We start from the raw sequence: 115,343 nt of genomic DNA on the forward strand, positions 1-115,343 counted from the left end.
ACCTTCTCCTGTACCTTCTCCGGCACCTTGTGGCGTACCTTTTGTACTATTGTACTTGTTTGTCATAACCGTTCAGGACAAGTCATAAGTATTAGTAATAATAAATGTTTGTACAATGTCAGTTATTTTGAATAGAATGAGCGGGGGATTGGTGAAGTGAGGAAACAAGTTGATGAAGTAAAAAAGCGTATTGCAAAGCGAAGGAAAGAACGGACTACATCTGGTAGCTCATCCAAAACGATTGAGGGTAGAAACTATTATTCGCTTCCTAAGGATGAGGAACGTTATGGGGAAGCACCGTTTTATGATTATGATTTTTCCTCGAACAAAGATCAACCACTTTTTCGCAGTGATTGGTTTATTCTGCAAATATTGTTGGCAGCTAGTTTATTTTTAGTTGTGGGAATTTTATTTAAAGATTCATCACCAAGATGGGATCAAGCACGGGCATTTGTCATAGAAACGATGGAAAAAGAATTTCAGTTTGCTGCTGTATTAGATTGGTATGAAAAACAATTTGGAAAGCCGCTAGCTTTATTTCCAGAACCAACGAGTCAACAGAAAGAGAGTCAGTATGTCAAGCAAGATGGTCCAAATGAACCTGTATACGCAGTTCCAGCTGCTGGACGAGTACTTGAGCCTTTTTCTAAGGATCGCCAAGGGATTATGATCGAAACAGGACGCGATTCTTATGTCGAATCGATCGATGATGGTGTAGTCATTGAAGTTGGGGTAAAAGAGGACATTGGAAAAACTGTTGTCGTACAGCATTCCGATGGAAGTGAAGCCTGGTACGGCAACTTGGATACAATTAATGTGAAATTATATGATTTTGTAAAGAGCAGAACCCGAATTGGAAAAGTTACAAATACTGAAGATGGCCAAGCTGGAACATTTTATTTTGCATTTAAAGAGGGGGATGTTTTTATTGACCCTATTCAAGTGATCAAGTTTGAGTAGGGTTGGTGATTTTCTTGAAAAGGATTACAGAAGTTTTCAATAAAGTATCAATTCATCCTTTGTTCTGGCTCGTGGTTGGAATAGGTATTCTAACCGGTCGCTTTTTAGAAGTGATTATACTTTTTACCATCGTTTTTATTCATGAAATGGGGCATGCCGTTACCGCCAGTTACTTTCGTTGGAGGATCAAAAAAATCGAGTTGCTTCCATTCGGTGGAGTTGCAGAAGTGGATGAGTATGGAAACCGTCCTTTGAAAGAAGAATTGCTTGTTATCATAAGCGGACCTATACAGCACCTATGGCTGTTTGGTTTGTTTTATTGTTTGTTTACTTTCGGTTTAATTGATGAGAGTACGTATCATTTATGTTTAAAGCATAATATGTCGATTTTCCTTTTTAACTTACTTCCAATTTGGCCTCTGGATGGAGGAAAGCTAGTTTTTCTCAGTATGTCTTTAAAATTTCCATTTAGCCTGGCTCATCGCTATACCCTATTGTCTTCTCTATCTATGACATGTTTGTTTGTTTTGTTATCAATTTTCCTTTTTCCATTTCATTTAAACTTATGGATTGTTATTGCTTTTGTTCTTTTTACCCATTATGTTGAATGGAAACAAAGGAAATTTGCACATATTCGTTTTTTATTAGAACGATATTACGGGAAAAACAGAGAAATCACGAAGCTGAAGCCGATTGTTGTCAATAAATCAGACCAACTGATCGATATTTTTGCTCATTTTTGTCGTGGCTGTAAGCATCAAATAATTTTAAAAATCAACGAGCGTGAGCAAAAGACATTCGATGAAAACGAACTTCTTCATGCTTATTTTTCAGAGAAAAAAGTAAATAGCACAATTGGTGAAATCTTAAGTTATTAAAAAAGTAGTGTGTCGATTAGTCGTTTAACATTTGTTTAAACGGCTAATATTTTTGCAATTGTGGAGAAAAGCACACTAAAATTGATCATTTGTACACTTTTTAAAAACTAGTGTAGAATTAGCATAAAAAACACGTAAGGAAGACAGAAAGTGTTGAGAAAAATTATTTTAAATGGTCGATCAATTGAAAAGTGTGCGGCGATTCTCGAAAATAATAAATTAGTTGAGTTTTTAGTTGAATCGACTGATCAAAGTTCGATTGTAGGTAATATTTATAAAGGTCGAGTAGAAAAAGTTGTTCCGGGCATGCAAGCGGCATTTGTAAACATTGGCCTTGAGCGGAATGGTTTTCTAACCATTGACCAACTGCCAAAATACAAAAGTTTAACACCGGATGAACAGGAAAAAACGTCAATTTCTCATTTGCTTCATGAAGGAGAAGAAGTTATTGTTCAAGTTACAAAAGATGCCTTTGGAGAGAAAGGTCCTCGGTTAACGATGTTAGTTGGACTTCCGGGAACCTTTGTTGTTTATCTTCCAAATGAGAGTCAAATAACGGTGTCAAAAAAACTTTCTGAGAAAGAAAAAGAGCATTGGCGAAGTTTTGGTCGGGAAATTTGTAAAGAGGCTGAAGGTGTTATTTTTCGAACGGCCTGTGCCAGACAAAAGACTGAAACAATTCAAAAAGAATTTTTGTTTTTAAAAAATAGGTGGTTCGAATTGAAAAAATTACAGGCAGCGATGAAGCGACCTGCACTCCTTTTTGATCATGCGGGCTTAGTTGAACGGCTTTTGAGAGATTATATAGGTACGATGTCAACAGAAATCATTATGAACGATGGCTCTATCTTTCGATGGATGAAAGAACGGCTTTCGATTTATGAAGAATTTGTTCAAATAAGCCTATTTATGAATAAAGAAGATATTTTTTCTTATTTTCATATTGATCAAGAGTTAGAAGGAGCTTTAAAGCGACAAGTAGACCTGGAAAATGGCAGCAGTATAGTAATTGATGAAACAGAAGCTATGACAGTCATAGATGTTAATTCAGGGAAATTTACGGATACTAAAAATTTGCGGGATATGGTTTTAAAAACGAATGAAATGGCTGCCGTTGAAATTGCCAGACAGCTGCGTCTTCGCAATATCGGCGGGATCATTTTAATTGATTTTATAAATATGTCTCATGATAAAGACCGTGAGTTTATAAAAAATAAATTACAAACTGCGTTAGAAGCTGATATGAATTTTACTAAAGTTTACGGTTTTACCCAGTTAGGGTTGCTGGAAATGACGAGAAAAAAAGAGCGGAAAACTTTACGTGAAATGTTAATGACCCCATGTCCAATTTGTCATGAGGTTGGAAGGATCGTTTCAAGTGAACAATTGGCATTTCGTTTGGAACGTGCACTTTGGGAATTTAAAGGAAGTGATTATGAGGCGGTTTGGGTTGAAGCTCCTCAAAAAGTAGTTGAATTTATACAGGCGGACAATTATATCAATGTTTTAGAAGAAAAATTAGGCTTGCAAATATTTTTAACTAGTACGGAACGTCTGATAGATCAATTTAACATTCGACATGTTGGCTCAGTCGTTGAGATAAAAGAGAGATTAGAACGATGAAAGTTTGGAATTTTCGTGATGGTAGGTGTTAGGGCAGGACAATGAAGTTTTGATGGCAACTGAAAAACTCCTGCCCATATTTTTTATTAAAGTGAGTTGTATTTATTATGAGGCTGATGTACATTTTTTGCTTGAGAAAAATTTTGTGATGTTTGTAAATGAACGAATAACTTTAGAAGATACTGCAAGTTTTGAGGCTAAAGGAAAAAAATCCAGGTAATCCATTATCAATACTTAGACCATCCAGATGGATCATTGACCGTGAAAAGAATATTTTTCTTGTATGGGGACTACAAGAAAGAGAGGAGCCACATAAATACTATTTTTTATGATGGAAAGATACACCTATATTAGTAGAATTAGGTGAATATTGGGTTAATGGTTCAAAAAGGGTATGAGAGTTACGTAATATAAAACTTCCAGAAAATCTATAGAAAAATGTATAGAAATAATCAAAAGTCTAAAAGAAGTTAATAAAGGTTTATGCATTTAATGGTGCTTTAGATTTCCTACTAAATAAAATTACAAAGGTCGATATTAATTTTTTAGTGGATAAGGGCAAGAAGCAACGAAATAACATGGCAAGCACAATTAATAAGCTTTTAGAGAAAATCAATTGTAGGTAAAAAAAGAAAAATTTTTGAACCTAAAATCATTATGAATCCACTTTCAATTTAAAAAACACTTGAAGCTAATGCAACCTGTTTAACAATTGACTCTTTTCGCTAATATATGGTATTATACTTGTTGTGTTTATTGTAGCGCACCACAGCTACAACCGCACAGAACAGGTTTTAAAAACGAAATTCGATGGAAGAATCGAATGAGTTACCTGGGATGGCGAGTCTGAGTATATGAGGAGGTGCTGAGAATGTACGCAATTATCGAAACTGGCGGTAAGCAAATTAAAGTTGAAGAAGGCCAAGCTATTTACGTTGAAAAGCTTAATGCTGAAGCTGGTGACACTGTTACTTTTGACAAAGTTTTAATGGTGGGTGGCGAAAACGTTAAAGTTGGTACTCCACTAGTTGAAGGCGCAACAGTTACTGGCAAAGTTGAAAAGCAAGGACGCGCGAAGAAAATTATCGTTTTCAAGTATAAAGCGAAAAAGAACTATAAGCGCAAGCAAGGTCATCGTCAACCATACACAAAAGTTATCATTGAAAAAATTAATGCATAATTAGGTTGATTGGATGATTAAAGTAATCATAGAAAGACATGACGATCATTCCATTCGTTCGTTTGAAATAAGTGGACATGCTGGATCAGGACCTTATGGACATGATTTAGTATGTGCTGGTGTGTCGGCTGTTTCGTTTGGAACAGTCAATGCTATTTATGCTTTATGTCAAACGAAACTAGTGATAGAACAAGGCAAAAATGGTGGCTTTCTCCGCTGTGTTGTTCCTGACGATTTAGATCAAGCAACAAATGAGAAAGTACAGTTATTGCTTGAAGGAATGCTCGTATCGTTACGGACCATTGAGAATGATTACGGGAAATATATTCAAATTATGGAAAAATGAACGACCCGCCTAGGAGGTGAGATCGATGTTAAGACTTGATCTTCAGTTTTTCGCATCTAAAAAAGGGGTAGGTAGTACTAAGAACGGTCGTGATTCAATTTCTAAACGTTTAGGTGCTAAACGTGCTGACGGCCAATTTGTTAACGGCGGTGAAATTCTTTATCGTCAACGCGGTACAAAAGTTTACCCAGGCAACAACGTAGGTCGTGGTGGTGACGACACATTGTTTGCTAAAACTGCTGGTATCGTACGTTACGAGCGTGTAGGTCGTGACCGCAAGCGAGTAAGCGTGTACCCAGTAGCTCAATAATTAGCTATAGCTAATGGGAAAAGGCTCTAACCATTCTGGTTAGAGCCTTTCTTAATAGAAAATGTTACGGTGCAGCATCTATGATGCGGTGCCAGACCCCTCTGGAGGACCGTCTGCGGCACCATCTGCGGTGGGGTGCCAGACCCCTCTGGTGTACCGTCTCCGGTACTGTCTCTGGCACCTTCTGCGGCCCCTAATATGATAATAATTTATGAATAGTTTTCCATAATTGCAGTTTATTTGTTATAATGTCTTACATCATAACTATTAGGGGTAAAAGTATGAGAAAAGAATGGAACGCGGTTGAAATTTTGCGGCATTCACGACACGATTGGCTAAATAAAATCCAATTAATTAAAGGAAATATGGCTTTAGGGCGGTATGATCGTGTTAATGAAATTATTGAAGAAATCATTCTTGAATCAAAAAACGAGGCGAAATTATCGAATTTAAAGGCACCTAATTTAGCATCATTCTTAATGTTGTTTAATTGGGAAGATCGCACTTTGTCCTTGGAAATAGAGGTTATTGGTGATGAGCAGGATCTTTCATTATATGATGATGAAATCACTTCCTGGTGCCGTAATTTTTTAAATTATGTCAACCAAGCAGTGAAGCCTGTTGCTGAAAATCATTTAATACTTTCGATTCAACTTGATGAAGGAGAGGTTCGTTTTATATTTGATTTTAATGGAATAATAGAAGATAAACAGGAAATATTAAACTTTTTAGAAAACGAGCTCATATCTCCTACCATTAAAATATTGGATTATGAAGTACATAATGATGAAATGATTGTAACCGTTCAAATATTGACAGCTAGCGAAAAGAGGTGACAACGATGTTTGTTGATTACGTTAAAATATATGTAAAAGGCGGCGATGGCGGCAATGGTATGGTAGCTTTTCGCCGTGAGAAATATGTTCCAAAAGGCGGCCCAGCCGGTGGTGATGGCGGGAATGGAGCCGATGTAATTTTTGAAGTTGACGAAGGTTTAAGGACGCTTATGGATTTTCGCTATCAGCGTCATTTTAAAGCGCCTCGCGGTGAGCACGGAATGTCTAAAGGGATGCACGGAAAAAATGCCCAACCATTGATTGTAAAAGTTCCACCTGGCACAGTCGTCCGTGATGCAGCAACGAACGAAAAAATTGCCGACTTAACTATGCATGGTCAAAGAGCAGTCATAGCAAAAGGAGGCCGGGGCGGTCGAGGGAATATGCGTTTTGCGACAGCTTCCAATCCAGCTCCTGAAATTGCCGAAAAAGGAGAACCTGGCCAAGAACGGGATGTCATTCTGGAACTGAAAGTTTTGGCAGATGTGGGGTTAGTAGGCTTTCCTAGTGTAGGAAAATCGACATTGTTGTCGGTTGTTTCATCTGCGAAACCGAAAATAGCAGAATATCATTTTACTACGCTTGTTCCAAATCTTGGTGTTGTTGAAACCGAGGATGGGAGAAGTTTTGTAATGGCCGACCTTCCAGGATTAATTGAAGGTGCCCATTTAGGAGTAGGATTAGGTCATCAATTTTTGCGCCATATTGAACGGACAAGGGTAATTGTCCATGTGATCGATATGTCGGCAATGGAGGGCCGCGATCCTTACCAAGACTATTTAACCATTAATGAAGAACTAAAGCAGTACAATTTAAGGCTTACTGAAAGACCACAAATCGTCGTAGCAAATAAAATGGATTTGCCTCAAGCTGAAGAAAACTTAAAGAAATTTAAACAACAACTTGGGGATGATGTACCGGTATTTCCGATATCAGCCATTACTCGCCAAGGCTTGAGAGATTTACTTTTTAAAATTGCTGACCTTTTGGAAGTAACACCTGAGTTTCCATTGGATGAGCAAGAACCAGGGGAATCACATATTTTATATAAACATGAAAAACAAGAGGTTCCATTTGAAATTACAAGAGCGGACGATGGTGCTTTTGTTATTTCCGGTGCTGAAATTGAGAAAAAATTCAAGATGACTGATTTTTCAAGAGAGGAATCGGTACGCCGATTTGCCCGCCAGATGAGAGGCCTTGGCGTTGATGAAGCGTTGAGAGCACGTGGGGCGAAAAATGGCGATACCGTAAGGCTTTTGGATTTTGAATTTGAATTTATTGAATAAGTCCTTAACAAGGCTGTCTTTTTTAGACAGTCTTTTAATACTAAGAATGATGAAATAATTGTGAAACTTCCCAATATTCCTTATTGGGTACTTTTTTCTTTTTTCTCATTCGGCAATGGGGAGGGGCCTTTATGAAAGCGGACAATCAGAAGGAACAAAGCTATTATTTAATCAGGGAAGATTTTTTGCCTGAAGCAATGAAAAAAACATTGGAAGCGAAAGCGTTAATTGAGAGGGGAAAAGCTGATTCTATCGCTGATGCTGTACAAATGGTCGGCTTAAGCAGGAGCGCCTTTTATAAATATCGAGATGGTATTTTTCCATTTCATGCGATTGTAAAGGAACGGATCATTACACTATTTTTTCATCTGGAAGACCGTTCAGGAACTTTATCTCAAATGCTGGCAATGGTTGCAGAGGCCGGCTGTAATGTGCTTACAATTAATCAAACAATTCCACTTCAAGGAAAAGCGAATGTTACCTTATCTTTAAATACATCAGGTATGAAAGAAGATATCAATGTCCTAATTAAACGGCTAAAAAGTTTGGAATTTGTTGAAAAAGTAGAAATTTTAGGTACTGGGGCATAAATTTTTTCACATAAGGGAGAGAAATAGTTGTGTCACTAAAAGTAGGTTATTTAGGTCCTAAGGGGACTTTTACAAAAATTGCAGTCAATGAAATTTTTCCAGAATCTGAAAAGATTCCATATGATACGATTCCAGCAAGCATTGATGCTGTTATGAATGGAGAAGTTGAATATACGGTTGTACCATTGGAGAATGCGATTGAAGGTTCAGTCAACATAACGATTGATTACTTGATCCATGAACAAAACTTGCCGATTGTTGGTGAAATTGTTGTCCCAATCCGCCAGCATTTAATGGTGCACCCATCGAATAAGGATAATTGGGAAAAAATTACGGTTGTCCTTTCACATTCCCATGCCATTGCTCAATGTCATAAATATTTGCATACAAAATTGCCGCATGTTGAAATTCAATATGTAAAATCAACGGGGGCAGCTGCAGAATATGTTCATGAGCATCCAGAAGAATGTGTGGCAGCGATTGGAAATGAATTAGCAGCGAAAGAATATGGATTAGAAATTGTTCAGAGAGACGTCCATGACTATGATAATAATCATACCCGCTTTGTTATTCTTCATAAAGAGCCTGTTGAACTTTCAACGGACCATCGATATTACGGCGGTGACCGTACAACATTAATGGTTACTTTGCCTTCTGATTATGCGGGTGCCTTGCATCAAGTATTATCAGCATTTGCTTGGAGAAAATTGAACTTATCTAAAATCGAATCCCGTCCAATGAAAACGGGGCTTGGCAATTATTTCTTTTTAATCGATGTAGAAATGAAAATGGATGATGTATTAATCCCTGGAGCTGTGGCAGAAATTGAGGCTCTTGGCTGTTCTGTTAGAATTTTAGGAAGTTATCCATACTACCAAGTGGGAAAAGAGTTTAGCAAGATAGAAAAATAACAAGCGGCGTAAATGCCGCTTTATTTTTTTCTTGATCAAAAAGATATTCAAATTAGTCGCCCAACCAGGTTGTGTATGCCAAGAATTTATTTTTATTTTTTGATCAAAAAAGGCAATTAGTACCCAACTAAGCTGTAGATGCTAAGCTTTATTTCTATTTCTTAACCAAAAAGATATGCAAATAGGTAACCAATCAGGTCACGTATGCCAAGAATTATTTTTATTTCTTGATCAATAAAATGCAATTAGCATCCAACCAAGCTGTAAATGCTAAGCTTTATTTCTATTTCTTGATCAATTATCCTATTGGCACCTGTACAGGCCGCATATGCCAAACTTTTTATTTTTTGATCAAAAAGAAATCCAATTAGCACCTAAGCAGTCCACATATGCCAGGCTTTTTTATTACTCCCTTAAAAAATGTCCAATCAGTAAACGAGCAGACCGCAAAAGCAGCCCGTGTCTTATTTTTATTACTCGAACAAAAAGATATGCCTAAGCGCCCGGACTGGCTGCGAATGACGATCTTCATTTTTATATCAAGATCAAAAGAAATTGAAGCACCTCTTAGACAAGGCAAGAAAGTTGCTCCGCATTTTTTCTCTCAAAAAGAAAAGCAATTAGCAGATGGACGACAGGCCGTGTTTACAACCAACTCTTCATTTTTACTCCTCGATCAAAAAGCCGGCTTGGGCAAGTTTATTAATGGCGTTCTCAAGCTGATATTCATGATCGGCTTCGAGTGTATGATAATGAGGTCCACCGGTCAGTTCTAACAGTAAACTAGCTTTTGTCTTGATTACTTTATCATAAAATTGGTCAACTTCGCTGCGGTTATTTACTTCAATTGGTGCAGAAAAAGAACCATAAAGAGGATGTTTTACTTTAACATCTTTGACGGTGACACCACAATCAACGATCAAATACAACTCTTCTTTCGTTTGTTCTGGTGTATGTGTGCTTGCAATTACCCGGGTTAAACGTGTTTTTTTATTTTGTTTCAAATAAAGATAACCTTGGGATGTTGCTAAGATCGGTTCATTTTTAGCTTTAAGCAACGAGATGTCCTGGCTAATTACTTGCCTGCTCACATTCATTTTTTTAGCAATAAAGCTTCCGGTTAGCGGTTCATCACTTTTTTTTAGCCATTCAAGAATCAGTTTTCGCCTTTCTTCACCAAGGATTTTTTTTCGCGTTCCATTCCCTATGCTATTCGTGTTAGCCATCTTGTCCGCCTCCATTTAAACTTTAAAATAGTTCCTAAAAATTTTTTTGAAAATCGCAATTGTTTCCTCGATCTCCGCATCTGTTGTTAATTTCCCTAATGATAGCCGGACAAATTGTTTTGCTTCTTCATTTGATTTTCCAATGGCCAAGAGCGTTTTTGAAGGCTTTTGCATACCTACCGAGCATGCACTTCCCGTAGAAATTGCCACCCCATAGCGATTACATTCAAGCATTAAATATTGTCCTTCCATTCCAAACACTGTCAGACCGATGATGTGTTCTAAACGGTTTCCCATTGGTCCGATTTCAGTAACTTGCCAAGCTTCATCTTGTATTCCTTCGATTAGTTTTTTCCGCAAATCATGATATCTTTTCGCATCATGTTCCATCGTCGGTATGATTTCCTCTGCCGCTGCTATAAAAGCAGCAATGCCAGGAACATTTACAGTCCCAGGACGAAATCCATTTTCATGAGTTGTATTTTGGATCAGTGGTTTCCATGAACACTCGGGGTTTATATAACAAGCTCCAACCCCTTTTGGTCCATAAATTTTATGGCTTGAGACTGAAATGCTGTCAAGATTGGCTTCTTTTACATCAATTTTTACTTTGCCGAAAGTTTGTACACAATCACTATGAAAAAGAATATGATGTTCACGCAAAATTTTACCAATCTCAGTTAAATTTTGAATAGTGCCAATTTCTGAATTTCCATGATGGATGGTTGCTAAAACAGTATCTGGGCGGATTGCTTCCTGTAAGTGGGCAATATCAACCTTTCCTTCAGAATTAACTGGAATATAAGTGACCTCATAACCGTGATCTTTTAAATCTTCTAATGTATTACCAACTGACGAATGCTCTAACCGGGTAGAAATAATATGTTTGCCTTTTTTCCGATTCCCTTTTAATAGAGAATGAATGGCTAAGTAATTTGATTCTGATCCACCACTTGTAAAATAAACGCCTTTTGAATCACCATTAATAAAAGACGCGAATGTTTTTCTTGATTCCTCTAAGAGAACTTTAGCAGTAGAACCAATGTCATGAAGACTGCTAGTGTTCCCATAAAAGTTCCTTGCAACTTCATTATAGACATGTAGTGATTTCTCGCTCATTGGTGTTGTTGCTGCATAATCTAAATAAATCACGATAACCTCTCCCTGCTGTATAAAAAATAAACAAAAATGCTACGAATAACTTCCTTTCAAACTTACTATATAACTATCTATCCAACTATTCCGACATAAATAGATTTAATTTTTCAAAAAAAAGTCTTGTCTTTAGTTTAAATATGTGTAAATATAAGTGTCAAGACATGTGTAAATTAACCATATTTTCGAAGATGTGGAGGTTTAGCGATGGCCGACAGATATAACGCAGATGTTGTCATCATTGGAAGTGGCATCGCTGCGTTAGTAGTTGCAGAGCGTTTAAGTCGAAAGAAGAATGTGATAATTATCACAAAGTCGAAAAAAGAGGATAATAATTCAAATAGAGCTCAAGGCGGTGTCGCTGCTGCTATTTCGAAAAGCGATCACTGGTTAAACCATTTTGAAGATACAATGATTGCCGGAAACTATCATAATGATGAGGATGCCGTTCAACTATTAGTGGAAAAAGGGGCTCATTACCTCAATAAAATGATAGAAGACGGGATGGAATTTGATAAAGACGCAAACGGGAACCTATTGCTTGGACAAGAAGGAGCCCATGGAAGAAGGAGAATCCTCCATGCTGGCGGTGATGCGACAGGTCAAGCGCTTGTTCGTTTCATGTTAAACCGTTTGCAAAATCAAGCGAATGTAAAACTAATTGAAGATGTACTTGCTGTAGATTTCCTCATTCAAAATAATTGCTGTTACGGTGTAAAAGTGAAAACAAAAGCAGGAGCTGTTCAGCCGCTTTATGCAGCAGATACAATTTTAGCGGCAGGGGGTTGTGGCGGACTTTTTGAATTCACATCGAATGATCCGACCGTAACAGGTGATGGCATCGCCATGGCTTATCGGGCGGGGGCTAATTTAGTAGATTTAGAGTTTGTCCAATTTCACCCTACATTGCTCTATGTAAATGGCGGGGTTAAAGGGCTCGTTTCTGAAGCCGTTCGAGGCGAAGGAGCGGTCCTTATAACGCAAGATGGACGACGGTTAATGCAAGGTATTCATCCGCAAGAAGACTTGGCTCCAAGGGACATTGTAGCAAGGGAAATACATCGGGCCGTGTTAAATGGTGAACAAATATTTTTAGATATTTCAATGATTAAAAATTTTGCAAAGCGCTTTCCTACGATTACGGAAATGTGCAGGCAAAGCGGTATTGACCTAAATGCTGGCAAAATTCCGGTCGTTCCGGGTGCCCATTTCCAAATGGGGGGTGTTCAAGTTAATCTCAAAGGGCAAACGTCCATTGATCACCTATATGCGATAGGTGAAGTTGCATGTACTGGTGTACACGGTGCCAATCGCTTAGCAAGTAACTCGCTTCTTGAAGGAATTGTCTTTGCTAACGAACTGGCAGACTATCTTTTACAGCAAAAACACGAAACTGAAATTCCAATATTAGAGCCGGTTGATAGGAAATTGGATATCCTTTCATTGCCGACTAAAGAGGAAATTCAAGCGGTGATGATGAAATACGTTGGCATCATTCGTAATGGAAAAGGATTACAACATGCAAAATCATGGTTTGAACAATATTTGCTGCCTGATATTGGTGCTTTTCTTCCAGAGCATTTAACGAATGAACAAATTGAAATTTATAATATGGTGCAAGCTGGTTGGTTAATTACAACGTCAGCGTTGGAACGGGAAGAAAGCCGTGGAGGCCATTTTCGAATAGATTTTCCTGAAGAAAAGGCTGAATGGACGAAGAAGAAAATCATAAGAAATTGTCTCGTTACAGCTTACAAAATCTGATAAAAATAAGGAGTATGCTCAACGATGAACAAGATAAAATTACGAAAAAAATTAGAAGAATTTTTCATTGAAGATCTTGGAGAATTTGATATTACTAGCTCTTATATTTTTCCATTGGATGAAGTTTCAAAAGGGAATTTTTTAGTAAAAAAAGACGGCATTCTTGCAGGGGTTGAAATTATTAAAGAGGCATATGCCCTTTTTGATCCATCTATCGAAGTTTCTTTATATAAAAAAGATGGTGAGCCTATTAAAAAAGGAGACATTATTGCATCGGTAAAAGGGCCAGTCCGTTATTTACTAAGCGGCGAGCGGGTAATTTTAAATTTATTGCAGCGCATGTGTGGAATTGCCACGATTACGAATTCAGCGGTAAAAGCTTTAAATAGCGATCACACAAGAATTTGTGATACACGAAAAACAATGCCAGGTCTTCGAATGTTTGATAAATACGCAGTCCGCTGTGGCGGTGGATTTAACCATCGTTTAGGTCTATACGACGGGGTTATGATTAAAGATAACCATATTACATTTGCAGGAAGCATTAAGGAAGCGGTTGCCAAAGTTCGTTCACAAGCAGGGCATATGGTGAAAATTGAGGTAGAAACAGAGTCAAAAGAACAGGTGTTAGAAGCAATTGAAGCCGGAGCTGATGTAATTATGTTTGACAATCGCTCCCCGGAAGAAGTAGCTGAGTTTGTAAAACTCGTTCCAAAAGGAATAGTAACAGAAATTTCTGGCGGCGTAACTTTAGAGACCATCGGTTTATATCGGGATACGAAAGTTGACTACATTTCTTTAGGTATGCTCACACATTCTGTATCTGCACTCGACATCAGTTTTAATCTTGAAGGGGGATTGAAATAATGGGAATTTTTGATGTATTAGCGAATACTAAGAAAACAATGCTTCCTGAACGTTATAAAAATATGAGTGTCAAAGAGATGGAAGAGCGGGTTTGGGAAATTAAGCGGGCATTTGGTGAAAAATTATTTTTGCCTTGTCATCATTATCAAAAAGATGAAGTTGTTCAATTTGCTGATGCAACTGGTGATTCATTAAAGTTGGCCCAGTTGGCAGCTGAAAATGAAAAGGCAGAATATATTGTGTTTTGCGGCGTTCACTTTATGGCTGAAACAGCAGATATTTTAACTAGAGAGGATCAAATTGTTATATTACCAGATATGAGGGCAGGCTGCTCAATGGCTGATATGGCAGACATTGTGCAAACGGAAAAGGCATGGAAAGCCATTCAAGAAATCTATGGAGATACTGTTCTTCCGATTACGTATATTAACTCAACGGCAGCGATTAAAGCGTTTTGCGGGCGTCATGGCGGTGCAACTGTTACATCTTCCAATGCGAAAAAAATGATCGAATGGGCATTCACGCAAAAAGAACGATTGTTATTTTTGCCGGATCAACATTTAGGAAGAAATACAGCTTATTCCTTAGGCATTCCTTTAGAGCAAATGGCAGTTTGGGATCCGATTGCTGAAACATTTGAATATGATGGGGATTTACAAGATGTCAAAGTTATTTTATGGAAAGGCCATTGCTCTGTTCACGAAAACTTTACCGTAGAAAACATTGCAGAAATTCGGAAAACGAAACCGGATATGAATATTATTGTTCATCCTGAGTGCACATATGAAGTCGTCCAAGCATCGGATTATAATGGTTCCACAAATTATATTATTAATACGATCAAAAATGCTCCATCTGGAAGCAAGTGGGCAATTGGCACTGAGATGAATCTTGTGAAAAGAATTATTGCTGAGCACCCTGATAAAGAAATTGTGTCATTAAACCCGCATATGTGTCCTTGTTTAACAATGAACCGCATTGACTTGCCGCATTTATTATGGGCGCTTGAATCAATTGAGAAAAATGAACCTTTAAACGAAATCAAAGTTAGTAAAGACATTGCGAAAGAAGCAATGCTTGCATTAAATAAAATGCTTCAACATGTTTAATATGATTAACAGGCTCGGTTGACAGTTTAGTTGCCGGGCCTTTTTTAATAGAAAAGAAGTCATACATAAATGAAAATTTTATAGCATAAGTTGTTATGTAAGAAAATAAAGTAGCATTTATTACTTTTGCCCATATAATGGTAAAGACTTTTTTAAGAGGAGGTTCATCCACAGTGAAGATCCATATCGTTCAAAAAGGCGATACACTTTGGAAAATTGCCCAAAAATATGGTGTCGATTTCAATGAGTTGAAGCAAGTGAATTCCCACCTTAGTAATCCGGATATGATTATGCCAGGAATGAAAATAAAAATTCCTACAGGAAGTGTACCAGTAAAGAAAAAAGAAATTCCTGGGCATGAACAAAAAGAAATCCCAATTGTGAAAGAAACTCCGAAAGAAGTTCCGAAAGAGATTCCAAAAGAAATTCCTAAAGAAATGCCAAAAGAAGCGCCTCAACCTGTACAACCAACTCCGCCACCAGTAATGCAAGTACCGAAGTTTATACCAATACCACAACCTGTTAAACAACCTGAAATCGATTATAATATTGAACAAAATATGTATAATTATACATTTAATATTCCTACTTACCCAACTATTCCATTACCAAAGAAAGAAAAAGTTAAAGAAGCACCAAAACTAGTTGAAAAAGAAGAAAAACCAGTTGAAGAACCGCAAGCACCTCCTGCTATGCCTATGCCGCAACCGTATTCACCATGTGTTCCTGTAACTGGATTATTGCCAGGAAGCGGCTTACCATTTGGATATCCGGGATCCATTCCATGTCCGCCACCTCCTTGCCCGCCACATTGGGGAATACAGCCTTTTGCAGGAGTTGGACCAATGATGCCTGGAACCTATGGGGGAACACCTACGCCTGATGCGGCTGTTGCTGGCCAAATGACAGATAACGAAGATGATGTAGATGAAGTAACAGCTCAAATGTATCCAGGTCTTTCGACATCATCTGGCGCAGATAGTAGCGATTGTGGTTGTAGTGGACCAAAAATGACAATGCCAACTGCTTATAGTCCTGAAGTACAGCCACCTATGGGAACGGCACCAATGGGTGCAGACACATGGCAAGGTGCAGAACTAGGAATGAAACCAGCCACTAAAGCTGATTGTGGATGTGGATCCGGCTCTATGCCAATGGGTTATTACGGAGCACCGGTAAGCACCCCAGCAGGATACGGAGCGGTGCCAACAGGTTATTACGGATCACCGGCAGGTACCCCAGCAGGATATGGAGCGGTGCCAACAGGTTATTACGGATCACCGGCAGGCGCCCCAGCAGGATATGGAGCGGTACCAACAGGTTATTACGGAGCACCAGTAGGCACCCCGGCAGGATATGGTGTGATGCCAACAGGTTATTACGGGGCACCAGTAGGCACCCCAGCAGGATACGGAGCGATGCCAATGGGCTATTACGGCACCCCAACAGGTTATTATTCACCGTTTGGCAGTGAATTAGGATATGGAATGCAAGGAATGTTTGGAGATGCGGCAGGAATGCCTACCCGTTTCGAAAATACACAACCTGAATTTAGAGAAGATTCATCACAAGCTAATATTGGACCGGATTCGGGCACTCAAGATGATGAATTAGAAGATGACAATGATGATGCCAATTGGTAAGAACTAAATAAGAAGGTAAGAAGAGGAGGTAAAGCGATTGATCTCCTCTTTATTTTTTGAATCGGATTTCTTAATTGAAAAGATATAAAAAAAGTCTCCAGTAATAAGTTTTGATTGGTTCTTCCCTCAAAATTATTTCAGTTTTTTTCGTAAATTCCTCTCGTATATTCATTGTTTACATAATACACAAAACGATGATGCAATATTATCTATTGGATCGTAGCAAAATATTTTTTCATAAGGCTTCTAGCACAACGATTAAATGAAAGTGTTAAAATCAAGAGCTTAAGTCATTTTAGTACGAGACTGCTGGGCCCTACCATTGGCAAATGAAAGGGTATGTGTAAAAATGAACTACTTTTTGAGAAGTCGCAAATACCAATTTGTACAATGAATACCATCTGCTGCGGTCTATAAATGCCTGCTTTCTCACCAAAATTCCAGTTTGTACAATAAATAGTCATCATGGTAAGATAAAACAAAAAATGTTGAGAGGGATTAAACATGAAACGGAAAATTGATGGTCTCGTGGAATGGATTAGGGAGCAAGTGAATAATGCAGGTGCAAAAGGAGCACTTGTCGGAATATCAGGTGGCATTGATTCTGCAGTCGTTGCGCATTTAATTAAAAGAGCTTTTCCTGATGATTCACTTGGTGTCATCATGCCTTGCAAAAGCAATTCGAAAGATGCTGAAGATGCTATGCTCGTTGTAAGTAGTGCTCGAATAAAAGCAATGACTGTTGATTTAACAGATGTTCATGAGCTTTTACTTTCAAAAATTAATCATGAAATAAAACAGCGTGGAGAATTTGATGAAAGTGGTGCTCAATTAGGGGATGCCAACTTAAGAGCTCGTCTAAGAATGAGCACTTTGTATACACTTGCAAATAATTATCGTTATTTAGTTGTTGGCACTGATAACGCTGCCGAATGGTATACAGGATATTTTACAAAATATGGTGATGGTGGTGTTGACCTTGTCCCGCTTGTTCATTGTACGAAAGGGGAAGTAAGGGAAATGGCGCGAATCTTAGGGGTTCCGGAACCGATTATTACGAAAGCGCCAAGTGCCGGCTTATGGGAAGGACAAACTGATGAAAATGAAATGGGGACAACGTATGAGATGATTGACCGGTTTTTGCGTGGAGAAGAAATTCCGGAAAAAGATCGTGAAATTATCGAAAGATTACATAAACGCTCTGAACATAAGCGGAAACTAGCAGCGGCGCCTCCGAAATTTTAAATACTGGAAGAAAATACAATCGGCTTGAAATAGCTTGTATAAAATAAGCCTTCAAAAGCCAACTTAAAAAATGGGGATATGTCAATATCCCTTTTTTCATACTGTTGGCATGGGAGGCTTATTCCATGAAACGAATTATCTTATTTATGCTCATTTTTACTGGAGTAGCTGTCTTTTCAGGTTGTAACCTATTAGCAGAACACCCGCAAAATGATTACGATCTTTTTGATACAACCGAATATGTGAGAAATGACGAATTTGAAGATGGCAATGCTTTTACAAATGTCAATGATAGAGGATTTAATGATCAACGAAATACCTTTCAAAATTTCGCAATGAATGCCGGAGAGTTTTTAGCAAACGATGGCAAGGCAGTTTCAAAACGTGGTAATTATGGGTATAGCGACTATAATTACCATGGCCAATTAAATACGTACTATAATGGAGTGCCAACTAAATCGTATGAAACGGGTCATGACAATGTTATAGCTCAGAAAATCGTCGATCGGGTTGAGCATATTCCAAATGTAAAAAATGTCCATGCTATTATTGATGGAGATCAAATTTTAGTTGTTATCGATACAGACCATATCAATAATAAAAAAGTAAAAGATGAGGTTGAACGTGTCGTTTCTGGAATGTCCAATGGCCGCAAAGTAATAGTAATAACAGAACATGAATATAATCGCAAAAAATAATGTTGGTATAATCGGATAAAACTTCTATTCATTGGTAACACTATTAGTGGTACCAGAATAGAAGTTTTTTTATTCATCGCCTATATTACCAATCGAGGTGACAAAAATGGCTCCTTTATTTAAAAAATCGCTTGTCGTAAATATTGCCATTAAGATTCTTTTCGTTGCCTTGGCAGTTTTTCTAATTTTTCAAGATACGGCAGCAGAAAATAATGGAGTAAAAGAAAATGTTGAAAAAGATCAATCGGAACAATTACATAATCAAGTTGCACCTTTAACTTTGAAAGTGATTTTACAAGAGCATTACCTTGATGGAAACATTAGTGAACAAATTGTGGAAGAAACCATTTGGTCAATGGAAGATTTTTGGGCACAGTATAGCGATTGGCAACTCGTTGACCAAACAGAAGGTCAAATTACATTTAAAAAAAATATTGATGATATTTCCCCCTTTTTAAAAGCAAACGGATATTTTGGAATTACTGAAGATGGAATTTTATCCATTTTTAAAGGAGTGCCAGGAGAATCAGAGGAAGTCATTCAATCGTTTTTTCAAATAGATGTTAGTAAACTAGAAAGCAGACAGCAGGAGGAATTGAAAAAAGGAATACCTGTTGTATCAAAAGAGCATTATATTCAAGTGATTGAAAGCTTTAAAACACTTTCTGTCAAACAATAGATCAACTTGCTAGGCTTCAGGGTGCCTAGCTTTTTTTGTCTAAAAAAACGAATTTATGACTTAACTTTTGTTGTATTGGGCTCTACTATATAATTTATATATGATAGAATGTTAAAAGTATATAGAAATACATGTTCGCTTAAGAATAAGGGAGAGGTTTTCTTTGATTGAATTTGTAGAAGGAAAAGTCGATTATATAAATCCGGAATATATTGTGGTGGACGTTTCTGGGATTGGTTATCAAATTTTTACGCCAAATCCTTATTTGTTTCAAAAATATTTAAATGAAACAATTAAAATTTATACATATCAATATGTTAGGGAAGACATGATTGCGTTATACGGTTTTGAAAACCGCCAGGAACGGACTTTATTTGCTAAATTGTTGAACGTGTCAGGAATTGGTCCAAAAGGCGGCCTGGCAATTTTGGCAGCTGGACAGCCTGATCTTCTTGTTCAAGCGATCGAAGAAGAAAATGAAAAGTATTTAGTAAAGTTTCCGGGTGTCGGTAAGAAAACAGCACGACAAATGATTTTAGATTTAAAAGGAAAACTGAGTGATGTATGTTCTGAATTTATGCCAAATTTATTTAATCATGAACAATTAAATAAAAAAAGCACTTCGGTTTCTCATGAATTAGAGGATGCAATTGAAGCTTTAAAATCACTTGGTTATGCTGAAAAAGAGATTCAAAAAGTGATTCCGCTCTTGCAAGAAGAACAATTGCCGACAGATCAATATATTAAAAAAGCTTTGCAGTTGCTCTTAAGATAGGGGATGATTTTCAATGACTGAGCGATTGATTTCAAGTGATTACACAGCGGATGAAGATTTGTTTGAGCAAAGCTTGCGTCCAAAGTTTTTAACACAATATATTGGTCAAGAAAAAGTAAAACAAAATTTACAAGTATTTATCCAAGCTGCAAAAATGCGTAATGAATCATTGGATCATGTATTGCTTTATGGTCCTCCTGGTTTGGGGAAAACGACGCTTGCAACAATTATCGCCAATGAAATGAATGTACAAATTAAAACAACTTCCGGTCCAGCGATCGAACGCCCAGGTGATTTAGCAGCAATTTTAACATCTCTTGGGCCTGGGGACGTCCTTTTCATTGATGAAATTCATCGACTAGATCGCAGTGTCGAGGAAGTGTTATACTCAGCACTGGAAGATTTCTGTATTGATATCGTCATTGGGAAAGGGCCAAGTGCAAGATCGATAAAACTAGATTTACCTCCGTTTACAATGGTGGGAGCGACAACTAGAGTCGGTCTATTGACAGCTCCTCTTAGAGATCGATTTGGTGTCCATTGTAGGTTGGAATACTATGAAGTGTATGAACTTGCAAAAATTGTAACACGTACAGCTGATATTTTTTCCGTAGAAATTGACAGTCTAGCTGCAGAAGAAATTGCGCGCCGCTCCCGAGGAACGCCGCGGATTGCTAACCGGTTGTTAAAAAGAGTTCGCGATTTTGCACAAGTAAAAGGGAATGGTACAATAACAATGGAATTGGCTCTCAACGCACTCGAACAGCTTCAAATTGATCCACTTGGTTTAGACCATATTGACCATAAATTACTGCTTGGAATTATTGAAAAGTTTCAAGGAGGGCCGGTTGGACTTGAAGCGATTGCGGCTACAATAGGAGAAGAAGCACATACAATAGAAGAGGTTTATGAACCATATCTTTTACAAATCGGCTTCTTAGTGCGAACACCACGCGGTAGGGTTGTAACACCTCAGGCCTATCAACATTTCCATATGGAGGTGCCAAAGTAATGGGGAAAATGTTAATGCTCATGGGCATTATCTTAATTATTGTCGGAGCTTTGTGGCAATTCATTGGCAAACTTCCGGGAGATATTGTGATAAAAAAAGGAAATACTACTTTTTATTTCCCGATTGTAACATCAATTGTTATTAGTATTGTTTTATCGTTAATATTTTATGTAATCGGACGTTTTCGCTAAATTTTTCATAAGGAGACTAGCATGAAAGTAGATTTATTTGATTTTCATTTACCTGAAGATCTAATAGCCCAAAAGCCTTTGGAAGACCGGACGGCATCAAGGCTCATGGTTTTAAACAAGCAAACTGGAGAATATAAACACGAACAATTTAAAAATATTATTCAATATTTGCATCCGGGCGATTGTCTTGTATTAAATGATACACGTGTTTTACCTGCAAGACTTTTTGGAACGAAAGAAGGCACTGGGGCAAAAATTGAAGTGCTATTATTAAACCAAGTTGATGGTGTTTGGGAAACTCTAGTAAAACCAGCCAAACGAGTGAAAAAAGGGACAATGCTGACCTTTGGAGATGGCCGTCTTCAAGCAAAATGTGTTGGTGAAAGCGAGTATGGCGGCCGTTATTTTGAATTTATATATAGCGGCATTTTTTATGAAGTATTAGAATCTCTTGGGGAAATGCCGCTACCTCCATACATAAAAGAACAGCTCAAAGATAAAGAAAGATATCAAACGGTTTATGCGAAAGAACGTGGTTCGGCAGCTGCTCCAACTGCAGGGCTCCATTTTACAAAAGAACTTTTGCAAGAAATCGAACAAAAAGGAGTCCACATTGCCTACATAACACTCCATGTTGGTCTTGGCACGTTCCGCCCTGTCAAAGTCGATACAGTTGAACAACATGACATGCATGAAGAGTTTTATCGTATGCCTAAAGAAACTGCTGATCTATTAAACGATGTCAAATCAAAAGGCGGCAGAATTATTGCAGTAGGGACAACATCGACGCGTACATTAGAAACGATTGCATCGGAAAACAATGGTTATTTTAAGGAAGCTTCAGGGTGGACAAAAATTTTTATATACCCAGGCTATCAGTTTAAAGCGATTGACGGCATGCTCACCAATTTTCATTTACCAAAATCAACATTGGTGATGCTCGTTAGTGCATTAGCAGGTCGGGAACAGATTTTGCATGCCTATGAAGCTGCCGTGAAAGAAAAATATCGCTTTTTTAGCTTTGGTGATGCGATGCTGATTATTTAGCGCAAGAAAGGAGATCAAATGAAGTGACAGCAATTCGCTATGAATTGATCAAAAAATGTAAACAAACCGGAGCAAGACTCGGACGCGTGACGACCCCTCATGGTACATTTGAAACGCCCGTATTCATGCCAGTCGGAACCCTTGCTACGGTTAAGACAATGAGTCCGGATGAATTAAAAGAAATCGGGGCTGGAATTATTTTAAGCAATACATATCACCTATGGTTAAGACCGGGGGAAGATATTGTTCAGGAAGCTGGCGGTTTGCATAAATTTATGAATTGGGATGGATCTATTTTAACTGATTCGGGCGGTTTTCAAGTATTTAGTTTAAGCGATTTGCGTGAGATTACGGAAGAGGGCGTCCATTTTCGCAACCATCTAAACGGTGATAAGTTGTTCCTTTCACCTGAAAAAGCAACTCAAATACAAAATGCATTAGGATCTGATATTATAATGGCATTTGATGAATGTCCCCCATATCCGGCAACACCGGAGTATATGAAACAGTCGGTAGAACGAACAACGAGATGGGCGGAACGGTGTTTAAAAGCTCATTCACGCCCGCATGATCAAGGCTTATTTGGCATCGTCCAAGGTGGAGAATACGAAGAACTTAGGAAGCAAAGTGCAAAAGATTTAATTTCCCTCAATTTTCCTGGATACGCAATTGGCGGTTTGTCTGTAGGGGAACCAAAGGACGTTATGAACAGAGTGCTTGAATTTACGACACCGCTTCTTCCTGAAAACAAGCCACGCTATTTAATGGGTGTTGGTTCTCCTGATTCACTTATTGACGGAGCCATTCGCGGCGTTGATATGTTTGACTGTGTTTTACCAACACGTATTGCAAGAAATGGCACAGTAATGACAAGCGGTGGGCGTCTTGTTGTAAGAAATGCGAAATATGCAAGAGATTTTTCGCCTTTAGACCCAAATTGCGATTGCAAAGTATGTAAAAATTATACGAGGGCCTATATCCGCCATTTAATTAGATGCAATGAAACATTTGGAATTAGGCTTACTACTTACCATAATCTCTATTTTCTGTTAAAATTAATGGAGCAAGTACGACAAGCTATTCGTGAGGATCGCCTTGGAGATTTCCGTGAGGAATTTTTCGAGAGATACGGTTTTAATCGTCCTGATGCGAAAAATTTCTAACATGAGGCTATCCCGCGTGAATAGGTCTACTCTCATTTAATCAAATACATAGATATGTCTGAAAGGGGTGATTCATAGATGAATACACTTGTGCAATTATTGCCGTTGATTGCAATGTTTGCAATTTTCTACTTCTTGCTAATTCGTCCACAGCAAAAGCGTCAAAAAGCAATTCAAACAATGCAAGCGAATCTCCAAAAGAATGATAAAGTTGTTACAATTGGTGGCCTTCATGGCATTATCGATTCAATTGATGAGGACAAAGTTGTCATTAGATGCGGAGACGGCTCGAAGTTAACATATGACCGTGCAGCCATTCGCGAGGTAAAAAATGACTAATCGAAAAGGCTCCTTTTTGGAGCCTTCTTTACTTAAGATAGAAAAAACTTGAGTGCGGCACCTTGCAAAAAAAGTCATCAAAACTCTGGTACATTTTAAAATCACATACAAGAAGGCGAGACATACGTCATTTCAGCCAACTCCCATTTGTTACTTATAGTGGGAGTTAGTTGTCACTAATATCACTATTTTTCATCTTTAATATCTACAAAAAGCTCTCCGTTTCCATCGATGGTACAATACGTGATTTTTTTTATATCTCTATACCCTAACTTCCTCAATTCTTGGCGCAGCCATAAATTTGTGCGATTAATGCGCTTCAATTGATCTTCTTGAATTTTTCCATCCTTTATTAACGGAAAAGGATGACTTGCTCCTCTATTTTCCTCATTATTATTTTTGTTTTTCTCAAAAACCGAAAGTTTACCTGAAGTTTCTAAAATTGCAAATTCAACATCAGCGACAGTTCTTATATTTTTTTCTCTTAACTGCGTTAAAAGATCATCAATATTATAGCGCTGTTTTCTCATCTCTTTATCATTAATTTTCCCTTGGTCAATGATTAAAGACGGATGGCCATCTAAACAATCGCGGATTTTCTGGCTTTTTAAAGAAAGAATGGACAATGCAAGTTGAATGACTAAGAGCAACAACATCGGTAAAATCGTAATGAATAATGGTTGATTCGGCTTTTCAATAGCAAGAACCGCCAGTTCACCGATCATGATAAAAACAACTAAATCTAAAAGGCTTAATTCTCCGACCTCTCTTTTACCCATTAATCGGAAGATAACTACCATCAACATGTAAAGGAAAAAAGTTCGAAATACGATCGTCCATACTTCCATCTATAACCGCACTCCTTATATTCTTAAAAGCTCATTATTTGCAATAACTTAATATCTCTATTAGTTTGTCGCTTTTTATTGATAATGATGAATCAAAGTTTTTCCATTTCATTTGTTCTAAAATATGCCAAGCTGAATAAGTTTTTAATAAAGGTTGAACAACCCTTAGGGTATGTAAAGGAGGCGGATAAATGGAAAAAAATTCGTTCTCGGCAATTTTATATGGTGTCATCACAACATTTATTATTGTAATTGTCTCTAGTGTTGTATTATCTCTTTTGCTTCGGTTTTCAAATATTCAAGAATCGTCGTTAACATGGGTTGTTTTAACCCTTTCATTTCTTGCACTATTTATTGGTGGATTCGTTTCAGGAGGCAAAGGGAAGAAAAAAGGCTGGCTTGTCGGGGGTGGAACAGGTCTTTTATTTACGATATTAGTATTTCTTGTTCAGTTTTTAGGATATCAAACTGGATTCTCGATTGAACAATTACTTTACCATCTTGGTTATATTGTTACAGCAGTATTAGGTGGAATGATCGGTGTAAATATGACCGGAAAAAGAGCATAGATGAACATGGGGATGAAATAGCTTTATTTCATCCTTTTTTATTGCATCGTGCGACCGATTTTATGTTTTCACTATATACAAGCCGTTACCAAAAGTAAACAAGCTTAATATTTAAATAACAAAAAGGAAATGAGGTGATAAAAAATTGCCTTGCCGAAAATGTAATGGACATGATTGTAATTGTTGCGAAGATGAGCATAAAAGAAAAAAGAAAAAAAAGAAGAAAAAGAAAAATCACAAAGGATGTAGAGGCCCTCAAGGACCACAAGGACCAAGAGGAAAAAAAGGTCCAAGAGGTGACCAAGGTCCACAAGGTAATCAAGGTCCCCAAGGTGACCAAGGTCCACAAGGTAATCAAGGTCCCCAAGGTGATCAAGGTCCCCAAGGTGATCAAGGTCCAAGAGGAAACCAAGGTCCCCAAGGCGATCAAGGTCCAAGAGGTGACCAAGGTCCACAAGGTAATCAAGGTCCACAAGGTGACCAAGGTCCACAAGGTAATCAAGGTCCCCAAGGTGATCAAGGTCCCCAAGGTGATCAAGGTCCAAGAGGAAACCAAGGTCCCCAAGGCGATCAAGGTCCAAGAGGTGACCAAGGTCCGCAAGGCGACCAAGGCCCCCAAGGCGACCAAGGTCCGCAAGGCGATCAAGGACCACAAGGTGAATCAGGCTCCAATTTCATAATTTCTGAAAATAGAATATATGTTTTAAATGCTTTTGTTTTGGTATCAGTGATTGACGGGTTTACTAATGCAGTTGTTGATAATATTCCAGTTGGATTATTTCCGGCAGATATCGCTGTAAATCCAGCTACGAATAGATTTTACGTAACAAATAGCCTTTTTGGCGGTGTCAGTGTTTTTGACGGAGAAACAAATATGTTTATAGATTTTATAAGTGCAGGAAATTTACCAATAGGTGTTGCCGTAAATAAAGTGACGAATCGGATTTTTGTAGCAAATTCAGGAAGTGATACTGTATTGGTTATTGATGGATTTACAAACACTGAAATTACGACTATTCCAGTTGGTAATCTACCAAGGTTACTTGCAGTAAATCCTATCACTAATCGAATATATGTTACAAATGGAGACGATAATACAGTTTCAGTTATTAATGGAAATACCAATATAGTCGTTGCAACTGTCACTGTAGGGACTAACCCTTTCGGTATTGCTGTCAATCCATTAATGAATGCGGTTTATGTGGTAAACAATGGTTCTAATACCATTTCAGTTATAAATGGAACTACCAATACAGTAGTCGATACGATAACGGTTGAAGCGGACCCAGTATTTATTGATGTGAATCCTTTTACAAACCGTATTTACGTTTCACACATCTCTGGGAATATTGCAGTTATTGACGGATTTACGAATTCGGTCATCGAGGTGATTCCAGGAGGAGGAACTCTTGAGGGGGTTGGTGTTAATCCTTTGACAAATACAGTTTATGTTGTCAATCAATCAGCCAATAGTGTCTTAGTTATAGATGGAATAACGAATACAATCATTTCAAATATTCCAGTTGGCTCATCTCCTACTGCGATTGCGGTTAATCCTTAAGATGTAAATGAAAATTAAATGAAAAGGCTTCCCAAAATGGAAGCCTTTGTAATTTTACATCAATTAGGAATGAATTCGATAGAAACTTGACCTGAACCTTTATAAATTACATTGTTTTAGTTAGTTATTCCCTTTAGTCTACTTGATTAAAATTACAACATATTGACTATTTTCAAATATCATCGCTTTTTTCTATTTGGGAAGAAAAGTGCTAGCTTCGAACCAAAAACAGGTATTCGTTTTACCTCTTCTTTGACGACTAATCGAAATGCTGCTAGAAATACAAAATAAGCAATGGAAGTTATTAAAATTCCAATGACTGTTCGAACAGGTAGAGAGGCTTCTAACAAGTAATGTTCAAATACATAACCTCCGATGATGCCGGAAGCAATCATCGTCACAATACTTTTTATAAAATCTTTAACATAAAACGTAAAGCTGATCGTTTTAATAATTGTTGCAAAATGGAGAAGTGTAACTAACAAAATGCCAAGAATTATTGCAATGGCCACTCCAATAATACCGAATTCAGGTCTAGAGGCAAAAGCGAAAATGGCGACAATTTTTACGAATGCACCAACCAAACTGTTTAGCATGGCAGCTTTTGCAAGGTCAAGTGCTTGAAGTGTTGCCTGTAATGGACCTTGAAAATATAAAAGTAAGAAAAATGGCGCCATCATTTGCACAAACACAGCAGGCTTTGTAGTACGGAACATCAATTCCATGATTGGATTAGCAAATACGTACAAGACGACCATTGATAACCCGCCGGTAACTAATGTTAGGCGCAGAGCTTGCTGTAAGCGGTGTTCAATGGATAAAAATTGTCCTCTTGCCGCCGCTTCACTTATGGCTGGGACTAATGAAACTGAAAGCGAAGTGGTAACAAAAGATGGTAATAAAAGCAGCGGTATCGCATAACCGGTCAATTCTCCATATTGTTTTGTAGCTACAGTTGTGGCGATGCCGGCAAGAGCCAAACTTTGGGAAACAACGATCGGTTCGAAAAAATAAGAAATAGATCCGATTAAGCGGCTTCCCGTTGTTGGCAATGCAATTCTTAAAAGGTCATTTAAAGTATTTTTGCCCTCTTTTATTTGTTGAAAAAAGTTTCTTCGTACTTTGATTCGTTTTTTCCTTTTGAACATGGCGATCATATAAAGCAAGGATGCAAATTCGCCACAGACGGCAGAAATCATGGCACCTGCTGCTGCATATTCTACTCCATAAGGCAAAAGAGCTTTTGTAAAGACAGCCACTAAAGCGATTCGTACAATTTGTTCAATGACTTGGGAATAAGCGGCAGGCCGCATATTTTGTAAGCCTTGAAAATAACCTCGCAATACTGAAGATAAGGCGATGATCGGTACAATCGGTGCGATCGCCATCAATGGATAATACGTACGATCGTCGGTAAGAAGCGAGTGGGCCAAAATTGGAGCGACTATTATTAACCCGACAGTAAAAATGATGCTAGTGACACTAGTAATGGCTAAAGAAACAACGAGTATTTTTTTTATCTTCCGTTGATCGCCAACCGCATCAGCTTCGGCAACAAGTTTTGAAATGGCAACTGGCAAACCTAATTGGGTGAGCGTAATCGTTAAAAGAAAAGTTGGCAGTGCCATCATGTAAAGGCCGACGCCTTCTTCACCCATTATTCTTGCTACGACAATACGGTTCACAAAACCGAGAAAACGTGTAATAAGTCCGGCCATTATTAATATGAGCGTTCCTCGTAAAAAACTCTGTTTAAACTTGTTAGACATTTCCGTCCCTGCCTTCAAATTTGTAGCGATATTCGTTACAATAATTTATATGCGATAGCAAGAGGCAAGCATGACAAGTTTTGATTGGGAGGGGAAAACATGGAAGGTGCCAGGCATCCCATCGATTTTTATAAACAACAAGTAGAACCTGCACTTCAAAGCAAAATGGAAGAGTTTAAGCTTTTAGGCTATGACCGTGTTACAATGGAGGAGCTATGGGATTGTTTGCAAGTTAAAAAATGGAAGAAAAAAGAAGACAAGCAGCTTCATGAGGTAGTTGCCGATATTTTATCTTTAAAAGTAAGTGAATATATGAGCTATTTGACAATAGAAGCTTTCAAAGGACCGGATTATTTCAGCCAGTATTTTAATGAGGAAGAAATTTAAAATGTGATTGAAATTGTGGTTGCAGTATTAATAGTAATTGGTTTCAGAATCATGCCAAATTTCATAACCGTTGCAACATGAATACGTTTGAAAATGAGAAATAAATGTCAATTTTGAGAACAAATTGACATTTATTGCGCGAGTTTTCTATAATGAACATATTGAATTTATTTTATTTACATAAAATTTGCGATGGTGGAAACGGGGAATAACCCGTTGTTTTTTCGTGTAGATTTACAATGATTTGGTGATTTCTGCTGCATCAGCGCTTTTTGTTCTAGAAGGAGGAACTATTATGGTGAAAAAAGGACGGATTGTGGCCTTTTTCTTAATCGTCCTGTTGTTAGGCAGTTTGATGGGTGCCACAACTGAAGGTATTTTAAAAAATATTAAATTAGGTCTTGACCTTCAAGGCGGCTTTGAAATTTTGTATGAGGTCGAGCCTATTAATAAAAATCAAAAAGTTGACCGCGATCTACTATTAAGTACAGTTAGCGCATTAAATAAAAGGGTCAACGTTTTAGGTGTAAGTGAACCAAATATTCAAATTGAAGGTGAAAATCGTATTCGCGTTCAGCTGGCTGGGGTCAACGATCAACAAAAAGCTCGGGAAATTTTATCGACCCAGGCCAAGCTTACGTTTAGAGATGTGTTTGACCAAGAGTTGTTAAGCGGGGCTGATTTAAAAGAGGGCGGTGCAGCCCAATCATTCGATGAAAATGGCAACCCAATTGTAACACTTACTTTAAATGATGCTGATAAGTTTGGAGCAGTTACAAAACAAGTATTGAGCATGAAGCCGAACAACTTATTAGTCATTTGGCTCGACTTTGAAGAAGGTGTTGATTCATTTGCTGCTGAATCCCAAAAAGAGCCAGGACAGCAAAAATATTTATCAGCGGCAACAGTTGATGAAGTGCTCAATACGAAAAATGTAATGATTAGAGGGAATTTTACTGTAGAAGAAGCTAAACAATTAGCAGATCTTTTAAATGCAGGTTCCTTGCCAGTGGAATTGCATGAGATTTTCTCAACTTCCATTGGAGCGCAATTTGGTAAAAATGCATTAAATGAAACGATTTATGCTGGGATTATTGGTATTTTAATGATCTATGCATTTATGATTTTCTATTACCGTTTCCCAGGAGTAATTGCTGTTATTACTCTAACAGTTTATATTTACTTAACTTTGCTTGTATTTGATTGGATGAATGCGGTCCTTACGTTGCCAGGTATTGCTGCTCTTATTCTTGGGGTGGGCATGGCAGTCGATGCAAATATCCTTACTGCAGAGCGGATTAAAGAAGAGTTGAAAACTGGTAAATCAGTGATGGCTGCCTTTCGTGCAGGTAATGAACGTTCGTTTACGACAATATTTGATGCGAATATTACCACTTTAATTTCTGGAATTGTCTTATTTATTTATGGGACAAGTTCTGTCAAAGGTTTTGCAACAGTATTAATTATTAGTATTTTAATTAGTTTCTTAACAGCCATTTACGGTTCAAGATGGCTCCTTGATTTATGGGTTAAAAGCCGTTTCCTAAATAATAAACCGGGTTGGTTTGGTGTCAAAAAACGTGATATCCGCGATATAAATGAAGTTGGGGATGAAACGTTTATTATTGAAAAACGTTTTGAAAAATTAGATTTTATTAAAATAAGGAAGCCATTCTTAATTGCTTCGGCTGCAACAGTTATTGCAGGCGTTATCGCTTTATTTACATTAGGATTGAACCTTGGCATCGATTTTGCCAGTGGTGCCCGTGTTGAAATTATGACAAATGACCAACAAGCGTTAACTAAAGAAGTGGTTGAACAAGATTTTGAAAAACTTGGATTTACACCAAAAGATATTACAATTGCCGGTGAAGATGGAAAACTTGCAATTGCAAGATTTATCGGAGAATTTTCCAAAGATGATATAACTAAAGTAAAAAGTTATTTTACAGAAAAATACGGAGTTGATCCAAATATTAGTACAGTTTCGCCGACTGTAGGAAAAGAAATTGCGAAAAATGCATTATTTGCAACCGCAATTGCAGCTATTGGAATTGTAATCTATGTTGCAATACGATTTGAGTTTTATTTTGGTTTTGCTTCCATTATAGGTGTATTATTTGCTGCCTTTTTTGTCATTGCCTTCTTTAGCTTTACGAAATTAGAGGTCGATTTAACGTATATTGCAGCTGTATTAACAATTGTTGGTTATTCGATCAATGATACAATCGTTACATTTGACCGGATCCGTGAAAATTTGAAACGGAGGAAAAAGCCGGTCCGCAACTTTGATGAATTGGCAAAAATAGTGAATAACAGTATTATTCAAACGTTGGCACGTACAATTAATACAGTATTAACCGTCATTTTTGCTGCAATTGCACTATATATCTTTGGCGCAGAATCAATTAGAAATTTCTCATTGGCGTTACTCATTGGTTTATTAGCAGGAACTTATGCGACAATATTTATTGCAGCTCAACTATGGTTAATTTGGGCAGCTAAAACAATTGGAAAACCGAAAAAGAAAAAAATAGTGGAACCAGACCTTGAGCCATAAGGTTAAAAATTAAAATGAATTCCATTGCCACTTCCTTAAGCCTTTAGTATAATGACGAGGTTAAGGAGTGGTTTTTTTGTTGCAATCAAAGATGCGTTGGATCATTCAAGAAAACGATCATACAATGATTGACCAGCTGGCAAGTGGACTTAGCATTTCGCCAATCGTTGCCAAGCTGTTAGTCAATAGAGGTATAGTGACGATAGAGCAAGCACGGTCTTTTTTAAATAAAGATGAGTCTTATTTTCATGACCCGTTTTTACTGGATGGAATGGATGAAGCTATTCAAAGAATTGAACAAGCGATTAAGAACAATGAAAAAATTCTTGTCTATGGAGATTATGACGCTGACGGAGTTTCAAGTACAGCTGTTATGGTAAGTGCCCTTCAAGAAAAGGGGGCAAATGTTGATTTTTACATACCGAACCGATTTAGTGAAGGGTATGGTCCGAATGAAGCAGCATTTCGATGGGCAAAAAGTGCCGGATACGACGTAATAATTACAGTGGATACAGGGATTTCAGCCCTTCAAGAAGCTAAAATCGCTAAAGAACTTGGCATTGATCTTATCATTACTGACCACCATGAAATTCCCCCGGAGCTTCCGGAAGCACTTGCCATTATTCATCCACGTAAACCAGGAAGCCAGTATCCTTTTGGTGAATTGGCTGGAGTAGGTGTAGCGTTTAAAGTTGCACATGCTCTCTTAGGTACCTTGCCGCGTCACCTTCTCGCATTTGCTGCTATTGGCACCATTGCTGACCTTGTACCGCTAAAGGATGAAAACAGGATCATAGCAAGCCTAGGGATTAAAGCTATTAGGAATACGACGAATCCTGGATTAAGAGCACTCATTAAAGTATCTGGTTATGAAGATAAAGAAATCAACGAAGAAACCATCGGCTTTGTAATCGGTCCACGGATAAATGCTGTTGGCCGATTAGGGTCCGCTGATCCTGCCGTTCATTTATTGATGACAGATTCGGTTGAAGAAGCCGAAATGATTGCTCAAGAAATCGATGATATTAATCGTGACCGGCAAGCATTGGTAAATGAAATAACCGAAGAGGCAATCAACGAAGTTGAAAGCCGTTTTCCTCCTGATGAAAATAAAGTGCTCGTCCTTGCAAGAGAAGGTTGGAATCCAGGGGTAATAGGAATTGTTGCTTCTAGAATCGTTGAAAAATATTGCCGACCAACGATTGTTCTTAGCATCGACCATGAAAAGGGCGTTGCCAAAGGGTCAGCAAGAAGCATACCAGCATTTGATTTATTTGAAAACCTTTCGAAGTGTCGAGATATTTTGCCTCATTTTGGAGGGCATGCAATGGCTGCTGGTATGACATTGAAAATTGAAGATATTGATCAATTGCGTGAACGTCTTAATCATTTCGCAAGCAGCCAATTAACAGAAGAAGACTTTATTCCGATGATGAACGTCGATTTGCGATGTAAGATTGATGATATTAGTGTGGCAACGATAGAAGAAATGGAATTGCTCGCTCCATTTGGTGTTGGCAATCCAAAGCCAGTCATTTGTTTGGAAGATGTTTCACTGCAACAAATTCGAAAAATCGGAAGTCAAATGAATCATTTGAAAATGATTTTGGAAAAAGACGGACAAGTATTAGATGCTATAGGCTTTGGATGCGGTTATTTAGCAGATGAGATTTCACCTTTATCAAGAATAAAAGTGGTTGGTGAGCTTTCCATTAATGAATGGAATGGTTTCAGGAAGCCGCAATTTATGCTGAAGGATGCAGCAGTGGATGATTGGCAACTGTTTGACTTGCGCGGTAAAAAAGAGATTAAACAATATTTCCAAGGGAATGATTTGAGTAAATTTGTAATGATCGCTTTTAGAGAGAAGACGATTACTCGTTTAAAGTTAGAAAGTTTAATGGAGCATATTGTGTTCATAGAAAGTGAGCAATGCTTAAAGAAAGTAGAGCGAAAAAAGAAATCTCTCGTCTTACTAGATTTGCCTTATGAATCTTTCATATTAAAAAAACTGTTGCGTGAAATTTCGCCTGAGCGAATTTATGCCATATTTGACCATGATGAAGAGCATTTTTTTAGAACATTACCAACTCGCGATCATTTTAAATGGTATTATAGTTTTTTAATGAAGCAGCAGCCGTTCTATTTGGAAAAATATGCTCACGTTCTTTCTAGAAAAAAAGGCTGGCATGAAGAAACAATTCATTTTATGACACAGGTGTTTTTTGAATTGGAATTTGTTAAAATAGAAGATGGTTTCATAAAATTAGTAGAAAATCCGGCCAAGAAGTCTTTCGAAAGTTCAAAAACATTTATTCGAAAGCAAGAACTGCTTCAAATGGAAAAGGACCTTATTTACTCTTCTTTTCAATCATTAAAAATGTGGTTTGACCAAATTATGAATACGTCCTGCAAACAAGAGGAGGAAATCATTTTATGAATTACAAAGATTATATTGCGATTGTCCCTGACTGGCCAAAAAAAGGTATACAATTTAAAGATATTACACCTTTAATGGATAATGGGAAAGTTTTTAAAAGTGCGATTGACGAAATTGTTGCTTTTGCAAGGGAAAAAAATGTTGACCTCGTTGTCGGTCCAGAAGCACGTGGATTTATCGTCGGTTGTCCTGTTGCCTATGCATTAGGTGTCGGTTTCGCACCTGTAAGAAAAGAAGGGAAGCTTCCTAGAGAAGTCATTCGCGTTGAATATGGTCTTGAATATGGAAAAGATACTTTAACAATGCATAAAGATGCTATTAAACCAGGGCAGCGTGTGTTAATTATTGATGACTTGTTAGCTACAGGTGGAACGATGGGTGCATCAATTAAACTTGTGGAGCAGCTTGGTGGTATTGTCGTTGGTCTCGCGTTTTTAGTAGAATTAACTTATTTAAATGGTCGCGAAAAACTAAAAGGTTACGATGTTTTAACATTGATGCAATACTAAGTTTAAAAGGAGTGCTCGCTTTAGGGCGCTCTTTATTTTTATTGCTGAAATTTTTTCATATTACTTTACATTATGCGAATCTTTCATGATAATAAATTATTAAGGTATCTATTCGGAATGTATATTGGGTCAATCACCCTACGCCTAAATGCGGGGGCATCCTTGACTAATTATAGGTGATTTTTTATGGCTAATGAACAAGTACTAACAATTGAACAAGTTTTAGACAAAGTAAGAAGCTATTTACCTGAAGAAGATGTACAATTTATTGAGGCTGCTTATAAGTTTGCTGAAAATGCTCATCGTGACCAGTATCGCAAGTCAGGCGAACCATATATCATCCATCCAATTCAAGTGGCTGGAATTCTTGCGGATTTGGAAATGGATCCTGTCACGGTCGCTGCTGGATTTCTGCACGATGTAGTTGAAGATACAGATGTTACTCTTGAAGACTTAGAAAATGCCTTTAATAAAGAAGTGGCAATGTTAGTCGATGGGGTAACGAAGCTTGGAAAAATTAAATATAAATCGAAGGAAGCTCAGCAAGCGGAAAATCACCGAAAAATGTTTATTGCTATGGCTCAAGATATTCGGGTTATCTTAATTAAGCTTGCTGACCGGCTTCATAATATGAGGACGCTTAAACATTTGCCGCCTGAAAAACAAAGAAGAATTTCAAATGAAACTCTTGAAATTTTTGCTCCCCTAGCTCATCGTCTTGGTATTTCGACAATCAAATGGGAGCTTGAAGATACGGCATTACGATATTTGAATCCGCAGCAGTATTACCGCATTGTCAATTTGATGAAAAACAAGCGGGCAGAACGTGAAAACCAAGTAAAAGAAGTAATTGCCGAAATCCGCAAACGACTGGATGAAGTTGGCCTGAAAGCTGATATCTCGGGGCGCCCTAAGCATATTTACAGCATTTATCGAAAGATGGTTAAGCAAAATAAGCAATTTAATGAAATTTATGACTTGCTTGCTGTACGAGTATTAGTTGAAAGCATTAAAGATTGTTATGCTGTTTTGGGTGTTATTCATACCTGTTGGAAGCCGATGCCAGGCCGCTTTAAAGATTATATTGCAATGCCGAAAGCAAACATGTATCAATCGTTGCACACGACAGTAATCGGTCCAAAAGGAGACCCGCTCGAAGTGCAAATTCGTACGTATGAAATGCATCAAATTGCAGAATATGGAATTGCTGCCCATTGGGCGTATAAAGAAGGAAAACAAATTTCTGAAAATCAAGAAAATCTTCAAGAAAAGCTCACATGGTTTAGAGAAATTCTCGAGTGGCAGCAAGATACGAATGATGCTGAAGAGTTTATGGAATCGTTGAAAATCGATTTGTTTTCCGATATGGTGTTCGTTTTTACACCGAAAGGCGATGTCTTTGAATTGCCTAAAGGTTCCGTTCCGATCGATTTTGCGTACCGGGTTCATACCGAAATTGGGAATAAAACGATTGGTGCTAAAGTAAACGGGAAAATGGTTCCGTTGGATTATGAACTACAAACGGGTGACATCGTTGAAATTTTAACGTCAAAACAATCTTTTGGACCTTCTCAAGATTGGATAAAAATTGCACAGACTTCCCAAGCGAAAAATAAAATACGCCAGTTTTTCAAAAAGCAGCGTCGTGAAGAAAATGTTGAAAAAGGACGAGAACTTGTTGAGAAAGAAATTTTAAAACATGATATTGAACCGAAAGAAGTTTTGACAGCTGAAAACTTACAGCGTGTGGCTGAAAAATTTAATTTTGCAAATGTAGAAGATATGTATGCGGCTGTTGGATATAACGGAATTACTGCAGCTCAAATCGCAACTAGATTAACGGAAAAAATCCGTAGGAAAAAAGGGCAGGAACAACTGGAAGAATCGTTGTTAAAAGCTGTAGCAGAAGTGAAAAGTATTCCTCCGAAAAAGAAAAAAGATACAGGTGTTGTCGTTAAAGGTGTCGATAATTTGCTTGTAAGGTTATCGAAATGTTGCAACCCTGTACCTGGAGATGATATCATCGGCTTTATCACGAAAGGGAGAGGAGTCTCTGTTCACCGCGCTAACTGTCCAAATATTCATTCGGAAGAAGCGAAGGAAAGACTTCTCCCTGTTGAATGGGAAGGCGGGGGAGAAGATGGCAAAACATATAATGTTGATATAGAAATTACCGGATTTGACCGCCGCGGTCTTTTAAATGAAGTGTTGCAAGCGGTAAATGAAGCAAAAACAAATATTACAGCTGTATCTGGTCGTACGGACCGTAATAAGATGGTAACGATTCACATTTCAATTCCAATTCATAATATTAACCATTTACAAAAAATAGCCGATCGAATAAAACAAATTCCTGATATTTATTCTGTCCGAAGATTGATGCAATAAAATTTCTGTTATGAATTAAATCCTATACATTATTACAAAAAGGCGGCCTGCGTCAACAGTGGCTGCTTTTTTCTTAGGAATTGCACGTTTATTCAAGGAGTTGAAATAGTAATGAAAGTAGTCGTACAAAGGTCAAAAGAAGCGAATGTGAAAGTAGATGATAAAATTGTTGGACAAATTCAATCAGGATTGGTGCTTTTAGTTGGCATTACACATACTGATACGATAGACGATGTTCGATATATGGCTGATAAAATTGTAAATCTTCGTATTTTTGAAGATGAAGAAGGGAAAATGAATCGTTCTTTGCTTGATGTAGGTGGAGAAATATTATCTATTTCCCAGTTTACTTTATATGGTGATTGCCGAAAGGGAAGAAGGCCAAATTTTATGGAAGCGGCAAAACCAGATTATGCAAAACAGCTTTACGATCAATTTAACGAAGTGCTTCGTGCCAAAGGCATTTCGGTTGAAACAGGGCAATTTGGTGCGATGATGGATGTTAGTTTAACAAATGATGGTCCCGTAACTCTCATTGTTGAAAGTAAGTAAAATTGATTGCAATGGCAAAATGAATCCCATCTTTCTTTTCCACATTATGAAAATCATGAACTTTTTTGGGCATACTAGTAAAAGTTAATAATGCTCGGGAAAGGAAAGATGAAGATGCGCCATAGTGCAAAAGGGGAAATAACAACAAATCCCGTCAACCAATTGTTCGGAATTGATTTTCATGATCTAATCCAGCAGGAAAACACATCGGCTTATATGGAAATTCAAGAGTTTGGTGTTTCCTTGCAAACGGTAAAAAATTTTAAAAAGAAAATGGAACGAAATTAATACCTTTGTTTGTTCAAATATGATTATGAACCTCTTGACAAGGGAGGATTCTATCCGTAACATAGAAGTCAATGTGAAAAATATTGTCGAAAGAATTTTTTCTATAAAATTAATCGGCTTATCAATATAAAAAGTTAATAAAGGAACCGATAATGGAGAGAAGTAATTAAGAATACACATGGCCAGAGAGGAAATGCCGTAGGCTGGAAGCATTTCTCCATGATGACTTAATGAAAAACACTCAGGAGGTTCCGCTCCGAAAAAACTTGCTTTTAGTAGGAGTTGGACGTAATCAGGCGTTAACTGATGAAAGGGGAAGCAGTATTCAGCAAAGCTATTGCTTCAACTAGGGTGGCACCACGGGAATAAACTCTCGTCCCTACAATTTCGTAGGGATGGGAGTTTTTTTGTTACATAGTTTAGTGCTTTGTAATGGAAATCAACAAAATGTTTTTTAAAGTCACGATTTTAGAAAAAACAGCGCATGTCTTTAGCCGAGTGCTTTTTAAGAATAGGAGGTTAAGAAAAATGGCAATTCATATTCCACGCGGAACGCAAGATATTTTGCCAGGTGTAGTTGAACAATGGCAATATGTCGAGCAAAAAATGAGAGAATTGTGCAAACGGTATAATTATAGCGAAATTCGAACGCCTATATTTGAGCAAACAGAACTTTTTCAGCGAGGAGTAGGCGAAACAACAGATATTGTTCAAAAAGAAATGTACACATTTGAAGATCGCGGCGGCCGTAGTATGACGTTAAGACCAGAGGGAACGGCTCCAACAGTTCGTTCTTATGTTGAACATAAAATGTATAGCAACCCAAATCAACCTACAAAACTTTTTTATATTGGGCCAATGTTCCGCTATGAGCGCCCACAAGCTGGCCGCTATCGTCAATTCGTACAATTTGGTGTAGAAGCGCTTGGCAGCAATGATCCAGCTATCGATGCAGAAGTCATTGCGTTGGCGCTTGATGTATACAGGGAGTTAGGATTAAAACAATTAAAATTAGTTATTAACAGCTTAGGAGATATTGAAAGCCGCAAAGAACATAGAGAGGCATTAATTGCTCACTTTAAGCCGCGGATCGGCGAATTTTGTTCAGACTGCCAAAACCGGCTTGAAAAAAATCCGATGCGTATTCTTGATTGCAAAAAAGACCGCGACCATGAGCTTATGCATACAGCGCCACCAATTATTGATTATTTAAATGAAGAATCGCGAAACTTTTTTGAAAAAGTGAAAACGTACTTAACGGAAATGGGCATCGAGTATGAAGTCGATCCTCGCCTTGTCCGTGGACTTGATTATTACAACCACACAGCATTTGAAATTATGAGTAATGCTGAAGGATTTGGGGCCATTACAACATTGATGGGGGGCGGCCGTTACAATGGTTTAGTTGAAGAAATTGGAGGTCCGCCGACACCGGGAATCGGTTTTGCCCTTAGTATTGAAAGATTGTTGCTAGCATTGGGCGCTGAAGGAGTAACCCTGCCGGTTGAAAATAAGCTGGACTGCTACATCGTTGCCCTAGGAGAAAGAGCAAAAGATAAAGCAGCTTCACTATTGTACGAACTAAGAAAAGCAGGATTTAGCGCAGATAAAGATTATTTAGATCGAAAATTAAAAGCTCAATTTAAGGCCGCTGATCGCTTAAACGTGAAATATGTTGCTGTGCTTGGAGAAGATGAATTAGAGAAAAACGTAATCAATGTTAAAAACATGGAAACAGGCAATCAAGAAGAAGTACGTATAGATTTCTTAATAGAATACTTACTTGAAAGAAAATAACAATCATTTAAACACTATGTGGGAGGAAATGAGACATGTATGAATTAGGTAGAAGCCATTATTGTGGAGAATTGCGAGAAACGAATGTGGGGGAAACTGTCCAGCTAAAAGGTTGGGTTCAAAAACGCCGCGATTTAGGTGGTTTGATCTTTCTTGATTTAAGAGATCGTACTGGTATTGTGCAAGTCGTTGTAAGCCCTGAAGTTGCTGGTGAAGAAGGTTTAAAAACAGCAGATCGTGTAAGAAGTGAATATGTATTAGACATTCAAGGAAAAGTTGTTGCCCGTGCGGAGGGAACATATAACAAAAAAATTCCTACAGGGACAATTGAAGTTTTAGCTGAAAAAATTACGATTATTAATCAATCAAAAACACCTCCATTTTTAATTGAAGACAATGTAGATGCATCAGAAGAGCTTCGATTAAAATATCGCTATCTTGATTTGCGTCGTCCAGAAATGTATAAAACATTAAAAATGCGCCATGATGTTTCAAGAATCATCCGCAATTTCTTAGATGAACATGGATTTATTGATGTCGAAACACCGATTTTAACTAAAAGTACACCTGAAGGAGCTCGGGACTATTTAGTTCCAAGCCGTGTTCATGAAGGTCAATTTTATGCGCTTCCGCAATCACCACAGCTATTTAAACAGCTACTCATGGTTGCAGGTTTTGACCGTTACTACCAAATTGCCCGTTGTTTCCGTGATGAAGATCTTCGGGCTGATCGTCAACCTGAATTTACTCAAGTTGATATCGAAACATCATTCATGGATAAAGAAGAGTTAATAGCTTTAATGGAACAAATGATGAAGACTGTCTTAAAAGAAGTTAAAGGCATCGATATCGAAACACCATTCCCGCGGATGACTTATGATGATGCAATGAATCGTTACGGTTCTGACAAACCTGATACACGCTTTGGCATGGAGCTAGTTGATGTTGGGGAAATTGTTAAAGATAGTGATTTTAAAGTGTTTGCGAATGCGATTTCAGGCGGTGGAATGGTTAAAGCAATCAACGTGAAAGGCGCGGCTGAAAAATATTCACGTAAAGATATCGACCAATTAACTGAATATGTAAGCCGTTATGGAGCAAAAGGCTTGGCTTGGTTCAAAGTTGAAGAAGATGGCTTAAAAGGACCAATTGTTAAGTTCTTTAATGAAGAACAGCAGGCTGGCATTCAAAAAACGTTGGAGGCAGAAGTTGGAGATTTACTTCTATTTGTTGCCGATTCAAAACAAGTAGTTCATGATAGTTTAGGCGCTTTACGTTTGAAGCTTGCTAAAGATTTACAGTTGATTGATGAATCTAAGTTCAATTTCTTATGGATTGTAGATTGGCCACTTTTAGAATTTGATCCGGAAGCTGGTCGTTACTTTGCTGCCCATCATCCGTTTACGATGCCAGTTCGTGAAGACTTGCCGCTTCTCGATACAGATCCAAGCAAAGTTCGCGCACAAGCTTATGATATCGTATTAAACGGTTATGAGCTTGGTGGAGGATCAAGCCGTATTTATGAACGCGACATTCAAGAAAAAATGTTTAAAGTTTTAGGAATCCCAGAAGAAGAAGCGCGTGAACAATTCGGATTCTTATTAGAGGCGTTTGAATATGGTACACCGCCACATGGGGGTATTGCTATTGGTCTTGACCGTTTTGTAATGTTACTGGCAGGCCGGACAAACCTCCGCGATACAATCGCATTCCCTAAAACAGCGAGCGCAAGTGATCTTATGACAAATGCACCAAGCCATGTAAGCCATGATCAATTATTGGAATTGAATTTGCAAGTAAAACTATAAGCTGAATGGTTGGTTAGTTGGACAGTAAGAAAGATAATCAGGTTGAGGGGGTTATATAATCAAATGACAGCCCTTCAACCTGAATGAATTTAATTAACTTTTTCGCAAAATAACTTTAACAATTGTACAAACTAATATACTAACGATGCTAGCTAACTGGAAAATTTTTTCTAAAAAGTTACAACTTCAGTAAATCATATTGATAATAGACGTGGTATATGATAAGATTTATTTACAAAGTCCTGAGGTGTACGTGATTCGACCTAACAGTTTTGACCGAACATTTACACATAGGGAGCTTGGAGTTTTCAAGTGGCGTACATGCCTCATTTAAATTTGGCAATCCTGCCAATAGAGGACGTACAATATTTGAAACAGAGCACCCACCTGCCTTTAGCGGGTTCAAAACAAGGGGGAAATTACGACACGGATCGGGACTTTCATAACGGTAGTGATTCAACCCTAAGCATATTGTTGCTTAGGGTTTTCGAATGGCCATCTTATTGTAAAGTAATCATATCGGAAAAGTTTATTCGGTATGTTTTTTTATAGTGTTGGGAAAAACAAATTTACTAATGGTTTTGGAGAGTGAACAAGTTGTTACATCAATTTTCAAGAAATGAGTTAGCAATTGGAAAAGAAGGATTACAATTATTGAAAAATACTACTGTTGCCGTTTTGGGGATTGGCGGCGTCGGCTCTTTTGCAGCTGAAGCTTTAGCACGTACAGGTATTGGAAGATTAGTGTTAATTGATAAAGATGATGTTGACATAACGAACGTTAATCGTCAGTTGATCGCTTTGCTTTCAACAATCGGCCGCCCAAAAGTAGAGCTTATGAAAGAAAGAATTGCGGATATAAATCCGGAGTGTGAAGTGATCGCTCTTAAAATGTTTTATACAGAAGATACGTATGAACAAATATTTAATTACGGCTTAGATTATGTTGTTGATGCTTCAGACACAATTATGTATAAAATTCATATTATGAAAGAATGCTTAAAGCGGAACATACCAATCATTTCAAGTATGGGTGCTGCCAACAAAATGGATCCAACCCGTTTTCGTATTGCTGATATATCTAAAACACATACGGATCCGATTGCGAAAATTATTCGTCAAAAACTTCGTAAAGAAGGCATTTATAGAGGGATTAAAGTAGTTTTTTCTGATGAAAGCCCAATAGTCATCCGGGAAGATGTTCGAAAAGAAATTGTTCCAGATGAAAATACACCGATTAGAAAAGCAAAAATGCCGCCATCATCCAATGCATTCTGTCCATCGACTGCAGGTTTAATAATGGCTTCTTGGGTCGTTAATGACATTTTAAAAGATATTAAAATCAATCGAGTAGCTCCACAATAATCGTCATGCTTTTTATAATGAGACGGATCTGTGATTAGATATATAGTTGAACGAAGGTCGGAAAATGTTGTGTATCCTCTCAACTTTTCACGATTGAAATACAATCGCTAATAAATGTATTCCCATAAACAAATTCAAAATTAAGACACTTAAAAATAAAAAGGCAGATGGTGGAAATAGATCGGTTTCCAACATCTGCTTTTTTATTGGCAACTATTTGGCAATTTGGTCCAAGTTTTCATCATTATTGCTAATGTACGGTTGTCCTGTCTGTGTTCGTCCGTCGGAAAAGCTCATCATTCTTCTAGCACGATCCATAATTTGAACGAGTGCTTGATAATCTTCTTGAATGATTGTGCTTTCCTGTTTCATACGTTTTAATTTCTTTTCTAGTTTGTCTTTTTCTTCTAATAATTGTTTATTTTCTCTCGTCAATCTTTCATTTTCTGCTTTTAGAATGTGAGAGTTTAGACCAAAGTTTTTAAGAGAGTAAAGATAAGTAATGACCGAATCTAAATTCATTACGATTTCTTTTTCTTCCTTCGTTTCTACTTGTCTACCTTCTGTTTTTTCATTGCTGCCATCGGATAAATTGAAAGAATCGAGAGCATCAGGTGCACTATCATTTATTGATGTAGGCACCTGAATGGTAGAATTGATTGCAATCGCTTGTCCACCTAATTGTTTTGCTTGTTGGGCGAGTGCTCTCTTCCGTTCTTTCCGTTGCTTTTTCGCAAGTTCCATCGCTTTATTATATTTTTTTCTCACTTCAGCATTCCAGCGAAAACCACAAGCAGCAGCTGTTCTATTTAATTTATCACCGACTTCTTCAAATGCCTTTAATTGTGTGCTACCTTCGCGGATATGCCGTAATACCGTTTCAGCGAGCAATAAATCTTCTTCATGTGACCAAGCATCCTGTCTAACTTTCATATGTTCAACTCCCTAATATTAATTTATTAGTAGTTTTTCCCATTTTTATCTAAATTTATACTTCAGGATGCTTGCTAGTTTCCCAGAATTTTGTGTCACTGCTTTTTTAAATATTCAAGTCGTTCAAATACTTTAGAAAAATGTTTTTCATGTCCATTTTCTTTAGGTACATAATATTGCTTGTCTTTTAGTTCCTCTGGTAAGTATTGTTGCTTCACCCAAGAATTAGGGTAATCATGGGGATATTTGTACGAAATCCCATGGCCTAATACAGCGGCTCCTTTATAATGGGCATCTCTTAAATGCATCGGTATTTCATAGACTTCCCCTTTTTTTACATCTTCTATTGCTAAATCGATCGCTTTATAGGCGCTGTTAGATTTTGGTGATAAGCATTGTTCGATGACAATATTTGCTAACGGAATTCTAGCTTCCGGAAGGCCAAGCCTCTCTACTGCCTCAATGGCAGAAACGGTATGTACACCTACTTCCGGTGCAGCTAGACCGATGTCTTCGTAGGCGATGACGAGTAAGCGTCGGCAAATGGACGTTAAATCACCACCTTCCAAGAGACGTGCTAAGTAATGAAGGGAAGCGGAGACATCACTGCCTCGAATAGATTTCTGTAAACAGGATAGAAGGGAATAATATAGATCCCCTTTCTTGTCATGGGAAAAACCTTTATTTTCAACACATTCCTTTACGAACTCAATTTGAACAGTAATAGATTCTGATCCATTTATTTTGGAAGCTTGGACGACTTCTTCTAAAACATTTAAAGCTGATCTTGCATCTCCATTGGTAGATCTAGCAATCAATTGTATGGCTTCCGCAGAGATATCAATTGCCATTTTTCCTAAGCCGCGTTCTTTGTCAGAAAGAGCACGCCATAATAATTCTTCCAAATCTTGTGGAGATAAAGGTTTTAGTTCTTTTATTTGTCCACACCTACTTCTAATAGCGGGGTTAACATCGTGAAAAGGATTTTCTGTCGTTGCTCCAATTAAAGTAATTAACCCTCTCTCTACATGTGGTAGAAGATAATCTTGTTGTAATTTATTAAATCTGTGGATTTCATCGATGAATAATATTAAATTTCCTTCTGCTTTTGCATTTTCAACTGCATCTTCCAAATCTTTTTTGCCGGCAGTCGTAGCATTGACAGCTTCAAAAGGACGATCAACCGTGCCGGCAATTGCGCGGGCAATGGATGTTTTACCAACACCAGGTGGTCCGTAAAGCAATATAGAAGGTACGTAACCATTTTGGATCATTTTGTACAATGAAGTTTGTTTGCCGATTATATGCTGTTGACCAACAATTTCATCAATATTTCTGGGCCTCATTCTATAGGAAAGAGGTTCCTCTATAAAAAAATCAAATAACACCGGAATCACCTCACCTTAACTTTATCATAAGCTCTCATCCAAGGTCTTTAAAAACGATTAAGAAGGAAATAAGGTTTTCAATTATTATCGTAACCAACTATCAAACGACCAAACGAAAAGAATTGTTCAGATCAAATTGTTATATTTCAAAATTACTTTGAATCATGCTAATATATATTAATCTAGATTACTATACTTAATGAAAGAAGGATTTTCTTGAAAAAGTGGTTAGTTTTTTTTATTGGACTATTAATAATGACTTTTGGCATCGTTTTACTTATTCGGGCTGACCTTGGCAGCGCCCCTTGGGACGTTCTACATATTGGTTTACATAAACAACTCGGTTTAACAGTTGGTAGTTGGACAATTATTGTCGGCATTTTCGTTCTTTTTTCTTCAGCCGTTTTGGGGAAACAACTGCCGAAATTAGGGGCATTTTTAAATATGCTTTTTTGCGGAATTTTTATTGATATGTATCTTTTAATTCCTTGGTTAAAGACACCGGAAACATTTACCGGACAGTTGGTTATGCTTATCACTGGAGTTATTATTATGGCTTATGGGATGGCCATTTATATTTCTGCAAATTGCGGAGCAGGTCCAAGGGACAGCCTCATGTTAGTCTTAATGCAAAAGACAAAAATGAAAGTTGAGTGGATTCGCTTTTCAATGGAAATAGTCGTTTTATTTATTGGCTGGCTATTAGGAGGGCCGGTCGGAATCGGAACGATTATTTTTTGTTTAACAATCGGTCATGCAACCGGCATAGCATTACCCCAATGTCAGAAAGTTGTCAAAGCATGGCTTGAAAACAATTCGATGAAAGTTGCAAAACAAGGAAAAAGCTTTAACTTTATTGAATAATAAAAATACGAAATCATGCAAGGAAAGAATTATTCATGGTATAATAGCGATGACTGCTGAATTGTGTCGGAAAAAGTTGTATAAAAATATTGAGGTGAAAAACGTGAAAATTTCTACAAAAGGTCGTTATGGCTTAACAATAATGATTGCTCTTGCAAAAAAACAAGGAGAAGGACCAATCCCATTAAAAACGATAGCAAAAGATCATGATCTTTCTGAACATTATTTGGAACAATTGATTGCCCCGCTTCGAAATGCTGGCTTGGTCAAGAGCGTCCGTGGTGCATATGGAGGCTATGTTTTAGCAAAAGATGCAGAAGAAATTACCGCAGGCGATATTATTCGAGTATTGGAAGGACCAATTACACCAGTTGAAGTTCTTGAAGATGAAGAACCTGCTAAGCGGGAATTGTGGATTAAAATTCGGGATGCAGTCAAAAATGTATTGGACACAACAACCCTTCAATACCTTGCTGACTTTGAAGGGGACCACCAAGATGCATATATGTTTTATATCTAAAAGTGGGTGAAAGTATGCAGGAGCGAGTTTATTTGGATCACGCTGCAACAACTCCCGCTCATCCCGATGTTGTTTCAGCTATGATTCCTTATATGACGAAGATTTTTGGAAATCCTTCTAGCGTTCATTCTTTTGGTAGAGAAGCGCGTTTTGCCCTTGATGATGCAAGGGCATTCATTGCTCAATCGATTAATGCAAAAGAAAATGAAATCATTTTTACAAGCGGCGGTACGGAAGCTGATAATACCGCTCTTTTTGGCGTTGCCATGGCCAATAAAGATAAAGGAAATCATATTATTACAACGGCAATTGAACACCACGCTATTCTTTATGCATGTAAGCAATTAGAAAAAGAAGGTTTTGAAATTACATATTTGCCAGTTAATGAACATGGAGAAATTAGCATAGAAGATTTGAAATCAGCTTTAAAAGACACAACGATTTTAGTGTCAACTATGTATGGAAATAATGAAGTTGGAACGATTCAGCCCATTCGTGAAATAGGAGCACTTTTATCAGGTACGAATGTCCTCTTTCATTCAGATGCAGTCCAGGCATTCGGAATTGAAAAAATTGATGTGAATGACTTAAAGCTGGATTTAATGTCGGTTTCTGCCCATAAAATTAACGGGCCTAAAGGGGTCGGTTTTTTATATGTCAGAAACGGTGTAAAATTCCTTCCACGTCAATTTGGTGGGGAACAAGAACGAAAACGCCGAGCAGGTACTGAGAATGTGGCAGGTATTGTTGGTTTGAAAGAAGCAATTCGTCTATCCGAACTCGATATGTTGGAAAAGGTTGAAAGGTTCAAGCAATTTAAACAGAGGATGATTAATATTTTTCAAAAAGAAAAGATCAATTTTTCCGTAAATGGAGAAGGTGCTCGAGCACAGTTGCCACATATATTCAATGTATCTTTTCCAGGCACGAATGTTGAATCGATGCTTACTAATCTTGATTTGACAGGTATTGCTGCATCGAGCGGGTCTGCCTGCACAGCGGGTTCGGTTGAGCCATCTCATGTACTTGTTGCAATGTATGGTAAGGGTTCGGATAGAACGACGAATTCTATCCGTTTTAGTTTTGGATATGGAAATACATTAGAGGAAATTGAGGGAGCTGCTCACAAAATAACGAACATTGTTAAACGATTAACAAATGAAAAATGATCATATGAGAAGATAGGAGGTGGAAAGGATGTTAAATAAAAAGTCTAAGGAAGAGACGCGTGTTGTTGTCGGCATGTCCGGCGGTGTCGATTCCTCTGTTGCTGCATATCTTTTGAAACAACAGGGCTATGATGTAATTGGCATTTTTATGAAAAACTGGGATGATACAGATGAAAATGGCGTATGTACGGCTACAGAAGATTATAACGATGTCATCCGTGTTTGCAATCAAATTGGTATTCCTTATTATGCAGTTAACTTTGAAAAACAATATTGGGACAAGGTATTTACGTATTTTTTAGATGAGTATAAAGCAGGACGAACACCAAATCCAGATGTTATGTGTAATAAAGAAATCAAGTTTAAAGCTTTTTTGGAACATGCACTATCTCTTGGCGCTGATTTTTTAGCAACCGGCCATTATGCGCAAGTTGTATACCGTGATGGTGAATATAAGATGCTGCGCGGTGTGGATGAAAATAAAGACCAAACCTATTTTCTTAACCAATTAGGGCAGCACCAGCTTTCAAAAGTAATGTTCCCGTTGGGGCATTTAACAAAAGCTGAGGTTCGTAAAATTGCTCAAGAAGCTGGATTGGCAACGGCTCTTAAAAAAGATAGCACCGGCATCTGTTTTATAGGTGAACGTAATTTTAAAGAGTTTTTAAGCAATTATTTGCCTGCGCAGCCAGGAAAAATGATGACGCTCGATGGAGAAATAAAAGGAACGCATGATGGGCTTATGTATTACACGATTGGACAGCGCCACGGATTAGGAATTGGAGGATCCGGCGAACCATGGTTTGTAATCGGAAAAAATTTGAAGGAAAATATATTGTATGTAGGACAAGGATTTCATAATGAAGCTCTTTACTCTGATTCGCTCATAGCTGTACAAGTGAATTGGATTAGCAGCCGCAAGCCAACAGTACCATTTAGTTGTACGGCGAAGTTTCGTTATCGTCAACCGGATATTCCGGTAACGGTCATACCGCTGGAAGACGAAAAAGTAAAGGTAATATTTAAAGAACCTGTTCGAGCTATTACACCTGGACAAGCCGCTGTCTTTTATAACGGCGATGAATGCTTAGGTGGAGCGACCATTGATGAGGTTTATAAAAATAATGAGCGTTTAAGTTATGTGTAAATGAAACGTAGTTTATTAACGGATCTAAATAGATGTTCGATAATAATTTCCTATCAAATTATTAAATTACATTATTAAAAAGGAGTTAGAAAGATGGCAGTAGACAAAAACAGCCAAGGAATTGAATATATGCAGCAAGGGAAATATGAAGAAGCTGCAAAAATTTTTAACGAAATGATTGAAGAAAATCCAAATGATCCAATCCCATATATAAATTTTGGCAATTTGTTAGCTGCTGTTGGAGAAGAGGCTAGGGCAATCGCATTTTTCAATAAAGCATTAGAAATTGATGGAAAACTTGGAACAGCATATTACGGTGCTGGAAATATTTATTACAAAAAAGGAGATTTTTTGAAAGCAAAAGACAATTTCGAACAAGCGATCAAACATGGGCTGCAGGAAGCAGACGCTTATTTTATGCTTGGGATGAGTCTTTCCCAACTGGGACAAGCGAAGCTTTCACTTCCTTATTTTCAAAGGGCTATTGAATTGAATAATCTTGATGAAGATGCTCATTTTCAATATGGCTTAAGTTTAGCACTGTTAGAAATGGTTGATGAAGCGATTCCGTATTTTGAGAAAACAATTGAGTTAAATGAAGAACATACGGATGCTTATTATAATTTAGGCGTTGCCTATGCATTCAAAGATCAACCGGAAAAAGCGCTCGAAATGTTTAATAAAGCTCTACAAATTCAACCAGATCATTTTCTTGCTGGAAACGGAAAGAAAAAAATGGAAGAATTATTACAACAACATTAAAGTTAGCTTTAAAGGGGAATAAAAATGGAAAGGCAGCAATCCAACTTAATGAATGAGGAAGAAAAAAAGTATGTAAAAGGGAAAATTATTGTAATGATTTTCCATAATGAGCAAACTTTATTTTCTGTTGCGAAAGTTCGAATCTTAGATACAAATGAGCAATATGAAGATAAAGAAATTGTGGTTGCTGGTTATTTTCCATATATACATGAAGATGAAATATATATATTTTATGGAAATTTAATAAAACATCCAAAACATGGATTGCAGTTTCAAGTCCAACATTTTCAAAAAGAGCTGCCACAAACTACAGATGGGATTATTCAATATTTATCGAGTGGTTTGTTTGTTGGCATTGGCAAGAAGACCGCTGAAAAAATCGTTAATTCACTAGGAGAACGAGCCATTTCGAAAATATTGGAAAACCCTTCTGTATTAACAACAATCCCCAAGCTGTCTGAAGAAAAAGCTAACCTTCTTTATGAAACATTAAAGTATCATCAAGGGTTGGAGCAAATCATGATTGCCCTTGCGAATTACGGATTCGGTCCGCAGCTTTCTATGAAAATTTATCAAACATACAAAGAGGAAACGTTAAAAATCATTGAAAGGAATCCTTACCAATTAATCGAAGATATAGAAGGAATAGGTTTTGCAAGAGCAGACGAATTGGGAAGGTCACTCGGTATTTCTGGCAATCACCCTGACCGGATTAGAGCCGGCTCTATTTATGTTTTAAATCAGCAATCCATGCAAGAAGGACATGTTTATTTATTGCTAAAACCTTACATTGAACAAGTTTATAAATTAATTAATGAAAAAACGGATCAAGAAGAGGTAACAGAAAACGACATTTCTCGGGAAATAATTTGTCTTAGTGAAGAGGGAAAAATTATTATTGAAGAAAATCGAGTGTACTTGCCATCCCTCTATTTCTCAGAAAAAGGTATTGTCTCAAGTTTGAAAAGAATATCAGATCAACAACAGTTTACAGATCAGTTTCCTGAATCGGAATTCTTAAAGGCGTTAGGAAGCCTTGAAGAAAGGTTAAACGTTCAATATGCTCCCTCTCAGAAATTAGCAATCCAAACTGCGCTTTCTTCTCCAATTATGATTTTAACAGGTGGTCCAGGTACAGGAAAAACGACGGTTATTAAAGGAATTGTTGAAATTTATGCAGAATTGCATGGTTGTTCCTTAAATCCGAAAGATTATGATAAAGATGAGAGTTTTCCGATCATTCTTGCCGCACCAACAGGGAGGGCTGCAAAAAGAATGACAGAATCTACAGGCTTGCCGGCAGTTACTATTCATCGTCTACTTGGATGGAATGGATCCGATGGATTTCAACATAATGAAGATCATCCAATAGAAGGTAAGCTTGTCATTATTGATGAATTTTCGATGGTTGATGTTTGGCTTGCCAACCAATTATTTAAGGCGCTTCCAAGGCAAATTCAAGTTGTTATTGTAGGCGATGAGGATCAATTGCCTTCGGTAGGACCTGGACAAGTTCTAAAAGATTTATTAAAAACGGAAAAAATCAAAACTGTCCGTCTAACCGATATTTATCGTCAATCAGAAGGCTCATCGATTATAGATCTTGCGCATCACATTAAAAACGGAAACATTCCAGATGATATTACAAAACCGAAAGCGGATTACGCATTTTTTAAATGTAAACAAGATCAAGTGTTGGATGTTGTTAAACAAATAAGTGCCAGCGCGCTTAAAAAAGGTTATACAGTTCGAGATGTGCAAGTACTTGCACCGATGTACCGTGGTACTGCGGGAATCGACGCATTAAATAAAATGTTGCAAGATCTATTTAATCCGAAGACTGAACAAAGGCGCGAACTAATATTTGGCGAAGTCATTTACCGTGTCGGCGATAAAGTTTTACAGCTTGTTAATAAGCCAGAAGATAATGTATTTAATGGAGATATTGGAGAAATTGTCAGCATCATTTATGCAAAAGAAAATATAGAAAAACAGGACCAAGTCGTTATTCAGTATGAAGGTGCGGAAGTCGTATATACAAGGCAAGATTTACATAATATTACCCATGCATATTGTTGTTCTATTCATAAATCACAAGGAAGCGAATTTCCAATTGTTATTATTCCCATTGTTAAAGGGTATTATCGAATGTTACGGAGAAATTTAATTTATACAGCGGTGACACGAAGCAAAGATTATTTAATACTTTGCGGTGAAGAAGATGCGCTGAAAAACGGTGTAATGCGGCAAGATGAAGGACGTCAAACAACATTAGCAATAAAGTTGATTGAACGATTTGAAGATGAAGTCGCCTCTCACTTAAAGGTAAATGAAGGCGAAGATATGGAAACAATCTCACCGTATGATTTTATGTAAGAACCGACAATCTATAGATGAATTGACCTTTACGATGGTCAATTCTGTTAGTTGAATGTTCGAGGGTGGGATCTCTTTGAGAACGTTCTCATCAGTGAAAGATTTGCCGGTATATAGTGAAGTTTCTGGAAAAGAACTTGGAAGGGTATACGATCTTTGTTTAGATAAAAACGGTACTGTCAACGGTTTGATTATCGATCCAAAAGGGTTATTAAAAAAAAATAAATTTATTCCATTATCGGAAGTTTCCTCATTTGGATTGGACGGCGTAATGGTAAAAGATGAACAAAAAGCGGAACGGATCACTGACAAACTGGTCGGATTATACTTTCTCGAAAATGGGAAAGATCATATTATCGGCAAACCTTTAGTTACAACTGAAGGAGATAAGCTCGGTTTGGTAGAAGATGTATATTTTCTGGAAGAAATGGGCACAATCATAGGGTATGAGGTAACGGACGGATTTTTTGCCGACATGACCGAAGGAAGAAAAGTGTATAAAACAAAAAAACCTTTAACAATTGGTGAAAATATCCTGATCGTCGATTTAACTAACTAATTAAAAAACGATTGAAAATTTTTTTCTAGTAAAAGAGGAGTGACAGTACCGATGATGAAGTGCCCAAATTGTTCCAGTAAAGATATCGGCAAAATTGGTGTAAATCAATATTATTGTTGGAATTGCTTTATCGAGCTGTCAGTTGGCAAAGATCGTTTGTATACCCACCAAGTTGAAGAAGATGGTACGTTAAGTTCTTTAGACGATTTATTTACCGAAGAAGAATTGCGTTTAGAAATGTAGATTATCTTCAAGGAGTGAACGGCATGAATAAAACGATGACGTCTTTACTCGCTTTAGGCATCGGAGCAGCCGCCTACAGAATTGGCAAAAACAATAATTTACTAAGTGCCCGTACAGTTAGAAAAATGAGGAGACGAATTGAGCGGGCAATCTTTTAACGTTGGAAATTAAATGAAGATTTTGTCATAGGACTGGGTTAAACTCAGTCCTTTTTTATAAAAGGAGTGGCAGCATGGGACATTCCGTCAGTATGAAATGGTTCATTCGTTCATTAACAATACTTGTAATTTTTTTATGTATTTATGTCTTTTTGAAATTGACTCCGATATGGAAACCGGTGTTCAACATTCTTGTTTCTATTTTTATACCTCTCTTTATTTCAAGTTTCATTACTTATTTGTTATTGCCAATTGTGGAAGGTCTTTACCGTAGAGGTATCCCGAGAACAGCAGCGATCCTCGGAATTTACATTATTTTTTTTGGAGGAATCGGATTTGGTCTTTATAAACTATATCCACAAATTATTAAACAATTAAAAGACTTAAATGAAAATCTTCCAGCTTTAATGAATACATATCGGTATTGGATCGAAACAATTGATGCAAGAACGGAACATTTTCCCGAAGAAATTCATGCACGGATTGAAAAAGGTTTAAGTACTGTAGAGCAAAGTGCAAATGAATTCATTACAAACGTACTTAAATTTTTATGGGGTTTGCTTAATTCACTTATTTTATTTGCATTAGTTCCATTAATTGTGTTTTACATGTTAAAAGATATAGACGTCTTTAAAAAAACAATTTGGTATATTACACCAAGAAAATGGCGCAGACCTGGAATTGAGCTTCTAAAAGAAATTGATGAATCATTAGGCAATTATATAAGAGGGCAACTGTTTGTTTCAATCATAATCGGTATTGTTGCAACGTTTTCCCTTTGGCTAGTAGGTATGAGTTATCCTCTCATTTTAGGAACGATTATTGGGATAACGAACATTATCCCTTATTTTGGTCCAATTATTGGAGCCATCCCATCCATTATCGTTGCTTCGACCATTTCAATAAAAATGGTAATCATTGTTGCCATAATTGTTTTCTGTTTGCAATTTATTGAAGGAAATATATTGTCGCCATTGATCGTAGGAAAAAGCTTGCACATGCATCCGATTGTTATTATAGTTGTACTTTTAGCGGGGGAAGAAGTTGGTGGAATGATCGGTTTAATCTTGGCTGTGCCAATAATAGCCGTTTTACGAGTTGTGCTTACCTATTTAAAGAGGTATATGGAAAAAGAAACAATTGAAAAAAATTAACCTTGAACTTCCGATATTCAACAAATATCGATTAACATTTGACAATAGTAGTAGAATATGTCTAAAATGATTGAGTGAATATGAAAATTACAAATAAAAATATATTTGAATGATGACGGAACGAGTAGGTTACAGCCCATTTTTAAAGCAGTTTGTCAAAAGCTGCCTCCAGAGAAGAGTTTCCTTAGGCTGAAAGAAACTCTAAATGAAGAGTAACCGAACGCTATTCCTGAGTGCTTAAGCTAATAACTTAAGCCGCTAGCCACGTTAAGGCTTTAAGGTGATGGAAGTTAATTTCCATAAACAGGGTGGTACCGCGAGAAACTTAAACTCTCGTCCCTGCAGGTAAACTGTAGGGATGAGAGTTTTTTTAATATAAAGCGATAAAAAATAGGAGGTTTAATAATGAAAAAGCTATCTTCCGCTCAAATACGGCAAATGTATTTGGATTTTTTCAAAGAAAAAGGGCATGCGGTTGAACCGAGCCGTTCTCTAATTCCACATGATGATCCTTCATTATTGTGGATTAACAGTGGGGTTGCAACGTTAAAAAAATATTTTGACGGTCGCGTTGTTCCAGATAACCCGCGTATTTGCAATGCTCAAAAGTCAATTCGTACCAATGATATTGAAAATGTCGGTAAAACAGCAAGACACCATACTTTTTTTGAGATGCTCGGAAACTTTTCTATTGGTGACTATTTCAAAAAAGAAGCAATTGAATGGGCATGGGAATTTTTAACCGATGAAAAATGGCTAGGACTTGATCCAAATAGATTATCAGTTACTGTTCATCCGGAAGATGAAGAAGCTTATGAATACTGGCTTAATGTAATCGGCATTCCTGCTGAAAGAATCATCCGTTTGGAAGGAAACTTCTGGGATATTGGCGAAGGTCCAAGCGGTCCGAATACGGAAATCTTTTTTGATCGCGGTGAAGAATACGGCAATGATCCGAACGATCCTGAATTATATCCAGGAGGAGAAAATGAGCGCTATTTAGAAATCTGGAACCTTGTATTTTCTGAATTTAATCATAATCCAGATCATACGTATACACCGCTGCCTAAGAAAAATATTGATACAGGTATGGGATTAGAGCGTGTTGCATCAGTCATGCAAGATGTTCCGACCAACTTTGATACAGATCTTTTTATGCCAATTATTAAAGCGACGGAAGAAATTTCAGGTGAAAAATATCGCGAAGATCCTGAAAAAGACGTTGCGTTTAAAGTTATTGCCGACCATATCCGTACTGTAACTTTTGCGATTGGCGATGGTGCGCTTCCTTCAAATGAAGGGCGAGGGTATGTATTGCGCCGCCTTTTACGCAGAGCGGTTCGCTATGCAAAACAAATTAACATTAATCGCCCGTTCATGTACGAACTAGTTCCGGTCGTTGGTGAAATCATGGTTGACTACTATCCGGAAGTAAAAGAGAAAACAGAATTCATCCAAAAAGTAATTAAAAATGAAGAAGAACGATTCCACGAGACATTGCATGAAGGTCTGTCTATTCTCTCAGAAGTTATTAAAACCGCTAAGGAAAGCGGAAGCACAGTCATTCCTGGCAAAGATGTTTTCCGTCTATATGACACATACGGTTTTCCTTTTGAGCTTACAGAAGAATATGCTGAAGAAGAAGGAATGACGATCGATAAAGACGGATTTGAAGAAGAAATGGAAAAACAGCGCGAACGAGCTCGCAAAGCACGCCATGAAGAAGGTTCCATGCAAGTTCAAGGCGGTGTTCTACGCGATATTACAATTGAAAGTAAATTTATTGGCTACGACCATACAAATGCAGAGGCGCGGATTGAAGTCGTTTTACAAAATAATGACTATGCCGACCTTGTTGGAACCGGTGAAGAAGCACAAATTATTTTAGATGTTACACCTTTTTATGCTGAATCAGGGGGACAAATTGCCGACCAAGGTTATTTGGTAAACGATAATCTAACTCTTCGTGTAAAAGACGTACAAAAAGCACCGAACGGACAGCATCTTCATACAGTAGTTGTTGAAAAAGGTATTTTATCAAAAGGAGAAAAAGTCATCGCTAAGATCGATGAAGAAAAGCGAAATTCTATTATTAAAAACCATACGGCTACACATTTGCTGCACCAAGCATTAAAAGATGTACTTGGAGTTCATGTTAACCAAGCTGGTTCATTAGTTGCTCCAGACCGTTTACGTTTTGACTTCTCACACTTTGGACAAGTGAAAGAAGAAGAACTTGAACAAATTGAAGCGATTGTGAATGAAAAAATTTGGAACAGTCTAGAAGTTGATATTTCATATAAAGGTTTACAAGAAGCAAAAGCAATGGGAGCAATGGCGCTCTTCGGAGAAAAATATGGCGAGATTGTCCGTGTTGTTAAAGTTGGCGATTATAGCCTTGAGCTTTGCGGTGGATGCCACGTAACAAATACAGCGCAAATCGGTTTATTTAAAATTGTTTCTGAATCAGGAATCGGAGCTGGAACACGCCGTATTGAAGCAGTCACAGGCAAAGCAGCTTATATGTTGATGAATGATCAAATTCATTTGCTAAAAGTTGCTGCTGTGAAATTAAAAACAAATATGAAAGAAGTGCCAATGAGAATTGAAGCTTTACAAAGCGAAATGCGTCAATTGCAGCGTGAAAATGAATCGCTTCTTGCAAAATTGAGCAATATCGAATCAGCAAATCTTGTGAATGAAGTAAAAGAAATTAATGGAGTTAAACTCTTGGCGAAAAAAGTTAATGCAAAAGATATGAACAGCTTGCGCACAATGGTTGATGATTTAAAACAAAAATTAGGCTCTGCGGTCATCATTTTAGGTGCAGTAAATGGCGATAAAGTGAATTTAATTGCCGGTGTAACAAAAGATCTTATCGAAAAAGGTTATCATGCTGGCAATTTAATTAAAGAAGTTGCTTCCCGTTGCGGTGGAGGGGGTGGCGGCCGTCCTGATATGGCGCAAGCGGGAGGAAAAAATCCTGATCAATTACAAGCTGCCCTGCAATATGCAGAAGAATGGATGAAAACTATTTCGTAAATGAATTTTCATTTGGAAAGTCGTGTCTTTTGAACTAAATTAGTGTACAATGGAATAAAATTGGACAAGAATTTAGGGTGGGAGAGTGTCGGTCGGCTTGAACGTTCGAAGCCCCACCCCTATCTTCTATAACGGAGGTGTCCATATGAGTTCAATGGATAAAACGATGCGGTTTAACTTTCAAGAAGATCCGGTCGATGCAAATGTGAAAGATGTCCTTATCACAGTTTATGAAGCATTGAAAGAAAAAGGATATAATCCGATCAATCAAATTGTCGGTTATTTGTTATCGGGTGATCCAGCTTACATTCCACGTCATAAAGATGCAAGGAATATAATTCGGAAAATTGAACGGGATGAATTAATAGAGGAATTAGTGAAATCCTATTTAAAGACCCATCGGGAAGGCATGAACGAATGAGAGTAATCGGATTAGATGTAGGTACAAAGACAATAGGGGTTGCTGTCAGTGATGAACTTGGTTGGACAGCTCAAGGATTAGAAACAATCAAAATTGATGCAGAGCGGAATAATTTTGGTCTTGACAGAATAAAGACAATTATAGATGAGTATCATCCCGAAAAAATTGTTGTCGGTTTACCAAAAAATATGAATGGTTCTGTTGGACCACGGGGTGAAGCTTGTCTTCAATTTGCAGAACTCCTCAAAAATACATTTCAAATTGAAGTCATTCTATGGGATGAAAGGCTTTCCACGATGGAGGCTGAACGAATTCTTTTAAGCGGAGATGTCAGCCGTAAAAAGCGAAAAAAAGTGATCGATAAAATGGCAGCAGTTATGATTTTACAAGGATATCTTGATAGTAAACAATAAGGAGTAGAATAAAAATGGCAAAAGAAGAAAAAGAACGAATTATTATCCCTGATGAAAATGGTGAAGAACATCTTTTTGATGTACTATTCACTTTCGATGTAGAGGAAACAGGACGGTCTTATATCGTTTTAGAGCCTGTTGGAGCAAGTGAAGACGAGGAAGAAGTTGAAGTTTTTGCTTTCCGTTATGAGGATCACGGTAGTGACGAAGATGACCTGTCTTTATTTCCGATAGAAACTGATGAAGAATGGGACATGGTCGAAGAAATGTTAAACACTTTTACGGAAGAAATGGAAGAGGAAGAAGAATAAAATATATGTCTGTTTATGTGGCGAACCAATAGTTGGTTCGCCTATTATATTTTTATGATAATCTTTAAAGTACGTATATATGTCGAATCTTTTGTATAAATTTTTCAATAAATTTCTCGAATTTTGTAGGAAATATAGTATAATATTACGGATAGGAAGGAGGAAACATTTTTGGAGAAATCGAATAAAAAAGATTACGATCCGAAATTTGTTGAACGTGCTGAAGAAGCGCGCCTTGTCAGAAAAATTGTTGCTATCGCTATATCAGTTATTGCTTTTATTGTTGTCACAAGTGCAATAGCTGGGTATTTTTATATAAATTCTGCTTTGAAGCCAGTGAATGAGGAAGATCATTCGAAAATTAATGTTACGATTCCAATCGGTTCTTCTATTCGAGGAATTGCTCAAATTCTCGAAGAAAATGGAATTATTAAAGATGCTACTGTTTTTCGCTATTATGTCAAATTTAAAAATGAATCTGGCTTTCAAGCAGGAGATTATGAATTAAGTCCATCTATGGAATTTCGGGAAATCATTGCTCATTTAAAAACAGGGAAAGTTTTAAAAGAGCCAGAATTTACAATTATCATTCCGGAAGGAAAGCATTTGGAAGAAATAGCAACGATCATATCGAAAAAAACAAATTATACAGAAAAAGAAATTATTGCCAAACTTGATAATAAAAAATATGTTGAAAGCTTAATCGAAAAATATCCATCCATTTTATCGGACGATGTTTTTAACAAAAATATTCGCCATCCGTTAGAAGGATATTTGTTCCCGGCAACTTACGAGTTTTATGAAGAAAACCCGAAACTTGAAGAAATTATTGAGAGTATGATTGCTAAGACAGAAAGTGTCGTCTCAGAGTATCTCGATCAAGTAAAAGAAAAGAACCTTTCCGTTCATGAATTTTTGACAATTGCTTCTTTAATTGAAGAAGAAGCAACAGAAAAAACAGACCGTGAAAATATTGCATCTGTATTTTACAATCGCTTGAAAAAAAATATGCCTCTCCAAACAGATCCTACTGTCTTATATTCATTAGGAAAGCATCAAGTAGGTATCTCCTATGAGGATTTAGAAGTTGATTCTCCATATAACACTTATAAGCATGTTGGCCTTCCACCAGGACCAATTGCAAGTCCAGGTGAAGTTTCAATGGCAGCAGCTTTAAACCCTGCTGAAGGAAACTATTTGTATTTTTATTCAAGGCCAAATGGGGAAACAATTTTTACGGCAACATTAAATGAACACAATAAGATTAAAAATATGTACAAGCATGAATGGGATGAATATAGAAAAAGTTTCTAATGAAAAAATTTTTTAAAAGGAAAGGGAATGTTTTTTGGGGGCGGAAGCTTTCAATTAGCATTCCCTTTGCCGCTGTGATACAATATCTTGAGTGTTTTCCATTTATTCAGTACAGCCATATCGATAATAGACTGGATAAGTTGAAGGAGGTTTACCTATTTGTTTGTTCCAAGCGAAGTAACTCGCTATATCGAAAGCCTTATACGTGATCGGGAACCTGCTCTAAAAGAAATGGAATTGTATGCAAAAGAGCATGGGGTACCAATCATGGAACTGGTGGGCATCGAAACAATGCTTCACCTATTAAGACTGCTTAAGCCGAAAGCAATTCTTGAGATCGGAACTGCGATCGGTTACTCAGCGATTCGAATGGCGAAAGAATTGCCGCATGCAAAAATTGTCACGATAGAGCGCGACCGGTCACGCTATGAAATTGCGCTTGAAAATATAAAAAAAGTTAATTTGGAAAAGCAAATCACAGTCATTTATGGCGATGCCCTTGAAGTGGAGGCAGAAGTGCAAGAATATGGTCCGTATGATTGTTTGTTTATCGATGCTGCCAAGGGCCAATATCGCCGTTTTTTTGAAATATACAGTTCTCATTTGAGTGCCAACGGGGTTGTTTTTTCTGATAATGTTTTATTCAAAGGTTTTGTGGCAAATGATAATGTAGATAATAAACGTCATCAAACCATGGTTAATAAAATTAAAGCTTATAATGAATGGCTGATGACACATCCTGACTTCGATACAATGATTTTAACAGTTGGCGATGGGATTGCCATCAGCAGTAAGAGGTGAAGGAAATGAAGAAACCTGAACTATTAGTTACGCCTACATGTATACAAGATATAGAGCTATTGGCACAGGCTGGTGCTGATGCGGTTTTAATTGGGGAAGAGCGTTTTGGATTGCGCCTTGCTGGCGAGTTTAAAAAAGATGATTTAAAGAAAGCGATCGAGATTAGTCACCAACATCAAATGAAAGTTTATGTGGCTGTCAATGCCATTTTTCATAATGATAAAATTGATGAATTAAAAGATTACATTCAATTTGTAAATGAAAGTGGTGCAGATGCGATCGTTTTCGGAGACCCGGCTGTTTTAATGACCGTACGGGAAGTTGCCCCAAATATGAAGTTGCACTGGAGTACAGAAACTACAGCAACGAACTGGTATACGTGTAATTATTGGGGTAGAAAAGGAGCGAAACGTGCCGTATTAGCCCGAGAGCTAAATATGGATGAAATCGTCGAAATAAAAGAAAATGCAGAAGTTGAAATTGAAGTTCAAGTGCATGGTATGACTGCAATGTTTCAATCTAGACGTCCGCTCATTGGCAATTACTTTGAATTCCAAGGCAAAAAAATGGAAATAAAAAACAGTACAAAGGAAGAAATGCTATTTTTGCATGATAAAGAACGAGATAACAAATATCCAATATTTGAAGATAGCAATGGCACCCATATTATGAGTCCTGGGGACATTTGCATCATCGATGATCTTGAAGAGCTTATAGATGCTGAAATTGACTCATTTAAAATTGACGGTATTTTAAAGTCATCGGACTATATTATTCAGATGACGAAACTTTACAGGAAAGCGATCGATTTATGCATCGAAGACCGTGATCAATATGAAGATTTGAAAGAACAGCTGGTCGCTGAAATTAAAGCCATTCAGCCGGTAAACCGCCCGCTTGATACAGGATTTTTCTATAAAGAAACAGTTTACTGATATGGGGACGCCTCTTATGTTTCCATCCCCTAAAGAAAGGAGTGTTGGGAATTGACAGTCTTAGCTGACAAAATTTCTACGATTGTTGACGGCAAGCGTGTCATCGTAAAAAAGCCAGAACTTCTAGCACCAGCAGGCAACTTGGAAAAATTAAAGATTGCCGTTCATTATGGTGCTGATGCAGTTTTTATTGGCGGACAAGAGTACGGGCTTCGTTCAAATGCCGATAACTTCACGCTTGAAGAGATGGCAGAAGGCGTAGAATTTGCCAAGAAATACGGAGCTAAAATATATGTAACAACCAATATATATGCACATAATGAAAATATTCCAGGACTTGAAGAATATTTACAAGGACTTGAAAGAGTGGGTGTTGCAGGAATCATTGTTGCAGATCCGCTTATTATTGAAACATGCAAAAGGGTGGCTCCAAAACTTGAACGTCATTTAAGTACACAGCAATCGCTGACGAACTGGAAAGCCGCTCAGTTTTGGAAAGAAGAAGGGCTTGAACGTGTCGTATTAGCCCGTGAATTGAGTGCTGAAGAAATTAGGGAAATTAAAGAAAAAGTTGATATTGAAATTGAGACGTTTATCCACGGAGCGATGTGTATTGCCTATTCCGGCCGGTGTACATTGAGCAATCATATGACTGCACGCGATTCGAACCGCGGAGGCTGTTGTCAATCCTGTCGTTGGGATTATGATTTATATAAACTCGAAAGAAACAATGGGAATATTATAGAAATTCCTCAATTTGAAGAACAAGATTTGCCGTTTGCGATGAGTCCAAAAGATTTGAATTTGATCACTTCGATTCCAAAAATGATTGAACTTGGCATTGATAGTCTTAAAATTGAAGGCCGCATGAAATCAATTCATTATATTGCTACCGTTGTCAGTGTTTACCGAAAAGTAATTGATGCCTATTGCGCTGATCCAGATAACTTTGTCATCCAAGAAGAATGGCTGAAAGAGCTTGATAAATGCGCTAACCGTGATACTGCTCCAGCATTTTTCGAAGGTTTTCCAGGATATAAAGAACAGATGTTTGGACAACATAGCAAAAAAACAACTTATGATTTTGTCGGAATGGTTCTTGATTACAACCCAACAACAAAAATAGTGACTTTGCAGCAAAGGAACTATTTCAAACCAGGAGATGAAGTGGAATTTTTCGGTCCTGAAATCGACAATTATAAAATGAAAATTGATAAAATTTGGGATGAAAAAGGCGAAGAATTAGATGCAGCACGTCATCCACTTCAAATTGTGAAATTTAAAGTGGACAAACCAGTATTCTTGTACAATATGATGAGAAAAGAGATGTAACGAACCGAAAAGGCGATTGTGTCCTTGTATTTTGATTGGCTCTCGTACAGATGGGAGCCTTTCAAAAATATTTTAAAAATGAAAACATATTTGTGCTAGAGCAGGATTATGTTTTTATAAAAGGAAAGCCTTTTCAAAAACAGATATTGATGAATTGTTAAATTTATAATAGGATATAAAAAGTATCCATATGATAATTGTATTAAAGTATGGGGGCCATACAATTATCGATCATTTGAATATACATAACTAATGATATAAAGGAGTGAAGGGATATGGCAGAAGAAAAAAGCTATTATATGACGGAAGAAGGAAAAGAAAAATTAATTAAGGAATTGGAATATTTAAAAACTGAAAAAAGAAAAGAAGTTGTTGAACGCATAAAAATTGCCCGTGGATTTGGTGACCTTTCAGAAAACTCCGAATATGATGCTGCTAAAGATGAACAGGCGTTTGTAGAATCAAGAATTGCTATGTTAGAAAAAATGATTCGCAATTCGGTTATTATCGAATCTGATAATGAAAATACGAATACCGTTACTCTTGGGAAACAAGTAACTATTGCAGAAATTTTGCCTGATGGCAGTGAAGAGGAAGAAGAAAAATATACGATTGTAGGTAGTGCCGAAGCAGACCCGTTTGAAGGAAAAATTTCAAACGATTCCCCAATGGCCATGAGCTTGCTAGGACGCCAAGTTGGTGAAGAAGTAATCGTCCAAACGCCTGGTGGCGAAATTAAAGTCCGTATAAAAGATGTGAAATAAACTTTAAAATGTTTTAACAATCGATACCTCGTCAACAATGTTGATGAGGTGTTTTTTTATGCATGTCAAAAAGAGAGCAAAAATTTTTATTGTTTGTACGATGATTTTATTATTGGCACTTATTGGGCGTCTTGCGCAAATTCAATTGATTCAAACAGAATCTTTTTCAAAACATCACATTAATCTAATTGAAGCAAGCGTTAAACAAAGAACGCAAGCGATTGTTTTAGATGACGGGCGTGGGCGGTTTATTGACAGGAACGGAGATGCAATCACGAATGATTATTATCCTAGTTTAGTATTGTTTCCGTTTTTGAAAGGAATGGATTGGCCATCTGATAAAATTGCCGCAATTATCGGTGTTCCGGAGCGGGAATTGATCAGAGCAGTGGAACAGGCTAAAACACCATTTGCTTTTGGGGGCAAATATCCTTTAAAACTTACCGAGTTGCAAAAAGATCAAATTAACGCTTTAAAAATTCCTGGTGTTTTTGCTGTATATAAACAAGTTCCAGCCGATGAACGATTAGCAGAGCATTTAATAGGGATTGTTCGGCAAAATTATCAACTGCTTAAGGAACGCTATCCGGAAAAACTGAAAAACAGTTTAATATCCCCTGACACTGCAATCGGGATTACTGGTCTACAGCGAGCATTTGACGAATTTCTGTTGCCAGAAGGAGAATCAAAGCTTCTTTATCATGTCGACCAGTTAGGAGGGCCATTGTTTGGACTTGATGTTAAATATACAGCTCCGGCCAATCCTTTTTATCCAACAGCCATAAAAACCACTTTAGATAAGTCTTTGCAGACGATGGTAGAAAAAGAGCTAGATAAAATAGGTTTGAAAAAAGGAGGCGTCGTTTTACTTGATGTTGAAACGAGTGATATTTTGACGCTGGCTAGCCGTCCTAAGATGAATGATAAAAATCCTTTGGCTGAACCAGGTGGGATAAATACAATGATTTTACCGCAAATTCCAGGTTCTATTTTTAAAATTGTAACTGCTGCTGCAGCAATTGAAAGCAATTTGAAAGTAAATAGCAGGATATATGATTGCAATTTAAATCTTTATGGAGAAAAAGGGAGCGAGAGGGAGTTGGGTCTGTTAAATTTTGAAGAGAGCTTCGCCAAAAGCTGTAATTACACATTCGCAAAATTGGCTGAGGAACTAATGGCCGAAAATCCTGATTATATGGAACAATATGCAGCCAAACTGGGACTTATTGGCCGTATCGGTTGGCATGGCGATGTTTTCCATTTCGGTAATTTTAAACAATTTCCAGAGGAACAAACAGGCCGGATATGGGGAGATCAAAAAGATAAATACGTTAAAAAAGCAATTAATCAAACGGCTATTGGCCAAAAAGAAGTTCGCTTAAGTCCTCTTGCAGTTGCAAATATGATGGCGACAATAGCAAGAGGTGGAGAGAAAAAACAAGTCCGGGCAGTATCAGAAGTTCAATATAAAAACGGAACGACTTTATTTTCTTTTCCACTTCAAAATTTAGAAGGGGAACAACTATCATCTCATACGATTGATAAACTGCAACATTTGTTGCGGGAAGTTGTACAATCAGGTACAGGCGTACGATTTAATACATTACCTTATACAGTAGCCGGAAAATCTGGGACAGCCGAAACCGGCCGTGAAGGATTCGTTAACAAATGGTTTGCCGCCTATTTCCCTGTCGAATATCCGAAATACGCTTTAGTCGTTGTTGATTTGGATGTGCGGGAGAACGAAGCTAAAACATATGAAATTGTTGAAAAAATTATTTTAAACATATACCAATCGGTTAATGGATGATCGACATATAAATGGACCCATTTTCCTATTAATAGTTAAATCACTTTAAGATAGTGCAAAATAATGGTAGAATACGAGGTAAAGCAGTTTAAGATGCAAGTGGGGGCTATAACGATGAAAAAGCATTTCGATGATCTAATTGAAGGACCTCGTTTTCAAAATAGGGTTCGAAAACGCAGGAAGCGTCTCATTAGCTTAAGTATTGCCATAATAGCCGTAATTCTTTTTTTTAGTGTAGTTAATATGTTTTCAGATTCATCGGAAGAAACAAATGGTTCAATTGAGACAACAAGTGATGCACTTGAACAAGAAGACCAATCTATTAATGAAGATGAAGAAATGACTAATGAAACCGATTCTGATGAAGATATAGACGTTCAGGAAGATCCATATACGAACATAAATGAAAATAAAGGTCAAACTGATTCCGGTATCCAAGTAAATAACAATAATTGGTTTGAAGATCAAGAGGCAACCCGTTTACCTTCCGAGGAACAAATAAATGATGGGGTTGACACAGGCCAAACCAATCAGCAAGTTAAACATTCAACCGATTTTACTAAAGGATCAAAAGATTGGATTGAAATGACTGCTGCAGTGAGTGTTGCAACAGGTTTGCCGGAAGATCAAATGATCATTTGGTGGTTAGGTAATGGCGGTTCACCTACTAAAGCAGTGTCTACCGTTAGTACAAAAGACAAACAATTCTATTACCGCGTGCAATTAGAATGGAATGAACAAACAGGATGGAAAGCTGTTAACGTAGAGGAAGTTGATGGAACGGAAATAAAACCTAATAATAACGGGTAAAAAATAAGGGCTTAAAAGAGCCCTTATTTTTTTAACTTAAAATGAACAACTGCCGTATAATAAGTTCTGCCTGATTCATCAAGAATATGGGATTGATGTTGGACAGAATGGACAGTTAATAGAATAGCTTTATTGTTTTCGATCTGTTCATTTATTTTCTTTTCTAATGTTTTTAGATCATAGGCTTCGAAAAATTCAATTTTATCTTCGATTACGTCGAGTTTAAATTCCATTAAACCACCCTTTCTTCGTAGAATTGTTTGCTTTCTCCTATTCGCAATAAGTATAATAGTGACCGTACAATCTATATCTTAAAATAAATGAGATACATAGAAAAGGAGCAAGGGTAAGCTTATGAAAATTGGGATAATTGGCGCAATGGATGAAGAAGTGGCGATTTTAAAAGAAAAAATTTCAAATCGCCAAGATATAACAATTGCAAAGAGCGAGTTTTCGGTTGGAAAGATTGGTGAAATTGATGTTGTCTTATTGAAATCGGGAATCGGTAAAGTAAATGCTGCCATCGGCACAACATTGTTATTGGATCATTTTAAGCCTGATTATGTATTAAACACAGGTTCTGCGGGAGGTTATCATACTGAACTGAATGTTGGTGACATTGTTATTTCAACAGACGTCAGACATCATGATGTCGATGTAACTGTTTTTGGGTATGAGTATGGGCAAGTTCCACAAATGCCACCAGGATTTATACCAGATGAAAAACTAATTGAAAAAGCTGAAAAAGCAGCGGAATCAATTACTGATATTAAAGTTGCAAAAGGTTTAATCGTAACGGGTGACTCTTTTATGCACGATCCAGAACGTGTCGAATTTGTTCGCGGCAAGTTTTCCGATATTTATGCAGTAGAAATGGAGGCAGCGGCGATTGCTCAAGTTTGTCACGTGTTTAATGTTCCATTTGTAATTATTCGTGCGTTATCAGATATCGCTGGAAAAGAATCCAATGTCTCTTTTGAACAATTTTTAGAAACAGCAGCACGACATTCTGCCACATTTATACTCAATATGATTGCAGAATTTGAAAAAGAATTAAAAAATTAAAAAATAAGGTCGTTAATCAATCCTTGATCTTGCAACAATCTTTTAGAGGATTTCCACAGGTTGGAAAGCCTCTTATTTTTATTAGGAAAATGAATACACTTAATCCATTTGATAAGATCTTTTTAGTGTGGAAGAGTATGAAAATGTTATTTAACTTATTTGGGTATTTTTTGATCAAATTATACAATTGAAATTGAGTGTATGAGTTTATTTGTAATTTGCAAATTTAAGATTATAAAAATTGTTAAATTTGTCTACATTTAGGACAATTTCTTTTTGCTATAATCATAGAAGTGGACTTGAGATGCAAGGAGGCAAAAAAATGAAAAAAAGATGGATGACCTTTTTCGTTGTTCCATTTCTCATCCTAACGGCCTGTGGAGGCGTACAAACAGGTGAGGTACAAACAGAAAAGAAAAGCATCAATGTACAGGATGAAAAACAATTAGACGTATCCATAAGGTTTGGAGTGGGTGATATAACGATTAAAGGAGGAACACCAGCTGCTTTTGATGTTGATTTCAAATATAATGTCGAAAAGCTAAAACCAATTATAGATTACAATGTTTCAGAGAAAACGGGCAAGCTTTCTATTTATCAAAGCAATATGAATGTTCCTCAAGGAAATATGAAAGGGTTAGAGTATCTGGGACAAATTATATTAAATGAATCTATCCCGACAAAACTATACGTCAAAACAGGAGCAGGAGCCAATGTACTTGATTTACGCAATATACAATTAGAAAAAGCTGACATTATTTCAGGCGTTGGTGAGACAACTATTGATCTAAGTGGAAATTACAAAAAGCCGTTTGATGTAAATATTGAAGCAGGTGTCGGGAATGTGAAGCTAATTGTTCCAACAAGCATAGGTGCAAAAATAGTTGTTAATAGCGGGATTGGTGAAGTGAATGCATACGGTTTAACGGCTGAAAGTAAAGATATATTTGTAAACGATGCTTATAATAAGGAAAAGAGTAATATCAACATAAATGTTAAGGTTGGTGTCGGTAATTTAGAAATCGTTAGTGGGGAGACAAAATAAGAAAGCAAATTCATACAAGAGGGTGATTTTCTCCTCTTGTTTTTTGTCCGTTCATAGGCAAGTTAGAACGAATCTTTTCGTAATTTGCAAAGCAAAAAGGAGAGGGGGAATAGTTAAAGAACATGAATCTCAACACGGAAGGAATTGAGCCTTTAGTCCGTGTCCCATGCGTTTTTAGAATCAGCAATAGAAATTCGAAAGCGAAATAAGTTTTGCTCTCTTGAACGTATATGAAAATCAAGTCGGGCATATATTTATTTCAGCGTATCAACATTCAATCTTGTATAAATAAGCGTCGGTTTTTCATCCAATTTCCAAACGAGAAACAAATAAATCCATACTGAAATTGAAAATGTAAGGAAAAAAATGAAACGTACTAAAAAACGAGATATTCCAAAGAATCTGCTACGCCACCACATACATCAAATAGAGCGTTATCATTTGACGATTTAGATAGTTTTCCCATCTAAAATTCCCCTTCAGAATATTGGAATTCATAATTCTATTTTTATCAGATAGAATTTTTATTTAGAAGCAACAACCATTCAAGAATACCTAAAATTTAAAAACTAGCCAGGTAGGTAAGTATTATTTTTCGACCGGTCTAACAAACAATTAAAAGTTCTACAAAGCAGTATTTAAAGGACTTCTATTGACATTGATTATCAATACTACTATATTAAAATATGAATAATATTGAAAATGATTTTCATTTTTTACATATTTTAATAATGGAGGCTCATTTATGGCACGCCTTTGTACAGAAGCATTAAAAGTCGGTTATGGTGATCGTTTAATTGTAAAGGATCTTGGTATTGAAATCCCAGATAAAAAGATCACTATAATTATTGGTTCGAATGGTTGCGGAAAATCGACCTTATTAAAAGCAATTACTCGTATCATTCCTCATCAATCTGGCTCTATTTTACTTGATGGAAAGAGTATTACAAAGGAAAATACGAAAGAACTTGCTAAAAAAATGGCGATCCTTCCTCAAACACAAGAAAATGCAAGAGGATTAACCGTTGGGGAGCTAGTGTCTTATGGACGCTTTCCATATCAAAAAGGCTTCGGCCGTTTAACAACTAAAGATATAGAAGTCATTGATTGGGCGCTTGAGGTAACAAAACTTTCAGAATATAAATATCATCCTGCCGATGCTCTTTCAGGCGGGCAGCGCCAGCGTGTTTGGATTGCAATGGCTCTCGCTCAAGAGACAGATATGATCTTTCTTGATGAACCGACTACTTATTTAGATATGGCTCATCAACTTGAAGTATTAGAACTGTTGCAAAGTTTAAATAGGGAACAGGGACGAACGATTGTCATGGTTTTACATGAATTGAACCAAGCAGCCCGATTTGCCGATTACATCATTGCGATGAAAGACGGTAAAGTTGTAAAAGCTGGAACTTGTGAAGAAGTAATTACCCGTGATGTGTTAAAGACGGTTTATCAAATTGATGCCGTCATCGGAAGGGACCCAAGAACAAATAAACCAATGTGCATAACTTATGACTTAATAAAAGGAGAGGAACAAAATGAAAAAACTACTCATGCCATTTCTGCTGTTGTTAACGATTATGTTGGCAGCATGCGCTAATAACGGAGAAGAAAATAGCAAAAACAACCAAACCGGTTCAGAACAAAATGACCAAGAAGAAATGATTACATATCAGTCGGAAAATGGTCCTGTGGAAGTTCCGGCAAATCCGAAGCGGGTGATTGTAATAGGATCTTTTACCGGGAATGTGCTTGCATTAGATGTTCCTGTCGTTGGAGTTGATCCTTGGGCAAAAATGAATCCTCGTTTTAACCTAGAAGGTGTAGAGGAAGTAACAGATGAAAATTTGGAAAAAATTCTTGAACTTGAGCCTGATTTAATTATTGGTCTTTCTACAATGAAAAATGTAGATAAATTAAAAGAAATAGCTCCTGTTGTTACATATACATATGGAAAACTCGATTATTTAACACAACACTTAGAAATCGGAAAATTATTGAATAAAGAAGCAGAAGCAAAAGCATGGATTGATGATTTCAAAAAACGGGCCCAAGAAGCTGGGGAAAAAATTAAAGAAAAAATTGGAGAAGATGCCACAGTTACTGTTGTTGAACATTTTGATAAAGAGCTTTATGTTTTTGGAGACAACTGGGGACGGGGAACGGAAATTCTTTATCAAGAAATGAAGTTGAATATGCCTGAAAAAGTCAAGGAAACAGCGTTAAAACAAGGGTACTATACAATATCTTTAGAAGTCCTCCCTGAATTTGTTGGGGATTATCTAATTATTAGTAAGGAAGAAGGAAAGGAAACTTCTTTTATGGATTCAGAAACTTATAAAAATATTCCTGCAGTGAAAAACAATCGAGTATTTGTTGCAAATTCGAAAGAGTTTTATTTCAATGATCCAATTACATTGGAATATCAATTAGATTTCTTCATAAATTCTTTTCTAGGAAATTAATAGTTTACAAAAGAAAATGAGATGATTTGTTATGATAAATAAAATGCATTCTTTGCCATTTGTTTATAAATTTGTTTTGAGTTTTCTATTATTGTTAGCTGTCTTTTTTCTATCGATGGTTTTGGGTGCAGCCGAGACTAGTTTGAAAGAAGTATGGCTAGCACTAACTTCAAAAGTAAAAACAGATACGATTATTATGATTAGAGAAATTCGTTTGCCCCGAGAAATCGGGGCGATGTTTGTTGGTGCAGGACTTTCAATCGCTGGTGCCATAATGCAAGGTGTAACAAGAAATCCCCTTGCAGACCCAAGCTTGCTCGGGTTAACGGCTGGTGCCAATGCGGCTTTAGCACTAACAATTGCACTTGTCCCTGCGGCCAATTACTTTGTCATAATGATTGCGTGTTTCCTCGGTGCCGCTGTTGGTACCATTATGGTTGTAGGTATTGGTGCTGCCAAAAAAGGAGGTTTTTCTCCACTAAGAATCGTTCTGGCAGGTGCTGCTGTATCGGCTTTTCTTTATGCGATCGCAGATGGCATCCGCATTTATTTTAAAATTTCTAAAGAAGTTTCGATGTGGAGCGCTGGCGGTGTGATCGGAACTACATGGGATCAGCTGCAAGTGATTGTTCCATTTATTTTTGGTGGTATTATTTTATCACTTGTTTATTCAAAACAACTTACGATTCTTAGCTTAAATGAAGATCTAGCCATTGGATTAGGGCAAAAAGTTACTCAAGTAAAATTGATCTTATTTATTATTGTGATTATGCTTGCAGGTGCTTCCGTTGCGTTAGTAGGAAACCTTGCTTTTATTGGATTAATGATTCCACATATTGTAAGGGCATTAGTTGGAACGGATTACCGTTATATTTTACCGATGTGCGCAACTATTGGAGCTACCTTTATGCTTTTGGCAGACTTGCTTGGTCGTACTATAAATGCACCGTTTGAAACACCGGTGCCGGCAATTGTTGCAATGATAGGCTTGCCTTTCTTCCTTATTATCGTCCGTAAAGGAGGGAGGGTTTTTTCATGATACATCCGAGTGTAGTCAAAAAACAGCGCTTATACATGATCATTCTTATTATTTTGATCGTGGCAACGACTATCATCAGTATGGGTTTGGGCTATACTTCTCTTTCCTACAACAGGTTGATCCCGATCCTTTTAGGGGAAGGGACTTTTAAAGAGGAGTTTGTTTTATATTCTATTCGATTGCCACGTATTTGCATTACTCTTTTGGCTGGTATGGCACTGGCTGTATCAGGTGCTATTTTACAAGGGATTACACGAAATGATCTTGCTGACCCGGGGATGATCGGATTAAATTCTGGAGCAGGTGTAGCGATTTCCATTTTCTTTTTATATTTTCCGATTGATGTGGGTTCATTTATTTATATGCTCCCAGTTGTTGCCTTTTTAGGAGCGCTTGTTGCGGCCCTATTAATCTATTTGTTTTCCTACACGAAAGGCAGCGGTGTTCAACCGGTAAGATTGGTTTTAATAGGTGTCGGTTTTTCAATGGCGTTAGCCGGAACAATGATCGTTTTAATTTCTTCTTCAGAACCTCAAAAAGTTGATTTTATTGCGAAATGGTTAGCAGGAACAATTTGGGGTACAGATTGGCCTTTTATTTTAGCCCTATTGCCGTGGTTAATTATTCTTCTTCCATTTACAATATATAAAGCAAATCGGTTGGATTTGCTGAATTTAAGCGAACCAACCGCCATCGGTGTCGGTGTAGCAATTGAAAGAGAGAGGCTCGTCCTTTTATTAACGGCGGTTGCGCTAGCGGCAGCTGCAGTATCAGTAACAGGTGCAATCGCTTTTATCGGATTACTGGCTCCTCATATCGCTAAAGCATTAGTAGGTCCTAGACACCGCCTTTTTATTCCAATCGCTATTCTGATCGGTGGGTGGCTGTTATTGCTTGCCGATACAATTGGACGAAATTTAGCTGACCCTGAGGGAATAGCAGCAGGAATTATGACCGCATTAATTGGTGCACCGTATTTTATTTACTTGTTATTAAAAAATTAGGTAGAAAAAAATTGCAAAGAGGGTATTTGTATTTTCTGCATCCTCTTTGCATTTTTTATTTTTCGATTTTACTTTTTGTAAGGATGCCCGTAAAGGCGAGAAGTATTAAAAGCGATGATGAAATAATAAATGCAGGAAGAACTCCAAAGACTGTGGAAAGCCAACCTCCGAGCAAAGGACCTAAAATAGTTGCTGTAGTTGCAATACTATGAATGACTCCAAATACACGGCCTGTCATATAGACTGGTGTTTCTATTTGAACCGATGCATAATAAGGGACAAATATTAAATTTGTAGAAAATCCTGCTAAAAAACCTAGGATTGGCATCCAAACAATCGATAAGTGCGTATTCAAAAATGTAAATAATGCCATCGAACCAAAACTTGCCCCTAATCCTAAAAAGCCAATAATCATTAAAGGAAGACTACTGTAATCGGTTTTTTTCGTTAAGAGTAGGCCAGAGAAAAACATTCCGATACCAGAGCCGGTTACTAAGTATCCAAAAAGATCAGGTGATGCATCAGGTAGTTCCCTTATTAAAACAATCAGTTGTGAATCTGCAAGTTGTATAAGCAATAAACTTGTGCCTAAAAATACCATACCGATAAATAGAAACTTATTAGTTTTCATATAAGAAAATCCGATGGAAAAATCAGTTCGAAATGATGTTTTTATATTCTTTTCTACATGATTTTTTCCCAGAGGGGAACGGACAGTAGTAGGTAATAACAAGAGTAATATCGCCGAGATAACAAAGGTGAGCGAGTCAATATAAAAAACAGGCTTAGTTCCAAATGCAGCTACAAATATTCCACTAAGCAAAGGACCTAACACTTTCGTGCATGAATCGATGATCGATGAAATTGACATGGCACTTTTCATTTCATGATCAGAAACTATTTGTTTTAATTGACCGTTTTTGGCAGGAATAAAAACGGAAGAAAATGAACCGATTGCAAACAAACATATATATACAATCCAAATTGTATGAGCATTGGCTAATAGAAGGATTAGTCCGGCACGAAACATATCAGATAGTACCATTAATGTTTTTCTATTAAACCGATCTGCTGCTATTCCAGAGATAGGGCCAAAAAGTGCCATCGGTGCAGCCAAGCATAAAAATAGCATTGATACTTCCAATGGTGAAGCATTCCATTTTAAGCCTGCAAGTGTAACTACCGCCACTAAACTTAACCAATCACCTATGCTGGAAATCATCTGAGCGAGCATGAGTTTTACAAAACCTTTATTTTTCAGTAATCTTTTTATCACCTTTTTCCCACACTTTCTCAATGCAAATTAATATTATAAAGATTCATTTTCGTTTAGCTTATGAAAAAATCTCTGTCGGATATTATACTTGAGGAAATCTTCAATGACTATTAAAGTGCTCATTACATAATTTAACTAGATAACATACATGAACGATGTATTTTGAGCTTGTTAATTAGATTGTCAATTATTCTTGTAAGGGCATTTAAGTTTTTTACGTGCAAAAACATACTATGATCCATTTCTGAATAAGATTTAAATGTCCGAAACAGTGGCGGGATCGGACAGAAAGAAAGATGCCCATCATTGGTGATTCTCAAAATAGTGAGGTTTAGTTCACACACGAATTCATTGAAAAATAACTTTAGGATTTGATGTAAAGGCATCATAAATTCAAAAGGAAGAGAGTGTGAGAAAAATGAATGATATTTCCATTTTTATTGACATTGATTCTCATTCTTGTTAATATTTTAAATGATAATGAATTGCTTTACCAATTAAAAAATACATAAACATAGTTATGAGGGTTACAGATGAGATTATGGGTGTTGATCATTTCTGCTATCATCCTGTCATTTATTTCATTGTTTATCGGAGCGATCGACATTAAGCCAACAGATTTGCTTGACTTTGAATCTGATAAAGTACAAATCTTCTTAATTAGCCGTGTTCCCCGGTTAATCGCTATTATTCTGGCAGGAGCAGGTATGAGTATTGCAGGTTTAATCATGCAGTCTTTAAGTCGGAATAAATTCGTTTCGCCAACGACTGCAGGTACATTAGATGCTGCAAAACTTGGCATTTTAATTTCGATGTTATTTTTTTCTCAAGCAACTTATATGCAGCAAATTATTTTTTGTTTCGTTTTTGCATTAATTGGAACTTTGTTGTTCATGCAAATTTTAGATCGCATTAAATTTAAAGATGTCATTTTTGTTCCTTTAATTGGGATTATGTATGGGAACATTTTATCAGCAATAACAACGTTTCTTGGATATGAAACAGATCTCTTGCAAAATGTCCAAACATGGTTAATGGGAAGTTTTACATTAATTATTGCTGGCCGTTATGAGTTGCTTTATGTAAGTATTCCAGCTGTAATTATCGCTTATTTATTTGCGAGTAAGTTTACAGTTGCAGGAATGGGGGAAGATTTCTCTAAAAACTTAGGATTAAGTTATAAGTTTGTATTAAATACTGGTCTAATTCTTGTAGCTATCATTTCAACAACAGTTGTATTAACCGTTGGTGTGATTCCGTTTTTAGGGTTAATTGTCCCGAATATTGTTTCACTCTATTTAGGGGATCATTTACAAAAGACAATCCCTCATACTGCGGCATTAGGTGTCGTCTTTCTATTAATCTGCGATATTTTAGGAAGAGTCCTTATCCATCCTTATGAAATACCAGTTAATATTACGGTCGCGGTCATTGGCAGTGCGATCTTCTTAACGATGTTATTTAGGGGGAGAGCATATGCAAAATAAAGGAAAACTTGCCATACTCGCGGCTCTTTCAATCATTTGCGTTTTGTTATACTGCTTTTATGATATTAAGGGTGGATTTGACTATGCTTTTCCTAAACGAGTAATTAAAGTTTCCGCGATGGTTGTAACAGGTATAGCTATCGCTTATTCAACGGTTGTGTTTCAAACGATCACGCAAAATCGAATTTTAACACCATCCGTTATGGGTCTAGACTCGATGTATGAAGTAGTGCAAACGCTCATTTACTTTTTTGCCGGGTCTATGTCTGTTTGGGTGTTAAATAAATATTTAAACTTTGGAATTGCTTTAGTTGCAATGGTTTTGTTTGCGCTTCTTTTGTATCGTTTCTTATTTCGAGCAGATAAGCACCCTATTTATTTGCTGCTTTTAATCGGTATGATATTAGGAGCGCTATTAGGTAGTTTTGTGACGTTTTTACAAGTATTAATTGATCCAATCGAATATTTAAGTTTGCAAAGCCGTTTATTTGCAAGTTTTACTAATGTGAAAGCAGAGTTATTGTATATTTCTATCTTTATTTTGTTTATATCGTTCCTATATGGATTCCGTATAATGGATCGTCTCGATGTCATGTCGCTTGGAAGAGAAAATGCAATCAACCTTGGTGTAAATTATGACCGAATGGTTTTGAATATTTTAATTCTTTCATCGGTATTAATTGCAACATCAACAGCACTTGTTGGGCCGATAACATTTTTTGGTTTAATTGTCGCAAATATTTCATACCAATTTTTGGTTACCTATAAACATTCTGTTTTAATATTGGGAGCAAGTTTGCTAAGTATTATTGCACTTGTTGGTGGACAATTTCTCGTTGAGCATATTTTTGAATTGCGTACAACATTAAGTGTCATCATTAACTTTATTGGCGGCATTTACTTTATTTACTTACTATTAAAGGAAAGTAGGGCTGCGGGATGATTGAAATTAAAAATTTGACAAAACGATTTGGAAAAAAGCCGGTTGTAGAAGATGTAACGGTAACAATTAAGCCTAGGACAATTACATCTTTTATTGGGCCAAATGGTGCCGGTAAATCAACACTTCTATCAATGGTAAGCCGTTTATTAGATGCGGATACTGGGGAAGTGCTCCTTGATAAAAATAATGTAAAAAAGTGGAAATCATCTGAGTTTGCAAAACGAGTATCTATATTGAAACAAACAAACTTTATTAATGTGCGCTTGACGGTGAGGGAACTAGTTGCCTTTGGACGATATCCGTATTCAAAAGGGCGTTTAAATGATGTAGATGAAAAATTTATTAACCAAGCTCTCGAATATATGAACTTAACCGATATTCAAGATCGCTTTTTAGATGAATTGTCTGGCGGTCAAAAACAACGGGCGTTTATAGCAATGGTTATTGCACAAGATACAGACTATATACTTTTGGATGAACCTTTAAACAATCTAGATATGAAACACTCTGTTCAAATAATGAAAATTTTACGCAAACTTGTGGATGATCTCGGTAAAACCGTCATTATCGTTTTGCATGATATTAACTTCGCTTCCGTATACTCGGATCGAATTGTTGCATTAAAGAATGGAAGACTTGTAAAAGACGGGCCGACTCATGAAATTATCAATTCTGAGACGTTACGGGAAATTTATGATATGGATATTCCTATAAGAGAGCAAGATGGATGTCGGATTTGTGTATATTTTCATTCAAATTCAATAGCATATTAATTCAGGTTGCCTAGAGTCAAATTTCTCTAGGTAACCTTTTTGGTAAAAATAGAAATAAATATAAAATTTTTCAATTTCTATATTGACCTTATTAAAATACTGTTTTAAAATGATAATCGTTATCAATGATAATGAAATTCATTGTCATAAAAATATTTTTACATAAGGAGTGCAAGATCATCATGAAAAAGTGGAGAAACTTTTATGCAGTCTTCGCAATCGCGTTAGCATTACTACTTGCAGGTTGCGGGTCTGCAAAAGAAGTTAACAATGAAGCGGCGGAAACGGAGGAAAAAGAAGTTGAAACAACTTCTAATGCACAAGATTCTACATATCCGATGACTGTATCGCCAACAATTGCTTCAACTGAAACTGAAGAGGCTGGTCAAGTTTTATTTGAAGATGTTACTTTTGAGTCAATGCCGAAAAAAATGGTAGTCTTTGATTATGGATTTTTAGATACGTTAGATGCTCTTGGTGTTGAAGGAGTAGTTGGTGTTCCAAAAGACTCGACCCTCCCTGCTCATCTTGAAAAATATGCTCATGATGAATATGTAAATGTCGGTTCTTTAAAAGAGCCTTTATTGGAAGACATCGCTGAAATCGGCCCTGACGTAATCTTTATTTCTGCACGTCAAGCGACTTTTTATGAACAATTAAAGGAAATTGCTCCTGTGCTATATATCGGAACATCTCAAGATGACTACTGGAATACATTCTTAGCTTCTGTAGACATTGCAGCCAAAATGTTTGGTAAAGAAGCTGAAGCAGATGAATATAAAGGAAAATTTGATGAAGCTTTAGAAAAAATAAACGCTTTAGCAAGTAATTATGAAACTTCTTTAGTTACTATGTATAATGAAGGTAAATTATCAGGGTTTGCAACAAATTCACGTTTTGGTTATGTGTATGATACTTATGGTTTTAAACCAGTTACAGAAGACATTGAAGCATCAACTCATGGTTCTAATTTCGGTTTTGAAGCCATTTTGAAATTTAATCCGCAAGTATTATTCGTCATTGACCGAACAGCTGCGGTAGGCGGTACGTCAAATATTCAAAAAGATTTAGAAAATGAAATTATTAAGAAAACAGAAGCTTACAAAAATAATAGAATCGTATATTTAGATGGTCCGCTATGGTATTTAAGCGGCGGTGGTCTACAATCTGAGCTTGCAAAGATTGAAGAAATCTTAGCTGAACTTAAATAGTTGATCCCCCTTCATATAAATAAAATGTCTGATCGGTTATGGTCAGACATTTTTTCATTATTTATATAGTTTTATTTAAAAAAATATTAAAAGTGTGATTTAGCTCACTTATAATGATAATCATTTTCATATATAATTTAATTGCTATTGATAATCATTATCAAAATATTAGAGAAAAATGATTGGCAGGAGGGAATGATTTTGAAAACTTTTAAGTCATCATTATTTTTAATAATGATGGTATTAGCAATACTTACCATCACTGCTTGCGGAGGAAAATCAACGACAGAACAAAATTCAGAGCAAGCACAAGCACAAAGCGAACAAAAAGAAGAAACAACATCAGCAGAAAAACAAACATTTACATTCCTTACACCTAAAGGGGCACCTGCATTGCCAGGATTACTTTTAGCTGAAGAAGGGTTTGAAAATTATCAGCTTGAACTTCAAACATGGGATCAGCTTGAGCAATTATTAGCCCATCTTCAAAATCAAGAAGGAGACTTTATAGCTGCACCGGTGAATGTGGCTTCAACCTTAGTTAACAAAGGTCTCCCTCTAAAGTTGATAAATGTAAATACTTGGGGAACTATTTTCCTTGTTACAACAGATGATAATGTTAAAACACTTGCAGATTTAGAAGGAGAGTCATTATATATCTCTCATAAAAGTGGTCCGCCTGATGTCTTAACAAAATACTTATTAGAAAAAGAAGGAATCCAAGATAAAGTGGAATTAAATTATGCAACACCACCTGAAATTGCACAAATGCTGATTGCAGGGAAAATTAAACATGCCGTATTGCCAGAGCCCGTTCTTAGCAGCGTACGCATAAAATTGCAAGATCAAGTGAAAGAAGTCATCGATTTCCAAGCTGCATGGAAAGAAATGTATAATTTAGATTTACCTCAAGCAGGAATTGTTGTAACAGAAAAATTTGCAAAAGAACATCCAGAAGTCATTGAAGCTTTCCAAAAAGCTTATGGAGAAGCGATTGAAAAAATGTACGCAAACCCTGATGAAATCGCAAAACTTGCTGAACAATATTTAGACTTAAAAGGACCTATTGTTAAAAACGCATTAAATAAAATGGTCATCAAATTAGTAGAAGCTAAAGATGCGAAAGCGAGTGTGGAACAATATTTTTTAATTTTACTAGAGTCACAACCCGAATCTATAGGGGGACAATTGCCAAATGAAGGGTTCTACTACAAATGATAGAGACACAATAACGACTTTTTCAGCAATGGCAACGATCGTAGGACTATGGTGGATCGTCTCGTTTTTCTATCCACCGATTATTGTTCCATCACCTGTTGAAACAGTCGAAAAAGCCTATCAATTAGCAGTAGAAGGTCAGTTAACGAAGGAGCTTGCCATAACAGTTCAGCGTGCGCTTATTGGTTTCTCCTTCTCTTTAATTAGCGGATCCTTATTAGGCTGCTTTATAGGTTCTTATGAAAAATTATATCAGTTTTTTAAGCCAATGGTGACTTTTTTACAAACAGTTCCACCCATTTCATGGATTTTACTAGCGATCATTTGGATGGGGTTTGGCAGCGGTGCTCCAATTTTTGTTGTCATTATTGCTACATTTCCAATTTTCTTCTTTAATGCTGTTCAAGGTGTGCGGCATTTGCCCGAACATTTATTGGAAATGGGGCGTACGTTTCAAGTTCACCGTCTTCGCATGATAAAAGACCTTTATTTGCCGTCATTATGGCCGTTTATTTCATCGGCAATTACGATTTGCTTAGGAAATAGTTGGAAAACAATTGTGATGGCCGAACTTTTAAGCTCAAATAGCGGAGTGGGGGCAGCACTTAGTATGGCTAGATTGCAATTGGAAACGGCGGAAGTATTTGCTTGGACGATGGTCATTGTCTTGCTCGGTTTAATAACGGAACATGTCTTTCAGTGGTTTGATGATCGTACAAGAGTGGGGAAGGTGAGAAAGTGGAAATCAGGAATTTAACGTTTGCCTATGGCGATAAAGACATTTTTAAAGACTTTTCCATTTATATACCTGAAGGTGAAATTACTTGTATTCTTGGTAGTTCAGGCGTAGGAAAGACAACATTGCTGCAAATGATTGCAGGGATCAAAAAGCCTCAATTCGGAGAAATCATTAAAAATTCCAATCAAGTAAGCTATATTTTTCAAGAACCACGTCTATTACCTTGGAAAACTGTTATAGAAAATGTGGAATTTGTTCTATTAGATAAGATGGATAAGGGAAAGCGACGAGTTATTGCGAAAGAAATGCTGGAAAGAGTCGGTTTAGGCGATAGTCTTCATCGATTCCCGCATGAGTTGAGCGGCGGAATGCGGCAACGCGTATCGATCGCTCGGGCTTTTGTAATAAAACCGGAAATTCTTCTGTTAGATGAGCCGCTCCAAGGATTGGATGTCATCAAGCGACAAGAAATTCAAGATTTGCTCGTTTCCCTTTGGGAAACTTATAAACCTACAGTCGTATACATCACTCATGATGTAGAGGATGCTTTAGCAGTTGCTTATCAAATTATTGTTTTTGCAGGTCAGCCTGTAAATGTTCTATGTCATACCTTTATAGATCAGCCAATTAAAGAACGCAGCTCTTCTCCTACCTATATGGATGCTTTTCGTACCCATTTAATGTTGCAAATGAAAAAGTCAACCGAAATTCCCTTCGATAAAATGATGCAAATGAAAATGATGCAACAAAAAATGAAGATGGCTTAAAAATTGAAAGAATGGAGATGTTTGATATGAATGCATTGAAAATGCCAGCTCATTTATTTTTGGCTAGTTTAGGAAAAAAGATGTTGCGGCCAGGAGGAAGACGTGCAACGGAACGAATCATTCAGCATTTAGAGTTAACGCCTGATTCAGTAGTTCTTGAAGTTGCACCTAACATGGGAACTACTGCCATTCACTTAGCTAAAACATATGGCTGTAAAATTTATGCTGTTGATATTCATGGACCAAGTTTGGAAAAAGCAAAAGAAAATGTAAAAAAAGAAGGATTGGAAGATCAAATTATTTTGCAAATGGGCGATGCTAGAAAACTGCCATTTGAAGATGGAATGTTTGATGCAGTCATTAATGAAGCGATGTTGACAATGCTGCCAAATAAAGAAAAAATGAAAGCGATTCAAGAATACTACCGTGTTTTAAAGCCAGGCGGAAGGTTAGGTACTCATGATTTAACTTTGAAATATACACCTTCTGATGATGTTATGAATGAGTTTTGGTCCCAGTTAAAAATCATGGCCACACCGTTAACAATAGAAGACTGGCACAATATTTTTGAACAGTCGCCGTTTGAAAAATTTGAGTCAGTAACTGGCCATATGAGTTTATTATCAATGGATGGCTTGCTTGTAGACGAAGGATGGGAAGGAACGATAGAAATTCTAAAAAATGCAGGTCAGTCAGAAGAAACGAAAGAGCGCTTTTTCAATTTAGCTTCTTTCTTCTTTGAGTATAGCGACTTATTTGGCCACTGTACATTCCATGCAGAAAAAAATAAAAAAGACAATGTTACATGAATATTCTATTCATTAAATCTGAATGACAATCCTGCTCATCGAGTTTCAAACAGTCGAAACCATTAAATCTCAGTCCAAATATAGCTCCACTATTCTAAATCCCTGAAAGATGAGGACAAACTTTGACGTTGATTGTGATCAATAAAAATTTTAAAGGCATGTGATTGAAACATTTTGTTCCTTTACATGCCTATTTCTTTTTATTTTATGGTGGTCACAATTATATTGACAATGATTATCATTCTTGTTTAATATAGAGTTAGATAATGATAATCATTATCAACAAAGTGATTGGAGGAATTTAAAATGGCTAGAATTATCATGATTTATGCAAGTATGACAGGCAATACAGAAATGATGGCCAATGCAGTAGCTGAAGGAGTAAGAGAGGCGGGCGAAGATATAGATGTGGTCGATATTATGGAAGGGCCTGATGCCCATGATTTGGAAAGTTACGAAGGAATTTTGTTAGGTGCATATACATGGGGAGACGGCGATCTGCCTGATGATTTTCTAGATTTTTATGATGAAATGTCAAACATCCAATTAATAGAGAAAAAAGCGGCAGTGTTCGGTTCTTGTGATTCAGCATATCCGAATTTCGGAGCAGCTGTAGATATTTTAATGGAAAAGTTAAGTGAACAAGGCGCTCAAGTATATCCGGAAGGATTAAAAATCGAATTAACACCGGGAGATGATGAATTAGAAACTTGCCGTTCTTTCGGAAAGAAATTCGTTGATTTTTTAAGAACATAAAACGGTGAAAGGAGCGAAAGACAACTGGATGGAAAATTATTTAAAGGTTATTACTACTGACTATATTGAATCGCTTATTCGTTGTCCACATAAATTTTTTCATCAACATCATTTGTCTTTTGATACAAAACAAGAAAAAAGAAGAAAAATCGTTCAACAAGTCATTAATCAAGTTATAAAAGAATATTATTTACTTTTACCAGAAATGAAAAACAAATTCAACTTTCTTAAATTGATCGATAAATATTGGAAAAATATTCACCCAAATATTTTTGAATCAAGAGCTGATTATTATATTCATTTAGCTAAAATCACGGATCACCTCCTTCAATTTCTAACGGTGGATCGTCAAAAGAGGCCACCGCTATTTTTGTATCAAACATTCAATGCCTATATCGAAGACCTAGGAACCGAGCTATCACTAACGTTTGAAGTAGGGGAATGGACGAAAGATTCTTTTATTGTAAAGAAATTTTTAGTAGAAGCTGATGAATATTTAATGAACCTATACCATAATTTGATTGTAGTATTTTCACATGAAGCTTTTGGAAAACTTCCCGAGAAAATTGAAATGATCACGCTTTTAGAAGGAAAGAAACATACGCTACCAGTGACGAGTGAACAAGTTACCCGTGGAAAACAATATTTAAGTTTACTAAAAAATTTTCTAAAGCAGCCTAATAAATTTAAAATTGAAATCCATTAAAAAATAATATTGATAATCATTTTCATGAATGGTATATTTTTTTTATGAGTTGTAATGATAATCAGTTTCAAGGAGTGGTTTTTTTGTTTAAGAAAGGTATGATGGCCGTACTTTTAGCTTCATCAGTTTTTTCACTTGCTGCCTGCAACAGCCAAGAAGCAGCTAATCAAACAAAAGAGGAGCAAAAAGTTGAAGAGACGGCAGAACAAACAAGCAATGAATCTGTTAATATCGAACAAAATATCCAAAAAGCAAAAGAATGGACATTGGCGCGTGTGGATGGAATCATTTCTAATGCTGAAAAGCTAGAGGAAGCCATAAATGCAGGTGATTTTGAAAAAGCGAAAGAACAATGGCTGCCGACACAATTAGAATACGAAAAAGGTGAAGCATTATTTGCAACATTATCCCCTGAATTAGATGAAACAATGGACGTTAGCACTGAAACAGGTTTCCATGGCCTTGAACAAATTTTATGGGGGAAAGAAGATCCTGCTATACATAAAGAAAAGTTGCTTGAATTGACAGCTTTATTAAAAGAAGATGCTGCTAAATTGAAAGAAGTTGTTGAGCAAGCGGAGTTAAATGAACAATTATTATTCGAAGCAATGACAGGAATTTTGCCAGAGTTATCTGGATTTGTTGAAGCTGTTTATACAGGTGAAAGCATCTCAGGTACAAGAATTGAAGATGCTCGAAATGTTTTTGAAGGAGTTCAACTATTTTATGATGCAATTTCCCCTAAAATTGTAGCAGCTTCCCCAGAAATCGATGAGAAGGTACGAGCACAAATTGATAAAGTGCTAGATGTAATGGGTGAAGAAAAGCCGGACGTCCAAACGGTTGATGAAGAATTTGGCGCATTATTCAATGCAATGGTTGAAGCAGCGACAACAATTGGAGTTGAACTTTAAAAAGCCCATTTAAAGGAATGGGCTTTTTTTCCTTGGAGGTTGAGAAACCGTGATTAAAAAAATAAAAATTGCTTTAGTTTGTTTAATTGCAACTTTTAGCATTTTTCAGCTATTACCATTTACTGGTTTAAGTGCCTCTGATTCATTTGGATCGATATTCCGCGAAATTAAACAACAGCTGCGGCAATATTCAAATAATGGTGATTTACAAGCATTGGAAGAAGCAAGAAAGCTTTTTGACTCAATGGTCGAACAATCAGCGGTTGAAGATGAAGCACTAAAAAATGCAATTTACGAGTCTTTTGAACAAAAACAAGTTGATATCATCCCTTTTCAAATATTGCAACTTGGTTATGAAACTACAAAAAAAGCACTGAATGTAGGGGATGTAAAGGAAGCCGGACAATGGTTCGAAGTTCGTGAAAGCAAATTGAAGTTTGAAAAAAAAGCAACACCTGCGATGAAAGCGATCGTAGAGTTAAAGAAAAATCCAAGCAATGTTGAAAATTTAAAAGATATTATTATTGATGATTTAAAAGAAACCTACCTATTTAAAGTGAAGGAATCTTTAAACGAAAAAGATGGTGCAGCTTATTATTATTTTGCAATTATTAAATCTGATCTTGAAAAAGAAATATCAAAAGAAGATTTTCAGACACTTACAGCTCTTTTTGAAAATGGAAAATCGTTTCACTCTAATGAAGAAGCTGTTCAAAAAATATTAAATATCTTACATACATACGAATCAAAAAAAATCTCCGAAACAGATGTAAAATCTGAAGCAGAAAAAATAGGGAAGTTAATCCAATATATCCATGACAATTGGAGTGTTGCCATTAAAGACGGGGAAATCTTCAATGGTGTGGAATTTGCTGAATTAAAAAGCTTTCTTGCAGAAGCTAAGCAAAGGTTTTTGCAAATAAAGCCTGCATTTGGTGAAGAAAGCAGCTTCATTGATGAGAAACTAAATGAGCTAGAAATATTATTACTAAATAAAGAATCTCAAGAAGCGGGACAAAAGATTGCACAAGAAATTGTAGATGTTATTATTAAACGAACAAACGTTCAGATTACATTAACTAATAACGGTGAGCTAAACATTCAAGAAATTGAAAAGCAATTGGCAGTGATGTTTGACGAAGCTGTTCAACAATATAAAGCAGGAAAGCAAAAGGAAGCTTATGATATTATCTTTGATTCCTATTTCATCTTTGAACCATTGGAGAAAAAAATATCTGCAAGGGATCAATCAGCTGTACAAGAAATTGAAAGTGCATTTGCGTTAGTTAAAGGAAATATCCAAAATGGTCTACCGATTGATAACGAGATTCAAAGATTAAAAGATTTAATTTCTCAATCTTTAATCAAAGCGGAAGCGGCTCCTTCCAATTGGGAGCTGTTTATTCAATCATTAATTATTATTATTCGTGAAGGATTTGAAGCGATCTTAATCATTGGTGCATTAGTAGCTTACATGCTTAAAACGAATCAAAAAGAGCAGGTCAAATACATTTATATCGGATCAATTGGAGCTGTTATTGTAAGCTTTATTGCCGCCTACTTGATTCGTAATATTTTTAAATTAAGCGGTGCGGACCAAGAAGCTTTAGAAGGAGTTACAATGCTCATTGCTGTTTTCTTCCTTTTCTACGTTAGCTATTGGTTAATCAGCAAAGTCCAAGGGCAAAAATGGCAGGAATATATAAAAGGAAAACTTGCGCATTCCGTTTCAAAAGGGAATCTTTATACAATGAGCTTTGTTGCTTTTTTAGCTGTTTTCCGTGAAGGTTTTGAAACAATTTTATTTTATGAAGCATTACTTGCCATTGGCGATGACAACTCATATATTTTGTACGGATTTTTGCTTGGCTGTATCGCGTTAACGATTCTTTATTTATTAATTTCAAAATATAGCATCCGCATTCCAATAAAGCCATTTTTCACATGTACAAGCACGCTTCTTTATTTAATGGCTTTTAGCTTTGCAGGTCATGGAATATTTGAACTGCAAGAAGGTGGATATATACCGGCAACATTCTTGAGCGGTTGGCCGACGATTAGTTTGCTTGGCATATATCCGACTGTAGAAACATTGAGTGCACAGGCAGTACTTCTTTTAGCTTTAATCATTGCAATCGGTTATTTCATATATTCAAGTTCAAAGCATTCCAAAGAGAAAGGTGTGCTTGGGCAATGAAAAAGAAAGTAATCGCAAGTTTACTTTTTAGTTTGACGATTTGTGTAATCGTTGCTGTTATGTATAAGGAAGCGCGCATGAATATTGATGATGAGCCTAAATTTTCCCTCGCTGAAGAACAATCGAAAGATTTTGGATTGTCCAATGTAAAAACTATTTCTGGAAATCCTGTTGATCCTCATTTATTGACGGAATCAGAAGATTGTGCTAAGTGCCATCAAAATAGTTTTGATGAATGGAAAGTTTCGGCTCATGCCCGATCCGCAGCCAATGACCCTATTTACGAAAGCCACGAAGAGACATTTGCTGTTAAAGAAATAGGGCAAGATGGCATTACTTTTTGTGCAGGCTGTCATACACCTGAAGCTTTAGTAACAGGTTCTGTCGGAAAAACGAAGTGGACCAGCAGTAAATATGAACAAGCGGGTACGTCCTGTATTATGTGCCATGCCATTAGCGATGTATTTCCTGATGAAAGACAAGGAATTCCAGCAGATGCATCTTATGTATTCAGCCCTGAGCTTGTTCATGAATATCCGTTTGCAAATACGAATGAAGCGATTGAAAGTTTTCTCATACGTTCGGCGCCTAAAAGGCATGCTTCTGATTTTTCGAGCAAGCTTTACAAAGAAGCTGAATATTGTTCCAGCTGTCATACACAAGCTGCTCCAAATGGAAAAATTGAACAAGATACGTATCGGGAATGGTTGAACAGCTCATACGCTGACCCAAATTCTAGTGAATTTTCTACCTGTATAGACTGCCATATGGCACCTGTTCCTGGTGAACGTGATAAAGAAGTGGCTGGAAGAACGACCGATGGTGGTAAATATAAGAAAAAAGTATTAGATCATAGATTTGTTGGCGGAAATCAAGCACTTCCATATCTTTATGGAGATCAAGAAATGTTTAAGTTAACAGAAAAAATGTTAAAGTCCGCAGCAGAAATTGAAATTGTTGACGCAAAACAAGAAAATGGAAAGTTTGATTTTAAAGTGAAAGTAACGAATAAAGGAGCCGGTCATAATTTGCCAACCGGGGCTACTGATTTACGTCAGCTTTGGATTGATGTTGAAGCGGTTGATGAAAATGGAAAGATCTTGTTTGCTTCTGGTAAGTTGGATGAAAAAATGGAAGTGGACCCGAATGCCGTTATGTTTCACTCTAAATTTTATGATGAAAAAGGAAATTTAATAGACCATCATCAAGTTTGGCGGATTGCGAGAAGAGAGGACCATTTAATTCCTCCGAAACAATCAAAATACGGAGAATATTCATTTACATTACCAAAAAATGTGAAAAAGATCACGATTAATGCAAAACTGCGTTATCGGGTGTCACCGCAATATTTTGCCAATGTTACGTTAAGGGAGTTTGGGGATCCTGGAACAGACAGAACACTACCGATTACCGATATGGCTGTAACGAAGAAGGTGATTCAACTTGACTAAGCTGGCCTTTTATTTCACTTTGATTTGCAGTTTGACTGGTATGATGCTCTTCATGCCAGCCAATCCTCAATTTTGGGGGTTTTATTCATTTGCCTTAGTTGTCCATGTTCTTTTTGGCTTCGGGCTTTTATTATTCATTGGCATTGTTACATTTACACATGTGAAAAAAGGTTTTAAGCAGATGTCAAAAGGCCATAAGAGTGAAAAAAGCTTTACAGGACTTTGGTACTTTGTAACGATTCTAATTGCTTTAGGGACGGGAATATTTATCGGTATTCGGAGCGGTTACGCCCTCGATTGGGTTGTCCCCGTCCATTTAGTTGCTGGATTTTGGTGTTTTCTTTTATCTTGTAAACATTCTTTGAAAAAAGGTAGAAAAAATATATTGAGCCAAAAAAGTTTAGAAAATGTAAGCTAAATCATTATAAACCCAGTGTCAATCGTATCGATGGTACTGGGTTTTCTCAAAATTTTTTGAAGGGAGTGGGAGGAATGAAGAAAAATACGAAAATATTATTAGGGTTTAGTGCGATTTTCATAGCAATTATGATTCTATTGTTAACTGCAACCCCTGGTGCAAGCAGCATCGAATTAACACTTGATCAATTAAAACAAAACCCTTTGAAATATAAAGATCAATATGTGATGATTCAAGGTGATTTAATAGAAGATTCAATTCATTGGAAACCAGACAATATTGAATTGCAATTCAACATTTCAGATAGCAATGGAAATGAGCTTCATGTTATTCATAACGGTGTAAAACCAGATAATTTCAGTGAAGGCGTCATCGTCATAGTTGAAGGCTTTGTAAATGAAGATGGTTCTTTTCTTGCCGAAAAAGTGCAAACAAAATGTCCTTCCAAATATGAAAGTGAAAATACTAATCATTATGACATCGAAAAGCATGATGTCATAGATCAATAATAAAATCTTCTGTTTATTTATAAAAGGGGCATTCCTATTATGTATGTGATCGGAAATGTAACGTTATATCTCGGCTTAATTCTATCAGTCTATGCATTGTTTGCATTTTTGTTTGGCGCCTTTAAGAAAAACGAAAAATGGATCAATAGCGGAAAGAATGGTGTTCTTGCAATATTTTTATTAACAACGATTGCGATGGCCATTTTATTAGTGGCTTTGGCGACTAGCCAATTTAAGTTTAAATACGTGTCGAATTACACGAATTTGCATTTGCCGCTCATTTATAAACTTTGTGCGTTATGGGCAGGAAATGCAGGGTCGCTTTTATTGTGGACATTCTTTCTAACACTTTATACAGCATTGATAACATTTTCGCGGAAAATGAAAGGGAATAAGCTTATGCCGTATATTGCTTCCATTTTGTTGGGGAATACGTTGTTTTTTTATTTCGTAATGGCAGGTGTAGCAAATCCATTTGAGTTAAATGAGGTAAGTCCAATAGATGGAAATGGGTTAAATCCTATGCTTCAACATCCTGGTATGATTCTTCATCCACTCACTTTATACCTTGGCTATGTTGGACTGGCCGTCCCATTTGCTTTTGCGATTAGTGCGCTCATTTTAAAAACAGTTGATTCATCTTGGATTAGGATGACTAGACGTTGGACATTAATAGCTTGGCTTTTTTTAACGCTTGGCAACGTGATTGGTGGCCGTTGGGCATATATGGAATTAGGCTGGGGAGGATATTGGGCATGGGATCCAGTTGAAAACGCGTCTTTCATGCCTTGGCTAACGACAACTGCTTTTCTTCATTCGGTGATGATTCAAGAACGCAAGCAAATGTTAAAAGTGTGGAATGTAAGCTTAATTATCATTTCCTATGCATTAACATTATTTGGTACTTTTCTTGTCAGAAGCGGTATATTAACATCTGTTCATTCTTTTACCAACTCAAACTTAGGGTTGTACTTTTTAATTTTTATGGCGATTGCCATTCTTTTCGCGCTTTATATGCTGATGAGCCGCTTTCATTTATTAAAAAGAGACAGCGGGCAATTTGAATCGTTTTTGTCAAAGGAAAGCAGCTTTTTAGTGAATAATCTCATCCTCGTTGGTGCTGCTTTTGCTGTGTTTTGGGGAACGATTTTTCCTCTCGTTTCTGAAGCGGTGAATGGAGTTAAAGTCAAAGTAGGAATTCCTTATTTTAATTCGGTCATGTCGCCGCTATTACTCGCATTGTTGTTCATTATGGCTATTTGCCCGTTAATTGCTTGGCAAAAATCATCTAAGAAAAATTTACAAAGAAATTTTTTACTTCCTTCTGCACTTAGTACGACCGTTGCTTTTCTTTTGTTAGCATTGGGGATAAGGCAAGCCTATCCGGTTATTGCTTTTGCAATAATTTCATTTATGATTCTAACTCATTTGCTTGAAATTTATCGAGGTGTAAAAGCAAGGCATTCCGTTACCAATGAAACATATCCGCTTGCTTTTATCAAATTGTTGACGAAAAACCGTAGACGTTATGGTGGTTATATTGTCCATATCGGGATTGCTTTCATAGCCATTGGTATTGTTGGGTCGCAAAATTTTCAAGTTGAAACAATGAAAACGATGGCAATTGGTGAGAGTATTGAAATTGAAGATTATAAAATCACATACGATGATCTTGGATTAAAACAGGAAGGAATGAATGACGTTATTTTTGCCGTCTTGACTATTAAAAAAGATGGTAAAAATCTTGGGAAAGTTATGCCGGAAAAAATATTTTATTCAAACTGGGAAGAGCCTTCTACCGAAGTTGGGCTTTTGTCACGTTGGGATGAGGATTTGTACACTGTGATCAGTTCGTGGGAACAAGATCGACGTGCGACTTTCGTTTTTCGTATTAATCCATTAGTTAAATGGATTTGGTTTGGAAGCTTTATCGTTGTTATTGGAACAATTTTTGCTCTTTTTGGAAGATCATCTAAAGAAATTGTTCCAAAATATTTTAATTCTAGACAGGTTGTTTAAGTTTTAAGAAAGGGGCTGCTATACTTGTTTAAACGCGTGTTCATCTGTTTCATACCATTATTGTTTATAACAAACATTGCCTTTGCTAATGAATTTGATTATAGCCGCAAAGACTTTCAAGAAATTATCAATATGCTCGATATGGAAGGGCATGGAAATGATGATGTAGCAACATGTCCGGTTAAGCAGCTTTATTATAAAGAAGTTGCAGACATGTTGGAAAAAGGGATGAATAAAGAGGAAATATTAGCTTATTATGTAGATCAAATGGGTGAACAAGCGTTAAAGGCACCGTCAAAGAAGGGATTTAGTCTATTTGCTTGGACGATTCCTTATGTAGTTTTGTTTATAGCTGCTCTTTTTGTTTATTATGTGATTCGAAAATGGAAGATAAAAAATAAAGAACAACAAAACCAACATGTTAAAACTAAAATACCGAATGAGACTGAAAGGAATTCTTTAATAGACTTTATCGAAAGAGAACGAAAAAAGTATTTTTAGGAAGTGAAAATGGTGGATATTCCGGCAATCATAGCAAGCTTTTTGCTTTTTATCTTCTGTTTATATTTAGTTTTGTCCCCTTTCATGGAAAAATCAGAAATGACTTCACTTGAAAACAGTAAAGCAAATGATTTGGATGAAATTAGTCAAGAAGAGCTTTATGCAGTGCTGAACGAGCTTGAAATGGACTATAAAATGAATAAATTGTCTGAGGATGATTACAAAGGAATGAAAAGATTGTATGAGGAGAAGATTGTTGAACTATTGGACAAAGAAAAATACATAGATAAAGCTTAAATAAAAGGGGAGAATTAAAAGATTCGCAGCTTTGTAAATGTGTACTAATTTAAAATGGATGGAGATGTAGGAAATGGGCTCCGATGAAGTAAAAATTGTATTACCGAAACAATCCAAATTTCACCAATTTCTTGTTATTGCACTATTTCCGTTGATGGGTATCGCTTTATATTTAATCTTTGTTTGGTCCCCGGTTGAAAGAATGATGGGCATCGTACAAAAAATTTTTTATTTTCATGTTGCATCAGCATGGAATGCTTTTTTAGCCTTTGCAGTCGTTTTTGTATGCAGCCTTTTATTTTTAATAAAACGAAAAAGAATTTATGATATTGTTGCCGGCATCTCTGCAGAAATTGGAGTTGTTTTCACATTAATTGTGTTAACAACCGGACCTATTTGGGGACGAAGTGCATGGAATACATGGTGGACGTGGGAACCCCGCTTAACAACAACGCTTATTTTATTTTTTATCTATTTAGCTTATATTTTAATACGACACATGGATGGAGCTTGGGATAAAAAAGCTAGACTTGCAGCAGTATTTGGAATTATTGGTTTTATCGATGTTCCAATTGTATTTATGGCCATCCGTTGGTGGAACTCGAAACTTCATCCGATCGTTTTTGGCAGTGGACCAAGTGGACAAGGAGGGGGTATAGAGGCTCCAATGTTATTTACATTATTATTCACCGTAGGTGTTTTAACATTATTGTATATTGTACTCCTTCAAAAAGGTGTGTATATCGAACGAACGAGGCTTGTCGTTGAGAAATATAAAATTGATGTAATAGAAAAGTTAATGAATAAAGGAACGTAAAGTAAGTAGGTGAATTTTTAAGATGATCTATTTATTCATGGCATATACCGCCATATGGGTATTAATTTCTGTTTATTTAATAATTTTAGGTAAGCGGCAAGAAAGAATTGTCAAACAGATCGAATATATTAAAGAACTTCAAGGAAAGCAAATGACCGATTTTAATAGAGAATAAGTTGGAATGCACGACGGTAGTTAGGTGAGTAGTTAGTTGGAAGAGTAGGTGTGAAATGTTTCTGGCGATTGATTTCCACCGTATATTTTAAATATAAAAAAATGGATAACTTTACATTGACTTTTGTAAAGTATCCATTTTTAATGTTTTAGGAGGAGTATCATTTATTTTCTGTCAAAAATGGTCATAAACAAAGTCACTTGATAAAATTATATATTAGGAACAGTATTATTATTCCTATTACTATGACTCCTCCGATTGTAGGACTTCCGTAAAAAGCCCGATTGAAACTATCATTCGTTTCGATTTTACTTTTCTCTTTGTTTTCATTCCTCTCCTTTTTCATTCCTCTCCTTTTTCATTTTATTTCACCTCTTAATCTAAATATAGAATCCTCAGGTGAACTGGCTTTTCTGAGGAAAAGAAAAAGGTTATAAGATTAATTTTTCTTTGAAATGGTTTTTAACGCATGTTTTTAGGTGGTCGAAATCCAGCAGCTTTTGCTTCTTCTTCTGTGCAAAACCACCGTTCAGCTTTTGTTTGCTCGTAGGATGGAGAATCAATGGTATGATAAATTTTTTCTCCTTTTGAGTTGATATTGCCCTTAATTAAACAATCCCCATTATTTTCATCTTTTGTATTAACTGAATTTTCATTGATCGATTGAAAACCGTCTTCTTGCACATAGTTTTCAATACTCCATATGCCGACTCCTTCTTTTTGTGCTTTCTTTTGTATTTCGTAAAAGCGATCAACATATTTCGTATTTGGCGCAAATACATAAGCGACTCGGGCCAACCCCTTTTCTAACAGCATCTCATTGAACATTTTGTCATCGATCCAAACATATGCTAATAATCTACCGTATTTGTCTCGCTCAGAAACATCTAGTTCTAGTCTCACTTTTTTCCCTTCTAATGTTTGTTTCGTAAACTGATATGCTTCCGGACCAAAAGGCTGCACTGGTTTAGTAGGGTGTTTTGTCTCAGGTGTGTCCACTAATAGAAGACGTACACGTTCTTCTTTATTATCGAATGTAACGTCAATCGTATCCCCATCTACGACTTTCGTGACAACTGCCAAATTTCCATCATTGCTGGTGGAACAGCTTGCTAAAATATTTAAAACTAATAGAAACGTACAAAATAATATTATCTTTTGCTTCAAATCAGTCACATCCTTAAATTTGCAACAATTTTATTGCCTAGTTTTAAACTTAGTTTCCATTTTATAAAGAAATCATTCTTAATTTCAACAGATAAGCTTAGTAATATAATAAAGAAGATTTTTATTTATTTTTTTGTAAAGTTTGCCAAATACGTCATACTTTGCAATAAAATTTTATGATAATGTATTAGTAGAGCCCAATATGGGAAAATATTGTAAGTGATAATTATAAAGGAGATGGTTCGATTGGCACAACTTACTGATGTATTAAACAAACAAATCGCAAACTGGACTGTTCTATATGTAAAGCTTCATAATTATCATTGGTATGTAAAGGGAGGCCACTTCTTTACTTTACATACAAAATTTGAAGAATTTTATAATGAAGCAAGCCTTCATATTGATGAGTTGGCAGAGCGCTTATTGACAATCGGCGGTCAACCAGTGGCAACAATGAAAGAGTGCTTGGAAATGTCTTCAATTCAAGAAGCGGCAGGAAACGAAACAGCAGAACAAATGGTTCAAGTATTAGTGGATGACTTTTCAAAAATGGTTGCAGAATTAAAAGAAGGTATGGACTTAGCAGATGAATTAAATGATGAGATTACCGGTGATATGCTTCTAGCAATCCATGGCAGCCTTGAAAAACATGTATGGATGCTAAAAGCATTCTTAGGAAAAGCAGTTTAATTATTTATAAGAAGAGTTAAGCTGGTCCATAATAAAAAAAGGCAAGTGGGGATCGTATTTACTCATCTCACTTGCCTTTTGAATGTTTCATTATTGTAAGAAATATTTTTCCAAATCGTCAATCATTAAGTTAGCAGCAATAACGCCACCTGCGGTATTCCAAATGGCATCATCAACTTTATAGACTTTCCCTTTTTGTACAACATCAAGCTTTTGGAATAATGGGTCGTTAATCCATTCTTGTTCGATTTTGCTTGCTTCACCGTCGCCAGTTTCATAAGTGAAGTAGAAAAGAATGTCTCCATCCATTTGTGGAATCATTTCTTTTGTAACGCCTCTAATTGCAAAATCATTCACATCTTGAGATTCAGGACGTGCAAACCCAATCTCTTCTAAAATTACACCGGAAAATGAATCTTTTTGATAAATTCGTACTTCTCCTCCAGTAAAGCGAACGATTGAAACTTTTTGATTTAATTTATCGCCAGCTTTTTCCTTGAATTCATTGATCCGATTTTCGTAAGCTTCAAGAACTTCTTTTCCCTTTTCTTCTTTATTAATAGCTTTCGCATAAAGTTGGAAATTTTCTTTCCAGTCACCGCGCAACGTTTCAGCAAATACTGTTGGTGCAATTGCACTTAATTGTTCATAAACTGCTTCTTGGCGCATTTTATTTCCAATAATTAAATCAGGTTGGAGGGCAGCAATGGCTTCGAGATTTGGTTCACTTTCTGTACCAACTTCTGTAACACCTTCCATTTGGTCTGCAATATGTGGATACCATGGGTCACCTAGCCATGATTTTACAGCACCAACTGGAGTTACTCCCATTGCGAGCAATGCTTCTGTTCCTTCATTTGTTAAAATAACAATTTTTTCAGGAGTACCTTCAATTGTTGTTTCACCCATTGCATGTTTAACAGTGTAGGTTGTTTTTTCTGTTTGTGGAGCCTCATTTTTTTGTTTATTTTCTTTGGAGCTCGTTTTTCCATCTTTCGCACCACAACCCGCTAAAATGAGTGAAAGGGAACATAGAAGGGCCATGATCCAAAAGGTAACTTTTTTATTTAACATGTTGAATAAATCTCCTTTCAAAATCTATGTAATCAATAATGATTTTCATTATTAAATCATAATTTCTTGAAAAAATATTGTCAATACCTAAATGAAAATGATATTCAAATTCATTGACAGTAGATATTTCTTTCAATAGACTAAAAGAAGAAAAATCGAGCTTAGTTTGTTGAGGGGAAAATATGGTACTGAAAACGACATCATCGAAAATAATAGGACTTATCCTTGGATTTATTTTATTTTTATTATTCATTTGCTTCAGTATTGTTTATGGCTATACAGATACAACTTGGAAAATGGCTTATCAATCTTTTACTTCCTTTGATGGTTCTAATGAACATATCATCATTCAAACTGTACGATTGCCAAGGGCATTAATAGGAGCAGCTATTGGTGCAAGTCTTGGAGTATCTGGTGCTTTAATTCAAGCGTTGACGAAAAATCCATTAGCAGATCCAAAAATATTAGGGATTAATGCGGGAGCAAGTTTTGCTATTGTTGCCGCTGTGACTTTTCTTTCGATCAGCTCTTTAGATGCTTTTGTTTGGATAGCATTTTTAGGAGCAGCTGTTAGTGGTATAATTGTTTTTTTTCTTGGAACTATTGGAAAAGAAGGGTTAACACCATTGAAATTTACGCTGGCAGGAGCTGCGGTTTGGGCATTGTTTTCTTCATTTACACAAGGATTGCTAGTATTAAATGAAAAAGCATTAGAAGAAGTTATATTTTGGTTAGCAGGATCCATTTCAGGTAGGAAAATGGAATATTTATATCGTGTGATGCCTTATTTAACAGCTGCTTGGTGCGCTTCTTTTGTCATAGCCCGTCATATTAACTTGTTAACGATGGGGGAGGATGTAGCGAAAGGCCTTGGACAGAGAACTGGGGTCATAAAATTCATTACTGGTTTATTAATTATTTTGTTGGCCGGATCTAGTGTTGCCGTTGCAGGTCCGATAGGATTTATTGGCATTATTGTCCCTCATATCGCTCGTTACATCGTAGGAATAGATCACCGTTGGCTCATTCCATACTGTGCTTTGATTGGCGGCATGCTCCTTAATCTTGCAGACATTAGCGCGCGGTATGTGATCATGCCGCAGGAGGTTCCTGTTGGTGTCATGACAGCGATCATTGGTGCGCCTTTCTTTATTTACATAGCCCGTAAAGGGGTGTTCAAGAAATGAGAAAATATATATCGCTTCGAGTTGGAAAAGGGATGATTTCCTTTTTAGTGGATAAAAAAGCACTCTTGATAACAGTTTTATTGACTGTATTGACGATTTTCCTATTTTTGTTTAGTACCGGCATGGGGACGATGAAAATTAGCATTGGTGATGTGATCGATGTGATTCTCGGTAAAGGAGAAGCGATGCATGCCCTTGTCATTCAATCTTTCCGACTGCCTCGAATATTAGCAGCCATTTTAGTCGGCATGGCTCTTGCAGTAGCTGGAGCTATTTTGCAGGGTATCGTAAGAAATCCACTTGCCTCGCCGGATATTTTAGGAATTACTGGTGGCGCTGCGGTAGCTGTTGTGTTATTTTTAACGTTATTTAGCGATGAGAATAATGCTTTAACCGTCAGTATTAAATGGATGCCTCTTGCCGCTTTCCTAGGTGCTACGATCATTGCATTATTCATCTATATATTAGCTTGGGACAACGGTGGGGTGTCACCGCTTAAGCTTGTGTTGGTGGGGATTGGCTTATATGCCCTCACGCAAGCTATAACAACATTGTTAATGATTTTAGGTCCTATTTATCGCGCTAGCCAAGCGAATATTTGGCTAACAGGAACGGTATATGGTACAAATTGGGAAAATGTAAAAATCCTTGCACCATGGACGATCATCTTACTAGTCATTACTTTCGTTTCAACAAGGCACTTAAATATTCAAGAATTGGGGGATGATGTTGCGACAGGTGTAGGCAGCCGTGTAGCGAGACAACGTTTAAAGTTGCTTCTTCTCAGTACTGGATTAACAGGAGGCGCTGTTGCTTTTGCTGGAGGAATCGGTTTTGTAGGTTTGCTTGCACCACATATTGCAAGACGAATTGTTGGATCAGCATTTGGTGCGTTATTGCCTGTTAGCGCACTAATTGGTGCAATTCTTGTAATGGTCAGCGATTTGATTGGTAGAACGATGTTTGGTGCTGCAGAAATTCCGGCAGGTGTTTTTACAGCAGCGATTGGTGCGCCTTATTTTATTTACTTGCTCTTTAAAAAATAGGTTAAGCGAGCCTGAAATTATTGAACGCAGAGGAGATTTTGAAAATGAAAAATAATGCGCTAGAAACGAAATCATTGACTATTCGTTATGGTGAAACTACGGTTATAGATGAATTAGATATGACCATTCCAAAAGGAAAAATAACCGTATTTATTGGCAGCAATGGCTGTGGGAAATCAACGCTCTTGCGCTCAATGGCCCGGTTGTTAAAACCGAATAGCGGATCAGTCCTACTTGATGGTGCAATGATCCATAAAATGTCAACAAAAGAAGTTGCCAAAAAGCTTGCCATTTTGCCGCAAGGACCTGAAGCACCAGAAGGGCTAACGGTATTGCAATTAGTCAAACAAGGAAGATATCCATATCAAAATTGGCTGAAGCAATGGTCTGATGAGGATGAACAAAAAGTAAAGGCTGCTCTAAAAGCAACCAATATGATGGAATTTGCAGAAAGAAATGTTGACTCGCTTTCGGGCGGGCAGAGGCAGCGGGCATGGATTGCGATGACTCTTGCCCAAGATACCGATACGATTCTATTAGATGAGCCTACAACCTATCTTGATATGACTCATCAAATTGAAATTCTTGACTTATTGTATGAATTAAATGAAAAAGAAAAAAGAACAATTATTATGGTATTGCATGATTTAAATTTAGCTTGCCGTTATGCTCATCATATTGTTGCCGTTTCAAATAAAAAAATTTATGCACAAGGGAAGCCTGAAGAAATCATTAACACTAAGCTTGTATATGAAGTTTTTCAAATGGAATGTCAAATTATGATTGATCCGATTTTTGGAACTCCTTTATGTATTCCTTATGGAAAGGGGCGTCGATTACAAAATGCCGAAAGTGATTACTTTGAAAAAAGCCAGTCTTCTTCAAGAAGAAATCGAGCAGCTTCAACAGTATAGATTTTATACTCGACATGAGATAGATGATAAAGAAGCCATTCGTATGATTGATCTTATCGATGAAAAAAATTTGAAGCCATTCATGGAGTCTGTAAAAGATAAGCTTCATGCCCCTAGTGTAACGGTTGCTGCTTCTCTTTTTTCAAAACGATATAGCTATCTTTTATTAGTGCCAGCGCTATATGCATTTTCTAGATACAATAAGTTTTTAAATGTTTCCATTGAAAACGTAGAAATCATGGACTGCTATGAAAACGGGATATGGCTTCCAAAACTTATTTTAAGGGATGATGCAGTTCAAGTGGCTAGTTCAGAGGAAGAGCGTACGAAAGCAAGAAGCATTTTTTTTAAACAGCTTTTTTCTGAACATCTCAATGTCATGTTAAATGCTCTCGCTTCGGTCGGAAACTTATCGAAACAAACGCTCTGGGAAAATGCTGCCGTTTATATATTTTGGCTGTATGAAAAAGCCTTGTATGACCTCGATTGCGATCATGCCAATGAAGATTATTGCTTTTTATTATCTGAAGAAGATGGTTCTATTTTTGGTACTGGACAAAAAAACCCTTTATCCCGGTTTAACAATGAAAAAACATTAGTAGAGTCGGAAGCTATTCGAGTAAGAACAACATGCTGCTTGTCTTATCTAGTATCTGAAAAACAGATGTGCAAAATATGTCCTAAAAGATCGTAAGCCCGGGTGCTATGGACCCGGGTTTTTTAAATTTTTGGCTCGAAAGTTTTGCAGTCTGTTTCTTCTTGTGAAGAAGCTTGCTTTCCATGATGGCTTACTACATAAATGGAATCTGCAGCACATTTGTTTCCAGCTGCCCAGTATTTACAGTTGCTTACTTCACATAAAACATCTTTAGCCATTACATTCAACTCCTTTTATTTTATTTGTAATACGATTTATATCATAACCAGCATTAGCTCCGTTTATACAAAGGCATGAGTGTCAATATTATTTATTATGAATGATTTTCATTATCAATATACATAATTTAGTACAAAAAAATACATTGACCTGATAATAATTCTCATATAAAATAAAAATATAGTGAAAATGAGAGTTATTCTCAACAAGGAGGATGCTTCATGACTGGTAAAATTATTGGTTTTACTGATATTCATTCGATTTTGGCAAATGAACGAAAAATTGGCGGTGTAATTGAAGCGAAAAAAATTGTTTTGCGTACTGGAGAAGAATATAATCATCCGGTTATAACGAATATAGACTTTTGTGGAGGAACATTTTATACAATTGGCTTTTTTACGGAAAATGGCGGTCATATGATTGTAAATGTAACGGATATTAGCAAAATTGTTGAACCTGTTCATAAGAGAATATATGAAATGGACAATAAAGCTTATCAAAAGGAAAAATTAAAAGAAAAAAATGTCTATCTAAAAAAACTTTGTGAATTAAACAAAGGCGTTTTCATTAAAACATTCATAGATGAAGTAAAACTTCTTGTTGATGATATTGGAATGGAAAATATTGAGGAAGATATCGATACGAGCTTTTTGCCGAAAAAGAATAAACTTATTAAAATTGCTTAGATAAAAGGGATGCCTCAAATTGGAAGCGGAAAAAGTGGGTTCCGCTCTAGTTTGAGACATCCCTTGTTTGTTTTATGATGATTTTGGATCTTCAAGCGTACAGATCGCACTTGGTCGTTTAATTCTTGGAACAATTGTTTCATAAATGCGGAAAAGATGGTTCATTTGCTCTTCGTCCATATAAGCTATATCAAAATCTTCTGCAATAGCTAAATCAACATTTTGTCGCCCCGTTGCAATAAGAACGCCTGCATCTCCTTTAATTACAGGTGATTGGTAAACGCCATCTGTTACAAGCTCGCGAATATGTTCAATTTCCAGCACATTTGTACCTTGGTGAACACGATGCATAAGGGCGTACAATTGAGGAGAAACAATTAGCGCATATGGACCGGTATGTCCCATTTGCATTAATTTGTTCCTCGCTTCGACAATATCTTGGAAGGCATGTCCGGTTTTCTTCCAATCGCCACGAATATGTGTAATCCGACCTTTAACATTCATTAGTCCTTTAATATTAAATTGTTCTGAGCCGTTAAAAATTAAGTCGTCTTCTAAAAGTGCAAGCTGTGTTGCTGCATTTGCAGCTGTTGAAAAGTCGATGGGAATATCGAGAGTTCGTGCATGGGCAATATCACGCCAATAAAGCTTAAAATCTTTATAGAGAAGAGGGATTGTTAAATTTTCACGTTTTACTGGATTAGACACTTCTAATGTATCACCATGTAAACTAATTGTGCCTACATCTGATTCTTCATATACGTCGTTCATAATCGCTTGCACTCCACCGCCAAGAGGCCCGTATATGTCTAGAAAACGTCTGCCGATCAGAGTCCGTCTAGCATGGTGGATCACAAGTTCTTGTAAGTCATTCCATTCTTTTTCGGTTAAAGGTGTTCCTGAATAGTGATTTGTCATACTCATTTCAGATTCCCCTTTATAAATTTTTTAAGCTTCCTACAGTAAGTTTTTTAGTAATATGTTTATTTGCAAAAAACTTATGCAGTTTTACATGATCTTCTGCATTTTCTTTTTCATCCGTTGGTGTTGAACCGGCTTTGTTAATTTTGCCATCAAATGTTTCGTTCAAAGCAGATAATAGCTCTTTTATTTTTGAATAATCACTTTCAGCCATTTCAAGCATGTTTTTCAAAAAAGATTCATGTTCACTGTTTTTGGCATCAAATATTGCTAATGTAAGATGCTCTTCAAAATTATGTAGACCAAATTTTTCAAGGCTGACGTCTTGCAATAAATGAATAAAACTTATATTGTCTTGCATAGCATTGTCGCTGCTATTAAGAAAATGACGTACACGAGACAATAAGTCTTTCAGACGGTCCAATCGTTGTTCTTCCTCTTCATAAATATGGTGCCAGTATAAACGTTGGTGTTCATCTTGTGCACTTTCAATTTTCGGCTTTAAAAACTCCATAAATTTTTCAACAGCACTTAAGTTTCGTGAGAATAAATCCTCTAATTCTTTCATTATTTCATCGGTCATCGCTTCAACCCCTAACAAATGAAGTAGTCATTATAAGATTTACAGATCAGCGCTGATTTATACGTACTTACTGGGAAAAATATTGAAAAAAATAGTGATATTTATTCTCAATTATATTGACAAAGAGAATCATTCTCAATTAAAATAAAAATAACAAATCAATCGGGATGGAGGTCATAAAAATGGCTAATTTAATGATTGTAGGTGCAGACCATTTAGGCAATATCTCTGAAAAATTGATGAATTACGGCGTGAAAAATATTTTACATATCGATGGACGGAAAGTTAAAATGATAAAGCAAAATATTCCTGATTATGTTGATGTCGTTTTTGTAATGACAGATTATATTAACCACAATCTTGCTAAAGTCATTAAGCAAAAAGCTAAAAGCCAAGATGTTCCTACATATTTTGTAAAGCGGTCATGGTGTTCCATTTTTCCAGTCCTTGAGAAATGCGATGTTTTAAAAAAGTGTTCAAATGAAAAAAGGATGGTGGCAAAGTAATTTTTGCACCATCCTTTTATTTATTTTAATGCGATTTTTAATGTGTTTAAATTCTCTTCCATCAAACTAAAATAATCTTCATTATTTTTAATATCTTCTTCGCGTAACACGGATAGATTGTGGAGATAAAGAGATTGTGCATTTATTTCATCTTTAATAATTTCAGCAACTTTTGGCGTAATGTTTTGTTCAAAAATAACATATTTTATATCGTTTTCTTTGGCAACATTTATAATTTTTTGCAACTGTTTTTGTGATGGTTCATTTGTCGAAGAAAGACCGGATATTGCTAATTGCTTAATGCCATATCGTTTTTCCCAATACCCATATGCTGCGTGGGATACTACAATTTGTGGTGAAGTTTTATCTTTCACAAGGTCACGGAATTTTGCATCTAATTGTTCGAGCTGCGCTTTTAATTCATTAAATCTTGTTTCAAATTCCGCGCTAGCTTCAGGTTTTAAATCTATTAAACTATTTTTAATATTTTCGGCAATCGTAATCGATAAAATTGGATCAATCCAAACATGTGGATCAACATCACCGTGACTGTGTTCCTCTTCATCATTTTCGTTGTGATTTTCGTCGTCTTCATGTTGAATCATTTCAATGTCTTTAGCCGCTTCTATAATTTTTACGTTTTCCTTATCCAACGCTTCAGCTATTTTATGGGCGTATCGTTCCATTTGTTCACTCGTAAAAATAAATGCATCTCCTTCTGCTATTTCAATCATCGTTTTCGTAGTTGGTTCAAATGTATGCGCATTCGATCCAAGGGGAATAATGCTTTCCACCTCTACATGAGAAGTTCCAATTTTTTTAGTAAAATATTCAATTGGATATAAAGTTGTAAATATTTTAATTTTATCATCGTTATTTGTTTCTTCTTGGATATTTTCAGTATTTTTTTGGCTGCATCCTATTATAAACGTACTAAACAATAAAAATATCAGAATAATTGTTTTCATCGTTCTACTGATCATAATGATCCCCCTGTTATCCTTATGTACTTGTTGCCTTCTTAATTATATCGGAATTATTACGATTTGCAAGTCAGAATCATTACGATTTATGTAACTACATGAACTTCATACTTTCACTAAATGTATTTCATATTTTTCACACATTTGAACATTATAATTAATTTCATGAAAAAACGAACTAAAACGGGAGGAAAAATGAGGAAAATAGCAGCAATTTTAACAGTTATTGCATTGATTAGCGGTTGTTCTACTAATCAAAGCGAAGATGTAAAATCAAAAGAAGCAATTGTCGAACCAGTCCGTGCAGATCTTATTATTCATCCTAGTCCAGTAGAGGTCGAACAAGAAGTCACTATAGAAGCAATTTTGACCCAATTTGATGAAAAAGTGGATGATGCTGATAAAGTTGTATTCGAAATTATGAAAACTGATGAAAATAAATCTTGGGTAAAGGAAGGAAATAACGAAGGGGAAGGTATTTATTCCGCGAAAGAAACATTCAACGAAGCAGGAACATATGTAGTAATAGCTCATGTAACGGCAAGAAATATGCATGTGATGCCTCAAAGGGAATTTGAGGTTGTCGATCTAGAGGCTCAAAAGGAGGAAAAAGCTGAAGAAGGGCATCACCATAGTTCTCATTTATTGATCCATTTTGATGTGGCTGAAGAAGTTCGTGTTAACGAACAAACAGAATTAAAAGCTCATATTTCTTATAAAAATGAAGCGTTGAAAAATGCCCGGGTAAGATTTGAAGTTTGGAAGGAAGGGCAAGAGAAGCATGAATTTATTAATTCAGTTGAAACTGTTAATGGTGAATACACGGCTCAAAAAGCATTTCCTGAAAAAGGGATTTACAATATTAAAATACATGTCAATAATGATGAAGGTCTCCATGAACATCAGGTAGAAATGATCAATGTTCGTTAATTATTGTGCATACTATGCTGGAATTGCCCATTTTATTTTTAATTTGCTGAAGGGACAGACACAATCACACGAATCGAAGCATAGGATTGGTAATAGGCAGTTACCTACTATGCAAATGGGGGTGATGGAGTGTCGTCCATTCTTGCAGCGATGGGTTATCTTTTAAAAGAAATTTTTTTTCTAGTTTCGTATGTAAAAAATAATGCATTTCCTCAGCCTTTATCAGAAACAGAGGAACGGAAATATCTTCTTCTAATGGAACAAGGGGATGAGGAAGCACGGAATCGGCTTATCGAACATAATTTAAGGCTTGTGGCTCATATTGTGAAAAAATTTGAAAACACTGGCGAAGATTCGGAAGACTTAATTTCAATCGGTACGATCGGTCTGATTAAAGCAATTGAAAGCTATTCACACGGGAAGGGGACAAAGCTTGCAACCTATGCGGCCAGATGTATTGAAAATGAAATTCTCATGCATTTACGAGCATTAAAAAAGACAAAAAAAGATGTTTCATTGCATGACCCGATCGGCCAAGATAAAGAAGGAAATGAAATCAGTTTAATTGATATTTTAAAATCAGAAAATGAAGATGTTGTAGACACGATCCAGCTTTTAATGGAACTTGAAAAAATAAATGAATATATTCATATTTTAGATGATCGGGAAAAAGAAGTAATTATAAGCCGCTTTGGATTGAATATGAATAAAGAAAAAACGCAACGGGAAATTGCGAAAGAATTGGGGATTTCACGGAGTTATGTATCGAGAATTGAGAAGAGGGCTTTAATGAAATTGTTTCACGAATTTTACCGAAATGAGCGGAAGAAAAAAGGATAATATATTTATTTCGAAATGAAAAAGTCTGGTTTTCCATCAAGGGTGCCAGACTTTTTTCGTTGGTACGGTTGTTAACAGATCTGATTTTCCGAATATCTTGAGTGATATTAAAACATAAATATTACATTTTCTTTACTCTGAATGGGCCGACCATCAATAATGCCATGCCGATCGTCACGTAAATAAAAACGTGTGTAGGAAAAACGTTTGCACCAAGAGTAAACAGAGTGAGAATGACACCAGCAACAGTAATAGGCAAACCTGTAAAATAACCGTTGTTTTCAGTTATATTAAATTTAGCTAAACGAATGGCTCCGCAAGCGATGTAAATAATGATATAAAATAAGCTAGGTGCGCCTAATTGGTGCAATATGCTTTCATACATTAAAAAAGCAGGTGCCACGCCAAAAGAAATAAGATCGCACAACGAGTCAAGCTGTTTCCCAAATTCGGATTCAATGTTCAGTTTTCTTGCAACTAAACCATCAAAGCGGTCGGTAAAAGCGGCAAGAAATATTAAAAGCAGTCCTAATTGTAATTCCTTTTGTAAAATGGCTGTCAATGATGCAACGCCTAATCCTAAATTTAAAATGGTTAACATGTTCGCCGCTTGAGACTTAATTTTTTTAATCGTATGATCAATATAATGGGATAAAAACATAAAAACAACTCCTTACGTGACGATTTCCATTATAAGTTATATATACGACATACAGTGTGATATGTTTCAAAGTATTTTAACTACATAGGAGGATTGTCCAAGATGAAATTCTTTTACCGTTTTTTCATAGATTTAACGAATCACTTATATTTATCAAAACTAATCCGCATTTTTGCTACTTCAAAGATGAGCAAACCTTTCATTCGTTCTTTTGCAAAGACTTTTAATATAAATATTCAAGAATCCGAGAAAAAATTAACGGAATTTCAATGTCTCCATGATTTTTTTATTCGTACGTTGAAAAAAGGATCGCGACCGATTAATGATGAACCGAATAGCGTTGTCAGTCCGGTCGATGGGTTTATTGAAGATATTGGAATTATATCAGAGAATAAAAATATTTTGGTTAAAGGACAAATCTTTTCTATTAAAGAAATGGTTGGAAATGAAGCTGTTTATGGAAAATATGATGGCGGCATTTTTATGATTATCTATTTAAGCCCAAGGGATTATCACCGTATTCATAGTCCGGTTTCTGGAAAAGTTGTATCCCAATGGGAGTTGGGAGGAAAATCATATCCGGTTAACAAGTGGGGATTAAAATACGGCCGAGCGCCGCTTGCAAAAAATTATCGAAGAATATCAGAAATAAAATGCAATGGAAAACATGTTATGATCGCAAAGGTAGGGGCGTTGTTTATAAATACAATTACGTTAACACATAAAAATGATACAGTGGAAAAAGGTGAAGAAATTGGCTATTTCTCCTTCGGTTCAACCGTTGTTTTATTATTTGAAAAGGGAAGTTTTCAACCAGAAGAACAATTAAAAAATAATTTAGTTAAAATGGGACAAAAAATTGGTGAATTATTTCAATAATTGTTCAAAAGTATGTTAAAATACTTAGGAGTGCAAATTTTTTAAGCAAGGAGGTATAGCGGTGAAAAATGTGCTAATTAATAAAATTTGCCAATTTGTCGTCACCGAGAACCAATTACGAAGTTTTTGGGAAAAATCGGGAGGAGAATTGGAGTTTGAAAGTTTAACGAATGAGCAACTGATGAGACTCGCTAAAAAAGAAATTGATCAGGCATCTCTCCGGGAACTTGAAGCTCACATTCTCGACCATGGATATAGGACGAGAGATGAAATTGAAGGTAAAATGATAGCAGATGATGATAGTGATCCATATTATCACATAGAAGTCATTGACACTTCGTTACCACCAGGCACACCTTCCACGATAAGAATTGACCGCTTGGTTCGCCTTGAATGTAAAGACTGCGGATTTGAAATGTTTGTACAAGACATAGATATAGATCCGTCTCAATTAAAGTGTCCAAGCGACGGGGGACAATTGGTGATTAACAATAATGGTAATACCTTAAAAAAATTACATAGAGAAAAATAATTTATTTAATAAAGAAAAATAATTAAAGGGGTAGGTTAGAAAAGTGGAACATGAAATTGTACATGAAACAGCAAATTGGCAGATTTATTTAGCTGTCATTATATTTTTACTTACATACGCCTTTATCATTGCTGAAAAAATTAATAGAGCAATCGTTGCTTTACTAGGCGCATTTTTAATGGTAGCTTTTAAAATTGTAGATATTGAAGCCGCTTTCGCCCATCATATCGATTGGGGGACAATCACCTTATTAATTGGGATGATGATCCTCGTTGGTATCACTAGTAAGACAGGGGTATTCCAATATGCCGCATTAAAATCAGCGAAATTTGCAAAAGGAGATCCTATTAGAATATTAATAGTTTTATCTTTGTTAACAGCAGTTGGTTCTGCCTTTTTAGATAATGTTACAACTGTATTATTAATTGTTCCGGTTACGCTTTCAATTACTCGATTAATCGGTGTCAATCCAGTTCCGTATTTAATTTCAGAAGTATTATTTTCCAACATTGGTGGTACAGCAACGTTGATCGGTGACCCGCCGAATATTATGATCGGGAATGCTGTTAAGCATTTAACATTTAACCAGTTTCTATTTAATTTAACACCTGTCGTTATTGTTATTACCCTTGTAACAATGGTCTTGCTTTACTTTATTTATCGTAAGCAATTGAAAGTAGAAGAGTCGCAAAAACAAAAGCTGATGAGTTTGGATGAAAGAGAATATATTAAAGATCCTGTATTAATGAAAAAATCTTTATCTGTTCTTGGTCTAACCATTTTAGGGTTTATCCTCCATTCAGTCGTCCATCTTGAGCCAGCTGTAGTTGCTATCGGCGGTGCAACAATCCTCATGCTAATTGGTGTAAAAGAACATGATTTAGAAGAAGTGTTCCATAGTGTTGAATGGGTGACGATCTTTTTCTTTGCCGGCTTATTTACATTAGTTGGCGGGTTAGTAGATACAGGCATTATTAAAAATTTGGCTGAACAAGCATTAACATTAACGGGTGGACATATTCCAACCGCAGCTGTTTTAATTTTATGGGTGTCAGGTATAGCATCAGCAACTATTGATAATATTCCATTTGTGGCAACGATGATTCCTCTCATTCAAGATATGGCTGTTGGAATGGGCTATGCTATTGATTCTCCTGAAATCAATTCATTATGGTGGTCTTTAGCATTAGGCGCATGTTTAGGCGGAAACGGTACTTTAATTGGCGCCTCTGCTAATGTAATTGTTGCCGGGATCGCTGCACGGGAAGGCTGCGGTTTCAGTTATTTTGATTTCCTAAAAATTGGTGCACCATTAACATTAGTTGCGTTAGCAATATCACACGTCTATATTTATTTCAGATATTTAATTGCACTTCTATAAGATATTTAAAAAACGGGGGGCAGTTCAGAAAGCCGGTTTTCGTCTTCTGAATGCCCCCACTTATTTTAAACTTTATTTCAACTTTTTAAAGGATTTCCATTTTTCGGACAGTCCCGTTAGGACGTTTTTTTAATTTTTGTGTTTACTTTTAACGAACGACGCTCAATTTCTTTTTCTATTAACTGAATAAATTCTGGACTTAATTTCAGTTCAATGGCCTTGTAAAACGACTCTAGCAATAACTCGTCTGATAATGATCTCATATTTTCAGCCAAGTAGTTGGCCATTCACCTCCTACCAAATTTATATCATACTTTATTTTTTTGGTATTTTTTCTTTTTTCTAAACATATAATGATATTTTCTCCCTACGCTTATACATTACCATGTTTTTTATTTTAGAACAATCGTTCTTATATCCACAGCAAATAGTGGATAACTTGTGGGTTTTGTGTTTATAATGTAAATAATTCCAGATGATTCATTGTTTAATAATGTGTACAAAGTTATCCACAATCGTGGAATTTCGGTAATTTTGTCGAAAAAATTTTTTCTTTATTTTATTTCGACAAAAATCTACTTGAATAATAAGAAGAAAGTTTTGAAACAATGTCGGACTTTGGCTATTATAAGTTAGTAGCTTGTTATTAAACATTATTTAGAGGTGAGTGTGTGTTACGGTTGTTTTTACCTGATGAACATGTTAATAGCATTTTTGAAATTACACCTGAAAAATTGAAAGAAAGAGGAATAAAAGGAATCATAACGGATTTAGATAATACTTTAGTAGAATGGGATCGTCCGGAAGCTACACCAAAAATAAAAGAATGGTTTCAAAAAATGAAAGAAAGCGGCATTATCATTACTATCGTGTCAAATAATAACGAGAATCGAGTAAAGCAGTTTTCGGGCCCGTTAGACATTCAATATATATATGAAGCGAAAAAACCTATGGGACGGGCTTTTCGGAAAGCTTTAAAAGATATGAAACTGAAAAAAGAGGAAGTTGTTGTGATAGGCGACCAACTGTTAACCGATGTATTAGGTGGCAATCGTTCTGGTATGCATACGATCTTGGTTGTGCCAGTTGCCCAAAGCGATGGCTTTTTCACGAGAATAAATAGGCGCATTGAGCGTTTGATTCTAAATATGATGAAACGAAAAGGTATGGTTTATTGGGAGGAATAAGTTTGGAAAAAGAAGGTTTATATTGCCAAGGCTGCGGCGTAAAAATCCAGACGGAAAATAAAGGAGAAATTGGTTATGCGCCCGCCTCTGCATTAGAACGTGATGTGATCATCTGCCAACGTTGTTTTCGTTTAAAACATTATAATGAACTCCAAGCAGTTAAATTAACAGATGATGATTTCTTAAAAATTTTAAATGAAATTGGCAAAACTGATGCCTTAATAGTTAAAATCGTAGATATCTTTGATTTTAATGGAAGCTGGCTCCCTGGGTTGCATCGTTTTGTCGGGCATAATAAAGTGTTGCTCGTTGGAAACAAAGTTGACTTACTTCCGAAATCGGTTAAAAAAACAAAACTCATTCATTGGATGAAATATTCTGCAAAAGAGCTTGGTTTAAAACCTGTTGATGTTTTTTTAATTAGTGCAGCTAAAGGAGATGGAGTAAGGGAACTCGCTCATGCAATCGATGAATTGCGTGAAGGAAAAGATGTGTATGTTGTTGGTTGCACAAATGTAGGTAAGTCTACATTTATTAATAGAATAATAAAAGAGTACAGTGGTGTAGAGGATGTGATCACCACTTCCCAGTTTCCTGGTACGACGCTCGACTTAATTGATATTCCACTTGATGACGGGAAATCACTATTTGATACACCAGGCATTATTAATCATCATCAAATGGCTCATTATGTAAGTGAAAAAGGATTAAAAATCATTTCACCGAAAAAGGAAATTAAACCTAAAGTGTACCAATTAAATGAGCGTCAAACGCTCTTTTTTGGCGGTCTTGCAAGGTTTGACTATATTTCTGGAGGAAGAAAATCATTCACATGCTATGTATCGAATGAATTGAATATTCATCGGACAAAATTGGAAAAAGCGGATCAAATATATGAAGAACATAAAGGAGAATTGCTTACTCCTCCATTTACTGACGAAGTTCAAGATTTCCCTCCTTTTGTTAAACAAGAATTTATGATTCGTGAGTCGAAAACCGACATTGTTTTTCATGGACTAGGCTGGGTTACATGCAATGAAGCTGGTTCGAAAGTAGTTGCCCATGTGCCAAAAGGTGTTGGCGTAACGATTAGAAAATCTCTCATATAATTTTTAGAACAGGATGGAGATACGATGGGGAAATTATTCGGATTATTGGGTCACCCGGTTGGTCATTCATTATCACCGATCATGCATAATGACCAGTTTGCACATCTTGGATTGGATTGTCATTATACCGCATTTGATGTTTTGCCGGAGCAATTGGAAAACGCGGTAAAGGGGATTCGTGCACTTGGAATAGCCGGTTTTAATGTGACGATTCCACATAAAGTTCAGGTGATGGAATATTTAGATGAAATTGATGAAGAAGCAAGGCAAATTGGAGCGGTCAATACGGTTGTCAATAATAATGGTACTTTGATCGGCTATAATACCGATGGGAAAGGTTTTGCCGTATCGCTTGAAAAATTAGCAGGTGAAAACTTTTTAAAGAAAAAAATATTGCTCATCGGTGCTGGGGGAGCAGCACGAGGAATTTATGTTACGTTGGCGAGAATGGGGGCAAAAAATATTGATATTGCTAATCGCACAGTTTCGAAGGCAATAGAATTGATCGAAACAAATCAATTTCCGCTTCATTCTAAAGCATTTGCAATAGATGAAGCTGAAGAGATGCTCGCAGAATATGAAATTGTCATCAATACAACTTCCGTCGGGATGAGTCCTCATATAGATCACAAGCCTCTTTCATTAAAAAATATGAAAGCTGGTACGATTTTGAGCGATATTATATATAATCCGTTCGAAACGAACTGGTTAAAAGAAGGGAAACGTTTAGGTGCAATTACACAAAATGGGATTGGCATGTTCGTCCGTCAAGGTGCATTAGCATTTGAGCTTTGGACGAATATAAAGCCTGATTATGATCGTATGGAACAAATCGTTATTCAACAGCTTAGAGGAGGAAAATAAATTGTTAACAGGTAAACAAAAACGTTTTTTACGTTCGCTAGCCCATCATTTAAATCCAATTTTTCAAGTGGGCAAAGGCGGAGTGAACGCAAATATGGTTAAACAAATAGGAGAAGCTCTAGAAGCACGAGAATTAATAAAGGTAAGTGTCTTGCAAAATTGTGAATATTCTAAGGATGAAGTGGCTGAACAATTGGCAAGCGGCGCAAATGCTGAAGTTGTACAAATTATCGGAAATACAATTGTTCTTTATAAAGAATCAGTGGAAAACAAACAAATTCGTCTCCCATAAGAAAAAGAAGGGACTGGTATTATGAAAAAAGTGGGGATCTTGGGCGGTACCTTTGACCCTCCGCATAACGGACATTTAATTATCGCCCAAGAAGTGTTATCGGTATTGAAACTTGATGAAATATGGTTTATGCCGAATAATATACCACCCCATAAAGGAAAAGTAGTAACGAAAGGTGAAGACCGCCTAGAAATGGTTAAACAGGCCATTTTTGATAATGAAAATTTTAAAGCAGAGCCAATAGAACTTGAACGGCCGGGACCTTCCTATACATATGATACGATGATCATATTAAAAGAAAGGTATCCTGATATTGATTTTTATTTTATTATTGGTGCGGATATGGTTGAATATTTGCCGAAATGGTATCGGATCAATGACTTAATGAAGCATGTTCATTTTGTAGGGGTCAAAAGACCTGGGTATGAAATAACGTCAACATTTGAAATCATTGAAGTGGAAGTACCGGAGTTCAATATTTCCTCTTCACAGTTGCGCCGTCGTTTTCGAACGAAACAAAATACAAGGTATTATTTACCTGATCAAGTAAGACATTATATTGAGGAGAAAAATCTATATGGATCGACAGAAAGCACTTCAAATTGTAAAAAAACAATTGACGGATAAACGATACGAACATACGATTGGTGTGATGGAAACATCAATCCAATTGGCAAAAAAATATGGAGCAGATGTAAAGAAAGCGGAACTCGCAGCAATTTTTCATGATTATGCAAAATTTCGTCCAAAAGAGGAAATGGAAAAGATTATTATCTCACAAAAACTGCCAAGTCAATTATTAGATTATCATTCCGAACTTTGGCATGCACCGGTCGGCGCCTATTTAGTTAAGGAGGAAGCGGGGATCGATGACGAAGAAATTTTGCAGGCAATCCGATATCATACGACCGGAAATAAAGATATGACTTTGCTTGATAAAATAGTCTTTCTGGCTGACTATATTGAACCGGGCCGTAAATTTCCGGGGGTTGATCATGTTCGGGAGCTGAGTCAGCAAAGTTTGGATAAAGCCGTGATCCAAGCATTAAAAAATACAATCAAGTTTCTCTTAGACAAAAATCAATTAATTTATCCAGATACTTTGGAAACATACAACTCATTAATGAAGAAACAACAGATGAAGGAGGATTTTAATTGAATGATTGAAAAAGATATTATGCTAATTGCGGCTAAAGCGTGTGATTCAAAAAAAGCTGAAGATATCACTGTTTTAGATATGCGGGGCGTTTCATTAGTTGCAGACTTTTTTATCATTTGCCACGGGAATTCTGAAAAGCAAGTGCAAGCCATTGCACGAGAAGTAAAAGAAAAGGCACAAGAAAATAATGTCAACATAAAACGGCTGGAAGGATATGATGAAGCACGTTGGGTGTTAGTTGACTTAGGCGATACAATCGTTCATATTTTCCACCGTGATGAAAGAATATATTATAATTTAGAGAGGTTGTGGGGAGATGCCCCGCGCGTCGATATTCAAGAAAGACTTGCATAAAATGGGTTATCAACAATTTGCGCATATTTATGACCAATTGATGGAAGACGCCCCTTATGAACAATGGCTTGCTTTTATATTAAAAAATTGGCAACTAAATGGAAATGGCGGAAAACGTCTATTAGATCTTGGTTGCGGTACGGGAACATTGTCCATTCTGTTGGCAGAAAAAGGTTTCGAAGTGACTGGCATTGATTTGTCTGAGGATATGCTTGCGATAGCACAGGCGAAAACATTTGAAGCGGGTGTTCATGTTTCTTATTTTCAACAAGATATGAGAGATTTATCAGGTTTTGAGCCTTTTGATATGATTGGCATTTTTTGTGACGCACTCAATTACTTAAAAACGGAAAAAGATGTGCAAACAACATTTGCGAACATTTACGAGCATTTGTCTATAGATGGTTTATTGTTATTTGATGTGCATTCCGTATATAAAATGGAAACAGTATTTAAAGGACAAACCTTCTCCAGTACAGATGATGATGTTTCATATATTTGGAATTGTTTTGCTGGTGACGAGCTTTATTCAGTAGAGCATGAGTTAACATTCTTTGTAAAAGATGAAGACTGTTACCGACGTTTTGATGAATATCATTATCAAAGGACATTTCCTGTTGAAGTGTACCGGGAATGGCTTGAAAACACGGGTTTTAAAGTGGTATCTATTACAGCTGATTTTACGGAAAAAAGCCCTTTGGAAATGTCTGAACGTATATTTTTTGTAGCTAAAAAAATTAAGCAAAACTAAAAACCGAGGATGATTTTCTCGGTTTTATATTTTTTTATTTCAGCAGGAAAAAATCGAAAGATGGAGAATGTTTATAAACAAAATTGTTCATTAATTTTTTCTTTTTCTTGCTGAAATTTTGCATGTGTTTGTTGAATGACATGATGAAATAAATCACCGATTTCCTCTTCCAACACTTTTATTCCTTCACCGGTGATCCCGCCTTTTACACAAACTTTTTCTTGCAATGTTTCTAATGTGTATACTTCCTGTTCGATGAGTTGCCCTAATCCAATAATCATTTTAGTAGCCAATAAAGTTGCTTGCTCTTTTGAAATTTCTGTTTCACTAACAGCCGCATCGATAAACCGCCGAAGCAAAAAAGTAAAAAAAGCCGGTCCACAGCTCGTAATGTCTGAAGCAATTCTTGTTATATTTTCTTCAATTGTTACAGGAGTTGAAATTTTTGACATCAATTGTTCAATGAAATGCTGGTGGTGAATCGGACATTTTTCTCCGAAAGTTAACAATGTGTTTCCATATAAAACACGATTATTGATGCTCGGGATGACTCGAACAACTGTACAGGGTACAATCGATTCTAGTTGTTTAACGCTAATCGGACTTGTTATGGAAATAATGCATTGTTCTTGTCTTAAAAATGGCTCAATTTCTCTTAATAAAGGATAAATATCTAAAGGTTTTATACATATAAAAATATATTGTGTATGATTCACAATATCCTTTGCCGTATCAACGACATGAATGTTGGGATATTCTTTCTGAATTTGTTCAGCTTTTTCTTTTGTTCGATTCATAATATATAAATTCTGCTCTTTTATTGCAGATGATTTGATAAATGCTTCAATCAGAATTTTTCCCATATTACCTGTTCCTATGATTCCTACGTTCACAATAATCCCCCCTTACTTGCAAACAATCCTTTATTCATGCTTATGCTTTCAGTTTAGAATTTATGAATGTGTTATAAATGGAAGGAGAATTGATCGATCGTGCAAAAATGGTTTTCAAATAGGAATCTTTTCCTCATCATCGTTTTATTGATATTAATTATTTTTTTTATTCTCCATCGCTTTCAAAGTGATGAAGATAACCTAAATTCCGACTTAGGGTTTGTTGAAGTACAAAATCAGGAAATGCCATTGCCGGAAGAATTGATGGATCAAGAAAAAAACAAAGGAATAGATTCATGCCCTCTTTTTGTTGATATAAAAGGTGCGGTTGTAAAACCAGGTGTTTACCAATTGGAGGAAAACAGCCGTG

General features: G+C 36.5%; 121 protein-coding genes, 1 other RNA gene and 3 other annotated features (1 of these 125 running past the window's edge). Of the genes, 105 read left to right on the forward strand and 17 right to left on the reverse strand.

What is annotated here, in order from left to right; translation table 11 throughout:
* Nucleotides 1–156: 156 nt before the first annotated feature.
* From HR057_RS00005 to pheA, 11 genes are all read left to right on the forward strand, one after another.
* Complete coding sequence (locus HR057_RS00005; RefSeq protein WP_173729353.1) at nt 157–960, forward strand: peptidoglycan DD-metalloendopeptidase family protein; 804 nt, start codon at nt 157–159, stop codon at nt 958–960.
* Between the two features lie 14 nt (nt 961–974).
* Entirely contained in the window at nt 975–1,838 is an 864-nt protein-coding gene (locus tag HR057_RS00010; RefSeq protein WP_173729354.1) for a M50 family metallopeptidase, read from the forward strand.
* 150 nt (nt 1,839–1,988) lie between these two features.
* Nucleotides 1,989–3,461, forward strand: a complete 1,473-nt coding sequence (locus HR057_RS00015; protein WP_329955791.1) for an Rne/Rng family ribonuclease — start codon at nt 1,989–1,991, stop codon at nt 3,459–3,461.
* 52 nt (nt 3,462–3,513) lie between these two features.
* Nucleotides 3,514–3,681, forward strand: a complete 168-nt coding sequence (locus tag HR057_RS00020; protein WP_173729356.1) for a hypothetical protein — start codon at nt 3,514–3,516, stop codon at nt 3,679–3,681.
* Between the two features lie 546 nt (nt 3,682–4,227).
* Nucleotides 4,228–4,319, forward strand: a sequence feature (ribosomal protein L21 leader region).
* A gap of 13 nt (nt 4,320–4,332) precedes the next feature.
* Nucleotides 4,333–4,641, forward strand: a complete 309-nt coding sequence (gene rplU, locus HR057_RS00025) for a 50S ribosomal protein L21 (RefSeq protein ID WP_173729357.1) — start codon at nt 4,333–4,335, stop codon at nt 4,639–4,641.
* 13 nt (nt 4,642–4,654) lie between these two features.
* Entirely contained in the window at nt 4,655–4,987 is a 333-nt protein-coding gene (locus HR057_RS00030) for a ribosomal-processing cysteine protease Prp (RefSeq protein WP_173729358.1), read from the forward strand.
* Nucleotides 4,988–5,012: 25 nt separating this feature from the next.
* Entirely contained in the window at nt 5,013–5,297 is a 285-nt protein-coding gene (rpmA, locus tag HR057_RS00035) for a 50S ribosomal protein L27 (protein ID WP_173729678.1), read from the forward strand.
* Nucleotides 5,298–5,578: 281 nt separating this feature from the next.
* Nucleotides 5,579–6,133: a sporulation initiation phosphotransferase B gene (locus HR057_RS00040; protein ID WP_173729359.1), complete on the forward strand. Its 555-nt coding sequence runs from the start codon at nt 5,579–5,581 to the stop codon at nt 6,131–6,133.
* Nucleotides 6,134–6,138: 5 nt separating this feature from the next.
* Nucleotides 6,139–7,422, forward strand: coding sequence for a GTPase ObgE (obgE, locus tag HR057_RS00045; protein ID WP_173729360.1), 1,284 nt, complete (start codon nt 6,139–6,141; stop codon nt 7,420–7,422).
* 131 nt (nt 7,423–7,553) lie between these two features.
* Entirely contained in the window at nt 7,554–8,012 is a 459-nt protein-coding gene (locus HR057_RS00050; RefSeq protein ID WP_173729361.1) for an ACT domain-containing protein, read from the forward strand.
* Nucleotides 8,013–8,041: 29 nt separating this feature from the next.
* Nucleotides 8,042–8,923: a prephenate dehydratase gene (pheA, locus tag HR057_RS00055; RefSeq protein ID WP_173729362.1), complete on the forward strand. Its 882-nt coding sequence runs from the start codon at nt 8,042–8,044 to the stop codon at nt 8,921–8,923.
* 665 nt (nt 8,924–9,588) lie between these two features.
* On the opposite strand, the gene HR057_RS00060 is transcribed toward pheA, so the two are convergent.
* Both HR057_RS00060 and HR057_RS00065 read right to left on the reverse strand, forming a co-directional pair.
* Nucleotides 9,589–10,149 (reverse strand): transcription repressor NadR, encoded by a 561-nt coding sequence (locus tag HR057_RS00060; RefSeq protein ID WP_173729363.1) that lies wholly within the window; start codon nt 10,147–10,149, stop codon nt 9,589–9,591.
* A gap of 15 nt (nt 10,150–10,164) precedes the next feature.
* Nucleotides 10,165–11,304 (reverse strand): IscS subfamily cysteine desulfurase, encoded by a 1,140-nt coding sequence (locus HR057_RS00065; RefSeq protein ID WP_173729679.1) that lies wholly within the window; start codon nt 11,302–11,304, stop codon nt 10,165–10,167.
* Nucleotides 11,305–11,511: 207 nt separating this feature from the next.
* Between HR057_RS00065 and nadB the strand changes: the two genes are divergently transcribed.
* The 13 genes from nadB to yajC all read left to right on the forward strand — a co-directional run bounded on the left by nadB (nt 11,512) and on the right by yajC (nt 23,836).
* Nucleotides 11,512–13,068: an L-aspartate oxidase gene (gene nadB / locus HR057_RS00070; protein WP_173729364.1), complete on the forward strand. Its 1,557-nt coding sequence runs from the start codon at nt 11,512–11,514 to the stop codon at nt 13,066–13,068.
* Nucleotides 13,069–13,092: 24 nt separating this feature from the next.
* Nucleotides 13,093–13,935, forward strand: coding sequence for a carboxylating nicotinate-nucleotide diphosphorylase (nadC, locus tag HR057_RS00075; RefSeq protein ID WP_173729365.1), 843 nt, complete (start codon nt 13,093–13,095; stop codon nt 13,933–13,935).
* A complete protein-coding gene (gene nadA, locus HR057_RS00080) occupies nt 13,935–15,044 on the forward strand; it encodes a quinolinate synthase NadA (RefSeq protein ID WP_173729366.1) in 1,110 nt (369 codons plus the stop codon). The genes nadC and nadA overlap by 1 nt, the downstream gene beginning before the upstream one ends.
* A 173-nt stretch (nt 15,045–15,217) precedes the next feature.
* Nucleotides 15,218–16,687, forward strand: coding sequence for a SafA/ExsA family spore coat assembly protein (safA, locus tag HR057_RS17265; protein WP_329955792.1), 1,470 nt, complete (start codon nt 15,218–15,220; stop codon nt 16,685–16,687).
* A gap of 504 nt (nt 16,688–17,191) precedes the next feature.
* The gene (nadE, locus tag HR057_RS00090; RefSeq protein WP_173729367.1) at nt 17,192–17,932 is read left to right on the forward strand and encodes an NAD(+) synthase; all 741 of its coding nucleotides are present in this window, start codon (nt 17,192–17,194) and stop codon (nt 17,930–17,932) included.
* Nucleotides 17,933–18,057: 125 nt separating this feature from the next.
* Nucleotides 18,058–18,630 carry a YhcN/YlaJ family sporulation lipoprotein gene (locus HR057_RS00095; RefSeq protein ID WP_173729368.1) on the forward strand — a complete coding sequence of 191 codons (573 nt, stop codon included), beginning with the start codon at nt 18,058–18,060 and terminating at the stop codon, nt 18,628–18,630.
* A gap of 106 nt (nt 18,631–18,736) precedes the next feature.
* Nucleotides 18,737–19,309, forward strand: a complete 573-nt coding sequence (locus HR057_RS00100; RefSeq protein ID WP_173729369.1) for an intercompartmental signaling factor BofC — start codon at nt 18,737–18,739, stop codon at nt 19,307–19,309.
* 163 nt (nt 19,310–19,472) lie between these two features.
* The gene (gene ruvA / locus HR057_RS00105) at nt 19,473–20,084 is read left to right on the forward strand and encodes a Holliday junction branch migration protein RuvA (RefSeq protein ID WP_173729370.1); all 612 of its coding nucleotides are present in this window, start codon (nt 19,473–19,475) and stop codon (nt 20,082–20,084) included.
* A gap of 13 nt (nt 20,085–20,097) precedes the next feature.
* Nucleotides 20,098–21,096: a Holliday junction branch migration DNA helicase RuvB gene (gene ruvB / locus HR057_RS00110; RefSeq protein ID WP_173729371.1), complete on the forward strand. Its 999-nt coding sequence runs from the start codon at nt 20,098–20,100 to the stop codon at nt 21,094–21,096.
* Nucleotides 21,096–21,287 carry a DUF2905 domain-containing protein gene (locus HR057_RS00115; protein ID WP_173729372.1) on the forward strand — a complete coding sequence of 64 codons (192 nt, stop codon included), beginning with the start codon at nt 21,096–21,098 and terminating at the stop codon, nt 21,285–21,287. The genes ruvB and HR057_RS00115 overlap by 1 nt, the downstream gene beginning before the upstream one ends.
* 21 nt (nt 21,288–21,308) lie before the next feature.
* Entirely contained in the window at nt 21,309–22,334 is a 1,026-nt protein-coding gene (gene queA, locus HR057_RS00120) for a tRNA preQ1(34) S-adenosylmethionine ribosyltransferase-isomerase QueA (protein WP_173729373.1), read from the forward strand.
* A gap of 23 nt (nt 22,335–22,357) precedes the next feature.
* Nucleotides 22,358–23,497 (forward strand): tRNA guanosine(34) transglycosylase Tgt, encoded by a 1,140-nt coding sequence (tgt, locus tag HR057_RS00125; RefSeq protein WP_173729374.1) that lies wholly within the window; start codon nt 22,358–22,360, stop codon nt 23,495–23,497.
* Between the two features lie 78 nt (nt 23,498–23,575).
* Nucleotides 23,576–23,836, forward strand: coding sequence for a preprotein translocase subunit YajC (gene yajC, locus HR057_RS00130; protein WP_173729375.1), 261 nt, complete (start codon nt 23,576–23,578; stop codon nt 23,834–23,836).
* A gap of 185 nt (nt 23,837–24,021) precedes the next feature.
* Here yajC and HR057_RS00135 read toward each other — a convergent pair whose 3' ends face one another.
* A complete protein-coding gene (locus HR057_RS00135) occupies nt 24,022–24,684 on the reverse strand; it encodes a YetF domain-containing protein (protein WP_173729376.1) in 663 nt (220 codons plus the stop codon).
* Nucleotides 24,685–24,875: 191 nt separating this feature from the next.
* On the opposite strand from HR057_RS00135, the gene HR057_RS00140 reads away from it, so the two are divergent.
* Together HR057_RS00140 and HR057_RS00145 are read left to right on the forward strand one after the other, a co-directional pair.
* On the forward strand, nt 24,876–25,253 hold the full coding sequence (locus HR057_RS00140; RefSeq protein ID WP_173729377.1) for a TIGR04086 family membrane protein: 378 nt from the start codon (nt 24,876–24,878) through the stop codon (nt 25,251–25,253).
* Between the two features lie 145 nt (nt 25,254–25,398).
* Nucleotides 25,399–26,814: a YVTN family beta-propeller repeat-containing protein gene (locus tag HR057_RS00145; RefSeq protein ID WP_173729378.1), complete on the forward strand. Its 1,416-nt coding sequence runs from the start codon at nt 25,399–25,401 to the stop codon at nt 26,812–26,814.
* 179 nt (nt 26,815–26,993) lie between these two features.
* Here HR057_RS00145 and spoVB read toward each other — a convergent pair whose 3' ends face one another.
* Nucleotides 26,994–28,583 carry a stage V sporulation protein B gene (gene spoVB, locus HR057_RS00150; RefSeq protein WP_173729379.1) on the reverse strand — a complete coding sequence of 530 codons (1,590 nt, stop codon included), beginning with the start codon at nt 28,581–28,583 and terminating at the stop codon, nt 26,994–26,996.
* A 99-nt stretch (nt 28,584–28,682) separates the two neighbouring features.
* On the opposite strand from spoVB, the gene HR057_RS00155 reads away from it, so the two are divergent.
* The 11 genes from HR057_RS00155 (at nt 28,683) to HR057_RS00205 (ending at nt 42,677) form a co-directional block, all read left to right on the forward strand.
* Nucleotides 28,683–28,970: a post-transcriptional regulator gene (locus tag HR057_RS00155; RefSeq protein ID WP_173729380.1), complete on the forward strand. Its 288-nt coding sequence runs from the start codon at nt 28,683–28,685 to the stop codon at nt 28,968–28,970.
* Between the two features lie 295 nt (nt 28,971–29,265).
* The gene (gene secDF, locus HR057_RS00160; RefSeq protein ID WP_173729381.1) at nt 29,266–31,530 is read left to right on the forward strand and encodes a protein translocase subunit SecDF; all 2,265 of its coding nucleotides are present in this window, start codon (nt 29,266–29,268) and stop codon (nt 31,528–31,530) included.
* 76 nt (nt 31,531–31,606) lie between these two features.
* Entirely contained in the window at nt 31,607–33,970 is a 2,364-nt protein-coding gene (gene recJ, locus HR057_RS00165) for a single-stranded-DNA-specific exonuclease RecJ (RefSeq protein WP_173729382.1), read from the forward strand.
* Entirely contained in the window at nt 33,967–34,479 is a 513-nt protein-coding gene (locus HR057_RS00170) for an adenine phosphoribosyltransferase (protein ID WP_173729383.1), read from the forward strand. Before recJ ends, HR057_RS00170 begins: the two co-directional genes overlap by 4 nt.
* Before the next feature lie 186 nt (nt 34,480–34,665).
* Nucleotides 34,666–36,867 (forward strand): RelA/SpoT family protein, encoded by a 2,202-nt coding sequence (locus HR057_RS00175; RefSeq protein ID WP_173729384.1) that lies wholly within the window; start codon nt 34,666–34,668, stop codon nt 36,865–36,867.
* A 111-nt stretch (nt 36,868–36,978) separates the two neighbouring features.
* On the forward strand, nt 36,979–37,419 hold the full coding sequence (gene dtd / locus HR057_RS00180) for a D-aminoacyl-tRNA deacylase (RefSeq protein ID WP_173729385.1): 441 nt from the start codon (nt 36,979–36,981) through the stop codon (nt 37,417–37,419).
* Nucleotides 37,420–37,527: 108 nt separating this feature from the next.
* Nucleotides 37,528–37,707 carry an RNA polymerase subunit sigma-70 gene (locus HR057_RS00185; protein WP_374724641.1) on the forward strand — a complete coding sequence of 60 codons (180 nt, stop codon included), beginning with the start codon at nt 37,528–37,530 and terminating at the stop codon, nt 37,705–37,707.
* Nucleotides 37,708–37,847: 140 nt separating this feature from the next.
* Nucleotides 37,848–38,091: a binding site (T-box leader), on the forward strand.
* Nucleotides 38,092–38,235: 144 nt separating this feature from the next.
* Nucleotides 38,236–39,504, forward strand: a complete 1,269-nt coding sequence (gene hisS, locus HR057_RS00190; protein WP_173729386.1) for a histidine--tRNA ligase — start codon at nt 38,236–38,238, stop codon at nt 39,502–39,504.
* A gap of 35 nt (nt 39,505–39,539) precedes the next feature.
* Nucleotides 39,540–41,312, forward strand: a complete 1,773-nt coding sequence (gene aspS / locus HR057_RS00195; protein ID WP_173729387.1) for an aspartate--tRNA ligase — start codon at nt 39,540–39,542, stop codon at nt 41,310–41,312.
* A 236-nt stretch (nt 41,313–41,548) separates the two neighbouring features.
* Nucleotides 41,549–41,754: non-coding RNA, 6S RNA (gene ssrS, locus HR057_RS00200), on the forward strand.
* 155 nt (nt 41,755–41,909) lie between these two features.
* Nucleotides 41,910–42,677 (forward strand): tRNA threonylcarbamoyladenosine dehydratase, encoded by a 768-nt coding sequence (locus HR057_RS00205; RefSeq protein ID WP_173729388.1) that lies wholly within the window; start codon nt 41,910–41,912, stop codon nt 42,675–42,677.
* Nucleotides 42,678–42,890: 213 nt separating this feature from the next.
* Here HR057_RS00205 and HR057_RS00210 read toward each other — a convergent pair whose 3' ends face one another.
* Entirely contained in the window at nt 42,891–43,610 is a 720-nt protein-coding gene (locus HR057_RS00210) for an RsfA family transcriptional regulator (protein WP_173729389.1), read from the reverse strand.
* Between the two features lie 95 nt (nt 43,611–43,705).
* A complete protein-coding gene (locus HR057_RS00215; protein ID WP_173729681.1) occupies nt 43,706–44,956 on the reverse strand; it encodes a replication-associated recombination protein A in 1,251 nt (416 codons plus the stop codon).
* Between the two features lie 297 nt (nt 44,957–45,253).
* Between HR057_RS00215 and HR057_RS00220 the strand changes: the two genes are divergently transcribed.
* The 21 genes from HR057_RS00220 (at nt 45,254) to HR057_RS00320 (ending at nt 65,903) form a co-directional block, all read left to right on the forward strand.
* The gene (locus HR057_RS00220) at nt 45,254–45,862 is read left to right on the forward strand and encodes a YczE/YyaS/YitT family protein (RefSeq protein ID WP_407926104.1); all 609 of its coding nucleotides are present in this window, start codon (nt 45,254–45,256) and stop codon (nt 45,860–45,862) included.
* 103 nt (nt 45,863–45,965) lie between these two features.
* A complete protein-coding gene (gene cymR / locus HR057_RS00225; RefSeq protein ID WP_173729391.1) occupies nt 45,966–46,382 on the forward strand; it encodes a cysteine metabolism transcriptional regulator CymR in 417 nt (138 codons plus the stop codon).
* Between the two features lie 14 nt (nt 46,383–46,396).
* Nucleotides 46,397–47,551: a cysteine desulfurase family protein gene (locus HR057_RS00230; RefSeq protein ID WP_173729392.1), complete on the forward strand. Its 1,155-nt coding sequence runs from the start codon at nt 46,397–46,399 to the stop codon at nt 47,549–47,551.
* A 28-nt stretch (nt 47,552–47,579) separates the two neighbouring features.
* A complete protein-coding gene (gene mnmA, locus HR057_RS00235) occupies nt 47,580–48,698 on the forward strand; it encodes a tRNA 2-thiouridine(34) synthase MnmA (protein WP_173729393.1) in 1,119 nt (372 codons plus the stop codon).
* Between the two features lie 93 nt (nt 48,699–48,791).
* The gene (locus HR057_RS00240; RefSeq protein WP_173729394.1) at nt 48,792–49,460 is read left to right on the forward strand and encodes a tetratricopeptide repeat protein; all 669 of its coding nucleotides are present in this window, start codon (nt 48,792–48,794) and stop codon (nt 49,458–49,460) included.
* Nucleotides 49,461–49,484: 24 nt separating this feature from the next.
* Nucleotides 49,485–51,836 (forward strand): SF1B family DNA helicase RecD2, encoded by a 2,352-nt coding sequence (recD2, locus tag HR057_RS00245; protein ID WP_173729395.1) that lies wholly within the window; start codon nt 49,485–49,487, stop codon nt 51,834–51,836.
* A 76-nt stretch (nt 51,837–51,912) separates the two neighbouring features.
* The gene (locus HR057_RS00250) at nt 51,913–52,395 is read left to right on the forward strand and encodes a PRC-barrel domain-containing protein (protein WP_173729396.1); all 483 of its coding nucleotides are present in this window, start codon (nt 51,913–51,915) and stop codon (nt 52,393–52,395) included.
* Between the two features lie 51 nt (nt 52,396–52,446).
* Entirely contained in the window at nt 52,447–52,638 is a 192-nt protein-coding gene (locus HR057_RS00255; RefSeq protein ID WP_173729397.1) for a hypothetical protein, read from the forward strand.
* 23 nt (nt 52,639–52,661) lie between these two features.
* Nucleotides 52,662–52,796 (forward strand): YrzQ family protein, encoded by a 135-nt coding sequence (locus tag HR057_RS00260; protein ID WP_173729398.1) that lies wholly within the window; start codon nt 52,662–52,664, stop codon nt 52,794–52,796.
* Between the two features lie 74 nt (nt 52,797–52,870).
* Nucleotides 52,871–53,950: an AI-2E family transporter gene (locus tag HR057_RS00265; RefSeq protein ID WP_173729399.1), complete on the forward strand. Its 1,080-nt coding sequence runs from the start codon at nt 52,871–52,873 to the stop codon at nt 53,948–53,950.
* Nucleotides 53,951–54,053: 103 nt separating this feature from the next.
* Nucleotides 54,054–54,294, forward strand: a binding site (T-box leader).
* A 61-nt stretch (nt 54,295–54,355) separates the two neighbouring features.
* Nucleotides 54,356–56,992, forward strand: coding sequence for an alanine--tRNA ligase (gene alaS, locus HR057_RS00270; protein ID WP_173729400.1), 2,637 nt, complete (start codon nt 54,356–54,358; stop codon nt 56,990–56,992).
* 145 nt (nt 56,993–57,137) lie between these two features.
* Nucleotides 57,138–57,413, forward strand: coding sequence for an IreB family regulatory phosphoprotein (locus tag HR057_RS00275; RefSeq protein ID WP_173729401.1), 276 nt, complete (start codon nt 57,138–57,140; stop codon nt 57,411–57,413).
* Entirely contained in the window at nt 57,410–57,826 is a 417-nt protein-coding gene (gene ruvX / locus HR057_RS00280; RefSeq protein ID WP_173729402.1) for a Holliday junction resolvase RuvX, read from the forward strand. Before HR057_RS00275 ends, ruvX begins: the two co-directional genes overlap by 4 nt.
* A 14-nt stretch (nt 57,827–57,840) precedes the next feature.
* Nucleotides 57,841–58,137 carry a DUF1292 domain-containing protein gene (locus tag HR057_RS00285; protein ID WP_173729403.1) on the forward strand — a complete coding sequence of 99 codons (297 nt, stop codon included), beginning with the start codon at nt 57,841–57,843 and terminating at the stop codon, nt 58,135–58,137.
* Nucleotides 58,138–58,308: 171 nt separating this feature from the next.
* Nucleotides 58,309–59,451, forward strand: a complete 1,143-nt coding sequence (mltG, locus tag HR057_RS00290) for an endolytic transglycosylase MltG (RefSeq protein ID WP_173729404.1) — start codon at nt 58,309–58,311, stop codon at nt 59,449–59,451.
* 159 nt (nt 59,452–59,610) lie between these two features.
* Nucleotides 59,611–60,252 carry an O-methyltransferase gene (locus tag HR057_RS00295; protein ID WP_230474299.1) on the forward strand — a complete coding sequence of 214 codons (642 nt, stop codon included), beginning with the start codon at nt 59,611–59,613 and terminating at the stop codon, nt 60,250–60,252.
* A gap of 5 nt (nt 60,253–60,257) precedes the next feature.
* Entirely contained in the window at nt 60,258–61,187 is a 930-nt protein-coding gene (locus HR057_RS00300) for a peptidase U32 family protein (protein WP_173729405.1), read from the forward strand.
* Nucleotides 61,188–61,238: 51 nt separating this feature from the next.
* Nucleotides 61,239–62,519, forward strand: coding sequence for a peptidase U32 family protein (locus tag HR057_RS00305; RefSeq protein ID WP_173729406.1), 1,281 nt, complete (start codon nt 61,239–61,241; stop codon nt 62,517–62,519).
* A 275-nt stretch (nt 62,520–62,794) separates the two neighbouring features.
* Nucleotides 62,795–63,283: a transcription elongation factor GreA gene (greA, locus tag HR057_RS00310; RefSeq protein WP_173729407.1), complete on the forward strand. Its 489-nt coding sequence runs from the start codon at nt 62,795–62,797 to the stop codon at nt 63,281–63,283.
* Between the two features lie 58 nt (nt 63,284–63,341).
* Nucleotides 63,342–65,093, forward strand: coding sequence for a peptidoglycan D,D-transpeptidase FtsI family protein (locus tag HR057_RS00315; RefSeq protein WP_173729408.1), 1,752 nt, complete (start codon nt 63,342–63,344; stop codon nt 65,091–65,093).
* Nucleotides 65,094–65,207: 114 nt separating this feature from the next.
* Complete coding sequence (locus HR057_RS00320) at nt 65,208–65,903, forward strand: YrrS family protein (RefSeq protein WP_173729409.1); 696 nt, start codon at nt 65,208–65,210, stop codon at nt 65,901–65,903.
* A 23-nt stretch (nt 65,904–65,926) separates the two neighbouring features.
* On the opposite strand, the gene HR057_RS00325 is transcribed toward HR057_RS00320, so the two are convergent.
* Nucleotides 65,927–66,136, reverse strand: coding sequence for a YrzA family protein (locus HR057_RS00325; protein WP_173729410.1), 210 nt, complete (start codon nt 66,134–66,136; stop codon nt 65,927–65,929).
* A gap of 121 nt (nt 66,137–66,257) precedes the next feature.
* On the opposite strand from HR057_RS00325, the gene mtnN reads away from it, so the two are divergent.
* The 6 genes from mtnN (at nt 66,258) to HR057_RS00355 (ending at nt 72,524) form a co-directional block, all read left to right on the forward strand.
* Entirely contained in the window at nt 66,258–66,968 is a 711-nt protein-coding gene (mtnN, locus tag HR057_RS00330; protein ID WP_173729411.1) for a 5'-methylthioadenosine/S-adenosylhomocysteine nucleosidase, read from the forward strand.
* Between the two features lie 322 nt (nt 66,969–67,290).
* On the forward strand, nt 67,291–68,013 hold the full coding sequence (locus HR057_RS00335; RefSeq protein WP_173729412.1) for a toast rack family protein: 723 nt from the start codon (nt 67,291–67,293) through the stop codon (nt 68,011–68,013).
* Nucleotides 68,014–68,758: 745 nt separating this feature from the next.
* Nucleotides 68,759–69,616: an ABC transporter ATP-binding protein gene (locus HR057_RS00340; RefSeq protein WP_173729413.1), complete on the forward strand. Its 858-nt coding sequence runs from the start codon at nt 68,759–68,761 to the stop codon at nt 69,614–69,616.
* The gene (locus tag HR057_RS00345) at nt 69,555–70,481 is read left to right on the forward strand and encodes an iron-hydroxamate ABC transporter substrate-binding protein (protein WP_173729414.1); all 927 of its coding nucleotides are present in this window, start codon (nt 69,555–69,557) and stop codon (nt 70,479–70,481) included. Before HR057_RS00340 ends, HR057_RS00345 begins: the two co-directional genes overlap by 62 nt.
* A gap of 31 nt (nt 70,482–70,512) precedes the next feature.
* On the forward strand, nt 70,513–71,520 hold the full coding sequence (locus tag HR057_RS00350; protein WP_173729415.1) for a FecCD family ABC transporter permease: 1,008 nt from the start codon (nt 70,513–70,515) through the stop codon (nt 71,518–71,520).
* Complete coding sequence (locus HR057_RS00355; protein ID WP_173729416.1) at nt 71,517–72,524, forward strand: FecCD family ABC transporter permease; 1,008 nt, start codon at nt 71,517–71,519, stop codon at nt 72,522–72,524. The genes HR057_RS00350 and HR057_RS00355 overlap by 4 nt, the downstream gene beginning before the upstream one ends.
* Nucleotides 72,525–72,579: 55 nt before the next feature.
* Here the strand turns inward: HR057_RS00355 and HR057_RS00360 are convergent, their stop codons facing one another.
* Nucleotides 72,580–73,800, reverse strand: a complete 1,221-nt coding sequence (locus tag HR057_RS00360) for an MFS transporter (RefSeq protein ID WP_173729417.1) — start codon at nt 73,798–73,800, stop codon at nt 72,580–72,582.
* 533 nt (nt 73,801–74,333) lie between these two features.
* On the opposite strand from HR057_RS00360, the gene HR057_RS00365 reads away from it, so the two are divergent.
* The 20 genes from HR057_RS00365 to HR057_RS00460 all read left to right on the forward strand — a co-directional run bounded on the left by HR057_RS00365 (nt 74,334) and on the right by HR057_RS00460 (nt 92,507).
* Complete coding sequence (locus HR057_RS00365) at nt 74,334–75,287, forward strand: ABC transporter permease (RefSeq protein ID WP_173729418.1); 954 nt, start codon at nt 74,334–74,336, stop codon at nt 75,285–75,287.
* Complete coding sequence (locus HR057_RS00370) at nt 75,277–76,230, forward strand: iron chelate uptake ABC transporter family permease subunit (RefSeq protein ID WP_173729419.1); 954 nt, start codon at nt 75,277–75,279, stop codon at nt 76,228–76,230. The genes HR057_RS00365 and HR057_RS00370 overlap by 11 nt, the downstream gene beginning before the upstream one ends.
* A complete protein-coding gene (locus HR057_RS00375; RefSeq protein WP_173729420.1) occupies nt 76,227–77,003 on the forward strand; it encodes an iron ABC transporter ATP-binding protein in 777 nt (258 codons plus the stop codon). Before HR057_RS00370 ends, HR057_RS00375 begins: the two co-directional genes overlap by 4 nt.
* A gap of 182 nt (nt 77,004–77,185) precedes the next feature.
* On the forward strand, nt 77,186–78,214 hold the full coding sequence (locus HR057_RS00380; protein ID WP_173729421.1) for a siderophore ABC transporter substrate-binding protein: 1,029 nt from the start codon (nt 77,186–77,188) through the stop codon (nt 78,212–78,214).
* A gap of 201 nt (nt 78,215–78,415) precedes the next feature.
* Nucleotides 78,416–79,432 carry an ABC transporter substrate-binding protein gene (locus tag HR057_RS00385; protein ID WP_173729422.1) on the forward strand — a complete coding sequence of 339 codons (1,017 nt, stop codon included), beginning with the start codon at nt 78,416–78,418 and terminating at the stop codon, nt 79,430–79,432.
* Nucleotides 79,410–80,189: an ABC transporter permease gene (locus tag HR057_RS00390; RefSeq protein WP_173729423.1), complete on the forward strand. Its 780-nt coding sequence runs from the start codon at nt 79,410–79,412 to the stop codon at nt 80,187–80,189. Before HR057_RS00385 ends, HR057_RS00390 begins: the two co-directional genes overlap by 23 nt.
* Nucleotides 80,171–80,938 carry an ABC transporter ATP-binding protein gene (locus HR057_RS00395; protein WP_173729424.1) on the forward strand — a complete coding sequence of 256 codons (768 nt, stop codon included), beginning with the start codon at nt 80,171–80,173 and terminating at the stop codon, nt 80,936–80,938. Before HR057_RS00390 ends, HR057_RS00395 begins: the two co-directional genes overlap by 19 nt.
* A gap of 26 nt (nt 80,939–80,964) precedes the next feature.
* A complete protein-coding gene (locus HR057_RS00400; protein WP_173729425.1) occupies nt 80,965–81,747 on the forward strand; it encodes a class I SAM-dependent methyltransferase in 783 nt (260 codons plus the stop codon).
* A gap of 306 nt (nt 81,748–82,053) precedes the next feature.
* A complete protein-coding gene (locus HR057_RS00405; RefSeq protein WP_173729426.1) occupies nt 82,054–82,503 on the forward strand; it encodes a flavodoxin in 450 nt (149 codons plus the stop codon).
* A gap of 28 nt (nt 82,504–82,531) precedes the next feature.
* Nucleotides 82,532–83,209, forward strand: a complete 678-nt coding sequence (locus HR057_RS00410; RefSeq protein WP_173729427.1) for a hypothetical protein — start codon at nt 82,532–82,534, stop codon at nt 83,207–83,209.
* An 83-nt stretch (nt 83,210–83,292) separates the two neighbouring features.
* Nucleotides 83,293–84,123, forward strand: a complete 831-nt coding sequence (locus tag HR057_RS00415; protein WP_173729428.1) for an imelysin family protein — start codon at nt 83,293–83,295, stop codon at nt 84,121–84,123.
* Between the two features lie 49 nt (nt 84,124–84,172).
* Complete coding sequence (locus HR057_RS17270) at nt 84,173–86,320, forward strand: FTR1 family iron permease (protein ID WP_173729429.1); 2,148 nt, start codon at nt 84,173–84,175, stop codon at nt 86,318–86,320.
* Nucleotides 86,317–87,771 carry a multiheme c-type cytochrome gene (locus HR057_RS00425; protein WP_173729430.1) on the forward strand — a complete coding sequence of 485 codons (1,455 nt, stop codon included), beginning with the start codon at nt 86,317–86,319 and terminating at the stop codon, nt 87,769–87,771. Before HR057_RS17270 ends, HR057_RS00425 begins: the two co-directional genes overlap by 4 nt.
* Nucleotides 87,764–88,189: a hypothetical protein gene (locus tag HR057_RS00430; RefSeq protein ID WP_173729431.1), complete on the forward strand. Its 426-nt coding sequence runs from the start codon at nt 87,764–87,766 to the stop codon at nt 88,187–88,189. The genes HR057_RS00425 and HR057_RS00430 overlap by 8 nt, the downstream gene beginning before the upstream one ends.
* Nucleotides 88,190–88,263: 74 nt before the next feature.
* Nucleotides 88,264–88,698 carry a cytochrome c maturation protein CcmE gene (locus tag HR057_RS00435; protein WP_173729432.1) on the forward strand — a complete coding sequence of 145 codons (435 nt, stop codon included), beginning with the start codon at nt 88,264–88,266 and terminating at the stop codon, nt 88,696–88,698.
* A gap of 39 nt (nt 88,699–88,737) precedes the next feature.
* Complete coding sequence (locus HR057_RS00440) at nt 88,738–90,717, forward strand: heme lyase CcmF/NrfE family subunit (protein ID WP_173729433.1); 1,980 nt, start codon at nt 88,738–88,740, stop codon at nt 90,715–90,717.
* Nucleotides 90,718–90,741: 24 nt separating this feature from the next.
* Nucleotides 90,742–91,218 (forward strand): cytochrome c-type biogenesis protein CcmH, encoded by a 477-nt coding sequence (locus HR057_RS00445; protein ID WP_230474300.1) that lies wholly within the window; start codon nt 90,742–90,744, stop codon nt 91,216–91,218.
* Between the two features lie 9 nt (nt 91,219–91,227).
* The gene (locus tag HR057_RS00450) at nt 91,228–91,515 is read left to right on the forward strand and encodes a hypothetical protein (protein WP_173729434.1); all 288 of its coding nucleotides are present in this window, start codon (nt 91,228–91,230) and stop codon (nt 91,513–91,515) included.
* Nucleotides 91,516–91,588: 73 nt separating this feature from the next.
* Nucleotides 91,589–92,332, forward strand: a complete 744-nt coding sequence (locus HR057_RS00455) for a cytochrome c biogenesis protein (protein WP_173729435.1) — start codon at nt 91,589–91,591, stop codon at nt 92,330–92,332.
* Between the two features lie 22 nt (nt 92,333–92,354).
* Nucleotides 92,355–92,507, forward strand: a complete 153-nt coding sequence (locus HR057_RS00460) for a CcmD family protein (RefSeq protein WP_173729436.1) — start codon at nt 92,355–92,357, stop codon at nt 92,505–92,507.
* 462 nt (nt 92,508–92,969) lie between these two features.
* On the opposite strand, the gene HR057_RS00465 is transcribed toward HR057_RS00460, so the two are convergent.
* Complete coding sequence (locus HR057_RS00465) at nt 92,970–93,674, reverse strand: thermonuclease family protein (RefSeq protein ID WP_196237798.1); 705 nt, start codon at nt 93,672–93,674, stop codon at nt 92,970–92,972.
* A 246-nt stretch (nt 93,675–93,920) separates the two neighbouring features.
* Here HR057_RS00465 and HR057_RS00470 point away from each other — a divergent pair, with 246 nt between their 5' ends.
* Entirely contained in the window at nt 93,921–94,364 is a 444-nt protein-coding gene (locus HR057_RS00470; protein WP_230474301.1) for a Dps family protein, read from the forward strand.
* Nucleotides 94,365–94,454: 90 nt separating this feature from the next.
* Here the strand turns inward: HR057_RS00470 and HR057_RS00475 are convergent, their stop codons facing one another.
* The gene (locus HR057_RS00475; protein WP_173729438.1) at nt 94,455–95,438 is read right to left on the reverse strand and encodes an ABC transporter substrate-binding protein; all 984 of its coding nucleotides are present in this window, start codon (nt 95,436–95,438) and stop codon (nt 94,455–94,457) included.
* 182 nt (nt 95,439–95,620) lie between these two features.
* On the opposite strand from HR057_RS00475, the gene HR057_RS00480 reads away from it, so the two are divergent.
* Genes HR057_RS00480 through fhuF form a run of 4 tightly spaced genes read left to right on the forward strand, consistent with a single transcriptional unit; the run spans nt 95,621 to nt 99,279 of the window.
* Nucleotides 95,621–96,625 (forward strand): FecCD family ABC transporter permease, encoded by a 1,005-nt coding sequence (locus tag HR057_RS00480; RefSeq protein ID WP_173729439.1) that lies wholly within the window; start codon nt 95,621–95,623, stop codon nt 96,623–96,625.
* Nucleotides 96,622–97,671 carry a FecCD family ABC transporter permease gene (locus HR057_RS00485; protein WP_173729440.1) on the forward strand — a complete coding sequence of 350 codons (1,050 nt, stop codon included), beginning with the start codon at nt 96,622–96,624 and terminating at the stop codon, nt 97,669–97,671. Before HR057_RS00480 ends, HR057_RS00485 begins: the two co-directional genes overlap by 4 nt.
* 44 nt (nt 97,672–97,715) lie before the next feature.
* A complete protein-coding gene (locus tag HR057_RS00490; RefSeq protein WP_173729441.1) occupies nt 97,716–98,585 on the forward strand; it encodes an ABC transporter ATP-binding protein in 870 nt (289 codons plus the stop codon).
* Entirely contained in the window at nt 98,515–99,279 is a 765-nt protein-coding gene (gene fhuF / locus HR057_RS00495; protein ID WP_173729442.1) for a siderophore-iron reductase FhuF, read from the forward strand. The genes HR057_RS00490 and fhuF overlap by 71 nt, the downstream gene beginning before the upstream one ends.
* A 26-nt stretch (nt 99,280–99,305) precedes the next feature.
* On the opposite strand, the gene HR057_RS00500 is transcribed toward fhuF, so the two are convergent.
* The gene (locus HR057_RS00500; protein WP_173729443.1) at nt 99,306–99,461 is read right to left on the reverse strand and encodes a DUF1540 domain-containing protein; all 156 of its coding nucleotides are present in this window, start codon (nt 99,459–99,461) and stop codon (nt 99,306–99,308) included.
* Between the two features lie 222 nt (nt 99,462–99,683).
* Here HR057_RS00500 and HR057_RS00505 point away from each other — a divergent pair, with 222 nt between their 5' ends.
* Nucleotides 99,684–100,148 (forward strand): hypothetical protein, encoded by a 465-nt coding sequence (locus tag HR057_RS00505; protein WP_173729444.1) that lies wholly within the window; start codon nt 99,684–99,686, stop codon nt 100,146–100,148.
* 72 nt (nt 100,149–100,220) lie between these two features.
* Here HR057_RS00505 and HR057_RS00510 read toward each other — a convergent pair whose 3' ends face one another.
* Complete coding sequence (locus HR057_RS00510) at nt 100,221–101,072, reverse strand: family 1 encapsulin nanocompartment shell protein (RefSeq protein ID WP_173729445.1); 852 nt, start codon at nt 101,070–101,072, stop codon at nt 100,221–100,223.
* A 13-nt stretch (nt 101,073–101,085) separates the two neighbouring features.
* Nucleotides 101,086–101,652, reverse strand: a complete 567-nt coding sequence (locus tag HR057_RS00515) for an IMEF encapsulin system ferritin-like cargo protein (RefSeq protein WP_173729446.1) — start codon at nt 101,650–101,652, stop codon at nt 101,086–101,088.
* Nucleotides 101,653–101,834: 182 nt separating this feature from the next.
* Between HR057_RS00515 and HR057_RS00520 the strand changes: the two genes are divergently transcribed.
* Nucleotides 101,835–102,158, forward strand: coding sequence for a DUF2325 domain-containing protein (locus tag HR057_RS00520; RefSeq protein WP_173729447.1), 324 nt, complete (start codon nt 101,835–101,837; stop codon nt 102,156–102,158).
* A 20-nt stretch (nt 102,159–102,178) separates the two neighbouring features.
* Here the strand turns inward: HR057_RS00520 and HR057_RS00525 are convergent, their stop codons facing one another.
* Nucleotides 102,179–103,141 carry a metal ABC transporter solute-binding protein, Zn/Mn family gene (locus HR057_RS00525; protein ID WP_173729448.1) on the reverse strand — a complete coding sequence of 321 codons (963 nt, stop codon included), beginning with the start codon at nt 103,139–103,141 and terminating at the stop codon, nt 102,179–102,181.
* A gap of 195 nt (nt 103,142–103,336) precedes the next feature.
* Between HR057_RS00525 and HR057_RS00530 the strand changes: the two genes are divergently transcribed.
* Nucleotides 103,337–104,071 (forward strand): FixH family protein, encoded by a 735-nt coding sequence (locus HR057_RS00530; protein ID WP_173729449.1) that lies wholly within the window; start codon nt 103,337–103,339, stop codon nt 104,069–104,071.
* 129 nt (nt 104,072–104,200) lie between these two features.
* Entirely contained in the window at nt 104,201–104,911 is a 711-nt protein-coding gene (gene sigK / locus HR057_RS00535) for an RNA polymerase sporulation sigma factor SigK (protein ID WP_329955799.1), read from the forward strand.
* Between the two features lie 121 nt (nt 104,912–105,032).
* Here the strand turns inward: sigK and pssA are convergent, their stop codons facing one another.
* Nucleotides 105,033–105,572, reverse strand: coding sequence for a CDP-diacylglycerol--serine O-phosphatidyltransferase (pssA, locus tag HR057_RS00540; protein ID WP_173729450.1), 540 nt, complete (start codon nt 105,570–105,572; stop codon nt 105,033–105,035).
* A gap of 102 nt (nt 105,573–105,674) precedes the next feature.
* Here pssA and HR057_RS00545 point away from each other — a divergent pair, with 102 nt between their 5' ends.
* From HR057_RS00545 to HR057_RS00555, 3 genes are all read left to right on the forward strand, one after another.
* The gene (locus tag HR057_RS00545) at nt 105,675–106,451 is read left to right on the forward strand and encodes a phosphatidylserine decarboxylase (RefSeq protein WP_173729451.1); all 777 of its coding nucleotides are present in this window, start codon (nt 105,675–105,677) and stop codon (nt 106,449–106,451) included.
* 61 nt (nt 106,452–106,512) lie between these two features.
* Nucleotides 106,513–106,983: a hypothetical protein gene (locus tag HR057_RS00550; protein WP_173729452.1), complete on the forward strand. Its 471-nt coding sequence runs from the start codon at nt 106,513–106,515 to the stop codon at nt 106,981–106,983.
* A 43-nt stretch (nt 106,984–107,026) separates the two neighbouring features.
* Complete coding sequence (locus HR057_RS00555) at nt 107,027–108,364, forward strand: ArsB/NhaD family transporter (protein ID WP_173729453.1); 1,338 nt, start codon at nt 107,027–107,029, stop codon at nt 108,362–108,364.
* Between the two features lie 116 nt (nt 108,365–108,480).
* Here the strand turns inward: HR057_RS00555 and HR057_RS00560 are convergent, their stop codons facing one another.
* A complete protein-coding gene (locus HR057_RS00560; protein ID WP_173729686.1) occupies nt 108,481–108,627 on the reverse strand; it encodes a sporulation histidine kinase inhibitor Sda in 147 nt (48 codons plus the stop codon).
* Nucleotides 108,628–109,035: 408 nt separating this feature from the next.
* Between HR057_RS00560 and HR057_RS00565 the strand changes: the two genes are divergently transcribed.
* From HR057_RS00565 to HR057_RS00600, 8 genes are read left to right on the forward strand one after another with little or no spacing between them, the layout of a single operon-like run.
* The gene (locus HR057_RS00565; protein ID WP_173729454.1) at nt 109,036–109,551 is read left to right on the forward strand and encodes a YqeG family HAD IIIA-type phosphatase; all 516 of its coding nucleotides are present in this window, start codon (nt 109,036–109,038) and stop codon (nt 109,549–109,551) included.
* A gap of 2 nt (nt 109,552–109,553) precedes the next feature.
* Complete coding sequence (gene yqeH, locus HR057_RS00570) at nt 109,554–110,660, forward strand: ribosome biogenesis GTPase YqeH (RefSeq protein WP_173729455.1); 1,107 nt, start codon at nt 109,554–109,556, stop codon at nt 110,658–110,660.
* A gap of 24 nt (nt 110,661–110,684) precedes the next feature.
* On the forward strand, nt 110,685–111,524 hold the full coding sequence (gene aroE, locus HR057_RS00575; protein ID WP_173729456.1) for a shikimate dehydrogenase: 840 nt from the start codon (nt 110,685–110,687) through the stop codon (nt 111,522–111,524).
* A gap of 1 nt (nt 111,525) precedes the next feature.
* Nucleotides 111,526–111,816 carry a ribosome assembly RNA-binding protein YhbY gene (yhbY, locus tag HR057_RS00580; protein WP_173729457.1) on the forward strand — a complete coding sequence of 97 codons (291 nt, stop codon included), beginning with the start codon at nt 111,526–111,528 and terminating at the stop codon, nt 111,814–111,816.
* A 21-nt stretch (nt 111,817–111,837) separates the two neighbouring features.
* Nucleotides 111,838–112,443, forward strand: a complete 606-nt coding sequence (locus HR057_RS00585) for a nicotinate-nucleotide adenylyltransferase (protein WP_173729458.1) — start codon at nt 111,838–111,840, stop codon at nt 112,441–112,443.
* Nucleotides 112,394–112,975: a bis(5'-nucleosyl)-tetraphosphatase (symmetrical) YqeK gene (gene yqeK / locus HR057_RS00590; RefSeq protein ID WP_173729459.1), complete on the forward strand. Its 582-nt coding sequence runs from the start codon at nt 112,394–112,396 to the stop codon at nt 112,973–112,975. Before HR057_RS00585 ends, yqeK begins: the two co-directional genes overlap by 50 nt.
* Nucleotides 112,976–113,329: a ribosome silencing factor gene (gene rsfS / locus HR057_RS00595; RefSeq protein WP_173729460.1), complete on the forward strand. Its 354-nt coding sequence runs from the start codon at nt 112,976–112,978 to the stop codon at nt 113,327–113,329.
* 1 nt (nt 113,330) lies between these two features.
* Nucleotides 113,331–114,080: a class I SAM-dependent DNA methyltransferase gene (locus HR057_RS00600; RefSeq protein ID WP_173729461.1), complete on the forward strand. Its 750-nt coding sequence runs from the start codon at nt 113,331–113,333 to the stop codon at nt 114,078–114,080.
* 71 nt (nt 114,081–114,151) lie between these two features.
* On the opposite strand, the gene comER is transcribed toward HR057_RS00600, so the two are convergent.
* Nucleotides 114,152–114,973 carry a late competence protein ComER gene (gene comER, locus HR057_RS00605; RefSeq protein ID WP_173729462.1) on the reverse strand — a complete coding sequence of 274 codons (822 nt, stop codon included), beginning with the start codon at nt 114,971–114,973 and terminating at the stop codon, nt 114,152–114,154.
* Nucleotides 114,974–115,072: 99 nt separating this feature from the next.
* On the opposite strand from comER, the gene HR057_RS00610 reads away from it, so the two are divergent.
* On the forward strand, nt 115,073–115,343 hold the beginning of the coding sequence (locus HR057_RS00610; RefSeq protein ID WP_329955800.1) for a helix-hairpin-helix domain-containing protein. It continues 359 nt past the right edge of the window; 271 of the gene's 630 nt are visible here — the first part of the coding sequence; it begins with the start codon at nt 115,073–115,075; its stop codon lies off the right edge, out of view.

This window comes from Calidifontibacillus erzurumensis (assembly GCF_013303125.1).
Classification (GTDB): Bacteria; Bacillota; Bacilli; order Bacillales; family Bacillaceae_J; genus Calidifontibacillus; species Calidifontibacillus erzurumensis.

What these genes read in the sequence shown, in the direction of transcription:
- HR057_RS00240 (WP_173729394.1), top strand. Translation starts at nt 48,792, where the DNA reads ATGGCAGTAGACAAAAACAGCCAAGGAATTGAATATATGCAGCAAGGG.
- HR057_RS00375 (WP_173729420.1), top strand. Translation starts at nt 76,227, where the DNA reads ATGATTGAAATTAAAAATTTGACAAAACGATTTGGAAAAAAGCCGGTT.
- rpmA (WP_173729678.1), top strand. Translation starts at nt 5,013, where the DNA reads ATGTTAAGACTTGATCTTCAGTTTTTCGCATCTAAAAAAGGGGTAGGT.
- nadB (WP_173729364.1), top strand. Translation starts at nt 11,512, where the DNA reads ATGGCCGACAGATATAACGCAGATGTTGTCATCATTGGAAGTGGCATC.
- HR057_RS00040 (WP_173729359.1), top strand. Translation starts at nt 5,579, where the DNA reads ATGAGAAAAGAATGGAACGCGGTTGAAATTTTGCGGCATTCACGACAC.
- yqeK (WP_173729459.1), top strand. Translation starts at nt 112,394, where the DNA reads ATGGATCGACAGAAAGCACTTCAAATTGTAAAAAAACAATTGACGGAT.
- aspS (WP_173729387.1), top strand. Translation starts at nt 39,540, where the DNA reads ATGTATGAATTAGGTAGAAGCCATTATTGTGGAGAATTGCGAGAAACG.
- HR057_RS00365 (WP_173729418.1), top strand. Translation starts at nt 74,334, where the DNA reads ATGAGATTATGGGTGTTGATCATTTCTGCTATCATCCTGTCATTTATT.
- HR057_RS00345 (WP_173729414.1), top strand. Translation starts at nt 69,555, where the DNA reads ATGAAAAAACTACTCATGCCATTTCTGCTGTTGTTAACGATTATGTTG.
- HR057_RS00410 (WP_173729427.1), top strand. Translation starts at nt 82,532, where the DNA reads ATGGAAAATTATTTAAAGGTTATTACTACTGACTATATTGAATCGCTT.
- fhuF (WP_173729442.1), top strand. Translation starts at nt 98,515, where the DNA reads ATGCCGAAAGTGATTACTTTGAAAAAAGCCAGTCTTCTTCAAGAAGAA.
- aroE (WP_173729456.1), top strand. Translation starts at nt 110,685, where the DNA reads ATGGGGAAATTATTCGGATTATTGGGTCACCCGGTTGGTCATTCATTA.
- HR057_RS00485 (WP_173729440.1), top strand. Translation starts at nt 96,622, where the DNA reads ATGAGAAAATATATATCGCTTCGAGTTGGAAAAGGGATGATTTCCTTT.
- HR057_RS00355 (WP_173729416.1), top strand. Translation starts at nt 71,517, where the DNA reads ATGATACATCCGAGTGTAGTCAAAAAACAGCGCTTATACATGATCATT.
- HR057_RS00255 (WP_173729397.1), top strand. Translation starts at nt 52,447, where the DNA reads ATGATGAAGTGCCCAAATTGTTCCAGTAAAGATATCGGCAAAATTGGT.
- HR057_RS00435 (WP_173729432.1), top strand. Translation starts at nt 88,264, where the DNA reads ATGAAGAAAAATACGAAAATATTATTAGGGTTTAGTGCGATTTTCATA.
- HR057_RS00425 (WP_173729430.1), top strand. Translation starts at nt 86,317, where the DNA reads ATGAAAAAGAAAGTAATCGCAAGTTTACTTTTTAGTTTGACGATTTGT.
- recD2 (WP_173729395.1), top strand. Translation starts at nt 49,485, where the DNA reads ATGGAAAGGCAGCAATCCAACTTAATGAATGAGGAAGAAAAAAAGTAT.
- ruvB (WP_173729371.1), top strand. Translation starts at nt 20,098, where the DNA reads ATGACTGAGCGATTGATTTCAAGTGATTACACAGCGGATGAAGATTTG.
- HR057_RS00170 (WP_173729383.1), top strand. Translation starts at nt 33,967, where the DNA reads ATGAATTACAAAGATTATATTGCGATTGTCCCTGACTGGCCAAAAAAA.
- HR057_RS00100 (WP_173729369.1), top strand. Translation starts at nt 18,737, where the DNA reads ATGGCTCCTTTATTTAAAAAATCGCTTGTCGTAAATATTGCCATTAAG.
- hisS (WP_173729386.1), top strand. Translation starts at nt 38,236, where the DNA reads ATGGCAATTCATATTCCACGCGGAACGCAAGATATTTTGCCAGGTGTA.
- HR057_RS00600 (WP_173729461.1), top strand. Translation starts at nt 113,331, where the DNA reads ATGGGTTATCAACAATTTGCGCATATTTATGACCAATTGATGGAAGAC.
- secDF (WP_173729381.1), top strand. Translation starts at nt 29,266, where the DNA reads ATGGTGAAAAAAGGACGGATTGTGGCCTTTTTCTTAATCGTCCTGTTG.
- mtnN (WP_173729411.1), top strand. Translation starts at nt 66,258, where the DNA reads ATGAAAATTGGGATAATTGGCGCAATGGATGAAGAAGTGGCGATTTTA.
- HR057_RS00325 (WP_173729410.1), bottom strand. Translation starts at nt 66,136, where the DNA reads ATGGAATTTAAACTCGACGTAATCGAAGATAAAATTGAATTTTTCGAA.
- HR057_RS00525 (WP_173729448.1), bottom strand. Translation starts at nt 103,141, where the DNA reads ATGATCAGTAGAACGATGAAAACAATTATTCTGATATTTTTATTGTTT.
- nadC (WP_173729365.1), top strand. Translation starts at nt 13,093, where the DNA reads ATGAACAAGATAAAATTACGAAAAAAATTAGAAGAATTTTTCATTGAA.
- HR057_RS00335 (WP_173729412.1), top strand. Translation starts at nt 67,291, where the DNA reads ATGAAAAAAAGATGGATGACCTTTTTCGTTGTTCCATTTCTCATCCTA.
- HR057_RS00380 (WP_173729421.1), top strand. Translation starts at nt 77,186, where the DNA reads ATGAAAAAGTGGAGAAACTTTTATGCAGTCTTCGCAATCGCGTTAGCA.
- HR057_RS00370 (WP_173729419.1), top strand. Translation starts at nt 75,277, where the DNA reads ATGCAAAATAAAGGAAAACTTGCCATACTCGCGGCTCTTTCAATCATT.
- rplU (WP_173729357.1), top strand. Translation starts at nt 4,333, where the DNA reads ATGTACGCAATTATCGAAACTGGCGGTAAGCAAATTAAAGTTGAAGAA.
- HR057_RS00210 (WP_173729389.1), bottom strand. Translation starts at nt 43,610, where the DNA reads ATGAAAGTTAGACAGGATGCTTGGTCACATGAAGAAGATTTATTGCTC.
- HR057_RS00265 (WP_173729399.1), top strand. Translation starts at nt 52,871, where the DNA reads ATGGGACATTCCGTCAGTATGAAATGGTTCATTCGTTCATTAACAATA.
- HR057_RS00585 (WP_173729458.1), top strand. Translation starts at nt 111,838, where the DNA reads ATGAAAAAAGTGGGGATCTTGGGCGGTACCTTTGACCCTCCGCATAAC.
- HR057_RS00260 (WP_173729398.1), top strand. Translation starts at nt 52,662, where the DNA reads ATGAATAAAACGATGACGTCTTTACTCGCTTTAGGCATCGGAGCAGCC.
- HR057_RS00275 (WP_173729401.1), top strand. Translation starts at nt 57,138, where the DNA reads ATGAGTTCAATGGATAAAACGATGCGGTTTAACTTTCAAGAAGATCCG.
- HR057_RS00520 (WP_173729447.1), top strand. Translation starts at nt 101,835, where the DNA reads ATGGCTAATTTAATGATTGTAGGTGCAGACCATTTAGGCAATATCTCT.
- HR057_RS00350 (WP_173729415.1), top strand. Translation starts at nt 70,513, where the DNA reads ATGATAAATAAAATGCATTCTTTGCCATTTGTTTATAAATTTGTTTTG.
- HR057_RS00140 (WP_173729377.1), top strand. Translation starts at nt 24,876, where the DNA reads ATGGAAAAAAATTCGTTCTCGGCAATTTTATATGGTGTCATCACAACA.
- HR057_RS00030 (WP_173729358.1), top strand. Translation starts at nt 4,655, where the DNA reads ATGATTAAAGTAATCATAGAAAGACATGACGATCATTCCATTCGTTCG.
- spoVB (WP_173729379.1), bottom strand. Translation starts at nt 28,583, where the DNA reads ATGTCTAACAAGTTTAAACAGAGTTTTTTACGAGGAACGCTCATATTA.
- HR057_RS00505 (WP_173729444.1), top strand. Translation starts at nt 99,684, where the DNA reads ATGACTGGTAAAATTATTGGTTTTACTGATATTCATTCGATTTTGGCA.
- HR057_RS00300 (WP_173729405.1), top strand. Translation starts at nt 60,258, where the DNA reads ATGAAGAAACCTGAACTATTAGTTACGCCTACATGTATACAAGATATA.
- HR057_RS00185 (WP_374724641.1), top strand. Translation starts at nt 37,528, where the DNA reads ATGAAGATGCGCCATAGTGCAAAAGGGGAAATAACAACAAATCCCGTC.
- HR057_RS00480 (WP_173729439.1), top strand. Translation starts at nt 95,621, where the DNA reads ATGGTACTGAAAACGACATCATCGAAAATAATAGGACTTATCCTTGGA.
- HR057_RS00500 (WP_173729443.1), bottom strand. Translation starts at nt 99,461, where the DNA reads ATGGCTAAAGATGTTTTATGTGAAGTAAGCAACTGTAAATACTGGGCA.
- nadE (WP_173729367.1), top strand. Translation starts at nt 17,192, where the DNA reads ATGAAACGGAAAATTGATGGTCTCGTGGAATGGATTAGGGAGCAAGTG.
- HR057_RS00440 (WP_173729433.1), top strand. Translation starts at nt 88,738, where the DNA reads ATGTATGTGATCGGAAATGTAACGTTATATCTCGGCTTAATTCTATCA.
- yajC (WP_173729375.1), top strand. Translation starts at nt 23,576, where the DNA reads ATGAATACACTTGTGCAATTATTGCCGTTGATTGCAATGTTTGCAATT.
- HR057_RS00405 (WP_173729426.1), top strand. Translation starts at nt 82,054, where the DNA reads ATGGCTAGAATTATCATGATTTATGCAAGTATGACAGGCAATACAGAA.
- HR057_RS00510 (WP_173729445.1), bottom strand. Translation starts at nt 101,072, where the DNA reads ATGAGTATGACAAATCACTATTCAGGAACACCTTTAACCGAAAAAGAA.
- alaS (WP_173729400.1), top strand. Translation starts at nt 54,356, where the DNA reads ATGAAAAAGCTATCTTCCGCTCAAATACGGCAAATGTATTTGGATTTT.
- HR057_RS00060 (WP_173729363.1), bottom strand. Translation starts at nt 10,149, where the DNA reads ATGGCTAACACGAATAGCATAGGGAATGGAACGCGAAAAAAAATCCTT.
- HR057_RS00050 (WP_173729361.1), top strand. Translation starts at nt 7,554, where the DNA reads ATGAAAGCGGACAATCAGAAGGAACAAAGCTATTATTTAATCAGGGAA.
- dtd (WP_173729385.1), top strand. Translation starts at nt 36,979, where the DNA reads ATGAAAGTAGTCGTACAAAGGTCAAAAGAAGCGAATGTGAAAGTAGAT.
- HR057_RS00115 (WP_173729372.1), top strand. Translation starts at nt 21,096, where the DNA reads ATGGGGAAAATGTTAATGCTCATGGGCATTATCTTAATTATTGTCGGA.
- HR057_RS00020 (WP_173729356.1), top strand. Translation starts at nt 3,514, where the DNA reads ATGGCAACTGAAAAACTCCTGCCCATATTTTTTATTAAAGTGAGTTGT.
- HR057_RS00515 (WP_173729446.1), bottom strand. Translation starts at nt 101,652, where the DNA reads ATGACCGATGAAATAATGAAAGAATTAGAGGATTTATTCTCACGAAAC.
- HR057_RS00175 (WP_173729384.1), top strand. Translation starts at nt 34,666, where the DNA reads ATGGCTAATGAACAAGTACTAACAATTGAACAAGTTTTAGACAAAGTA.
- HR057_RS00545 (WP_173729451.1), top strand. Translation starts at nt 105,675, where the DNA reads ATGAAATTCTTTTACCGTTTTTTCATAGATTTAACGAATCACTTATAT.
- nadA (WP_173729366.1), top strand. Translation starts at nt 13,935, where the DNA reads ATGGGAATTTTTGATGTATTAGCGAATACTAAGAAAACAATGCTTCCT.
- HR057_RS00320 (WP_173729409.1), top strand. Translation starts at nt 65,208, where the DNA reads ATGAAAAAGCATTTCGATGATCTAATTGAAGGACCTCGTTTTCAAAAT.
- HR057_RS00530 (WP_173729449.1), top strand. Translation starts at nt 103,337, where the DNA reads ATGAGGAAAATAGCAGCAATTTTAACAGTTATTGCATTGATTAGCGGT.
- HR057_RS00215 (WP_173729681.1), bottom strand. Translation starts at nt 44,956, where the DNA reads ATGAGGCCCAGAAATATTGATGAAATTGTTGGTCAACAGCATATAATC.
- queA (WP_173729373.1), top strand. Translation starts at nt 21,309, where the DNA reads ATGAAAGTAGATTTATTTGATTTTCATTTACCTGAAGATCTAATAGCC.
- ruvX (WP_173729402.1), top strand. Translation starts at nt 57,410, where the DNA reads ATGAGAGTAATCGGATTAGATGTAGGTACAAAGACAATAGGGGTTGCT.
- rsfS (WP_173729460.1), top strand. Translation starts at nt 112,976, where the DNA reads ATGATTGAAAAAGATATTATGCTAATTGCGGCTAAAGCGTGTGATTCA.
- HR057_RS00460 (WP_173729436.1), top strand. Translation starts at nt 92,355, where the DNA reads ATGATCTATTTATTCATGGCATATACCGCCATATGGGTATTAATTTCT.
- pssA (WP_173729450.1), bottom strand. Translation starts at nt 105,572, where the DNA reads ATGTTTTTATCCCATTATATTGATCATACGATTAAAAAAATTAAGTCT.
- HR057_RS00135 (WP_173729376.1), bottom strand. Translation starts at nt 24,684, where the DNA reads ATGGAAGTATGGACGATCGTATTTCGAACTTTTTTCCTTTACATGTTG.
- HR057_RS00390 (WP_173729423.1), top strand. Translation starts at nt 79,410, where the DNA reads ATGAAGGGTTCTACTACAAATGATAGAGACACAATAACGACTTTTTCA.
- HR057_RS00560 (WP_173729686.1), bottom strand. Translation starts at nt 108,627, where the DNA reads ATGAGATCATTATCAGACGAGTTATTGCTAGAGTCGTTTTACAAGGCC.
- HR057_RS00455 (WP_173729435.1), top strand. Translation starts at nt 91,589, where the DNA reads ATGGGCTCCGATGAAGTAAAAATTGTATTACCGAAACAATCCAAATTT.
- HR057_RS00490 (WP_173729441.1), top strand. Translation starts at nt 97,716, where the DNA reads ATGAAAAATAATGCGCTAGAAACGAAATCATTGACTATTCGTTATGGT.
- HR057_RS00220 (WP_407926104.1), top strand. Translation starts at nt 45,254, where the DNA reads ATGACTTTTGGCATCGTTTTACTTATTCGGGCTGACCTTGGCAGCGCC.
- HR057_RS00285 (WP_173729403.1), top strand. Translation starts at nt 57,841, where the DNA reads ATGGCAAAAGAAGAAAAAGAACGAATTATTATCCCTGATGAAAATGGT.
- HR057_RS00400 (WP_173729425.1), top strand. Translation starts at nt 80,965, where the DNA reads ATGAATGCATTGAAAATGCCAGCTCATTTATTTTTGGCTAGTTTAGGA.
- HR057_RS00315 (WP_173729408.1), top strand. Translation starts at nt 63,342, where the DNA reads ATGCATGTCAAAAAGAGAGCAAAAATTTTTATTGTTTGTACGATGATT.
- HR057_RS00340 (WP_173729413.1), top strand. Translation starts at nt 68,759, where the DNA reads ATGGCACGCCTTTGTACAGAAGCATTAAAAGTCGGTTATGGTGATCGT.
- greA (WP_173729407.1), top strand. Translation starts at nt 62,795, where the DNA reads ATGGCAGAAGAAAAAAGCTATTATATGACGGAAGAAGGAAAAGAAAAA.
- HR057_RS00475 (WP_173729438.1), bottom strand. Translation starts at nt 95,438, where the DNA reads ATGTTAAATAAAAAAGTTACCTTTTGGATCATGGCCCTTCTATGTTCC.
- HR057_RS00450 (WP_173729434.1), top strand. Translation starts at nt 91,228, where the DNA reads ATGGTGGATATTCCGGCAATCATAGCAAGCTTTTTGCTTTTTATCTTC.
- mnmA (WP_173729393.1), top strand. Translation starts at nt 47,580, where the DNA reads ATGTTAAATAAAAAGTCTAAGGAAGAGACGCGTGTTGTTGTCGGCATG.
- obgE (WP_173729360.1), top strand. Translation starts at nt 6,139, where the DNA reads ATGTTTGTTGATTACGTTAAAATATATGTAAAAGGCGGCGATGGCGGC.
- HR057_RS00230 (WP_173729392.1), top strand. Translation starts at nt 46,397, where the DNA reads ATGCAGGAGCGAGTTTATTTGGATCACGCTGCAACAACTCCCGCTCAT.
- HR057_RS00155 (WP_173729380.1), top strand. Translation starts at nt 28,683, where the DNA reads ATGGAAGGTGCCAGGCATCCCATCGATTTTTATAAACAACAAGTAGAA.
- HR057_RS00095 (WP_173729368.1), top strand. Translation starts at nt 18,058, where the DNA reads ATGAAACGAATTATCTTATTTATGCTCATTTTTACTGGAGTAGCTGTC.